This window comes from Enterobacter sp. ODB01 (assembly GCF_001623605.1).
GTDB lineage: Bacteria > Pseudomonadota > Gammaproteobacteria > Enterobacterales > Enterobacteriaceae > Enterobacter > Enterobacter kobei.
In genome coordinates, this window is record NZ_CP015227.1 from 3,095,847 (window position 1) to 3,210,445 (window position 114,599).

The following is a 114,599-nucleotide window of genomic DNA, read 5'->3' on the forward strand; positions in this document are numbered from 1 at the left end:
TCCAGCGCGCTTGCCACGGTGTGTCGGGCTAATACCGCCAGCGAAGCCTGCTCAGCTTCTTCGGATACCGATTTAAAGTACCAGCAGGCGTTAGCGCTGACCACACAGCGAGCCGGTACGTCAGGACGCGACGCCCACAGCTTTTTATCTTCAGTGACCGAAAGGTAGATGTCACGCAGGGTGATCTCTTCCGGTGGGCGCCCAAGATGAATGGAGCCGTTACGGCCAAGCGTGGAGACGATAATCCCGTCACGCGTAAGGGGAACCATCAATTTGCGGATAAAGCTCGGGTTGGCTTCCAGGCCGTAGGCCAGAACGCCACTCGTCGAACGTTTACCTAATTGCTCCGCCATCGCTACGCTGAGGACCATCTGCAAAGCTGTCGGGAAGCGGTAATCTAACATTTCTCTGTCCTGGGTCGCGGTGAATCTTGTTCTTTTTGGCACCGCAGAGGTGAATAAGCAATAAACAACAATATAACAAATAGGGTAATTTTTTTGAAGCAATCTGCGGCATTTGCGATCAAACACCCTGTTCTGGTTTAGCTAAACGTGCGGTTCGGGAAGGCAACCGTCACCTGGAGGCCACCTTCTGCGGACGCACTCAGGGCTGTACTTCACGGCATTTTCAATGAGATTGTCTATCAGCGATATCAAACTTTGCCTGACGCCGCTAATCCGGATGTTCTTCTCGGCGAAGAATTCCAGTTCAATTCTGCGCGCTGAGGCTAACGGTTCCAGCTCGGCCATTCGCTCCGGTATGAGCGACGTTAGCGGCACGGACTCCGTCGCGGCGTCAATGCGCGCCTCACTATGCTGCGGTACGGCTTTTAAGGGGGAGAGATCGTCAGGTGTGCGTAAAATGCGGAGCGCTGGCGCTGACCGGCAGTTGGGGCTCCAGCAAGTATATGCAAACGTATTACGGCGTGAGCGATGCCCAGTCGGCGGCATCGGGGTTTGCCCGACATGACGCCGGCGCAGGGATTTACGCCTGGTCGATGGATCTTGACTGGAACCACAAGCTCACCGCCCGCTGGAGCGTGCTTGCCGCAGCGGGCGTAACGCAGTTGACGGGAGAGGCAGGCGATAACCCGATTGTGTAACGAAAAACGTCGCCCACGGGGAGTTTGAAAGTGACGTATCTTATCTCATTAATACCTGAAACAGCTGAACAAAGATATATATTGTCGCTGCCACTTGTATCGTCCGGAACCCCCATCTGAAATAGCGCCATTCATGGCGTTCTCTGGCATCAGCTGCTTCAATAGCGGGGTCAGAACATTTTCTTTTCCTGGCCCTGAATGCACTGATTATCCACAAGATGAGAAGAAAGATGACGATGGTTTTCTCAAGGATTGGATTACCCACAAAATGTGACTCCGTCCTGCCCGCGGTTACAAGCAGGATGGATGAACTACCTTCACATAGCAACCACTAAATGTAGGGGTAATATTCGTTTTCGCTCTGGTGGATTTGCAGTGATTCCGTCACGAGATGTTTTACTCGTAAAATTCGACTTATATTTTGCCAAGCAAAATATTCAACATCCGGCGCAACGGTTCTGCCGCCCCCCCTAATAGCTGATCGCCCACCGTCAGAACCGAGTAAATAGGGTCATTATTCAGGGACATTTTTTTGTAACGGCCAACGCCAACCTGCAGCGAACCGCTGATGTAAGCTGGGGTCAATCGACTGACACTTTCATCCTTGTTATTGGGTACGTAGTTAACCCAGGGGTGGGAATGCGTTACTAAGCTTGCGAATTCTTTTTCGCTGACTTCACGCTTGAGCTTCAGGGTGATGGCAGCACTATGGCACCGGATCACGCCGACACGAATACACAAACCGTTTACCGGGATTGTACCTGGAGAAAGCCCAAGAATCTTGTTCGTTTCTGCCTCACCTTTCCACTCTTCGCGGCTATTCCCATCGCCTAAATCGCTATCAATCCATGGAATGATGCTGCCCATAAGAGGTATGCCGAAATTCTGGATGGGCATGTCAGCACTGTTAATAAGCTCACTGACTTTATTGACTAAAGGAAGCACCGATCCTGATGACATGAGTTCATCTGAGGATAAATGCTGGCTGATATATGCGCTTTGAGCGATTAATTCTCTAACATATTTAGCCCCTGCACCTGATGCAGACTGATACGTCATTACGCTCATCCATTCGATTAAGTCAGCCTTTATCAGTCCAGCAAGCCCCATAAGACTCAGGGTGATGGAGCAGTTGCCACCAACAAAAAGTTTAATTCCTTCTTTGATTGCACGATCAATATTAGAACGATTGACGGGGTCGAGAATAATACAGGCTTTCTCATCCATCCGTAACGCTGAGGCCGCATCAATCCAGTAGCCTTTCCAGCCATGATCAATCAAATCAGGATATATTGCTTTAGTATAATCACCGCCCTGACAGGTTATAATGATATCCATTTCGGACAGGGCATTGATTGAATTAGCATCTTTTAGCATATAGCCGACGCCACCAATGACAGGACCGGCGGCACCTGCACTTGAAGTACTGTAAAAATGCACAGAAATACCGTCGAAGTCGTTCTCTTCGACCATTCGCTGTAACAAAACAGAACCTACCATTCCTCGCCAACCGACGATGCCAACCTGCTTCATTTGCTTAACCTTTGTAATGTTATGATATTGTTAACTTGTGTTCGGGGGACGTTATATCGCATCTAAAGTTGAAGGTCATTACGTATGGCATCAGATTTAATCATTATTAAAATGTTTCATATGGCATCAGTGATTTTTATAGCTAAACCAGACAAAAAATTCACATTCATCGGGTATTAAATAAATAATCATGGGCTGGCGCGTCATAAATAAGTAATGATCGTTAAGCATTTAGAGCAATTGCGGACATACGAGCCACACATATTACGTCGCTTTCATTAAGGGCTAAGAAGGGCTCTGAATGGTTAAGGTTGAGGAAATAAAAATGAGGAATTCGCCTGCCTGGATGAAGAGGTTTATCTGTTATCTTTTTTTAAAAATCCGCTTCCGGCACAAGCAAGACCGCAAGCGGACAATCTCAACACCTCATCACATCCCTTAGCGATACAGCGTCTTTTCCGCAACAGGGATAACCAGCGCGGATCGCCAGTCCGCCAGCGTCAGCTGCGCAAGCCTGCCCAGCGCGGTGTAAAACGGATGACCCGCATTGTCGACAAATACCGACAGGAAGCGGGTACTCCACGGCAGCAGGTGCCACGCCAGGAGCTGGTCGCACTCCGAATCGCGGCCATTCTCAATCAGCCACGCCGCCAGCAGCAGCAGGGTACCGAAATGATCTTCCGGTTCGTTCTGCTGCATCTCAAAAGCGATGCCGTTTTCACGCATCCACTGGCGCAGCGCAAGGGTTGAGTCACCAAACAGCACGGATTCGCGATCCAGCCAGACGGAACCCCACGGCGGAGCGGGCAGGGCATAAGGGCCAATAAACAACCGTTGCCAGGCGTCCGTCAGCGGCTCATCGGAAGACGTGGCAAAGGTATCGGCAACGGGCTGCAGCGTTTCCGGAGACAGGGGCCAGTCCTGAACCCATTTGCCAGCGATAAGGGCCTGTACCAGGGGCTCAGTCTGCTCGCTGTCAGGAGCGAAATAAAACAGCGCGCCCAGCACCCGGGCGCTGAACGCGAACGATTCACGCTGTAAGACGTCTTTCATTAAACCTTCCTTGCTTGCGCGGGGCACGCCCGCGCGACTGTGTTAATCAGTAATACACACCATAGAATAAACCACGGCCATCCGTTTCACCCCTTATACCTTCTCAATCTGTACCAGGTTGGTGTGCTGCGGGTTGCCCTTGGCCAGCGGAGACGGGCGATGGGTCGTCAGGGTGTTGATGCAGGAGCCGTGGTCGATACGATCGCCATTCATATTGGCGTCATGCCAGGCGCCCTGGCCCATGGCACTCACGCCGGGCATGATGCGAGGCGTGACTTTCGCTTCAATTCTCACCTCACCGCGATCGTTAAACACGCGCACCGTATCGCCGTTCTTAATGCCGCGTTTTTCGGCATCGAGAGGATTAAGCCAGACCTCCTGGCGGCAGGCCGCTTTCAGCACGTCAACGTTACCGTAGCTAGAGTGGGTACGGGCTTTGAAATGGAAGCCAAACAGCTGCAGAGGATACTGCGCGCGCGGGGGCATCCCAACCGTCAAATGTTGAGGCATAGACGGGAAGAGGGCTGATGGTTTCGTCTTTTGCCAGTTTCCAGGTCGCTGCAATTTCAGCCAGCTTACTCGAGTAAATTTCAATCTTACCCGATGGCGTTTTCAGCGGATTGGCTTCCGGGTTTTCGCGGAATTTTTTATACGCCACAAAGTGTCCATTCGGATCTTTGCGCTTATAAATGCCCATTTTCTTCAGCTCATCATAGGACGGCAGTTGAGGGTCTTTTTCGAGCATTTTGGCATACAGATACTGCAGCCATTGCGCTTGCGTCCGTCCTTCGGTGAATTTCTGATGGATATCCGGCCCAAGACGTTTCGCCACTTCACTCATGATCCAGTAGATGGGCTTGCGTTCAAACTTCGGTGCGGTGACGGGCTGGAGGAAAATCAGGTAGCCCATGTTCCCGGCGTAATCGTTAGGAATAATATCTTCCTGCTCGACGGTCATTAAATCCGGCAACACGATATCGGCATACTTCGCTGACGACGTCATGAAATTATCGATGACGACAATCATTTCGCACTTGCTTTCATCCTGCAGGATATCGTGGGTTTTATTGATATCGGAGTGCTGGTTGATGATGGTATTACCCGCGTAGTTCCAGATGAACTTAATCGGCACATCCAGCTTATCTTTACCGCGCACCCCGTCGCGCAGGGCAGTCATTTCCGGTCCGCGGGCGATGGCGTCCGTCCAGCTAAAACAGGAGATCTGCGTTTTGACCGGGTTTTCCGGCAGCGGCATCCGTTCGATGGTGATGGTATACGTCGACTCACGCGCGCCGCTGTTACCGCCGTTGATCCCTACGTTGCCGGTCAGGATCGGCAGCATCGCGATGGCGCGGGACGTCAATTCGCCGTTCGCCTGACGCTGTGGACCCCAGCCCTGGCAGATATAGGCTGGCTTCGCAGAACCGATTTCCCGGGCAAGCTTAACGATACGATCGGCCGGTATGCCCGTAATGCGCGAGGCCCACTCCGGGGTTTTCGCCGTTCCGTCATCGCCCTGGCCGAGAATATACGCTTTGTAGTGCGCGTTAGCCGGCGCGCCTTCCGGCAGCGTTTTTTCGTCGTAGCCGACGCAGTACTTGTCGAGGAAAGGCTGGTCGACAAGATTTTCGTTAATCATTACCCATGCCAGACCGGCCACCAGCGCGGCATCGGTCCCTGGACGAATCGGGATCCATTCATCTTCACGTCCGGCTGCCGTGTCGGTATAGCGCGGATCGATGACAATCATACGCGCGTTGGACCGCTCGCGAGCCTGCTCAAGATAATAGGTAATCCCGCCCCCGCTCATGCGCGTTTCCGCCGGGTTGTTGCCGAACATCACCACCAGTTTGGTGTTTTCGATATCCGAGGTGCTGTTACCGTCATTGCTGCCGTAGGTGTAAGGCATTGCGCAGGCGATTTGCGCCGTGCTGTAGGTGCCGTAGTGGCTCAGGAAACCGCCGTAGCAGTTCATCAGGCGCGCCACCAGCGACGCGTAAGGGGAGGAGCGGGTGATATTGCCGCCGACAATCCCGGAGGAGTAGTTGATGTACACCGCTTCATTGCCATATCTGGCGACCACGTCTTTCAGGCTGGCGGTGATGGTGTTGAGCGCTTCATCCCAGCTGATACGCTCGAACTTGCCTTCACCGCGTTTGCCCACGCGCTTCATCGGGTAGTTCAGACGGTCAGGGTGGTTGATGCGACGGCGAATAGAACGTCCGCGCAGGCAGGCGCGAACCTGGTGATTGCCGTAGATATCCTCGCCGGTGTTATCCGTTTCGACCCAGTACACCTCATCGTCGCGGACGTGCAGACGCAATGCGCAGCGGCTGCCACAGTTAACCGAGCAGGCGCCCCAGACGACTTTATCGTCAGCAGGTTTCGTGGCGCTTTGCACTGCGGCGGCAACGCGTTTCACGCCAAAAGGCAATGAGACGCTACCGGCGGCGAACGCCAGCGATCCTATCGCCGTAGATTTCACGAGTGTTCGACGGCTAATCCCGCCGTGATGTTCGATATCGGACATGGCTCACCCCACCAATGTAATTGCGTATTATTTTTCCCGAAATGATAACCGGGCTAATGGTGGGGTGAGTGTTACTGATTTAGGGGTAGTAAATATTAATCCTTATCAAATCAAAGGGGATTGAGGGGAAATTACTGCGGTTCAGTTGGCGCATTATCCTGACTGGCGGACGCCGCTCCGCTCCCGGTGCGGGTGTACAGAATTTTAAAGGTGTCGTTGGCACAATGGCCTACCACCTGTGCGTCCGGCTGATCGGCCTGATCGTTCGGCACAATGTTCAGCGTGAACCCTGACTCGGGCACGCCGTTGTTGATGATCTTCTGCTGAATATCGCTTTTCACGCGTTCGCAGGAATCGGGTGCCGCCAGGGCGGCCGTTGAAGCACTCATTAACAGCAGGGCGGTAATCCAGGGTAACCGTTTCATCTGTCGCTCCTTTTCTCTGTGTGTAGACATTAATTTTAGCAGGCTTCGTGTAAACAACTGTATTTGCTAATATGATTGGGAATAATCTCTCTGTACGGTAATCAATGTGAAGAAATATGCAGCGATAACGCTCCTGGCAGCCACTCTCGTGGGGTGTGACAACAACTCCGCACCACTGTCGTTTACGCCGGAGATGGCGAGTTTCTCGAACGAATTTGATTTTGACCCCCTGCGCGGCCCGGTTAAAGACTTTACCCAGACGCTGTTCAACGAGAAGGGCGAAGTGTCTAAACGGGTGACGGGCACCGTGTCGACAGAAGGGTGTTTCGATACGCTGGAACTGCACGACCTGGAGGCCAACACCGGCGTGGCGCTGGTGCTGGATGCGAATTACTACGTTGATGCCGAAACCCAGCAGCGCAAAGTGAAGCTGCAGGGGAAATGCCAGCTGGCCGAACTGCCGTCAGCCGGGGTGACGTGGGATACCGACGATAACGGTTTCGTGGTGGCGGCGCACGGCAAAGAGATGGAAGTGAAGTACCGCTACGATGCCGATGGTTACCCGTTGGGCAAAACTACCGTCTCCGGGGATCAGCATCTGTCTGTCCAGTCGACACCGTCTAAAGATGTACGCAAAAGGATGGATTACTCGGCAGTGAGTTTGTTAAACGACAAGCCGCTGGGTAACGTGAAGCAGAGCTGCGACTACGATCGACACAACAATCCGGTGAGCTGCGATCTGATCATCACCGATGACAGCGTCAAGCCCGCCGTTGAGCGCAAGTACACCATCAAAAACACGATTGAATACTACTGAGCAATGTATTGATATTATTGCACAATGTAGGCCGGGTAAGCGCAGCGCCACCCGGCAAGAAAGACGGCGCAATTGTTGATGACAGGGGGTATCATCAAACTCACTGCGCGGTTGGTTTCAGCAGGCTGGCGCCTGAGGGTTTATGCCCGGCCAGGTGCTGATGCTGGAAGATGCACATGCGGATGGTATTGCGGTATTCACCGTTGATAAAGAACTCGTGAATCAGCTCGCCTTCCACCATAAAGCCCAGCTTGCGGTAGATATGGATCGCTTTCTCGTTCTCTTTGTCCACAATCAGGTACAGCTTGTAGAGATTCAGAACGTTGAATCCGTAATCCATCGCCAGCTTCGCCGCGCGTGAGGCCAGGCCTTTCCCCTGGTGCTCAGGCGAAATGATGATCTGGAACTCTGCCCGACGGTGAACGTGGTTGATTTCAACCAGCTCCACCAGCCCGGCTTTTTCGCCGCCACACTCCACCACAAAACGACGTTCGCTCTGATCGTGAATGTGTTTGTCGTACAGATCCGACAGCTCGACAAAGGCCTCGTAAGGCTCTTCGAACCAGTAGCGCATCACGCTGGCGTTGTTGTCGAGCTGATGGACAAAGCGCAGGTCTTCACGCTCCAGCGGACGGAGCTTAACGTCACACGAAGCCGACATTATGGGGCTACCGTACGGCCAGTGCGGCGGTCCAGGCAGCGCAGGGTGTTAGGCTCCCAGTAGGCATTGACGTTTGCACTTTGCTGACACTTATCGCGTGCGTCAAAAGCGACATCTTCTTTATCCCACTCTTTTTCAGCACGTTTGTTGACCTTCTGACGAAGGCTACGGGTGTCATTCCATTGTTCTTTGTCCATGGCGGCGTTCTGGCGGCTTTGCGCGCTGTCACCAGACTCAATAATGAGTTTGCTGGTTTCGGCTGTCGCAGAGGCGGCAAAAGCGAACGATGACAGCGCCAGCAGGGCTGTCAGACAAAGGCGTTTGCTTAATGTTGTCATAGCGTTTCCTTTTAAATGGGTGCAGATAATCAAGTAACCCCTTACAGATTCTACACCAAAGAGAAAAGACGGCATACCCGCAGCGCAGGTATGGAAAAGTTAACGCCATCATCGGGTATGATGTTTAAATAAATCCTCACCTGAAGTGAAATATGCTCAAAACCACGCTGCTTTTTTTTGCCACCGCGCTCTGCGAAATCATCGGTTGCTTCCTGCCCTGGCTCTGGCTGAAGAAGGGAGGTAGCGCATTATTGCTAATCCCGGCGGGCGTCGCGCTGGCCCTGTTTGTCTGGCTCTTAACGCTGCATCCGGCGGCAAGTGGGCGCGTCTACGCGGCCTACGGCGGTGTATATGTCTGTAGCGCGCTACTGTGGTTACGCGTGGTGGACGGCGTCAGGCTTAGCGCATATGACTGGGCCGGCGCGCTAATTGCCCTGTGCGGGATGCTGATTATCGTGGCGGGATGGGGGCGGGCCTGAGCCCCCGGTTTTGTGATCGCCAGCTGATTTTATGATCATTATACTTGTATGGTAGTATTGCAATTGAGTAAATTTCCGACATCACAACGAACGATGTAAGGAAAGGAATTATGAAGATTGTCGCGGCTGACGTGTTTGTTACCTGCCCGGGGCGGAACTTTGTCACCCTTAAAATCACCACCGATGACGGGATTGTCGGCCTCGGTGACGCTACGCTGAACGGACGCGAGCTCTCCGTCGCTTCGTACCTGAAGGATCACCTCTGCCCGCAGTTAATTGGCCGCGACGCGCACCGTATCGAAGATATCTGGCAATTCTTCTATAAAGGCGCCTACTGGCGTCGCGGACCGGTCACCATGTCGGCCATCTCAGCCGTGGATATGGCGCTGTGGGACATCAAAGCCAAAGCGGCCAATATGCCGCTCTACCAGCTGCTGGGCGGCGCCTCCCGTGAAGGCGTCATGGTCTACTGCCACACGACCGGTCACACCATTGACGACGTGCTGGAAGATTACGCGCGTCATAAAGAGATGGGCTTTAAGGCGATTCGCGTGCAGTGCGGTGTGCCGGGTATGAAAACCACCTACGGCATGTCGAAAGGAAAAGGGCTGGCCTACGAGCCTGCCACCAAAGGCGACTGGCCGGAAGAGCAGCTCTGGTCGACCGAGAAATACCTCGATTTCACACCCAAACTGTTCGACGCGGTGCGCAGTAAATTTGGCTTCAATGAACACCTCCTGCACGATATGCACCACCGTCTGACGCCCATTGAGGCGGCGCGCTTCGGTAAGAGCATCGAAGACTTCCGCATGTTCTGGATGGAAGATCCCACGCCTGCCGAAAACCAGGCCTGCTTCCGTCTTATTCGCCAGCACACCGTCACGCCCATTGCGGTGGGCGAGGTGTTTAACAGCATCTGGGACTGCAAGCAGCTTATCGAAGAGCAGCTTATCGACTATATCCGCACCACAATCACGCATGCGGGCGGCATCACCGGCATGCGTCGCATCGCTGACTTTGCGTCGCTCTACCAGGTGCGTACCGGTTCGCACGGCCCGTCGGATCTGTCGCCGGTGTGTCATGCCGCCGCGCTGCATTTTGACCTGTGGGTACCGAACTTTGGCGTGCAGGAATATATGGGCTATTCCGAACAAATGCTCGACGTCTTCCCGCACAGCTGGCGCTTTGATAACGGCTATATGCACCCGGGTGACAAGCCAGGGCTGGGCATTGAGTTTGACGAGAAGCTGGCGGCGAAATATCCGTACGATCCGGCGTACCTGCCGGTGGCACGTCTTGAAGACGGTACGCTGTGGAACTGGTAAACGAGGAGCGAACGATGAAAAGCATAGTCATTCAACAGCCGAACCAGCTGGTCATTGAAGCGCGTCCACGCCCGCAGCCAGGCGCAGGCGAAGTGCGCGTCAAAATCACACTCGCCGGGATCTGCGGTTCGGACAGCCACATCTACCGCGGCCATAACCCGTTTGCGAAGTATCCGCGCGTGATTGGCCACGAGTTTTTTGGCGTGATCGATGCCGTTGGCGAGGGCGTGGATCCTTCCCGGTCAGGAGAACGCGTGTCGGTTGACCCCGTGATCAGCTGCGGACACTGCTACCCGTGCTCCGTCGGAAAACCAAACGTCTGCACCTCGCTGGTGGTGCTGGGCGTTCACCGCGACGGCGGTTTCAGCGAATATGCAACGGTACCCGCAAAAAATGCCTGGCGCATCCCGGATGCGATCCCGGATAAACACGCCGTCATGGTTGAGCCATTTACCATTGCCGCCAACGTGACGGGGCAGGCCAACCCTGGTGAACAGGACGTGGCGCTGATCTACGGCGCAGGCCCGATGGGGCTGGTCACCGTGCAGGCGCTGAAGGGCGTCTATAAGGTGAAACAGGTGATTGTGGTTGACCGCATAGACGAACGCCTGGCAATGGCCCAGCGCAGCGGCGCGGACTGGGTCTTTAATAACGGCGAGCAGTCGTTGCAGGCCGCGCTGGACGAGAAAGGCATCAAACCGACGTTAATCATTGATGCCGCCTGTCATCCGTCCATTTTACAGGAAGCGATAACCCTGGCCTCGCCGGCGGCGCGCATCGTGCTGATGGGCTTCTCCAGCGAACCGAGCCAGATTGTTCAGCAGGGCATCACCGGCAAAGAGCTGGCGATTTTCTCCTCGCGCCTGAACGCCAATAAATTCCCGATCGTCATCGACTGGTTGACAAAAGGACTGATCGACCCGGAAAAACTGATCACCCATACCTTTGACTATCACCATATAACAGACGCCATTGAACTGTTTGAGAAAGACCAGAGGCAGTGCTGCAAGGTCCTGCTCACGTTCAACCCAGAATAATTCACGCGGTGAAGAGCCCGCGAAGACGGGCTCTATGTGGTACGCATCTTACCTTCCAGAGATAGCCATTATGACGCAAGCACAACCTCAAAGAACCACCTCCGATCTGGTGAAAGCCGCCGTTTCAGGCTGGCTGGGCACCGCGCTGGAGTTCATGGATTTCCAGCTCTACTCGCTGGGGGCCGCCCTGGTATTTCATGAAATCTTCTTCCCGGAACAGTCCGCTGCGATGGCACTGATCCTGGCGATGGGAACCTACGGCGCAGGCTATATCGCGCGTATCGTCGGCGCCTTTATTTTTGGTCGCATGGGCGACAGCATTGGCCGTAAAAAGGTACTGTTTATCACCATCACCATGATGGGGATCTGCACCACGCTGATTGGCGTGCTGCCCACCTATGCACAGATCGGGATTTTCGCGCCCGTACTGCTGGTGACGCTGCGCATCATTCAGGGACTCGGGGCAGGGGCAGAGATCTCCGGGGCCGGGACCATGCTGGCGGAGTACGCACCGCAAGGTAAACGCGGCATCATCTCCTCGCTGGTGGCGATGGGGACTAACTGCGGGACGCTGAGCGCGACCGCTATCTGGGCCGTTATGTTCTTTGCCCTCGACCGCGAACAGCTGCTCGCCTGGGGCTGGCGCGTGCCGTTCCTCGCCAGCGTCGTGGTGATGATCTTTGCCATCTGGCTGCGTATGAACCTCAAGGAGAGCCCGGTCTTTGAGAAAGTGAACGATGCGCAAACCGCGCAGCCGGACACATCGTTAGGGGCCATGGTGAAAAGTAAATCTTTCTGGCTGGCGACCGGTCTGCGTTTCGGTCAGGCGGGCAATTCGGGTCTGATTCAGACGTTTCTGGCCGGTTATCTGGTCCAGACGTTGCTGTTCGATAAAGCCATTCCCACCGACGCGCTGATGATAAGCTCCATTCTTGGGTTTATCTCTATCCCGCTGCTGGGCTGGCTGTCCGATAAAGTGGGACGCCGTCTGCCGTACATTATCCTTAATATTTCCGCCATTATTCTGGCGTACCCGATGCTGTCGATCATCGTCGATAAAAGCTATGCGCCGGGAACCATTATGCTCTCCATCATCGTTATCCATAATTTCGCGGTACTGGGGCTGTTTGCGCTGGAAAATATCACCATGGCGGAGATGTTTGGCTCGCGAAATCGCTTTACCCGGATGGCTATCTCCAAAGAGGCGGGCGGTCTGGTGGCAGTGGGGTTTGGTCCGGTGCTGGCGGGGATCTTCTGTAACATGACCGGTTCCTGGTGGCCGATTGTGGCCATGCTGGTGGCTTACTCTGTGATTGGTCTGGTCTCGGCCTGCCTGATGCCCGAAGTGCGGGATCGTGATTTGAGCGCAGCGGAAGATGCTGCGGAGGCCACGCCAAAAGAGCCTGTGGCCTACGGCACGGTATCGTCACGGCGGTAATGGTACACAGCCTGCGTGACTTGTCACACAACTTTGTCTTTGTGTCACACCACCTGAACAAAAGTTAATATAAATCAAAATCTCAAATGGCAGTATCAGTATGGTGGATGGCAGAGATTTTTTACCCCAACTGCCATTCTAGTTGGTGTAGTCAGCAGACGCTGCCGCTTTATAACAAGCGGCAGCGATCCACAGCTTTCTAATTAACGAGTCTTAATCATGGAAAACACGTTATTACAGGCCAAAGCGACGCTGCCTCAGTACAATCGCGACAGCCTTAAAGCACGCATTGTTCATTTAGGATTTGGCGCCTTTCACCGCGCGCATCAGGCGGTGTATGCCGACCTCCTCGCGTCTGATTATGGCAGCGACTGGGGCTACTGTGAGGTCAACCTGATTGGCGGCGAGCAGCAAATTGCCGACCTGAAGGCGCAGGATAACCTCTATACCGTAGCGGAGATGTCCGCCGAAGCGTGGACATCCCGCGTGGTGGGCGTGGTCAAAAAGGCCCTGCATGCGCAGGTTGACGGGCTGGAGACCGTACTGGCAGCGATGTGCGAACCGCAGGTGGCGATTGTTTCACTGACCATTACCGAGAAGGGCTACTGTCACTCTCCCGCAACCGGGCAACTGATGCTCGATCATCCATTCATCGCCGCCGACCTGCAAAACCCGCATCAGCCGACGTCCGCACCGGGTGTGGTGGTGGAAGCGCTGGCGCGTCGCAAAGCGGCGGGGTTACCGGCCTTTAGCGTGATGTCCTGCGACAACATGCCGGAAAACGGTCATGTGATGCGCAACGTAACCTGCTCCTATGCCCGGGCGGTAGACGGCGAGCTGGCGGACTGGATCGAGGCTAACGTCACGTTCCCGTCAACCATGGTGGATCGCATCGTACCTGCGGTCACGCCTGATACGCTGGATAAAATCGAACAGCTCACTGGCGTGCGTGATCCGGCGGGCGTGGCCTGTGAACCCTTCCGTCAGTGGGTGATCGAAGATAACTTTGTGGCGGGGCGTCCTGCGTGGGAAAAAGCCGGGGCCGAGCTGGTATCAGACGTCATTCCGTTTGAAGAGATGAAGCTGCGCATGCTTAACGGCAGCCACTCCTTCCTGGCTTACCTGGGGTATCTGGCCGGTTATCAGCATATCAACGACTGCATGGAAGATAAGAATTACCGCGTTGCGGCTCACGCGCTGATGCTCCACGAGCAGGCGCCGACCCTGAAGGTGAAAGGCGTCGATTTAGGACATTACGCCGATCTGCTGATTGCCCGCTACAGCAATCCGGCTCTGCGTCATCGCACCTGGCAAATCGCGATGGACGGCAGCCAGAAGCTCCCGCAACGCATGTTAGATTCCGTGCGCTGGCATCTGGTGCATCAGAAACCTTTCCCCCTGCTGGCGCTGGGCGTGGCGGGCTGGATGCGCTATGTCGGCGGAGTGGATGAGCAGGGTAATGCCATCGAGGTGAGCGATCCGCAGCTGGCGGTGATTCAGGCGGCAGTGAAGGGAAGTGCTGAAGGGGAAAGCCGCGTGCGTGCGCTGCTCGGCATTGAGTCTATCTTTGGCAAAGAATTACCGCGTGAGACGGTCTTTGTTGATGCGGTGATGACCGCGTACCGGTCTTTGGTGCAAAAGGGCGCGAAAGCTACCGTGGCGCAGTACGCGTCTCAACGGTAATTCAGTACATGCCGCCGTGCGCGGCGGCATGTCAGCGCACAACTTAGTGCATACCCAGACGAATCAGCTCAATCGGCTCGAACTTACCTTCGCATCCTTCCACTTCCACCGTTTTGCTGCGGCGCACCTGCGCGGCATCCAGCCCGTCGCTGTGGATCGCTTTAATCACGCCAGTTTTGCCTGTGCCGCTAATCATCACGCGGCTGCCAGTGGTAATTGCATTGCGGTTACGGTCGTATGTCATCATGGTATTTTCTCCTCTCTAACTTATCCGTTACGGCGGTATTTCAGGTTTCACCGTTCACGGGGCATATAAATACGCCTGTCTGCAAGTGATGTTTTTGTTTTTGATCAAAGTCACACTTTTTTCTTAATGACATGGGGTGCTGACGGTTCGCGACAGCAATTTACAAAGCAGACCGTTATTTTCATTTATTGATAGTTTCAACATGCAAGCGTTTAGGGTTGGTTTATATTCCTGCTGCCATTCTGGGTGCAGGAAATAACCCTTTCATCGGAATAAGGAGTCAGGCTTATGTATAAGAACATTTTGATGCCTGTAGATGTGTTTGAAATGGATTTGAGCGACAAAGCGGTTCGCCACGCGGCAAGCCTTGCAAAGGCAGAGGGGGCGTCAATTACCCTGGTCAACATTCTGCCTGCCAGCAGTCGGTCTCTGCTGCGCGGATTCAATGCCGATATCAAAAAGTTTGAAGAGTATATGACCGCGGAATCCGCGAAGAAAATGAACGAATTAAAAAGACTGTTTGATATTGCCCCAGAGAATATTCACAGCATGGTTCGTTTTGGCAACGTTCGCGATGAAATTATCAAGCTGAGCAAAGAGGGGAAATATGATGCGATTGTCATCGGGTCGAAAAACCCGAGCATCACCACCCATCTGCTGGGATCGAATGCGGAATCCATTCTGCGCTACGCCACGATTCCGGTGTTAGTCGTTCGCTAAACCCAACGCCGCGCCCAACAGGGTGCGGCGAATATTACTCCTCGCTAAACCACTCGCTGTTTTCCTGACGAATAAGCTGCACGGATTCGCTGATTTCCTGCAAATGCAGCGTCATCGCTTTTTCCACGCCGTCCGGGTCGCGTTTTTCCAGCGCGCTGAAAATATCGTGATGCTGTCTGAGCAGCATTTCCGGCGGGGAGACGTGATCGAGGCTCATATAACGCACGCGGTCGATGGTGGCCTTGATGTTCTCAATGGTATCCCAGGCCAACTGACAATCCGCTATTTGTGCCAGTTTCTGGTGGAATTCATCATCGAGCTGGAAGAAATCGTTGAGCTGCTTCCGGTCGATCGCTATACGCTGCTGATGCAGGTTCTGCTCCAGCAGGTAACACTGGTTATCATTGATAAGCGTTGCCGCCCGGCGGGCGACCGCGCATTCAATGGCCTGGCGAACGAAACAGCCGTTACGCACCTGAGAAAGTGAAATTTTGTTTACGTAGCTGCCGCGCTGCGGGCGGATCTGAATAAGGCCGTTTTCAGCAAGCTTAATGAACGCTTCACGCACCGGCTGACGGGAGACGTCAAAACGCACCGAGACCTCTTTTTCAGAAAGCGGCGTTCCCGGCGGAATCAGGCAATGGACAATATCACGTCGCAAAATGCGATAGATTTGCTGGTTTACGGGCTGGGTGGGATTGAGTTGCGATTCAGCGGCCATGAGTTGTCATTTCTCAGAGAGTTAGCCTGAACATACTACCATTCTTTTCGAACCCGAAACAGACCCGGCCCGCAGGCCGGGTGGGGCTTATTTAGCCACGATGGACGCTAAGTCCGGCAAAACTCTGGGTGACTGGCATCATTTCCACGGTATTGATGTTGACGTGCTTAGGCAGCGTCGCCACCCACCAGACCGCTTCAGTGACATCTTCCGGCGTCAGCGCGTTAGCATTTTCGTAGGTTTTATCCGCTTTCGCGTCGTCACCCTTGAAGCGCACGTTGGAGAATTCGGTGCCGCCCACCAGACCCGGCTCGATATCGGTAACGCGAATGGCGGTGCCGTGCAGATCGGTGCGCAGGTTCAGGCTGAACTGACGGACAAACGCTTTGGTCGCACCATAGACATTGCCGCCCGCGTAAGGCCAGCTCCCGGCGGTAGAACCAATATTGATAATGTGACCGCGATTACGCTCAACCATGCCCGGCAACACCGCGCGAGTCATATAGACCAGCCCTTTGTTGTTGGTGTCGATCATGTTTTCCCAGTCTTCAACGCTGGCTTTGTGCGCGGGCTCCATGCCCAGCGCCAGTCCGGCGTTGTTGACCAGCAGATCAATGGCGCGCCACTCGGCAGGCAGGTTAGCAATCATCTCTTCAATGGCTGCGCGGTTGCGCACGTCCAGCTGTGCGGTCAGGATGCTGTCACCTAATTCGTCTTTCAGCTCCTGCAGGCGCTCCTGACGACGGCCCGTTGCAATCACCTTGTGCCCGTTGGCGACGAAGCGACGCGTGATGCATTCACCAAAACCCGCCGTTGCCCCGGTAACTAAAATAATCATCTCACTGTTCCTCAACGCTTTTTGTGTTGTACTAACATAGCACGGCCGCAGAGGGTGCGTTAAGGCAACATTTGTATGACAGCATTGCAGGTGATGGCGGCCTGGCCTACTCTGGGAAGATATCCGTTCTGAGGAGTGAAAGATGACGGCCACGAATCCTTTTTTTGAAATCAGTCTGTTGCCTTACCAGGCGCCCCATTTTGATCAGATTAACGACAGTCACTATCGTCCGGCGTTTGATGAAGCGCTGCGTCAGAAGCGGGCGGACATTGATGCGATTGCCTCGCAAACCGCCGCGCCAGACTTCAATAATACCGTGCTGGCGCTGGAGAAAAGCGGCGTTATGCTCTCGCGCGTCAGCAGCATCTTTTTCGCCATGACCTCTGCGCATACCAATCCGTACCTGCAAGAGTTAGAGGAGCAGTTTTCCACTGAACTTGCCGCGCTGGCGAATGACATCTGGCTGAATGACACACTTTTCGCCCGCGTTGAGAGCGTCTGGCAAGATCGCGGCGCGCTGGATGCCGAGTCCCGTCGGCTGGTCGAGGAGACGTACCAGCGGTTTATTCTGGCCGGTGCGCGTCTGAATGAGACAGAAAAAGCCGAGCTGAAGGCGCTGAACACCGAGGCAGCCTCCCTGACCAGCCAGTTTAACCAGCGTCTGCTTTCCGCAGATAAAGCGGGTGGGCTGGTGGTGGATTATGCGCATCAGCTTGAGGGGCTCAGTGCAGAAGAGATCGCCGCCGCCGCGCAGGCGGCCGCGGAAAAAGGGCTTAACGACCGCTGGCTGATCTCGCTGCTGAATACGACTCAACAACCTGCGCTCTCTGCGCTGCGCAATCGGCAGACGCGTGAAAACCTGTTCAACGCAGGCTGGACGCGTACCCAGAAAGGGGATGAAAACGATACCCGCACGCTGATCCTGCGTCTGACGGCGCTCCGTGCGCGTCAGGCTCGCCTGCTGGGCTTTGAGGATTACGCCAGCTGGAGTATTGCCGACCAGATGGCGAAAACCCCCGACGCCGCGCTGGCTTTTATGCGCGGCATTGTGCCTGCCGCCCGTGCCCGTGCGGAGCGCGAACAGGCCGATATTCAGAAAGTGATTGATGACGAGCAGGGCGGTTTCACCGTGCAGGCCTGGGACTGGGCCTTTTATGCCGAGCGCGTGCGCCAGGCGAAATATGCGCTTGATGAGTCGCAGATCCGGCCCTACTTTGCGCTCAATACCGTGTTGCATGACGGCGTCTTCTGGGCGGCCAGCCAGCTGTTCGGTATCCGCTTCGTGGAACGCTTCGATATTCCGGTTTATCATCCGGACGTTCGCGTATGGGAAATTTTCGACCATACCGGTGAAGGGATGGCGCTGTTTTACGGCGACTTCTTTGCCCGCGATTCCAAGCAGGGCGGAGCCTGGATGGGCAATTTCGTCGAACAATCTTTTGAGTTTTCTGCCCGCCCGGTTATCTACAATGTCTGTAACTACCCAAAACCGGGTAACGGGGGCACCGCGTTACTCTCCTGGGACGACGTAATTACCCTGTTCCACGAGTTTGGGCATACCCTGCACGGTCTGTTTGCCCGCCAGCGCTTCGCCACGCTGTCCGGTACCAATACGCCGCGTGATTTCGTTGAATTCCCGTCGCAGATCAATGAACACTGGGCCAGCCATCCTCAGGTATTTACCCGCTACGCCCGTCACTATGAAACCGGTGAACCGATGCCGGACGCGCTGCGGGAAAGCATGCTCAACGCGACCCATTTCAACAAGGGTTATGACATGACGGAGCTGCTGGGTGCGGCATTGCTGGACATGAACTGGCACGCCATCAGTGAAGCCGTATCTGACGTCGAAGCCTTTGAAACGGCTGCGTTGAAAAAAGAGGGGCTGGACCTGCCCGCGGTACCCCCGCGTTATCGCAGCAGCTATTTTGCCCATATCTTCGGCGGTGGCTATGCGGCGGGGTATTACGCCTACCTGTGGACGCAAATGCTGGCAGACGATGGCTATCAGTGGTTTGTCGAGCAGGGCGGGTTGACGCGTGAAAACGGACAGAAATTCCGCGAGGCGATTTTGTCGCGCGGGAATAGCACTGATTTAGGTGAACTTTACCGGAGCTGGCGCGGGCACGATCCGAGGATTGAACCGATGCTGGAGAATCGTGGGTTAAGTGAATAGTGTCCATTTGGGCTGAAAAAAAGAACCGGGCGTGAAGCCCGGTTTTTTATACCCTTTAATCAGCGATATTTTAGCATGCTTTTGAAAGATAACGGGTGAAATTGAACGCGCCGATAAAAGGATTTTTTATTAATAGGGACAAAGCGCTACATTCGAGAACTGTTAATAATTTGATCTGGGTTGTAAGAAATAAAATCTTCTTTCAAATGTCTTTTTTAATTCTAAATTTTTGCCCTTTTATGCCGATAAATGAGGATAACAAAAAAATCGACGTTATAGCAGTTAAGAAGGCGAAAGATGACCCTACCTCTGACCACTCCTGGCTTTACGGATGCTGAGCATTCTAAGAGGCTGATAAATAAAACCTTTACCTATGTTGTAACGTTGCTGATCGCTATTTTTGCGGCGGCAATAATTTCTTTGTTGATAATAAAAAATAATGTTAATGAAATCAGCGATTCGCATGATGATTTCTTACTAAGAAAAGCGTTAGATACCCGACAGGAGAGCATCCGTAGCCATTTGAAAGACTATGCCGAGTGGGGGGATGCCTACAAACATCTTCATCAGAATGTTGACATGCACTGGGCATGGGATAAGCAGAATCTTGGCAAGTCTCTGTATGATAACTTTGGCTATGAGGGGGTGTTTGTTCTCTCTCCGGAAGGCGCCACGCGCTACAGCGTGATTTCAGGGAAACGGATACCTGAAGATCTGGAGCGTTGGTTGGGTCAATCCACAAAAGACCGTTTACTCAGTGAACTGAGCAAAAAAAAGGGGGTGCCGGTGTCCATGCTAACGCTTATCGACGGCATACCGGCCATTGTTTCTGCTGAATGGATAACAACGGGTGATGATTCGAGTGTGCAACCGTTACCGGGCAGGCCTTCAGTCATGGTGTTTGTCGACAAATTAACGGCTAAAAAACTCCTTGCGATTGGGCATGATGCCGCCATCAAAAATGTTCGCATTTCACCCAATGAAGTGAATAATCAGACGTCATTGACCATAAGCACGCCAAATGGTGATGTGCATATTTTATGGGACAGTGAAAATCCTGGCCAGGCGCTGATCGTTTATTTCCTGCCATTACTCATTCTTTCCGTACTGCTGACAATATCGATGACGGTGATCCTTATGCGTCATATTATGCACAAGGCGAGAATTCATGACGAAAATGCCTTTCTCCTTGAGCAGGCACGATTGAATCTTATCACCAGTGAAAAACGATTCAGGGATGTCAGTGAAACAACCAGCGATTGGTTCTGGGAAACTGACTTATCGTTAAAGATTACATGGCTATCAGGTCGTTTCTCCACGGTAACGGGATATGAACATAGTCAATGGATCGGCCGCAGGCTGGATGAGCTCTTTCCGTCGACAAGTCACTTACTTCATGATCGTGTCCGCCACCGGGAATTAACTGGACGCTTCGAATTTAAGAATTGCCCTTATATTAACTATCAGCAATCCACGTCCTACTGCACGCTTCTGGCTAAATTTTCTTCTCAGCCTGATGGTTCGGTGGTTTTACGGGGCGCGGCAACAGATGTCTCTCTGGAAGTGGAAGCAACTAAACGTGTGGAATTTCTGTCACGGCATGATGAATTAACGGGGCTTCCAAACCGGTATCATATTAAGGAGTTTCTGGCGGGTCGGTTAGCGAATGAAGGCGTCAATAATTATCCCTTTGCAATGATTTGCCTGGATCTGGACAAGTTCAAACCCGTCAATGACATTTTTGGGCATTCCACCGGCGACGCTCTGCTTGGCGAGGTCGCCTTACGTCTTAAAAGCTGTATTCGGAGCGGTGATTTTGTTGCACGGCAGGGCGGGGATGAATTTATGCTGCTCCTCGGTAACACCAGCCAGACAGACCAGATTGAAGAGGTGTGCCAGCGCATCGTGTCAGAACTCAACCGTCCTTTCACCATTGATGGCAATGATGTGACAATAGGGGTAAGCATGGGGATTGCACTGGCGCCACAAGACGGCAACAGCGCAAACGATCTTCTGCGCTATGCTGACATTGCGCTTTACCAGGCAAAACAATCCGGGAGAAACCGATGGGTCTATTATCGCCAGGATATGTCGGAAAAGCTGACCGAACGCAGAAAACTCGAACTGGAGCTGAAGACCGCCATTCGCGAAGACCAACTCTATCTGGTTTATCAACCGCGTTATAACCTCCGATATTCGAAAACAGATGCCGTCGAAGCGCTGGTCCGGTGGCAACACCCGGATCGAGGAACCATGATGCCCGATCAGTTTATCCCGTTGGCTGAAGAAACAGGGCTGATTATTAGCCTCAGCAACTGGGTCATTCGTAAAGCGTGTACGGAGGCCAAAGATCAATTGCCGGGGTTATCGGTATCAGTCAACATTTCGGCTATTGAATTCCAGGCGAGCGATCTGGCTGAAAGAGTAAAAGAAATTCTTCACGAAACGGGACTTGAACCCACCAGGCTGGAAATAGAAGTGACTGAAAATGTCACGCTTTCCGATCCAGAAAAAACGTTGCACACCATGAAAGCCCTCAAAAAAATGGGCGTACGGATTCTGATCGATGATTTCGGTACCGGCTATGCCTCTCTGAGCTATCTTCGAAAGTTTCAGTTTGATGGGCTAAAGCTCGATAAAAGCTTTATTTTTACCTTAGCGGATTCGCCACAGAACCAATCGGTAGTCGAGAAGATAATCGATTTGGGTAAAGCCTATTCCATGGAAGTGACCGCTGAAGGAGTGGAGACCAGCGAACAGCTGGCTTTTCTTAAAAAAAATAAGTGTGATGAAGTTCAGGGGTATTTACTTGGAAAACCCGCTGCCATTGCCGATCTCAATTTAAACGCCAACCTGGTGAATACATAAACGCGTTTTTGCATCTTCCGCGCCCCCTGGGACAGGGAAGCGTCAGCGAAAAAAACCGGGCTTTTCGCCCGGTTTTTTATCTTACGACCAGCACAGGGCATTTTGCGTGGCGCACCACTGCCGCCGCATTTGAACCTAACAGATACGTTGATATGTCAGGCTTATGGGAGGCGATGATGATCAGGTCGGCGCCGATCGTGTCCGCGAGTTTAAGGATCTGATCTTTTGGCGATCCCGTAACGGCGTGCGTCTGCACCTTTTCTGGCGGAATTTTAAATTGCTTAACGATTTCATCCAGTTTTTCTAAAGCCGCATGCTGGAACTCTTTTATCTTCGGCATCTCCACGGAGTAGGCCAGTCCTAAAGAAGAATAATAAGGTAGCGAAGGAATGACCGTAAGAAAATGGACTTTAGCTGTGTTAAGTGCGGTATGAGCCTGAACGAAAGGAATCACCATATGCGTCAGGCTATCTTCGGAAATATCAATGGGAACCAAAATTGAATTGTACATGTGTCCCTCCTGAGTGTTTTTTACACAATTCAGGTTAGACCGTTAATTCCAGGAAAACAGAGAGCAGGTTGTCATAACGGAGACAAATTTCGGTTCTGTGATAGCTATACAGGCGAACGTTCCCGGCATGGGGTCAATGACGCGTTCAGCCTGTCGTGACGATGAACATCCTGGCCTGCTGGGCTAGCTGGCGTTCAGCCTTAATCGGCGCATACTTTTCTGAATGATAGAAAGCAAGCGCCTGATCTAAAGTCGGGAATTCAAAAATGCCAGCATAGGGTAACGGAGCTTCATCGCCTTCGAGTACTTCTGCAACCGAACCAAAATGCACAATTTTCCCTCCCGCTTCCTCTAACGCTAATGTGAAGCGGGGGGCAAGGCTGGCCTGTCGCGCAGGGTCAATAATACGTAAGTTGATGTGGACGAATGCGGGCATCACTGTTCCTCAAATCTGATTAATAGTGTATATACAGTATTTGAGATTGTATTGATTGTCGAGATGAAAAGATGAACAACATCGATGTGGCGCTGCTGAAGACCATTCCGGAAGTTTGTCCTGTGTTTCAGGCGCGAGCCACTGCCCGGGCTATTACACGCTATTACAACGCCTGCTTAAGACCGTTTGGTCTGACCGCAGAGCAGTTCAGTCTTTTGGTTGGGATCGGAGGTGCACCCAATGAAACCGTTGCAGAACTGGCCGCAAGGGCGGGGGTAGATGCCACCACGCTGAGTCGAAATATAGGTAGTATGGTGTCCCGCGGCATTATCGACGCGGTGGGAGGCCGGGGGCGTGCCGGTAAACGACTCACCCTCACAGCAGAGGGCTGGAGCCTGCTCGAACAGGTCATTCCGGTATGGAAGGCAGCGATGGAAGAACTGTCCCATCAGATGGGGAGCGAACAACTTAGCCTGACGACGAATATGATGAGAAGCCTGGGCAAAGCCACTGCTTCTTTATGACGCGATCCGCGACAATCCGTACCTGCGACGCGACGTACCAAACCGCGCAATGCCGGGTATACTACGTTTTAATTTTTTCAGGCGACCCTTTGTAAAGGCAGGCAGTATGTCTCTTCGTTCGCTGCGGGCGTTATGCCTGACCAGTTTTTTCATTGCGGATGTCCGCGATGGCCTCGGCCCTTTTCTCGGTATTTTTCTCACCGAACGTCACTGGACGCCTGATGATATTGGTATTCTGATGACGGCGGGTGGGCTGGCGGGTTTACTGGCCACGCTCCCGGCGGGATTCATCACCGACACCTCCCGAAACAAACGCGCTGTACTCGCGCTGCTTTGCCTGTTGATCACCCTGAGCACGCTTCTGCTCTGGTTTAGCCAGCAGAGCGGCGTTGTCGCCGTTTCACAAATTATCACCGGCATCTGTGCGGCGTTTGTGGGGCCATTGATCACCGGAATTACCTTAGGGCTGACCGGCCAGAGTGGGTTCAGCGCCCAGATGGGCAAAAATGAGGCGTTTAATCATGCGGGCAATTTTATGACCGCACTGATGGCTGGCGGCATTGCCTGGTACTGGGGCGTCGGCGGAATTTTCCTGCTGATGACCTGTACGACGTTGCTAACGTTGTGTGCGCTGCTTGCCATTCGCAATAAGGATATCGACAACAATGCCGCGCGCGGGTTGTCCTCTTCAGCGAACCTGCCTGTTCCGGGCTTTGCGGTGCTGATTAAAAATCGGGCGCTGTTTGTTACAGGACTGACGCTGCTCCTGTTCCATCTGGCGAACGCTGCGCTATTACCGATGCTCAGCATGAGGGTTGCGGCGGCACCCGCCTCAATCAACCCCGGCTTGTATGCAGCGGGCACTGTCATTATTTCTCAGGCCGTGATGATCCCCGTCGCCATTTGGGTCGCACGGAGAATAGAACACTACGGCTACTGGCGATTAATTATGCTGGCGCTGCTGGTGATGCCGGTGCGTGCGGCGCTTGCGGCGTCCACGGACGCGCCGTTGATGATGATCCCGGTGCAAATTCTCGACGGGCTGGCCGCTGGCATCCTCGGCGTCGTGGTACCGTCGTTTATTGTTGTGCTGTTGCGAGGGAGCGGGCACGTCAATGCCGGGCAGAGCGTGGTGATGTTGATGCAGGGCGTTGGGGCATCGATGAGCCCGGCGCTAACCGGCACGATAGCAGGGCATTACTCCTTTGCGACGGCATTCAGCGTGCTGAGCGCGATTGCGCTGGTGGCCGTCCTGCTCTGGTGGCGCGTTGCTCACCGAACCTGGGAAACAGACAGTACGCCGGGTGGGGCATAGCCGCCACCCGGCGTCATACTTATGCCAGCTCGTTAGGGCAGGTTTCGCCTTTTTCCAGCTGCTGCAGGTTACCCAGCGTGGTTTCTGAAATGCTGATCAGCGCTTCAGCCGTCAGAAACGCCTGGTGACCGGTAAACAGGACGTTATGACAGGCAGACAGGCGGCGGAACACGTCGTCCTGAATCACATCGTTGGACTTGTCTTCAAAGAACAGATCGCGTTCGTTCTCATACACGTCCATCCCGAGCGCGCCAATTTTCTGGGTTTTCAGCGCTTCGATAGCGGCCTGAGAGTCAACCAGGCCACCACGGCTGGTGTTGATGATCATCACGCCGTCCTTCATCTGGTCAAACGCCGCCTGGTTCAGCAGGTGATAGTTTTCCGGCGTCAGCGGGCAGTGCAGGGAGATCACATCAGACTGGGAGAACAGGGTCGGCAGGTCAACATATTCCACGCCCAGCTCCAGCGCCGCGGCGCTTGGATACGGATCAAACGCAAGCAGACGCATGCCAAAGCCTTTGAGGATCCGCAGGGCAGCGACGCCAATTTTCCCGGTCCCGATCACCCCTGCGGTTTTACCGTACATGGTAAAGCCGGTCAGCCCCTCCAGCGAGAAGTTGGCATCACGGGTGCGCTGATAAGCGCGGTGAATACGACGGTTGAGCGACATCATCATGCCAATCGCATGTTCCGCGACGGCTTCCGGGGAGTAGGCCGGAACGCGCACCACCTTCAGCCCCAGCTCTTTCGCCGCATCGAGATCCACGTTGTTAAAGCCTGCACAGCGCAGGGCGATATACTTCACTCCCTGTTTTTTCAACTCTTCCAGCACCGGACGACTGCCGTCATCGTTAACAAAAATGCAGACGCCTTCACAGCCGTGCGCCGTTTTGGCGGTTTTTTCGGAAAGCAGAAAGTCGAAAAATTCAAGCTCAAACCCGTAAGCTTCGTTAACATGTTGCAGATACTTTTTGTCGTACTGCTTTGTGCTATATACCGCGAGTTTCATAAGACTTTCTCCAGTGATTTTGCATTCACGTTAGCATGATTAAAATTATCTTACAATTTCTAAAATATTATTGAATTCAATAAGTTCTATGAATTATTCTAGAGCATCTTGTTACCCTAACTCCATGATATTCTTAATGCCAGAAACATCAGGAATCGGGTGGATTTTCAGGCAGAGATGGAGAGTAATGTATGCCGTTACAACTGGAGTTGTCTTTATCCCCGCCAATGTTGCCTGCCTTGTACTATTTCATTATATCTATTGCGTTTTTATTGTTGCTGTACAGAGGTAAACTCAAAGTTGAAAGAGCTAGAAAATATCCTCTTTTCATTGCTTACACCTTGTTTGTGTTAGCCAGTGCTGCCATACAACTCAACGTGTTCGCCAATGGCCAGGACTTTGTGAGCGGTTTTCTGCATATCAACTTTGACCCATGGCGGTATGACTCCGTGTATTGGGGGTCATTAATATTTGCCATGCTTTACCTCCTGGCGATACCTCGTAACAGGTACTAGCTTCGCAACTTAACGCTACAGCTTCTATCCTTAAACTTGCCTTTGGCTTCAATTGACCCGCTAAACATGCGACAATGTTCAGCATCGTCGGCTTAATTCTTTCGCTAAATCAGGATATTAACTGCCCATGAAGGGTAAATACAAAGCCGCACTTGCGCTTTTACTGCTGTTCATTTTATTGCCGCTGACGCTGCTGATGACGCTCGCTCAGTGGGTACCGACGCTTGCCGGAATCTGGCTTCCCGTCGGGACGCGTATCGCTTTCGAAGAGAGTCCTAAACTGACTCGTCATGCGCTGGTGATCCCCGATCTCCGCTATCTGGTTGAAGAGTGCGAAATTGCTCGCATTGAAAACGTGACGCTGTCACATCCGAGCCGCTGGCAGCTGGATATCGGCGCGCTGGATCTTAACGCCGTCTGCCTCAGCAAAATTCCCCAATCCGCGCCGTCGACCGTTGCCCCCAAAACGCTGGCGCAGTGGCAGGCGGTATTACCGAATACCTGGCTGACCATTCACCGTCTCACCCTCTCGCCCTGGCAGCAGTGGCAGGGTGAGCTGAAGGCCTCGCTGACCCCGTCCAGCCAGGAGATAGCCTATAAAGGCGAGCGGGTGAGCATTCAAGGAACGCTTCGCGGCCAGACGCTTTCGGTCAGCCAGTTCGATGTTCAGCTACCCGATCAGCCGCAGCCCATCAAACTGGTGGGGGAGTTCACTCTGCCGCTGGTGCCGGATGGCGTGCCGGTAAAAGGCCACGCGGTGGCGACCTTTAACGTGCCACAACTGACGTCTCTCGTCGATGCCGATCTGGACTGGGAAGACAACCGTGGACAACTGGTGGTGATGGCGCGAGACAACCCTGATCCACTGCTCGATCTGCCGTGGCAAGTTACGGCGGAACAGCTGAACATCAGCGACGGGCGCTGGAACTGGGATCTGTCCGGTATGCCGCTGAGCGGACGCGTTTCGCTTCGCGCCGATAACTGGCAGCAGGGGCTTGAGAAAGCCACCCTGACCGGGCGTTTGAACGTGCTTACCCATGGTGATGCGGGGAAAGGCAACGCGGTACTCAATATTGGGCCCGGCAGGCTCAGTATGGAAAACAGCGACATGCCGCTGCATCTGAGCGGTGAGGCGAAGCAAAACGACCTCATTCTTTATGCCAAATTGCCGGCAACACTGACCGGCAGCGTATATGAACCGCAACTCGCTTTTGAACCGGGCGCACTGCTTCGCTCGCGCGGGCGCATCATTGACTCGCTTGATATCGATGAAATCCGCTGGCCGCTGGCAGGTGTGAAGCTGACGCAGAAGGGCGTGGACGGGCGTTTACAGGCTATCCTGCGTGCCCATGAAAACGAGATGGGCGATTTTGAACTGCATCTGGACGGGCAGGCGAACGACTTTTTACCCGACAGCGGTCTCTGGCAGTGGCGCTACTGGGGAAAAGGGAGTTTTACGCCGATGCATGCCCGCTGGGATGTCGCCGGGAAAGGCGAGTGGCGTGACAAACTCATTGAGCTCACGGCGCTCTCCACCGGTTTTGACAAGCTCCAGTATGGAACCATGGAGGTCAGCACGCCGCGTCTGGTGCTGGATCAACCCGTGCGCTGGTTCCGTGACGCCGAAAAGCCGACGTTCAGCGGCGCGCTGGCGCTCAATGCCGGGCAAACCCGTTTCTCCGGTGGCAGCACGCTGCCACCGTCGGTGCTGACCTTTAGCGTCGACGGCACCGATCCGACGGTGTTCCAGTTTAAGGGCGACCTCCATGCAGAGAAAATCGGCCCGGTACAGGTGAATGGTCGCTGGGATGGTGAACGCCTTCGCGGGCAGGCCTGGTGGCCGAAACAGTCGCTCACCGTGTTCCAGCCTCTGATCCCTCCGGACTGGAAAATGACGCTGCGTGACGGGGTACTCTATGTGCAGGTGGCTTTCTCGGCGGCAGCCGATCAGGGCTTTGAGGCGGGGGGGCACGGCGTGCTGAAAGCCGGTAGCGCCTGGATGCCGGATAACCAGATCAACGGTGTCGATTTTGTGCTGCCGTTCCGCTTCAGCAAGGGGACCTGGTCCCTGGGCACGCGCTGCCCGGTTACGTTGCGTATTGGCGAAGTGGAAAACCTGGTGACCGCGCGCAATATTACCGCCGATCTACAGGGCGATTATCCCTGGACGGAGGACAATCCGCTGCTGCTTACCAACGTGAAAGTGGAAACCCTCGGCGGGAAGATTACGATGCAGCAGTTGCGGATGCCGCAGCACGATCCGGCGCTGCTTCGCGTGGACAATATCTCGTCAAGTGAACTGATCGGCGCCGTCAATCCGAAACAGTTTGCCATGTCAGGCCCGGTAAGCGGGGCGCTGCCACTCTGGCTGGACAATGAAAAATGGATCATTAAAGATGGCTGGCTGACCAACCCTGGCCCAATGACGCTGCGTATCGATAAAGATACGGCGGATGCCATCGTGAAAGATAATATGGTTGCGGGTGCCGCGATCAACTGGCTCCGCTATATGGAAATTTCTCGTTCGTGGACAAGAATCAATTTAGATAACCTGGGTGAATTAACCATGCAGGCGACCATCAAGGGAACCAGCCGTGTGGATGGTAAAAGCAGCTCCGTCAACCTGAACTATACCCATGACGAGAATGTCTTTACCCTCTGGCGCAGCCTGCGTTTTGGCGACAACCTGCAAACCTGGTTTGAGCAACACGCGGCGATACCCGGTCTCCGCAGTTCGACTGGCAAGGAAAGTGAGGAACAACAATGAAAAAGATGGCTGGTGTACTCACCGTTGCCGTTGCTGCGCTACTGACCGGCTGTACGCCGCGTATTGAAGTCGCTGCGCCGAAAGAGCCGATTACCATCAATATGAATGTCAAAATCGAACACGAGATCCACATTAAGGTCGATAAAGACGTTGAAACCCTGCTGAAAACGCGCAGCGATCTGTTCTGAGGATGCCATGAAACGTTTAGCTCTGATTCTACTGGCTCTGGGGATGAATGCGCAGGCGGCTGCGCTGACCTTAAATGATGCCCGGGCGCAGGGGCGCGTGGGGGAAACACTCAGCGGGTATATTGCCCCGATCCAACAGGATGCAGAAACGCTGGCGCTGGTAAACCGTATTAACGCGGCGCGCACCGAGAGCTATCAGAAGCTGGCCGACAGCAATAATTTACCGGTCGATGAAGTGGCGAAAATGGCGGGGCAAAAACTGGTTGCTCGCGCGCAGCCGGGCGAATACGTGAAGGGAATTAACGGTAAATGGCTGAAAAAATAGCTAGCGGTGGCGCTTGCGGTATTCGCCGGGCGAGACGCCAAAACGCTGCTTAAAGGCCGTTGAAAAATGGCTATGGTCGGTGAACCCCCAGCTGTAGCCAATTCCCGCCAGCTTTTCATCATCCCCGGCAGAGCGCAGCACCTGCGCACAGAGATCCAGCCGACGGTTTTTAATGTACTGCGCGACCACCAGCCCCTTCTCGGCAAACATGCGGTAGAGGCTGCGCACGGACATCCCGCTCTCGGCGGCAATCCACTTCGGGCGCAGAGAGTCAGACTGAATATGATCGTCAATCAGCGCCACGACATGCTGGAACTGGCGTTCCTTGCGCGGCTGAATCACGTCGCGTTGCTGAAACGCGGGGCGCAGCAGGCAGATCATGGCTTCGAGCGCGGCTTCGCTCTCCCGGTCACTCAGGTCGGCGTTGTTCATGCTTTCCATCAGCAGGCGATGGCTCAGCTGTACCGTTGGCAGCGAGCGAGAGAGGGCGAGCGCGCAGCTAATCTCATGGAAACGACACTGTTGCTCAATAATCTGGCGGGGTACCAGCAGCGAAATCTGGCGGGATTTTTCCTGCCAGTTGATTGAGCAGGGCCGGGAGGCGTCAAGCAGCGTGATATCGCCTGTTCGGAGCACAGCGCGACGGTCATCCTGTTCAATTTCCGCACTGCCCTCAAGCTGGAAGACGGTATAGAACCAGGCATCATTACTCTGTTTGATCTCCTGACGGGAGCGGAACAGATTTACGCCGCCGGCGGTGACGGTGCTGAGCTTCAGGCTGCGCGCATAGCTGGTCTCCAGTTCGCCGACGAATTTTCCCCCGGTGGGCTGTGCATTAAAACGCCCGCACACCTGGTTAATCTGCGCCAGCCACTGCTGATACTGTTCCTGCTCGCTTGCACACGCCATCGTTTCTCTCACTGCACCGTCAATGTTTTCGCATTGTTGCATTTATGTTGCGTTTTGTCAGGGCTCTAGGCTGACTATAGGAAAGAACACTCATCGGGAACAGCGATATAAGGTGGAATTATCACGATTTGCGGCACCTGTCACAGGTGGCAAAGCGAATGTCACAGAGACAAAAGCGAGAATGCGAAACCCCTCTTAGACTGGATGAACACCCTGCGAATAATAACGAAGGAGTATCCTATGTCCGAATCCCAGGTGGCTATTCAGCCTGCCGTGCAGCAATTTTTAGACCGACATCATGGCCTGTGGATTGAAGGGCGTCAGGCCGCGTCGGACAGCGAAAAGCGGCTCAACGTCTATAACCCGGCCACGGGCGAGGTGATTGCCTCGACGGCCGATGCCAGCGTCGATGACGTTGACCGTGCCGTCATGTCCGGCTGGCGTGCTTTTGTTGCCCGCAGCTGGGCCGGAAAATTACCGGCGGAGCGCGAGCGGATCCTGCTCCGTTTCGCCGATCTGGTTGAACAGCACAGCGAGGAGTTGGCCCAGCTTGAAACGCTGGAGCAGGGGAAATCGATTAACATTTCCCGTCTCTTTGAAGTGGGTTGTACCCTGAACTGGATGCGCTATACCGCCGGGCTGACCACCAAAATCGCAGGCAAAACCCTCGACCTTTCTATTCCCCTGCCACAGGGGGCGCGTTATCAGGCATGGACACGTAAAGAGCCGGTTGGCGTGGTGGCCGGGATTGTGCCCTGGAACTTCCCGCTGATGATTGGGATGTGGAAAGTGATGCCTGCGCTGGCGGCGGGGTGCTCGATTGTCATCAAGCCATCAGAAACCACGCCGCTGACCATGCTGCGCGTGGCGGAACTGGCCAGTGAAGCGGGCATTCCGGACGGGGTATTCAACGTGGTGACCGGGAGCGGCGCGGTGTGCGGCGCAGCGCTGACCTCGCATCCGCATATTGCAAAGGTGAGCTTTACCGGCTCAACGGCGACGGGCAAGCAAATTGCCCGCGCGGCGGCAGATACCCTGACAGGCGTGACCCTGGAACTGGGGGGCAAAAACCCGGCTATCGTACTCAAAGATGCGGACCCGGCGTGGGTGATCGAAGGCCTGATGACCGGGAGCTTCCTGAACCAGGGGCAGGTGTGTGCGGCGAGTTCCCGTATCTACATTGAAGCGCCGCTGTTTGACACGCTGGTCAGCGGCTTCGAACAGGCGGTGAAATCCCTGAGCGTCGGGCCGGGTATGTCCCCGGAAGCATTTATCAACCCGCTGGTGTCGCGTGCGCATTGTGACAAGGTGCAGACTTTCCTCGATGAAGCGCAATCTCGCCACGCAGAGCTGATTGTCGGTAACCGTGGCCCGGAAGGGAAAGGCTATTACGTTTCGCCGACGCTGGTGGTCAACCCGGATGCCGCGCTGCGCTTAACCCGCGAAGAGGTGTTTGGCCCGGTGGTCAATCTGGTGCGCGTTGCCGATGGTGAAGAGGCGCTTCAGCTGGCAAACGACACCGAATATGGCCTGACCGCCAGCGTCTGGACGCAGAATATCAGCAAGGCGCTGGAGTACACCGACAGGCTGCAGGCGGGCACCGTCTGGGTAAACAGCCATACGCTGATCGACGCCAACCTGCCGTTCGGCGGCATGAAGCAGTCCGGCACCGGTCGCGACTTTGGCCCGGACTGGCTGGACGGATGGTGTGAGACGAAGTCGGTTTGCGTGCGGTATTAAGAAACAAGCCGGGTGGCGGCTACGCCTTACCCGGCCTACTTTCTCTGGTTTTGTAGGCCGGGTAAGCGCAGCGCCACCCGGCATTATTCAAAGCGACCACCGATCCCGCCCGGCCTCTTTCGCCCGATAAAGCGCCGCATCGGCGCGGGCGATTATTTCGGTGCCGGCTAACCCCTCCGTCATGCCGGCAATCCCCATGCTCACGGTCACATGGTCGCTAACCGTCGAGGCGCCATGCGGTATGGCCTCGGTGCGCAGCCCGTCCTGAATACGCATGGCAACCTTTTCTGCGATGTTTAGCGGGCAATTGAAAAGGATCACCACAAACTCCTCGCCGCCGTAACGTGATACGACGTCGTCCGGCGTTCGTACCGACTGCTTCAGCACCCGCGCCACGCGCGTCAGGCAGTCATCACCCGCCTGATGGCCGTAGGTGTCGTTGTAGCGTTTGAAATAGTCGATATCCAGCATAATCAGCGAGAAAGGTTTCTTCTGCTCAACCGCGTTTTCCAGCACCACCTCCATTCTCCGGCGGTTGGCGGTTTTGGTTAGAGGATCCTGATGCGCCAGCGCATCCAGCCGTGAGATCAGCAGTTGATTTTGCTGATTACGACGCCAGGCTTCATCAAACCAGCTCAACAGGATAAAACGCCCGCAGATCAGGATCAGGGTAAACACGCTCCAGATGATGACAAAGTGAAGGTTGAGGCCATCGTTGAGTATCCAGCTTGCGACCGGCAGGGTGATCCAGAGCGGAAGCACAAAGGCGAGTAATCCCTCAGGGTAAAAGTAGAGCGCCGTTAACCCTGCGAGTAACAAAATCACGCACAGCGGCCAGACGTGGGGCAGCAGCAAATAGGTAATAAACAAAAAACAGGATATCGACCAGATGGCGCTACAGATAAAGAGCACCACGCTGATACCCGCAATACGCCGCCAGGCCATCAGGATCAACGCGGCAGAGAGGATAATAATGCCGAGCATCGAGGCATCGACCAGGGTCGTCAGTTGCGGTATATGAGGATAAAGCGGATCGCTGGCCTTAAGCAGGACGTGTCGCAGCAGGATCATCACGGCGAAGCTGACGTTGACGAACGCCAGCCAGGGCAGGTTCATCGCCAGCCCATGCATGACCATCGCGTGGCGCGTCGGCCAGGTAGCGCGTTCCAGTGTCGGTTTTTTTCTTTTTTCCATAAAGCCCTTTCCCGTCCGGGGGATAAATCATGCAGGTGAGATATCTGTAACTATAAGCAAGCATGGACGATCCTCAAACGGCAGGGCAAAAAAAACCGGGCGATTGCCCGGCGGTGGGTTATTTTTCGTCTTTTTTCTTTCCGAGCGTTGGCGTCTCGTCGAAGAAGTTCCACGGTTTAAGCAGGGCATGCACCCATTCCGTTGGCATGATCGGCCACTCTTCCGCGCGGGCGACGTGGGTCGTGCCGGTGGTCATCCAGACCACGTCATCCTGATCGTTAAGCGACTCGTTATCTTTGCTGTACTGTCCCAGTCCCGTGTCGTGGATGGAGCGGTTAGGGAATTTACCCTCCGGATAGCGTTCATCCGGGTGGTAACGGGTCACCCACAGCTGTTTATCCATAAAGCTCAGGCGATGGTAGATCCACTCATCCGGGGCAAATTTCGCGCCGGTTGCCACCGGGTGGGTGCCGCCCGCGTAGGGGATAATCTGATACGAGACCGGGTTGCCCATGCGGTTCTCTTTACGGGTGTTGCTCAGCAGGCGAATGGTGCCCGGGTCAAATTTCTGTGCCGCCTGCTGTTCGGTATCAATGTCGTACTGATTGACCTGCATGGTACTGGTGCGCGGGCCACCGGCGGTATTGGGTTTCACTTCCGGATCCATCGCCACCAGCTTGTTGTTAATACCATCGACATCCATATCAAGACGGAAGTTATAGATGTGCTGGTGCGTGGTGCCCACAATGTTGTGGTCAATCAACGTGCCGTAACGGGTATCGTCTTTGGCGGTGGCGTCATGCATGGTTTTGGCCTGAACGCCTTTCACGGCTTCGATACCCGTCGCGCCAGCATCAATGCCGAGGGTGCCGTTCTCATGGAATACCCAGTCGAAGATGTAATCGTAGTTACCGACGGTACTCACCCAGCGCACCACCAGTTCACGACGCTCGGCGCTGACGTTTGGCTGACCCATCTCCTGATGCTTGTATTCCGGCCCCGCATAGCGTTCGAAAATGGCGATTGCGCGCGGGATCTCCATCGGCGCGCCGGTATAGTCCGGGATGGTTTCATTGAGCATCACGGCGTTGGACGGCACGTCTTTACCCCGCACCAGCGGCGAGGTCAGGGTGCCCATGCCGTAGTCGCCGGAGTCGAGATAGGCTTTAAAGTACCAGCCCACGTCCGGATCGCCGTAAGGGACAATCATGCCGCCGAGCGACCCTTGATACATCACCTGACGTTTCTTGCCGTTGTCGTTATACGTGACGGTTGAGATCATCGGGCCCACGCGCGAGTCCAGGCTCAGGTGGAAATCCCAGTTCTGCCAGTGCACTCTGTCGCCGGTTATGGTGTAGTTCTTGCCTTCCGGTTCAATAATGTCGAGCGGTTTTTTCGGTGTCTCTATGCGGTCGCGGCCATCATAGGGACGTGGGGTCAGAGGAACCGGGATAACGGCGCCTTCTTCAATCTTCTGGATCTTCTTCTGCTCAAGGTCGACCACCGCCACCAGGTTTTCAATCGGATGTGCCCAGTAGTTGCCGTCTCCGACATCCAGATAGCTCACCACTTTCAGCAAACGGTCTTCCTGCTTAAGGCCATCTTTACCGTCGAAATAGCCGACGGTCAGCGGCGTGGTAATCACTTTTTTCGGGTCGCTTATGCCGTGCTTTTTAAGCACCTCAGCAAATTCAGTACTGTCGTTAATGATCTGCTGAACCGCGGTGAAATCATCCAACAGCACCATGCCGTGCGCGTCTTTGACCGGTTCCCAGCGCAGAATTTTTTTATCCTTCAGATCCACCAGGCTCTCGATGACATGCTTTCCGTCAAGCATGACGATCTTCGCCTGGCGAGGGGTATCCACTGCCGTGCCGTTGAGCACATAGTCCCACACTTTGGCTTTCTCTGGCTCCGCAAGGGCGATCTGGGTAAAGCGGGTATTCGGTTTAAAATCCGCAGAGGCTTTAACAATCTCTACGGCTTGCTTAATTTCGTCTGCCGTGAGCGCATTTAACGGGTGAGGACTTTTTTCAACCTGGAAGGTCTGATCGAGACCGGACTGGAAAATATCGTTGATGAACGTCTCTGAGATAAAGGCCTTGTTGCCTTTCATCACCACCGGTACCTCAAGCGTGAGGGTTTTACCGTTGACGATAGCGGTTTTTGCGCCCGGTTTGACCTTCACAAAGGCGCCGTCTTTCGCAATGGTGAACATCTGTGCGTAATCGTCCCACTGCACGTCTGCGCCGAAGTCCTGCAGCGTTTTGTCCATCGGGACCATATGCGCCTCGCTGCCGTGGGCGAAAACAGGGGATTGCCAGGCGCAACACAGCGCAACGGCCATGGCCAGTGCCGTTCTACGGGCAGAAAAAGAAGAATTGCTTCCCATCGTAGACCTCATCTTGTTGTGTTTATTGTGTTGTGTCAGCCTTATCCTGACAGACGCCTGAGAAAAGCGTTTGCCTGCATCTGCCAGGTTATTTGTTGCACTTGCCAGGTTAAAAAAAGAGCGGGACGGTGTCACACCCGGCAGGTCGTCGTAGGCCGGGTAAGCATCGCGCCACCCGGCAGGGAAGGCGGTGAAGGTAAGGTGTTAGAATTCACCCCGCTGGCGCGCCACCAGCGTCAGGATGGAGTAGAGCGCTACGGCCTGCTGGTGCTGGTTGAAAATCTCAACCGCCCACTCCACCACGCCCGTCGGTTTTTCTTCCGCGGTGCGCTGCTTCTTCAGCGTTTTGCGTTTGCAGGTGAGGCGCACCTGAATGGTGTCGCCCGGTTTGACCGGCTCGATAAAGCGCAGGTTTTCCATACCGTAATTGGCAATCACCGGTCCGACCCCCGCATCGACGAACAGTCCCGCTGCGGCGGAGATCAGGAAGTAACCGTGAACCACCCGTTCGCCAAAGATCGACTCTGCCGCACCAATCTTGTCCATATGGGCGTAGAAGTGATCCCCGCTCAGACAGGCAAAGTTCACAATATCCGCTTCCGTCAGGGTGCGACGCGGCGTCAGCAGGCTGTCGCCCGGCTGCAGTTCCTCAAAGTATTTGCGGAACGGATGCACGCGATCTTCCTGCACGGTTGCGCCGCGCACCCACTGCTTGCCAATGGCCGCCAGCATGGTCGGACTGCCCTGAATCGCGGTGCGCTGCAGGTAGTGCTTCACCGCGCGCAGACCGCCCAGCTCCTCACCGCCGCCCGCGCGACCGGGCCCGCCGTGCACCAGCTGCGGCAGCGGGGAGCCGTGGCCGGTGGACTCTTTGGATGATTCCTCGTTGAGGATCTGAATACGCCCGTGGGCACGTGCCGCACCGGCAATGAACTGGCGGGCAAGGGCTAAATCAGCGGTAACCAGCGTTCCTGCGAGGCTGCCGCCGCCCGCGCGGGCAAGCGCCATCGCGTGCTCTGTATGGCGATACGGCATCAGCGTCGCGACCGGGCCGAAAGCTTCAGTTGAGTGCACCGCAGGGGTTTCGTCCGGCTGCGGACAGAACAACAGGGTCGGTGGGAAGAACGCGCCCGCGGCCTGTAAATCCGCTTTGCCACCCAGACGGATCTGGCATCCCGCCGTAACCAACAGGTCCACTTTCTCCTGCACGTCGGCGCGCTGTTCGGCATTCACCAGCGCGCCCATCTTCACCCCGTCCTGCGCCGGATCACCCACCACCACTTTTTCCAGCCGGGCAATCAGCGCCTGGCTGACGGCATCAATCTGATTCTGGGGGACGATGATACGGCGGATAGCGGTACATTTTTGTCCGGCTTTGGCGGTCATCTCGCGAACGACTTCCCGGATAAACAGGGCAAACTCCGGCTGCTCCGCCGTGACGTCTTCACCCAGCACGCAGCAGTTCAGGGAGTCGGCCTCCATGGTGAACGGTATCGCGTTCGCCACAATATTCGGGTGAACGCGCAGGCTTTGCCCGGTACTGGCGGAGCCAGTAAAAGTCACCACGTCCTGGCTGTCGAGATGGTCAAGCAGGTCTCCCGCGCTGCCGCAAATCAGGCTAATGGCGCCGTCCGGCACCAGTCCGCTGTCCACGATAGATTTCACCATCGCCTGTGTCACCTGCGCGGTGGCGGTGGCCGGTTTAATGATGGCGGGCATCCCGGCAAGCCAGGTCGGCGCCAGCTTTTCCAGCATCCCCCAGCAGGGGAAGTTAAAGGCGTTGATATGTACCGCCACGCCGGATTTCGAGGTCAGAACGTGGCGAGCGGCAAAACCGCCTTCTTTTGACAGCGGGATCAACTCATCTTCCGGCCACAGCGTGTCATCCGGCAGCTCCCGGCTGCCCAGGCTTGCGTAAGTAAAGAGGGTGCCGATCCCGCCTTCAATATCCACCCAGCTGTCCGCTTTCGTCGCCCCGGTCTGGGCGGAGAGGGCATAGAACGTCTCTTTTTCGCTAAGCAGGTGTTTCGCTACCGCTTTCAGCATGGCTGCACGTTCAATAAAGGTCATCTTATGAAGCGCTTCGCCACCGCGCTCAATCGCATAGCGACGAGCGGCCGCCATATCCAGCCCTTCGCTGGTGACTTCCCACAATGCTTCGCCGCTGATGGCGTGATGAATGGCGCGTTCACGGCCCCGGCCAGACTGCCAGGTACCGGACAAGAAGCTGGCTAACTGCTGCATCGCTTATCTCCAAGTGTTACGTAATTTCACCATTAATAGTTTAATTATGAATCATAAAAAGCAAGCTGAGATTTTAATGAATTGTTAATGCTGTGATCTGGCTTGATGAATTGCAGCCCGTCAGAGCGCTTTCTGCAAGGGCGAAAGCAAAAGCCTTGCGAGCACCATCACAAAACAAGGAAACAATTCTTGGGGTTATATTTAACCTTTGTGTAACTTTTAAAAAACAAAGTGATTCATCATTTCGCTTTAATTTGCAAACTAACGAATCATAAAGGTGATGACGTGACGCAAGAACAACGGTTTGAGCAGCGCATAGCGCAGGAGACGGCGATTGAGCCTCAGGACTGGATGCCTGACGCCTACCGTAAAACGTTGATCCGCCAGATTGGTCAGCATGCGCATTCCGAAATCGTCGGCATGCTGCCGGAAGGTAACTGGATCACCCGCGCACCCACGCTGCGCCGAAAAGCGATTCTGCTGGCGAAAGTACAGGATGAAGCCGGACACGGACTTTACCTCTACAGCGCGGCAGAAACGCTGGGCTGCGCACGGGAAGACATCTACCAGAAGATGCTCGACGGCAAGATGAAGTACTCCTCCATTTTTAACTATCCCACCCTGAGCTGGGCCGACATCGGTGTCATCGGCTGGCTGGTGGACGGGGCTGCCATCGTCAATCAGGTGGCGCTGTGCCGCACCTCTTACGGTCCGTATGCCCGGGCGATGGTGAAAATCTGCAAAGAAGAGAGCTTCCACCAGCGTCAGGGCTTTGAAGCCTGCATGGCGCTGGCCCAGGGAAGTGAGGCGCAGCGCCAGATGCTGCAGGACGCCATCAATCGCTTCTGGTGGCCTGCGCTGATGATGTTCGGGCCGAACGACGATAACTCGCCAAACAGCGCCCGCAGCCTGGCCTGGAAAATCAAACGCTTCGGAAACGACGAGCTGCGTCAGCGTTTTGTCGACAACACGGTGCCGCAGGTGGCGATGCTGGGCATGACGGTGCCGGATCCTGACCTGCGTTTTGATGAAGAGAGCGGTCACTACCGCTTCGGCGAAATCGACTGGCAGGAATTTGAAGAGGTGATTAACGGGCGCGGCATCTGCAACCACGAACGGCTGGCCGCGAAACGTAAAGCCTGGGAAGACGGGGCGTGGGTACGTGAAGCCGCCCTGGCCCACGCAGAAAAACAACGCGCCCGTCAGGCCGCATAAGAGGAAATAATCATGAGCAATGTCTACTGGCCGCTGTACGAAGTGTTCGTACGCAGCAAACAAGGGTTGTCCCACCGTCACGTGGGCAGCCTGCATGCCGCCGACGATCGCATGGCGCTGGAAAATGCGCGCGATGCTTACACCCGTCGCAGTGAAGGATGTTCTATCTGGGTGGTGAAGGCGAGCGAAATTATTGCCTCCCAGCCGGATGAGAGCGGCGAATTTTTCGATCCGGCGGAAAGCAAGGTTTACCGCCATCCGACGTTCTACACCATCCCCGATGGCATCGAGCACATGTGAGGCGAAGGATGAAAACAGTCACAGCCTATGCCCTGCGTCTGGGCGACAACGGTCTGGTGCTCTCCCAGCGTCTGGGTGCCTGGTGCGGTCACGCGCCGGAGCTGGAGATCGATCTCGCGCTGGCCAATATCGGTCTTGATCTGCTGGGCCAGGCACGCAATTTCCTGGCCTACGCCGCTGAATGTGAAGGTGAGGGCGACGAAGATACCCTGGCGTTTGGGCGCGACGAGCGCCAGTTCCGCAATGTCCTGCTGGTGGAGCAACCCAACGGCAATTTCGCCGACACGATTGCCCGTCAGTACCTGATGGATGCCTGGAACGTGGCGCTGTATGAGCGCCTGACCCGCAGCACTGACGGCCAGCTTGCCGCCATCGCCGCCAAAGCGATCAAAGAGGCGCGCTACCACCTGCGTTTTAGCCGCGGCTGGCTGGTACGCCTGGGCGACGGGACCGAAACGTCCGCACAAAAAATGCAGCAGGCCATCGATAACCTGTGGCGCTTTACGGCAGAGCTGTTTGACGCCGATGACGTTGAGCTGGCGCTGATACATTCCGGCGTGGCGGTGGACCCACGCACCCTGCGCCAGCCGTGGGAAAGCGAAGTGTATGCCGGTCTTAAAGAAGCCAGCCTGAGCGTACCCGACGAGGTGGCGTACCGCAGCGGGGGTAAGAAGGGGCTGCATACCGAACATCTGGGGCCGATGCTGGCAGAAATGCAGTATCTCCAGCGCGCGTATCCCGGTCAGCAGTGGTAAAGGAGAAGGCTATGCAACGTCTCGTCGACATCGCACCGGCGCAAATCCCGCAGATCTGGTCGCTGTTAAGCCAGATCCCGGACCCGGAAGTGCCGGTATTAACCATCACCGATTTAGGCATGGTGCGCAGCGTGAAGGCACAGGGGGAAGGCTGGGTGATTGGCTTCACGCCAACCTATTCGGGCTGCCCGGCAACGGAACACCTGCTGGGGGCGATCCGCGACGTGATGACCGCGCATGGCTTTACCCCGGTGCACATTGTGCTCCAGCTTGACCCTGCCTGGACCACCGACTGGATGACCGCCGACGCGCGCGAACGCCTGCGGGCTTACGGCATCAGCCCGCCCGTGGGGCATAGCTGCCACGCGCACGCCCCGGCGGAGGTGAGCTGCCCGCGCTGCGCCAGCACCGACACCGCGCTAATCAGTGAATTTGGTTCGACGGCCTGCAAAGCGCTTTACCGCTGCAACACCTGCCGCGAACCCTTCGACTATTTCAAATGCATTTGAGGCTGCCATGACAACGTTTCATTCATTAACAGTGGCAAAAGTGGAACCCGAAACCCGCGACGCGGTGACCATCACGTTTGCGGTGCCGCAGGCGCTGCAGGAAGCCTACCGCTTTCGCCCCGGACAGCACCTGACGCTGAAAACGAAGCTGGGCGGGGACGAGCTGCGCCGCTGTTACTCCATCTGCCGGAGTACCGCGCCGGGTGAGATCAGCGTGGCGGTCAAAGCCATCGAAGGCGGGCGTTTTTCCCGCTATGCCCGGGATGAGATCAAAGCAGGCATGGCGCTGGAGGTGATGGTTCCTCAGGGGCAATTTGGCTATCAGCCGCAGGCCGAACGTGAAGGCCACTACCTGGCGATAGCCGCAGGCTCCGGCATCACCCCGATGCTGGCGATCCTCTCCGCCACGCTGGCCACCGAACCGAACAGCCATTTCACTCTGATTTACGGCAACCGCAGCAGCCAGAGCATGATGTTCCGCCAGGCGCTGGCGGACCTGAAAGATAAATATCCGCAGCGGCTGCAGCTGGTCTCCATCTTTAGCCAGGAGCGGCTGGACAGCGATCTGCTGTATGGCCGCATCGACGGGGAAAAGCTGCAGGCGCTGGCGAAAACCCTGATCAACTTCCGTCAGTACGACGAGGCGTTTATCTGCGGCCCGTCATCGATGATGGACGAGGCCGAAGCCGCGCTGAAGGCGCTGGGGATGTCGGAAAAATCCATTCACCTTGAGCGCTTTAATACGCCGGGGACCGCCGTGAAACGCACGGTAAATGTGCAGGCGGAAGGACAGAAAGTGACCGTGCGACAGGACGGGCGCGACCGCGAAATTACCCTGACGGCAGACGACGAAAGCATCCTCGATGCTGCCCTGCGTCAGGGGGCGGACCTGCCTTATGCCTGCAAAGGCGGCGTGTGCGCGACCTGTAAATGCAAAGTGCTGCGCGGGAAGGTGGACATGGCGACCAACTACAGTCTGGAGCCGGACGAGCTGGCCGCCGGGTATGTGCTGAGCTGTCAGTCACTGCCGCTCACCGCCGACGTGATCGTCGACTTTGACGCAAAGGGGATGGCATGAGCGAACTGACAGTTACCCGTCATGGCCGCGTGCTGCAGCTGACGCTGAACCGTCCGGCGGCGCGTAATGCCCTGAATAACGCCCTGCTGACGCAATTAGCCGACGCGCTGGAAAGCGCTGCGGTTGATGCCGACATCTCGGCCTGTGTGATCTACGGCAACGAACGCTGCTTTGCCGCCGGGGCCGATCTCAACGAAATGGCAGAGAAAGACCTGCCCGCCACCCTGAACGATATCCGCCCGCAACTGTGGGCGCGCATTAATGCGTTTAACAAACCGCTGATCGCCGCCGTCAACGGTTTCGCGCTGGGCGCCGGATGTGAACTTGCGCTGCTGTGCGACGTGGTGATTGCCGGGGATAACGCACGATTTGGTCTGCCGGAAATCACCCTCGGCATTATGCCGGGGGCGGGCGGTACCCAGCGACTGATCCGCAGCGTCGGTAAATCCCTTGCCAGCAAAATGGTGCTGACCGGAGAGAGCATTACTGCGCAGCAGGCGTTGAGCGCCGGGCTGGTCAGCGATGTATTCCCGGCATCCCTGACGCTGGAGTATGCCCTGAAGCAGGCGGCAGTGATGGCGCGCCATTCCCCGCTGGCGCTGCAGGCGGCGAAACAGGCGCTTCGTCAGTCTCAGGAGGTGCCACTGCAGGCTGGCCTGATGCAGGAGCGTCAGCTTTTTACGCTGCTCTCTGCCACCGAAGACCGCCGGGAAGGTATCGACGCTTTCTTGCAAAAACGCACCCCCGACTTTAAAGGACGCTAATTGTGGAATGTATTCTCAGTCAAGTAGAACAGGGCGTAATGACCATTACGCTGAACCGTCCGGAGCGTCTGAACAGCTTTAATGACGTGATGCATCAGCAGCTTGCAGAATGCCTGAAACAGGCCGAGCGCGATGACACCATCCGCTGCCTGCTGATCACCGGCGCAGGGCGCGGTTTTTGCGCCGGGCAGGATTTGAACGACCGCAACGTCGACCCCAACGGCCCGGCACCGGACCTGGGGATGTCGGTTGAAACCTTCTATAACCCCCTGGTACGCCGCCTGGCAAAACTGCCGAAGCCGGTCATTTGTGCAGTCAACGGCGTAGCGGCCGGCGCGGGCGCCACGCTGGCGCTCGGCTGCGACATGGTGATTGCCGCCCGTTCCGCCAACTTTGTGATGGCCTTCAGCAAGCTCGGCTTAGTGCCGGACTGCGGCGGCACCTGGCTGCTGCCACGCATGGCCGGACGTGCCCGCGCCATGGGACTGGCGCTGCTCGGCGATAAACTCAGCGCCGAACAGGCGCAGGCGTGGGGAATGATCTGGCAGGTGGTGGATGACGACCAGCTCTCCACTACCGCGCAGCAGATGGCGCTGCACTTTGCGTCTCAGCCAACCTTTGGGCTGGGGCTGATCAAGCAGGCCATTAACGCCGCGGAAACCAACACCCTGGATGCCCAGCTTGACCTGGAGCGCGACTATCAACGTCTGGCCGGTCGCAGCGACGACTACCGCGAAGGCGTCAGCGCTTTCCTGGCGAAGCGCACGCCGAACTTTACGGGGAAATAAGATGCTGAACATACGCACGGTCGCCGTGATTGGCAGCGGCACGATGGGCGCGGGCATTGCCGAAGTTGCCGCCAGCCACGGCCATCAGGTTCTGCTTTATGACATCGCCGGCGATGCGATTTCACGCGCCATCGACGGGATTCGCCAGCGGCTGGCCTCCCGGGTAACGCGCGGAAAGCTCTCCGCCGATGCCAGCGCCCAGATCCTGGCCCGACTGCTTCCGGTGACGGATATCACCGCGCTTTCCGCGGCCGAACTGGTGATTGAAGCGGCCTCCGAACGGCTGGAGGTGAAAAAGGCGTTGTTTGCGCAGCTGGCGGAGATCTGTCCGCCCCAGACGCTGCTGACCAGCAACACATCGTCCATTTCCGTCACGGCGATTGCGGCAGACGTGAATCATCCGGAGCGCGTGGCGGGGCTGCACTTCTTTAACCCCGCGCCGGTGATGAAGCTGGTGGAGGTGGTCAGCGGGCTGGCGACCTCTGCGGAAGTGGCAGACGCGCTGTGTGAACTGGCGCTGAACTGGGGTAAACAACCCGTTCGCTGCCAGTCAACGCCTGGGTTCATCGTCAACCGCGTCGCGCGCCCGTTTTATTCCGAAGCCTGGCGTGCGCTTGAAGAGCAGGTCGCCCCACCGGAGGTGATTGACGCTGCGCTGCGCGAGGGCGGCGGTTTTCCGATGGGGCCGCTGGAGCTGACCGACCTGATTGGTCAGGACGTCAACTTTGCGGTGACCTGCTCGGTGTTTAACGCCTTCTGGCAGGAGCGTCGTTTCCTGCCTTCGCTGGTGCAGCAGGAGCTGGTGCTGGCCGGAAGGCTGGGTAAAAAGAGCGGAAAAGGGGTTTACGACTGGCAGGGGGAGAAACCCGTCGTGCAGTGGGTTGAGACCGTAAATGACAGCTACAGCCCGATGCGCGTGGAAAAAAGACGTGACGGTGTCACAGAAATTGATGATGTGTATCTGGTTGAAACGCAGGGGGAAACCGCTCAGGCACTGGCGCTGCGCCTCAACGGCCCGGTAGTGGTGATGGACCGTATTGAGCGTGACGTGGCGGTGATTGCGGCGGCCGCCAGCAACCCGCACACCGCGACGCAAAAAGCCATCCGCTACCTGCAACAGCAGGGGCACCGGGTGGTGCAAATTGCCGATTATCCCGGTCTGCTGGTCTGGCGCACGCTGGCAATGATTGCTAACGAAGCGCTGGATGCCCTGCAAAAGGGGGTCGCCAGCGAGAAGGATATCGACACCGCCATGCGTCTGGGCGTGAACTACCCGAGCGGCCCGATCGCGTGGGGCGAGCGTCTGGGCTGGCAGCGCCTGCTGACCCTGCTGGAGAACCTGCAACGACATTACGGCGAAGAACGTTATCGCCCCTGTTCACTGCTGCGCCAGCGGGCGCTTCTGGAGAGTAGCTATGAGTCATAACGCCTGGCATAACGCCCGCACGATGTACGAAAAGGACGCCTGCGCGCAGGCGATGGGGATGGACATTGTCGATATGGACGAGGGCTACGCGGTGGTGACCATGACCATCACCCCGCAGATGCTCAACGGCCACAAAACCTGTCACGGCGGCCAACTTTTTTCGCTGGCAGACACCGCCTTTGCCTACGCCTGTAACAGCCAGGGGCTGGCGGCGGTGGCCTCCGGCTGCTCGATCGATTTTCTGCGTCCGGGCTTTGCCGGAGATAAGCTCACCGCCACCGCGCGGGTGATGCATCAGGGCAAACTGACCGGCGTGTACGACATTGAAATTCAGAACCAGCAACAGAAAACCGTCGCCCTGTTCCGCGGAAAATCACACCGCATCGGCGGCACTGTCACAGGAGAGGCCTGATGCGTGACGCATTTATTTGTGATGGCGTTCGAACGCCAGTGGGGCGCTACGCCGGCGCGCTTTCTGCCGTGCGAACGGACGATCTCGGTGCCGTACCGCTGCGTGCGCTGCTGGACCGCTACCCGCAGCTCGACCTGGAACGGATTGATGATGTGATTTTCGGGTGCGCCAACCAGGCGGGGGAAGATAACCGCAACGTGGCGCGAATGTCGGCGCTGCTGGCCGGATTGCCGCAGACGGTATCCGGAACCACCATTAACCGCCTGTGCGGCTCGGGTCTGGACGCAATAGGCTTCGCTGCTCGCGCTATTAAAGCAGGTGATGGCGACCTGCTGATGGCGGGCGGCGTCGAGTCCATGTCCCGCGCACCGTTTGTGATGGGGAAAGCCACCGCCGCGTTTCAGCGCCAGGCGGAGATCTTTGATACCACCATCGGCTGGCGATTTGTGAATCCGCTCATGCATCAGCAATTCGGAACTGACAGTATGCCGGAAACGGCAGAGAATGTAGCTGAATTGTTAAATGTCAGCCGTGCCGATCAGGACGCGTTCGCGCTGCGCAGCCAGCAACGAACCGCTCTGGCGCAACAGAACGGCATTCTGGCGCAGGAAATCGTGCCGGTACGGGTACCGGGTAAAAAAGGGACGGTCACCGAATTCAGCGTGGATGAACATCCGCGCGCAGAGACCACGCTCGAACAGCTTTCCGGGCTGAAAACGCCGTTCCGTAAGAACGGGGTGGTGACGGCGGGGAATGCGTCCGGCGTCAACGACGGTGCGGCGGCGTTAATCATCGCCAGCGAGAAAATGGCGCTGGCGCAGGGATTAATCCCCCGCACGCGGATCGTGGCGATGGCAACGGCAGGCGTGGAGCCACGTTTAATGGGGCTCGGACCGGTGCCTGCCACCCGCCGGGTGCTGGAGCGTGCCGGTCTCAGCATCAACGATATGGACGTCATCGAACTCAACGAAGCCTTCGCCGCGCAGGCGCTGGGCGTCCTGCGTCAGCTGGGTTTGCCGGATGATGCCGCGCACGTTAACCCGAACGGCGGCGCGATTGCGCTGGGCCATCCGCTGGGAATGAGCGGGGCCAGACTGGCGCTGGCCGCGAGTAATGAATTGCATCGACGCAACGGGCGCTACGCGCTCTGTACGATGTGCATCGGTGTGGGTCAGGGCATTGCCATGATCCTTGAGCGTGTTTGATCAAATTTCACTGTGAGCACCCTACAATGACAAATACAACAAAGCTTGATCCGATTGAAACAGCCTCCCTTGACGAGTTACAGGCGCTGCAGACTGAGCGTCTGAAATGGACGCTGCATCACGCCTACAACAACGTGCCGATGTACAAACGCAAGTTTGACGCCGCGGGCGTTCACCCTGACGATTTCAACGAGCTGGCGGATATCCGCAAATTCCCGTGCACCACCAAGCAGGACCTGCGGGATAACTATCCGTTTGATACGTTTGCCGTGCCGATGGAGCAGGTGGTGCGCATTCACGCATCGTCCGGTACCACCGGCAAACCGACCGTTGTCGGCTACACGCAGGGCGACATTGACAACTGGGCCAACCTGGTGGCCCGTTCCCTGCGCGCCGCGGGCGGTAGTGCGAAGGACAAAATTCACGTGGCGTATGGCTATGGTCTGTTTACCGGCGGGCTGGGCGCACATTACGGTGCCGAGCGCTTAGGGGCGACGGTGATCCCGATGTCCGGCGGCCAGACGGAGAAACAGGCGCAGCTGATCCGTGATTTCCAGCCGGACATGATCATGGTGACGCCATCCTATTGCCTCAACCTGATTGAGGAGCTGGAACGTCAGATGGGCGGCGATGCCAGCACCTGTTCCCTGCGCGTGGGGGTATTCGGCGCCGAGCCGTGGACACAGGCCATGCGCCGTGAAATCGAAAAACGCCTGGGGATTACGGCGCTGGACATTTACGGCCTCTCCGAAGTGATGGGGCCGGGTGTGGCGATGGAGTGTATTGAAACCGCCGACGGTCCGACCATCTGGGAAGATCATTTCTATCCGGAGATCGTCAACCCGAACGACGGCACGCCGCTGAACGACGGCGAGCAGGGCGAACTGCTGTTCACCACGCTCACTAAAGAGGCGCTGCCGGTGATCCGCTACCGCACCCGCGACCTGACGCGTCTGCTGCCCGGCACCGCCCGTACCATGCGCCGCATGGACCGGATCAGCGGTCGCAGCGACGATATGCTGATCATCCGCGGCGTCAACGTCTTCCCGTCACAGCTGGAAGAGGAGATTGTGAAGTTTGAACATCTCTCACCCCACTACCAGCTGGAGGTGAACCGTCGCGGACATCTTGATTCACTTTCCGTGAAGGTGGAGCTGAAAGAGAGCAGCTTAACGCTGACCCACGAGCAGCGTTGCCAGGTGTGCCACCAGCTGCGTCATCGCATTAAATCGATGGTGGGGATTTCCACCGATGTGATGATAGTCAACTGCGGCAGCATCCCGCGTTCAGAGGGCAAGGCCTGTCGGGTGTTTGATTTGCGTAAAGTCGCGGCCAACGGTTGAGTTTCCCACAAGTCAGCCCTCTCCCCTTGGGAGAGGGTTAGGGTGAGGGGAATATGCTATGATTCATCCAGACCAAAAATAACAACAGAATGAATCACATGAATAAACTCGATGCCTTTATCCAGCACGCGGTTAGCTCGGTTCCCGTTAGCGGAACGTCGCTTATCTCCTCATTATACGGTGACGCGCTTTCACATCGCGGCGGCGAGATTTGGCTTGGCAGCCTCGCCGCCTTACTGGAAGGCATGGGGTTTGGCGAGCGCTTCGTGCGCACCGCGCTGTTTCGCCTCAACAAAGAGGGCTGGCTGGACGTCTCGCGCATCGGGCGTCGCAGCTTTTACCGCCTGAGCGATAAAGGGCTGCGCCTGACCCGTCGCGCGGAGAATAAGATTTACCGCGCCGAACTGCCCGCCTGGGACGGAAAATGGCTGTTACTGCTCTCCGAAGGGCTGGACAAAACCACCCTTGCCGACGTCAAAAAGCAGCTGATTTGGCAGGGGTTTGGCACGCTGGCGCCGAGCCTGATGGCCTCGCCGTCGCAGCATCTGGCGGATGTACAATCTCTGCTTCACGATGCTGGCGTGGCGGAGAACGTCATTTTCTTTGAAGCCCACTCGCCGCTGGCGCTCTCCCGCGCGGCGCTGCGTTCACGGGTAGAAGAGTGCTGGCAGCTAACCGAGCAAAACGCGATGTATGAGTCGTTTATTACTTCGTTCCGGCCGCTTCTGCCGCTGTTAAAAGAGGCCGCGCCGGAGGAGCTTACGCCGGAACGGTGCTTCCAGATCCAGCTGCTGCTGATTCACTTTTATCGTCGTGTGGTGCTAAAAGACCCGCTGTTGCCGGAGGAGTTACTGCCTGCGCACTGGGCGGGACAAAGCGCCCGACAGCTCTGCATCAATATCTATCAGCGTGTTGCACCGGGGGCGCTGGCGTTTGTCAGCGAGAAGGGGGAAACCTCCGTCGGCGAACTGCCCGTGCCCGGCACGCTCTACTATCAACGCTTTGGTGGTCTTTCAAGCGCATAAGGAGTGAAGATGCCTGTTTATCAAATTGACGGTCTGACGCCGGTGGTGCCTGACGAGAGCTACGTCCACCCAACGGCGGTGCTGATTGGGGACGTGATTCTGGGTAAAGGCGTTTATGTCGGCCCTAACGCCAGCCTGCGCGGTGATTTTGGCCGCATTGTGGTGAAAGATGGCGCCAACATTCAGGATAACTGCGTCATGCACGGCTTCCCGGAGCAGGACACGGTGGTGGAGGAGGACGGGCATATCGGCCACAGTGCCATTCTCCACGGGTGCGTGATCCGCCGTAACGCGCTGGTGGGCATGAACGCGGTGGTAATGGATGGGGCGGTCATCGGTGAAAACAGCATCGTCGGAGCGGCGGCGTTCGTGAAGGCGAAAGCGGAGATGCCCGCTAACCATTTGATTATCGGCAGTCCGGCCAAAGCGATCCGCGAGCTGAGTGAGCAGGAACTGGCCTGGAAGCAGCAGGGCACGCGGGAGTATCAGGTGCTGGTAGAGCGCTGCAAGCTGACGATGCACCAGGTCGAGCCGCTGCGCGAGGTTGAGCCTGACCGGAAGCGACTGACGTTTGATGAGAATTTAAGGCCGAAGTCGGCGGTGTAGGGGGGAGGTCCGCTTTGTGCCAGAAGCGGGCATTGCTAACATCAATATAAATTGTTCTATGGGGCGCATGTCATTTGCAGTATATAAAGAAGAAATTAAAAGACTGTCAAATAAAAAGCCCCTCTACAGGGGCTGAGTTTTTACTGTTTACCACGTTTAGTCATCTCATCTGCTAACTGTGAAGACCAATAATGTTGATTCTTCGCATCTAATATGAAGTGTAGCGCTCTCGCGCACTGTATCTGAGCAGACTCATAAGCATGGATATTACCAACTGAAGTAGGAACTAAGTGGGTTTCAGGTGTGTAGTATTGGTAGATGCTCGTTTGTGAAGGATGAACATATTCGCTAAGTATGTCATACGTCAGTTCAAAATCGCTTTCTCTCCCCTTAGTCTGTTTCATCTCATCTTCATAGAGATCGCGTAAAGCATTCATCACATGCTGACTGACAGCAAGTAGGTTTTCAAAACGATGCTTAGTCTCTTCAGTAAACATGTAGTCGTTAGGGTCAAATACTCCTTTCTGAATCTTTTCTTGCTCTGACTTTTTAAATCGGGAACTGTTCGTAAAGCCCAGGATGACATCGAGAGCTTTATCTACACTTTCGCGGCCGCTTTGGTTCGTCAGGATCTTCTCCACTTTCTTGTTTAAGAGTCGTGAGAAAGCATGTGTTTCAATCATCCCCCGGCTAACGACACAAGCGGTTTGGTATCGTTCGTTTTCGAGGAGGAGAAGCGCATCATCAAAGATATCTATCTGCCTGTTCATTAGCAAATTTGCATAGTTAGCGAGATACAACCCCTGATCAGGATTATGCATCTTTCCGACAACTACACCGTTAACCTTGTTCAGCGCAGCTCTGGCGGCTTTTGCCTCGTTTAGGCTCTGCTCTATAAGTTCTTTAAACATGCTGTGTTTCCTTACAGGATAATGTGTCTCAACAAGTAATCATTCCAGCTTTTGCCAGCTTCTTGATCTGTTCTTTTTATAGCAAGGTATTATGCTGAAGAGAGGGGCACCAATCACTAGGATCTTCTCCCAACGATAAGTATAAACCCACCGATGCTGTAATTATCCCGCTTAATTAAACAAACCACTTTTGGTATTCACTGTAGCCCAATGTGACCTGCCCCTTGTTATTGATACGCAACCACGTTAGCAAAACCCCCACCTGCTTGCTAGACCACTCGAACGTCCGCTTCTCGCTCATAGCGGACATCGGCCTGCAAACGTCCGTTTCGTGCCAAAAGCGCGTATTGCAAAGTCTGCATTGCATTCACCGGAAAGGTACAATGCAGACGATTAGATTACCTCTGCCAGTCACGGAAAAGCTCCAAATGAGGCCTGGCTGAGGAGCTGTTGACCTTCTATTTCAGCTTCTGCCTCAGATCGATATAGACATCAGTCAGCTTTGCGACATTGGCTTCATCCATGGAGAGTTCTGAGAAGTCAACAAACCAGTTTCCAGTACTGTGCTTATTGATAACAAATAGCTTTTTACCGTTCAAAAATCGATACTCAACATCGTAGTCTTTATGGGTCCACGAGAGATTATCCGGAATAGTGAATTTTGCCGGCTGCGCAGGATTTTGCGGATCCCATTTTAAAAAGCCAGTGTACATGGTTATCCAGCTTTCGAGGCTGTCCTTCGTAACATATCCGAAGTGACTCGACATATCCCCACCGTAGTATATAGCCATTACTGCATATTCGCCTTTATCGTCAAGGCGAAGAATTCCATCAAAACCATCTTTGTACTGCGGTTCATTGACCAGCATCACTTCAACACCGGTTTTGTACTGTGTCCAGGTATAATAAAAAGCCGGCTTCCCGGGCGTTGAACAGCCCGCCGTAAGTAACACAAATATAAGCCCTAAAATTCTAATCATCATTATTCCCTATTTAATAAAAACCATGTCTTTATCACAGTAAAAAAATATATTTAATTTCCTTCGCTGAGGTAAAACGAGGGAGAAATGCCGCATGGGTACTTAATAGCGAACAGACCATTAAGCCTGAGTGCATAAAACCGCCGTTTCAGGTCTTCCTGACTTACGTCACAGCTTTGGAATACTGGAAGGACATTTTTCCAGCTCTGACGGCAGTTCCAGTGCAGCCAGTCCCACGCAATTTGTACAACTGCCACTTAATCACTCCTTATCAGGATTGTTTTGATCCCGCTGCATCGACAGCTTCGATTTATCTTGTGATAGTCCGCAAAGCTGTAAATGGGTAGCCAGGTGAAAGCAAAGGCCCTGTTTTCACCCTGCATACATACACATCTATGTTATATCGGCAAAAAAACGACTTGCATGAGCGGTTGTTTGAGCTAAATGTGACGCTTCACTAATCAGAAGAAAGCCGTCAGGTTCTCGCTCACAGCGGCTTATATCAAATGGATGTATGACAGGCTGGCTTAGCCAGATTTAGGGCAACAAGAAGGTGAACACGTCAATGTCGAGTCCCTGTACGAAAGATTTTGGCACAGTGGTAGAGGGGAGTTCAGGGGCGTTATCGTTTGGACTGGTACCGTGCCTGGTCATGGCTGGGGTCTTCACCAGTCTGTCACGAAAACAGGCATACCGTACTAGCTTATGTTAGCGGCAGCCCTGGTTGCTACGGTGGGATTCTTCTTGTGCATTTTTAGCATGGCGAGAGTCATTAACGACGTCGTGTCAACCAATATGGTGAGACGTTTGCCGCTTTCCATGGGGCGCTATTGTAGTGACGATGCGGGCCTGTGGGTATCTGTACCGCAGGGGGTAGAACTCTGGGTAAGTGTCTATGACTCAGGCTGGACGGTCTTACACAAAAATGCAGTCAAGTTCCTTGAGACTACACCTGACCCTTCCGTGGCCCTTGAATCCTTTGCTGACTTAACGAGCCCCACAAGCTGGAGTGGCAGCCTTGCAAACATATGGCAGGCACGAGCTGACGCTTTCGGTGAACTCATCCACCACCCGCGGGCTGACATTTCAGACGCTGCAAGAGACATCCATGAGCGCTTAATGCTTATGATTGAGCGTCAACGGGATCGGGAACAGCAGGAAGATCGTAAAGGCGAACAGCGATTTGAGTGAAGACATTTAATCGGTCTCGGCTGAGCGACACGGCGTATCACGCTTCAGAATCATATGTTTAAAAGAATGTGGTGTTTTCCATCAGCCCTGGTTCGGGTAAACGGCGAGGTAGCCGCAGTTCGCCAGCAGTGCCTCGCCAGATATCCTGATGCAAAGACCCTTTATGACGCTGTCGGTAGCCCGGGAGCTAGTTTTTTGTCGCTTCCCGACTCGGCTGAAACAGCTTCGCTCGTCTCTGCGGCAGCGTTGATTTGTGCCCGAAATGCTTCCAGCCTCTCCGTCGGACATTTCATATCAAATCGTAAACGGTGTGAAGGATCGCTGAACTTAGATGCTGAAACTTGGGCGTCCCGTTAGGCTCAATATATCAGGGTTGGGCGATGCGCATGTCTACCGACAAAATCTGCGGTACAAGCTGTTTGATTGTTGGCAAGGGAAGGGCAAAGCTTGTGCAGGGGATATGTCATTGATGTTTGCGCTTGAGAACTGTCGTCCGCTTGGTACCAGAAACCGACGTTTATTTAGCACTTTGCTGAATTTTTCCATCCTCTCTGTATCTCGTACCATACAGAATCGTTATGGCGTTATATAGTCAGTTTATCAACATCTGAAGCTCTGGTATTTCGAATGGGTTGAAGGTCCATTATCAGTTAGGCGTTGGGCTTTTAAGTAGAAAGGTTGGTGATGATGAGCGTAAGCGAGTTCTGCCAAATGTCGATTGAAGGGATCATCAGTACGATGGCGTTTATTGCCGAACAGATGCAACAGCGCATGTAGCAAAAGGGCATGATAATAGCGCAGAATGTAGTGATGCTGAAAAAATAGTACTTCTCACGTTTCCCCTGTGGAGTATGACACCCCCCAAAATCTCACTGCAAAACGCATAGCATAAAAAATCCGCCCTGCAATGAGAACGTAATAAGCACCTACTAATTTCAGTAGTCACAAAAGTTGAAATAATATGTGGATTAGAATAAGAATAAGTTTACTCTGTAGTCATTGTTTCGAGCAGCGTGGTGAAGTTTATCTGCTTGGGATTTTTAATTAACTCTGGTTTGAGATTTCTCTTCTCACAAGGATATGATTGTGGCAAAGCCTAAAACTCCTTCTAAACTGATTAAAGGTAATATATTTGAATATTACGTACCTAAAATACGCGGGGCAAAACCAAGGCCTAAGCAGATTATTAACAAAAAAGATCCAACTAAAAAGATTTATGATAAAAGCAAACCAGCTAGTTTTTTAAAAAATTCTTTTACGAAGACGACAAGAATCCCATTCGGAAGTGGCGCAAAAAAAAATCTTTCAGCGCATTACCCGGCACTACCCCTACCACAAATTGTACATGCCGCGCTTGAGTGTGGGTATGGTCGTACAGGAATGTGGTCATCTCATCTTCTTCTAAATCATAACGAGTCACTTGAACTGGCGTCTTACTTACTTAAAAGATTACTAATGGTGGCTTCATGTATCAAAGTAGGTAAAAACGATGCTTATTTCACGCAGGAGTTTTATTCAAAAATAGAACCTTCAGAAAAAGTTGCAATCTCATTTATAGCAGGTGGTATAGGTAGTTTCATTGCTGCATACCATTGGCTTGCTGCTGCGGGTGAAAAAATCAATGTTATGTTGCATACCAGTATTTATACTAAAGGGTTGCATCCCTCTATATTAGCAAACCCTTTCACTACTAAAAAATCACCCGACTATCTTATTGAGTCTGATACCGGAGAATGGCATATATTTGAAAGTAAAGGTGGCACGGATGCTGGGCGTAATAAAAGGATTCAGGAAGGTTTACTGCAGCTTGGTGCTATAACACATCTGGCATGGGCTTCACCTACTTTGACTTTAAAACAGGTGCAAACCAATGTATGTACGCACACGTCCATTGATGCTGGCCGTCCTTTGAAGGTGCTTGCCTATGATCCCCCGGGTGAGTATACCGAAGAAGGGAAAAACATCATTCTTGATGAAGCCGTTTGCAAGCTGCTGAAAATCGTTGAAAGTTTAGATCAATTCCATGTGCTCGGGACAGAGATGAGAACAGAAGATGACTGGGAATGGAAGACTGTGCCGCAGATAAAAAACTTAATAGTGGCTCTGCCATCTCAATATTTCGATCTTGAAGAGGAGCTTAGAACACGGCTTGGATTATATTTTATCGCTACTGAAATTATTGATAAATATAAGAGGGGAGCACAGTGGTCGGTAGAGTTCATCATAAAAAATATCGGTAAGAAAATTTCATCCTACGAATTTAAATATAAAGGTAACGCTATAGTGGAGAAATTTTTGAACTTTATTTCAGAACTTAATGAAGTTGATGAATCCACCTCCTTTATTTTACGTTGTCGTCAGCATCTGAAACTTGATGAAATACTTAATGAATTCAATTCTTTATTTGAGAAAGTTATCATTAAATCGGCTTTACCGAAATCGCACCGAAATGGAATTAAAGGATCTGATGCTTTGACCTCAAGCGGAATGTTAATCAGAGAAGTTAATAAAGTAGATTAATATATTCAGATATAAACGAGGATGGGTATCAATTCCTATGACTAAGCTTCTTTCCTGCTAAAAGAGCATCAGTATGCTCCACGAAGCCGAAGCCGAAGCCGAAGCCGAAGCCGAAGCCGAAGCCGAAGCCGAAGCCGAAGCCGAAGCCGTGAACGCTTCCGCAAGCATACATTTTTATACTTCCCGCTCTATATCGGCTGCAAGAAATCTGGGGCACGGAGGCCATTGAGATGAAGTGACTTAAGTCGACAGAAGCGGAAACGCCCGACTCATAAAGATGCTTGCCAAAGCCATGCTGGATAAGTGAGCGCTTCAGTTAGTACTTGGGCGAAACTACGTTGACAGGCCAGAAGCAAGAAGCCGAGATGATGAAGTGTGATGCGGCCGATCTTTCGCGACGTCGCTGCAGTAGGGTTACGAGTTTGTCCCTACCGGACTGACTCTACGCATTCAAGAGCTGGTAATTGAACACAGACGCCTCGGTTATCGGCGCATTTGGGAGCGACCGCGTCGGCGACCTTCGTGCAATCACATGAGGTATATCTCATTCTTGATTCTGGCGGGCCAAATGAGCCTTGCCGCAAAAAACTGAGAACGGCTGACACAGTTTGACAGCGGGTTGTGATTAACTCATTAGCTGACCGTCATACGTATAAAATATTACTCAATTCTCAGCGAAAACTGCCGTTAATAATCATATGGATTGAAAGGAACAGAAACAATGAAGCAACTATGGGAAAAACTGGAAGTCATTCTGCAAGACCGCGACCCTGAGGTATTAATAGATCTTGCACCTCCGGCCACAGATGAAGAAATCGTCGCGTTAGAGCAGGCCCTGAGTGTAATCTTGCCAGCCGATTTTGTAGCCTTCATGAAAATTCACAATGGTCAGCGTGGTATGAGCCATGGATTATTTGATGATTGCGAATTCTTATCCACTTCACGCATTTTGCAGGAGTGGCGTGTCTGGAAAGATTTACTTGATGGTGGCGATTTTGATGGAGCTGAGTCGTGTCCGCAAAGTGGTATTCGTTCGGAATGGTGGAATCCCTCCTGGATCCCGTTTACTTACAATGGAGCGGGCGATCATCTTTGTCTTGACCTTGCCCCGACTGACGCTGGGATTCGCGGGCAGATTATCACGCTCTGGCATGATGATGGGGAGCGTAGAAAACAAGCGGACAGTTTCAGTGATTGGCTCAGACAGTATGTAGAGCAAATGTAGGCTTTTTTGCAATTGATTCGATTAGCCAGGAGGGTAAATGGATTTAACATATGAAGACTTAAAACAACAGCGCCTGCAAAAACTCTTCCACGATTGCCAGCAGCAAGTGTTGTCACAAATTATTGGGCCTTTTGGGCTTTCAACGGCCATGTTTGAGGATCGCAATGGCGGCAATGTAACGACGATGCATAATTTCGAGCGTGAAGAGTCGGATTTCATCGCTGATAAAGACATGTCCAGTCATGCGAAATCGCGTGAGGATTACCAGCGCAAAGAATATGAAAGTAAAGATTTTACAAAAAAAAGCGTGAAACTCCGGGCCGGTGGTATTGATGGTTATACGGGAAAAACGACCAACGCGGCGGATATGGATCTCGACCATGTCACTTCACTAAATACATTGTCCAAAAATAAGAAAGTGCATCTTGCTCTTGAAACCGGGAAAGGCGTTGAAAAAGTCGTCAAAATGGCCAATTCCGACGAAAACCTGGTAACCACACATAAGTCGATTAACCGTTCAAAAGGCGCTGCTGAACTCGATACTTTTGCAGAAAAAAATGGTGAAAGATTTGAGCTGGACCCAGAACGAGTAGCAGCAGCGAAGAAACAATCTAAGGACCATATTTCGACAACGCTTAACTCGGCGCTAATGAAAAAACAAAGCGCAGAGTTGTTGCAGAGAGGCGGCCAACAAGCGTTGCAGATGGGGCTCAGACAAGCTCTTGGGCTATTGCTCACTGAACTGGTAAATGGCTTGTTTAACGAGTTCAAAGTGCTTATTCAACATGGTGTTGAAGTGGGAAAAACATTGTTTGAGGAGGTCCGACAGCGCTTAATGCGCGTAGTTGCTTCCGTGACCAAAAAAATTCCCGATGCGCTGGGACAAATGTTCCAGGGTGGAGTGAGTGGATTCATGAGTAATTTACTCACCTTCTTGCTTAATAATTTTCTCTCTACCGCAAAGCGTTTCGTGACCATGATTCGGGAAGGGCTGTTGGGACTTTTCCGGGCATTTAAAATGATTTTCTTCCCACCGGCACATATGACGGCACAGCAAGCGTTACAGGAAGGACTGAAAATGCTCACTGCTGTCATCGTGACTTCGGTCGGTATGTTGTTGAACGAAAGCATCGCGACGTTTATGGCGACTGTACCGTTTCTGAAACCTTTTGCAGATATGTTAACCCCAGTTCTCATAGGCATTGCCACCGGATTGCTTTCTGTCTTTCTCTCGTATCAGATTGATACGTTTTTTGATCGCTCCCGTTTTACGTTAAGCGAAAAATTCATGGATGAGATGCTCGCAGACGGTATACGTCGTGAAGCGTTTGCCAGTGAGCTGGTGACACTTTCAGAACGTTCGCTGGGTAATATTGAAAATTACGCGACTGCTATAACCCAGTATCAAGCTATTGGGGAAAACCTGGCTACTGCAACGATTTCGACTAAAGCAACACTGGCATGTCTTGAGAGAACTACTGCCGAGACAGCTGTGCAAGTGGCGCGGAGTACTGCTGCAATTGTGTTTATTAATGAAAGCCAGGCCGAAATTGATGACTTTCTAAAAAATATTTGAGAACAGTAAGATGAGTTTGTTAAACAAGCAGGAACTTCAGGTTATCCAGGCGTTTTCGTCCGCAGATTTACCGGAACGTGTCTTTCGCGACAGCAACATTAAAGAATTGATTAGCAGTATGACGGAGGAGCAGCAAACGGTTCAGAAGAGCGCGAAGGATCTTGACCGCCTGCGCAGGGAACAGAGGGACGGAAACTTTATAACTAACTGGTGGAATGATCGCGACGATTTGTTACAGGATGCGCAGATTGATCTCAATAAAGCCATTGGTCGCCTGACGCAAAAATCTTCTCAGTTATTGATTGTCAATACGGCGCTATCCAAGCTACTGAACGAGCAACAACAGATTTTATTGAATCAGCAAAACATTCTGGAAGGCCAAACACGCTCCCTTGCTGAACAAAATGAACAAATCCTGAAACAACAGGTGCTACTGGAAGAACAGCAAAAAGAGATTAATAAGGCCAACCAGGGATTAATGGATGCAAAAGGGGTAACGCAAGATCAGGCTAAGCAGCTAATTGGCTGCGTAAAAAGGGTGACAGAGGCGGAAAACAAAATTGGCGAGGCAAACGCCACCTTGCTGGCAGAACTTGAACAGCGTATTGCTAACTTTTCTTCTGATCTTGCGCAAAAATTGCAAAGTGGCCTTGATGACCAGGTAGGACGGCATAGCATGCTCGAACAGACAATGGTGGACAATCAGGCTGTTCAAAAGAGTTTCGTTGAGAAGATGCAGCAATCCTTGTTGCAGGAACAGCAGTTGTCTCATCAGCAACTGCTCGGCGAGCTTGAGCGAAACCGGATGGATTTAGTTAATTCGGTTAAATCAACCGTAAACCAGTGTGATGCGCTCCAGCATGAAATATCCGTTGTTGTGGCGCAACAAGCTGATAGGCAAACAGGCATTGATCATGCTATTGCTGAGTTACAGGTGAATTTTCTCAAATCCCGATTTCGTCATCGCTTTGTACTGACGGTGATGGGTTGCATTGTTGGGCTTTCTGTCGGTTGGCAAATTGCGCAGCACTTTATGATCTTCTGATTGTGTTAAACCGCATCTGCATAATGGATGCGGTTTGGACTGACCGCACACAGAAAACAATTCCTGTCCTCACGACGAAGCATTTTCGATGTCCTCCGGACTGATTTCCCAGAGACGCTCGGTGCATATAACTTGTACAAGGTTCTGTCAGCTGCGATGCAGCCGTGATTTCGCTGGCTTAAAGCCACGTTCCGAAACGCCTTTGACTATGCCATACGCCACAATCGGCCGCCGGGAGCAACACATTTATGGCGAACGGATGCTTATTGGATCATTATCTGCTTCGTTAGCTCCTTCTGAAGTTGGCGGAACCCAGCCTGAGCTTCTGATTGCCTATGTTAGTTAAGGAGTCTGGCCCGTATTTCTTTATTCGGCGTAAGGGGGATATGGGATCGTGTTGCAATGCTGGATACGGAATGACAGCGTTCAACAACCGGTATGACTACTTCGATTTTAAACGCATAGGGTTAATACTGAGCACTCATAGGCATCTTTCTTAAAGCCAACTTAACGACTCCGGAGTCGTCTCTCATACCTGTGACGATTCAAATATTCTGTTGCAGTTCACTTTCTGATAGGATTAATCTGAATATTTTCCACTGGGACAGGAATATGAAAAAAACATTGATTGCAACATTAGTAAGCATAACGATGTTAACCGGGTGTGGGCCTAAAGAGTTAACTCCAGAGCAAAAGCAGGAAGTGGCGGCACTTAAGGCTGAGCTGTCCCAAACGGAGGGAGAAATCTCTGCAGCGAAACATATTGATCAACAATTTTCAGGTGGACTGATCAAGAATTTAATCACCGCAAGATTGGAAGTTTTAGGAACGAATAAGGCTCTTTTAGAACAGCGTATAAATGCAATTGAGTCAGGAGCCAAAATTGACGTCGTTGTTTCAGGTGTCAAGCCAGACCCTGAACTTGCTGCTTCTATTAAAGCTGAAATGGAGGACCTGGCAGTAAAAATAAACGAAGCAAAAACAGATGCCAGCCAGTACAGTGGTGGTTTAATACAGGTCTTAAAACTGTCAACGGTTGCTACTGAAGAGCAAAGCATGGCGATGTTGCAGCAAAAATATCTCACGGCTAAATATGGGCTTGCTGAAGTTAAGCTTGCACCGGTTCAGGATAATGTTGCAACCGCCAGCAGTAAGAAGGACACAACCGCTGAAACAAGACATGAACAGCCCCCTCTGCTGCCACCAGCTGATGGTCCGTTCGGACTCGAGGCTGGCCTGACTCAAAAGAATATCGAAGATATGATCGGGGCAAAGCTAAAACCACTTCCTGACAGCGTAAATCTCTATACTTCCGATAAGTTACCGAAGTCCAACGCTGATTTTGAAATGTATGGTTTGTTGATCTCGCCTAAAGCAGGCTTATGCCAAATCAGAGCTGTCGGTAAAAACATTGATACTGATAGTTATGGGCTTGCCTTGAAATCTCGCTTTGAAGAGTTGAGTAGCTCGTTAAGCTCGCTTTATGGAAAGGCTGAAACCACAGACCTTTTACTGTCAGGTTCTATCTGGAAAGAACCTCAGGACTGGATGATGGGGCTTAACAAAAAGGAACGATTCCTTTCAGCTACCTGGAAGGGAACGCAGGAAACGCCGCTGAAAAATAACATTGGTGCTATTTCTATTGAAGCAAGAGCGAACAGTTCTGCGCAGGGGTATGTTTACCTTCAGTATACATTTACAAATGATGATGTTTGCCAGGCTGAGATCGATGGGGCTAAAAAAAGCTCTCTATAATTTTTCTTAATCAGGCCCCTTCGCAAGGGGCTTTTACTATTTCACTATAAGGGCTCAACATATGTTATATGATGCTGACCTGCTCACTGTTAATTAATACGTTGTGATCTTTAGTATTTCTTCTTCAGAAACGTGAGGGCATCCCTATAAAGACGCGTTGTTCTGAAATCACCCTCTATAAATGACGAAGGAAATCTCGGAGCAAGGCTAAGTCAGGCCGATAGCGGCGAATTAGTATAGAGCCAGATAATAACGCATCACTTTTTTCGAGATGTTATTTCGATCTTACTGGCGATAGGTGTCTCTGTACCGGCCTCAGCAATTCATCGTTGGTCTGCGGAACATCTCGTTATAGTGATGTCGCGTCAAACGACGAACAACGGTGATGTTTCTTCTTGATATAGCATACTGAAAATGACGTTACTGAACGCCCCACAGACATATTTGATGACAAAGACAGTTAGCTACGCATCCTGCTCTAAGACCACTATAAATTCCAGTCTACGCGGTCTGATAAAACCTTGCACTCCAAATGCTGTAAGCTGCCACAATGGTTTGCCATCCACCTCATCAACCGTTTCCAGCGTGCAACCCATTTCATCAAGCAAGAGGGTTAATTCTTTTGAGTCGGGCTCCAGTAAACGATCCACCTTACTGTGCCCCATATAAGACCACTCGCCATTCTTTTCTTTAAAATAGAGGAATGGGCTACATTCCTTTTGCACTTTCTCAAGACGGGTGAAGTAGTTTCGGTACTCATTATCGCCAGAAACGAACAATAGATTATCCAGAGGTCCATTGACCTCTCTGCGCGCAAAGATGGCGCGAATTAATGTGGAGGAATTGCCACGCGAGGGATTTAAAAAACCGCCCTGCGACAGTCCCTTTTCGCCCGGTTTCAGGAATTTATAACGCTTCTGTATGTCCCTGAACGCATAGTTTTCACCGACGGTAAATGCCATTGCTCTTCTCCTGAAAAAATCTATCTAAAAAATAATTAACGACCAAAAAGTTGAAAACTTTATCCAATAGTAGAAAAAATCGCGACTTCATGCTGTTTATAGTTTGTCGGGAATTGCAAGCATGCCTGTAATCCATACCATTCGCTTATTAGATAATTTCCGGAGAATAGTTCAGATATCCTCCAAGGCCAATGTACGCTCTTCGCTCATAGCGGCCATATGAAATGGAGGCATGACAGGATTGTTTAGCAGCAGGAAGAGGACGTTTGGGCATCTGTGACCTGCTCCCGGTTAATTATCTCATGCCGTTGTTAGTACAACTCTCCTGCAGTTGAGACACATGCTAACTTCCGCTATTCGCTCAAAGCAGACCTGAAGACCAGCTAGCCTGGCCTCTGCGAGCCAACAGCAGACGTTAAGCGTTAGTTGACGGATCATACTCCCACTGCGATTCGTCACTGTAAATCGTACCATCATCATCCATTACTTGGGCATTAAGGTGTCTTGCAATCCGCAACATCTTTCTATACAGGTAGATACGTTAGCGAATGCTGATAAGCATCATCTGATGCTCAGGCTTATGAACCATGTTTATGTCGTTGATATGATTTTCAGAGCCAAGATTACTGGACAAAAGCACCAATACACCGCGTTAAATACGGCAGATACCCCGACTGCAGACGAGCTTCTGACAAAGATGTTTGAATGCACTAAATGGTATATTCAACACGTCGGTATAATAATGAACACGTCTGATCTTTCTGAAGTCGTTAAATTTCGTTTCGTCGATGGTGGGTATGGTGAAATGAAGGCAGGAGATATGCTCAATCATGTCCTTTTTCACGGTTCATATCATCGCGGCGCGGTGGGCTGGATGCTTTCAGAAACGGGAATAGCCCCTCCTAAGGATGTATTAACCGTTTTCCTGAGGGATCATCATCACGAGTGATTCAACCTGAAGGTTAACCAGATTTCACGCCGAACCGTTTCTCTTTTAAGGATGCCAGTATGACCAATTTTCATCAATTTACCGCCACCAGCCTGGATGGCCGTCTTATCTCAATGGACGACTATGCGGGTGAGGTGGTTTTGGTCGTGAATACTGCCAGCCAGTGTGGCTTCACGCCGCAATACGCGGGCCTTGAAGCGCTCTACACGAAATACGCCAGTCAAGGGCTAGTGGTGCTTGGCTTTCCCTGTAACCAGTTTGGTAAGCAGGAGCCCGGCGGCGCCGATGAAATCTCGAAGACTTGTTACATTAACTACGGCGTAAGTTTCCCCATGTTCGAGAAAGTTGAGGTAAACGGTGGCGCAGCGCACCCGGTGTTTCGTTTTCTGAAAAACGAATTGCCTGGCGTGCTCGGAGGACGGATCAAATGGAATTTCACGAAGTTCCTGATCGGACGCGATGGGATACCCCTCAAGCGTTTTGCACCGATGACGACGCCCGAGAAAATGGAGGATGCAATTCTTGAGGCACTGGGGAGGTGAGCGCTTTGGTAGTGATTTAGCGTGCATGATGAACGACGACATCGCAGGTTATTATCCTTGCGCCATAAAAAGGTTCATTGGAAGCATCGGGTTGTGTGAAAAATTGGTAGTTGAAACATGTCCAGTCAATACAGAAAAATAGATCACTATTTCTGAGGCTTAAATGGACTGAGAGGCAAGAAGTGATCGTGTCTGAAACAATAAAGAAAATTGTTATAGTGGCATTTGTGGTGAACATGGCCGCAGGATGTGCGCCGTTGCATCCTTCTGGATGCCATAAGACCACGGCAACGGGCAGTTGCAGTTCAGGGCGCTGGGACGATCAGGATGAGTGGGGCGCGCAAGCGCGGGCAATCAGGGCGGCAATAAATGCCAAACTGGATGAGCCGCAAAACTGGAAAGGGAAAAAATGCAGGCTGCATATTGAATTTGCTCAGGATGGCACGCCTTTAAACATATCCACCAGCAACGGCAATAAAGCCTATTGTGAAGCGATAAAATCAGCAGCCCAAAAAGCCAAATTCCCGGCATTCAACACCCCGGAAGTCTACAGAGATTTTCAAAAATCCGGTTTCGATATGCGCGGGTAACATGCTAACCGCCCTTTGTAAGGTAGCGTCACTCTGAGCTAACACTCACTATGTCCGCCCCGGTTCCACTTTTACACACAGATACCGGTTCTTCTGATACCTGTGTGCAACGTGTTCATTCCTGATGTTCAGGGATCCGGGCGATAACCTTTATCTCAAAATCAAATCCCGCCAGCCAGGTAACGCCCACGGCTGTCCAGTTCGGATACGGTGGCTTAGGGAAAAGCGTTTGTTTCACCTGCATAATGGCTGGAAATTGATTCTCCGGATCGGTATGAAAGGTTGTCACATCAACAAGATCGGCAAACGTACATCCTGCAGCGTCAAGCGTGGCCTTGAGATTATCGAAGGCACGCTCTACCTGCGTTGCAAAGTCGGGTTCGGGTGTACCGTCTTCCCGGCTACCCACCTGTCCGGAAACAAACAGTAAATCACCAGAGCGGATCGCTGCAGAATAACCGTGCTGCTCATACAGCGCGTGGCGATTTGCAGGAAAAACGGGTTTCGGTTGGTTCATAACGGATCCTTTCTTTGGACAGGGACAATGGATGCGCGGCATAAATAAATGAATTAAGATACGCGGCGTATGTCAACTTAATCACACATACGCCGCGTATGTCAAACGACTTGCGTGGTGTAGATTGCAAGGAGTTCTTATGGCAGCCAAACGCCGCGCCGAAACGATGGAAGAAACCCGCACTAAATTGATTGCGGCTGCACGTAAAGCCTTTGCCGAAAAAGGGTTTGCCGCAGCCTCGATGGATGATTTTACTGCCAGCGTGGGCCTGACGCGCGGGGCCCTGTATCATAATTTTGGCGATAAAAAGGGGTTACTTGCCGCTGTCGTTACCCAGATTGATTCTGAAATGGCGCAAAGCGCCAAAAGTGCAGCGGCACATGTGAAGGATGACCAGCAAAAGCTTCTGGCAGAAGGGATAGCCTATATCGAAATGGCGCTGGATGAAGAAGTCCGTCGCATCGTTCTGCTTGATGGTCCGGCTTTTCTTGGGGACCCGGGAAAATGGCCGAGCCAGAATAACTGCCTCGGCGCTACGCGTAAGAGCCTTTCCGACCTGATTGAACGCGGCTTAATCGAACCGGTAGATGTTGATGCCACCGCCTGGCTGTTAAACGGTGCCGCACTGAATGCCGCCCAGTGGGTGGCCGCCAGCGAAGATCCGCAGCAGGCATTACCAAAAGCGATTCAGGTTTTTACCCTGCTGGTAAATGGCCTGGTGAAGGGCGTCATACCTCCCGAAGCCACGGCGTAATCGTTAATCCCGTAAGCAAGCCCTCCGGGCTGAGCAGGCGGGTGACGGTTTGCCCCCATGGTTCTGTGCGGTTTGCCACCAGCAACCGATAGCCTTTTTCAGTCAAAATACGGGTAGCCGAGTCCAGGTCCTGAACCTCGTACTCAACCCATCCTTGCGGTATCGGGTGCTCAGCGGGCCATTGTTCTTCTCCAAAGCAGGACATTGCCGCCTGTGTAAGCGGCCAGACGGCGAAATGCTTCACGCCTTTCAACTGGCCCACTTCTGCGAGCAGATAATCACTGTTCCCCTCCATCGGCTTAAGCGGAAGGCCGAGTGTATGGATATAAAACGCGGCGCTGGACGCTGTGTCCCGTGAAATAGGCCCGAACCCAGCGACAAATAAAACATCAATTCCCGGTAAAGCTTGCGGCATATCCCCTCCTGTATGACGTAACACTTACGCTGAATTTATCTTACGACCAGTTGAAATACGACTCTCAATTCTGGCATCGCTTTCACCGAGTCTACACGTTCCCGACGGGTTTAAATTTCAGTGCGATGACGTGCGTTTCAACGTGAGTTTTACTCAACCTCAGTTTTGGACTCATCACACTATACTTACGACCTGAAACCGAAGGGGGCGCACGAGGATGGTATGCCTGGCTAGAACTTATCCAGATCCCGCATGGATTTATCACACCCACGGATGGTCTGAGTCAGCGTTTGAAAAATCCCTGTCTCTCTTAAAATTACCTGTCCGCGCGGAGCGGCAGATGCGATGTTTTCAACACGCTAGCAGCGTTTTGTTTCATAAATACCGTGGCTTATCGGCTTTTCAGAATGGTATAACGTCCTGCGGCAATCGGGTTGCCGCCAGCTGACCACATTCACAAAGGTGTATATGAAACAAATTACGTTCAGTGACCTGCAGCAACAAAGCGAGCAGGCTGCCAATTCTCCTCGCTTACGCGCGCACCGCAATTTACATCCCGAACTGAGCGACCCGGTACAACGCCTGGCTATCGCGATGGAGCCAGGTACCTATGTTCGCCCTCATCGCCACCCGCACACGTTTGAACTGCTGACGGCTCTGAGCGGTCGCTTTCTGGTGTTGAATTTTGATGACAGCGGTAACGTGACCCAGCGCGTGGTGTTAGGTGAAGACTGCAAAGTGCTGGAGATGGATGCCGGTACCTGGCATGCCGTGCTGTCGCTGGATAAAGGCGGCGTCATTTTTGAGGTGAAACACGGCGGCTATCAGCCTGTTCCGGAGCACGATACCGCTCCATGGTCACCGGCTGAGAACGCGCCCGGTAGTGCGGAGCTGATGAAATGGTACGCTCAGGCACAGGTGGGTGATGGAGGTTTTACCCTGTAATTTTCTCTACTTTTCCCGACGCGCGGAAAGGCACGCCGGGATAGAGAGAGACGCTCCCGCCAACTCAACTGACCGTATTAAAATGCCAGTCGCCGGCAGTCGACAGCATCACGAACGGGCCGGCCAGCGTGCTGTTGTGATGCGCAATGATGTCAGTGGCGGATAAATGTGCGTTATCCATTGTGGTATGCGCATCTGAAATCAATATCGTCCTGAAGCCCAGCTCCGGCGCGGCCCGGCAGGTGGTGTCGACACAAAATTCGGTTTTCATCCCGGCAATGACCAGCTGTTTGATGCCTCTCTGATTAAGTTCACGCAGCAATTCGGTATCCCGAAAACAGCTGGGATGGCGCTTGGTGAAAACAACATCCTGCTCCTTCACGTCCAGCTCGGGTATCAGCTGCGTCAACGGCCCCTGCGCTGAAAAGGGCGAGTCGTCTGGTCCAACATGGCGGGCAAAAAAGACGGGTACCTGAGCGTGGCGCGCGTTGGCTATTAACAAACGGATATTTGCCAGAACGGCATCGGCGGAACAGGGTGAGACCGGGCCCCGGAAGAGGCCCTGCTGCATGTCGATAATTAAGAGAGCATTGTCAGAAATCATTTTCTTTCTCCATTCAGAGGGCGGTGAACGGAGAGGTATTTCCCCGTCCAGTTAGGCGGGGATTGAGGTTCTGTTTGTCAGTCGTTTGCTACAGATACGCTCATGCCGCCGAAGGTGCCGGTGGTGGTGAGGGTGGTTGTTGGCTGAACTGACTGATACATGGAATGACCTTTGTTTATTCATTCCGCTATATGCGGAATGAGCACGTTAGTTATAGCGTTGCTTAACGCATTGCTTCAAGACACCAACTTGAGTAGGGGTACGATGCAGCGGCAGGAAGCTGTCAGCAAAGGCTCGTAACCTGCTGTGCACGCCTTTGCTGACTGAATAGCCGGGATTATTTAAGGCCCTCTAGTCCCTTCAGGAACTCCTCCACCAGCTCAGGCGTCGCCGTGTCTGCCTGGTAAAGAATATCGAGTTTGACGTTCTTCAAACCGCAGAAGCCGAAAATGCCCTCGACTATTTGAGTCTGAATCGCCGTCGAATAACCATGTTTATCGAAACCGTTAAGATCGCTGCCAGCAGTCGCAATAAGGCGAACGGGAACGTCGCGCAAATTGCCCACAATCCGGCCGTCTTCTGCCACTTTATACGCCCAGTTCAGCGTCAGAACGCGATCAAACCAGCCTTTCAACAGACCGGGAACGGACCACCAGTACACCGGGAAAACGAATACCAGCATATCCGCCCGCTCGACCCGCTGCTGCTCGCGCAGAATATCTTCAGGAAGGGCGCTCGGATCGCCGTGGTACAAATCAAGATCGGCGCGGGACATGGCCGGGTTAAACCCTTCGGCATGCAGATCGGCCATCTCCACCTGCGTACCCTGTTCACGCAGTTTCCCGGCAATGCGGGCGGCCAGCGAATGGGATAACGAATTGTCGACAGGGTGAGCCGTCACGATCAGTGCATTATTAATGGCATGTGTAGCAGACATAGCGACCTCGAATGGGTGAGAAGTGACGTTTATATTACTATTGGTAACTTAGCTGTCAATCCGCACCCAACGATCATTTTGTGCTATTCACGTAGGTCTCCAGCACCCCGGTGATGGCGCCGCTGAGGGTATCTTCCGCAACATTTCGGGCGAGCACGCCGTTACACGCGGCGGTGCTGAGCGCGTCCGCCGCACCAATGATGGCCGTCAGTACCGCTTCTCCCTGAACGCCTTTCAGGACGACAAAAGGGGAAAGCGCGGTACGCAGGCAGTCGGCGCATTCGGCAACGCACGCCTCACGAAACGACTGCAACGCGCGAGAGCCGGACAGCGCCGCGGCGATGGGCCCGGTTTCGGGCCCGGCGGTCATGGCGCAATCAATATAGGCGGCGCTGAAAAAGCGGATCGTCTTGTCCAGCGTTTTGCTGTCTACAGCCAGCGTCTCACGGAATTTTGCTAACTGCCGATCGCTATAATCCTGATACAAGGCCATCAGCAACCCTTCACGATCGCCAAAATGGTCGTAGGGGATAGGCTTGGTCACGTTGGCCCGCTCCGCCAGGTAACCCAACGTCAGTGCCTCCGTGCCTTGCTGGCGGACAATTCCGCGCGCCACTTCCAGCAGCTGTACGCGGCGATCCTCTTTTCTTAAGCGCTTAACAACCATGCTTTCCTCGGAACAGTTATCTACTTAGGGTAGTTTACACGTTTTCTGCCGGGGACTGCACGCGCTGTTCCGCAGGGCGGATCCGGAACCAGATCGCATACATCGCAGGCAGGAACACCAGCGTAATGGCCGTACCGCCTAAGGTTCCGCCAATCAACGTGTAAGCCAGGGTTCCCCAGAATACCGAATGCGTCAGAGGAATAAACGCCAGCACGGCGGCAAGTGCCGTCAGCAGTACGGGCCGGGCTCGCTGAACCGTCGCCTCGACCACCGCGTGGAACGGATCGAGACCGTCCTTCTGGTTATGATCGATTTGCCCAATCAGGATCAGCGTATTGCGCATAAGAATGCCTGAAAGGGCGATCAACCCCACCAGCGCGTTGATGCCAAACGGCTGATTGAAAATCAACAGGGTCGGCACCACGCCAATCAGCCCCAGCGGCGCGGTAAGGAACACCATCACCATCGCCGAGAGCGAACGCACCTGCAGAATGATGATCAGCAGCGTCAGCGCAATCATGATCGGGAACAGCGGAATCATTGCCTGCGTGGCTTTGCCCGATTCCTCAATCGAACCGGCCATCTCAATGCGGTATCCGGCCGGTAGCGTATCTATAATCGGCTGGAGCTGTTTCATGATGGCGACCGATACATCCGGTGGCTGAAGATTGTCGGCGATATCACCCCGCACGGTAATGGTCGGAGTGCGGTCGCGGCGGCGCAAAATCGGGTCTTCCATACCGATCTCAATCTTGCCAATTTGAGACAGCGGAACGCGCTGCCCCGCATTGCCGACGAGGGTAAAACCCTCAATTTTTGCCGGGTCGAGACGGATATCCCCCGCGGCGCGCCCCATGACCTCTACCGAGCGAATATCTTCCCGCACGGCAGTAATTGGCACGCCTGAGAGCAAGAACTGAAGCTGCTCAGCCACGGCACTGGACGTTAATCCGGTGGCCTGCAGACGGTTTTGATCGAGGGTGAAATGCAATACCGGAACGCGTGATCCCCAGTCGGTATTGACGGTACGCATCATCGGGCTTGCCTGTAGCACGCCTTTCACCTTGTCTGCGATATCGCGTAAGGTACCGACATCCGGCCCGGAAACGCGCCAGGCAACCGGGAAGGGCGAGTACGGGCCAAAGACCAGCTGCGTCACCCGCACGCGGGCGCCAGGCGCCAGGCCGCTGGCGACAGCCTCCCTGAGCCTGAACTTGAGCGCTTCGCGTGACGTCTCGCTGTCCGTCAGGATCACGATTTTTGCAAAAGACGGGTCAGGTAATTCGGGGGCCATCGCCAGGTAAAAGCGGGGCGATCCCTGGCCAATATAGGCCGTCACGATGTTGGCCTCAGGCTGCTGGCTCAACCATGCTTCTATTTTTGCGGTTGCGGCACGGGTCTGTTCGATTGAGGTGCCATAGGGCATCTGCACTTCAACCAGCACTTCTGGGCGATCGGATGTCGGGAAAAATTGTTTTTTTACCAGTCCCATGCCGAATATGGCGAGGATGAAAATAGCGACCACGGCACCGGCCACCCGCCATTTTCCGGCGATAACGCGGCTCAGCATCCGGCGAAAATGGTTATAACGCGGCGTGTCATAGATGGCGGCATGGCCTCCTTCCACTTTGGGAATGGCCGGGAGGATCTTCACCCCAAGATAGGGGGTAAACACCACGCCGACAAACCACGATGCAATCAGGGCGAGGCCGACAATCCAGAACATATTGCTGGTGTATTCCCCGGCGGTTGACTGGGCAAAACCGTTTGGCATAAAGCCAATTGCCGTCACCAGCGTACCCGCCAGCATTGGCGCGGCGGTATGGCTCCAGGCGTAGGCGGAGGCTTTGACCCGGTCGTAACCTTCCTCCATTTTGACCACCATCATTTCGATGGCGATAATGGCATCATCAACCAGTAAGCCGAGGGCAAGGATCAGGGAGCCCAGCGTGACGCGGTCAAAGTTTATCCCCGCGGCTTCCATCACCACGAAGACCACCGCCAGCGTCAACGGTACCGCCGCTGCAACCACCACCCCCACGCGCCAGCCCATGCTGACAAAACAGACCACCATGACCACCAGCAGGGCGACGAAGAATTTGATCATAAACTCATCCACCGCCGAGCTGATGTTCACTGACTGGTCGGTGACTTTGCTCAGGGTCATGCCCAGCGGCAGACTCGCGTTTATTTTTGCCGTTTCGGCATCCAGCGCTTTACCCAGCGCCAGACCATTCCAGCCCTCACGCATGACGATACCCAGCAGAAGGGCGGGTTCATGCTGGTTACGTATCAGCATCGTAGGGGGATCTTCATAGCCCCGTTCAACCGTCGCTACATCGGACAGCCTGAGCGTTTTGCCCTGAGCCACAACGGGTGTATCGCGGATCTTCTGCAACTCATCAAACGCGCCGTCGAGGCGGATAAACATCTGGGCGCCCCGGGTCTCAATAGAGCCCGCTGCTTTTAACGCGTTCTGATTGTTAAGGGCGTTGAAAATATCCTGCGGCAAAAGACCCAACGTAGCCAGTCGGTCATGAGAGAAAGCGATGTATATCCGCTCCGCCTGTTCGCCGATAATGTTCACTTTCTTCACGCCGGGTACGTGCAAAAGTTGCTGGCGCATGGCTTCGGCATCACGTACCAGCTGCCGCTGGGGTTCACCTTTCGCTTTCAGGGCAAAAAGGGCAAAGGTGACATCGGCAAATTCGTCATTGATCATCGGGCCGATCGTCCCGGCAGGGAGGTTCAGGGATTCGTCTCCCAGCTTTTTCCGCGCCTGATAGAACGCCTCCTGCACCTCTGCGGGGGGTGTTTTGTCTTGCAACGATAAGGTGATAAACGCCATGCCGGGGCGGGTATAGGTTTCCGTCCGGTCATACCATTTGAGCTCCTGCAGGCGTTTTTCCAGCGGTTCGGCGACCTGATCCTGCATCTCCTGCGCGGTTGCGCCGGGCCAGACGGATATCACCGTCATTTGCTTCACCGTAAAAGGGGGATCTTCCGCGCGGCCAAGCCCAAAAAAGGCGTAGATACCGGCAATCGTCACAAGGACGATCAGAAACAGGGTGATGGAGCGCTCGCGCACGGCAAGCGCTGACAGGTTGAAGCGACTTCCGCTCATGGCGTGTTCTCCGCCAGCGCGGCATTGCGTTGTTCTGCAAGCCTGACGATTTCACCCTCGTGCAAAAGGTGTGCGCCCAGCGCCACAATCTTCTCGCCTGGCTTCACGCTGCCCGTGACCTGCGCGGCATCTTCACCCACGCTCAGCACCTTCACCGGCGTCCAGGTAACCTTTGCCGGCCTGGCGGAAATGCGCCAGACACCGGGGCCTTTGCCAGCATCGTAGAGTGAGGCGAGCGGAACCTGCATGACCTGACGTTCCGCTTTTGGGTCCTGAACGTTCAGCGTGACGGTTGCCCCCAGCGGCGCGTTTGCCAGGTCACCATTCAGCACGTAGCGGGCTTCATAGGTGCGGGTTGTGGCATCGGCTGAATCAGACAGCAGGCGCAGCGTTGCGCTGACCGGGTGTTTTTCATTGCCATAAAGTGTGGCCAGTGCAGGGCTGCCAACGGCAGGGCGCAAGGTCTCCGGGAACTGCACGAGCGCTTCACGTTGTCCCGCCCTGGCGAGTCGGATCACCACTTGCCCGGCACTCACCACCTGACCCGGCTCGGCGAGGGTTTCCATCACTACCCCGTCTGAATCCGCCAGCAGTACGGCATAGCCCGTTGCGTTTTGCGCCACGTTGGCCTGCGCCCGGGCTGCGCTGAGTTCCGCTCTGGCGGAATCGGCGGCGGCTTTGATCTGATCATACTCCGAGGCGGACACGGCGCCGGACGCCACAAGACCGCGATAACGCGCCTCATCGCTGGACGCTTTTCTCGCACGCGCCTGGGCAGCATCCACCGTGCGCTGCTGTGCCTGGGCCTGTAATTTCAGGTCAACCGGATCGAGGCGCAGTAACGGCTGACCCTGTCTGACGGTTTGCCCGGTATCGACGAGTCGCTCAAGGATTTTCCCCTGAACCCTGAAACCCAAATCACTTTGCGTTCTCGCCACCACCACGCCGGTAAAGGCGTGCGCAGTATTGTTCGCAAGCTCGATGGCGGCGGATCTGACAAGCGGTGGCTTTGTGCGCGGATCGTCACTCGCGGAATTATCGCCGCACGCCATGAGGACAAACGGCAGAAGGCTAACGGCAAGGCGGGCTGTATTGAGCCTGAGCATGGGAAACCCTTATAGAAGTAACAGGACAGTTTCCGCATTCTCAGACTAGTGACCAATAAAGTCAATGGTCACTAATCAGGGGGCCAGGCTTCTTAATACCAGCGAAGAGAGAAGCACCGCCGCAGTGGGGGCCGTTTCGAGGTTATATTGCAGCTGTATGGGATTGATATAAGGGCACATCACCATGTGGATAGCCTGCGTGACCTCATCCAGCGGCGTTTTTCTTTCGAATTCACCCGCCTGCCTGCCTTCAATAATGATGCTCTCAATCAGCTTCATCAGGCCGTCTGTATACCTTTCAGTAGACGGCCATTTGTCCCGTGCGGCGACGGCGGCAATGTCGTAAAGCTTCCGATCGTGGAAAAACAGCTCGCTTCCGGCCTCGGTAAGCGCTTTAAACAGACGGCGTAATTTTTCGCTGGCTGACGGCGCATCCTCGATGGCAGAAAGCACCGCCGCCATGATCAGCTCCAGGCGGTTAGCGCAGATCACTTCGCCAATAGCCTGTTTGGAATCGAAAAACTTATAAATGTAGGACTTAGAGAAACCGATGGATTTCGCGAGTTCGGCGACGGTGGTTTTTTCATAGCCGTAATGCCCGAAGTGCTCAAAAGCCGCTTCGACGATTTGCTCTCTGACAGAATGGTCAAGTGGACCACGTATTGATGGGGCGTTCATATTTTTAGTCATTATTTAAGCTTAGCGTGACAGGCCAGGATTGACAACGAGTGACCATTTCGTCATTGGGTTACTGTTGTTTCCTCATGCGTTCAAACGGGAAGACCCACCCGGTGGGGTAAGTGTATCACTGTTTTTCGCGCATTAAGGCATCTATCTGTCAGCGTTTCAGGGCAATCCTTTGCACTGAAACGACACGGTTTTGCTTAAGTCGATCGTGGACGCAGTACTTTTTCAGCGATGAGTAACAGACGCTTACGCGTGACAAACCGGTATAACTGCCCCAGAAGCCAGTTACTGCATCCGGTGATCAGGTAGTTACGGTTGGTATCGACCGCCTTCAACGCCAGCGTAACCACCTTATCCGCTGGCATCCTTTTACCCACCGAGGCTTCTTCCGCATTCACCACATCAAAAAAAGCCGTATCCGTTGCCCCCGGGCAAAGCGCCAACACGCGAATGCCCTTTGCACGGTACTCTCCCCAAAGCGCATTTGAAAAGGAGAGCAGGAAGGCTTTGGTCGCGCCATAAATGGCCATATAGGGATCCGGTTGCATCGCGGCCGTTGAGGCCACATTAATTACCACTCCTGCGCCTTTGCGGAGCATTTCCGGTAGCAAAGCGTGAGTCAGTGCCACGGGGGCCACGCAGTTCACATATATCTCATCACGTTGCCTGTCGATCGACAGCGCTTCGAAGGGGCCATAGGTGGCGAACCCGGCGCAATTAATCAGAATGTCGGGGAAGCGCCTCAGGAGGCCCAGCCGTTCCGCGATGCGGGGAACGGCATCTGATTCCACTAAGTCCTGCACGATAATAGTGATTGATACGCCATGCTTTTTGGCCAGCTCTGCGGCAAGCGCCTGTAGCTTTGGCTCCGAGCGGGCAACCAGGATCAACGACACGCCGCGGGCAGCGAGTTGCCTGGCGAAATCACGACCTATTCCCGACGATGCCCCGGTAATCAACGCTATTTTTCCTGAATAATCAAAAATATTCATACCTCAAATCCCGTTTCCCTGATATGTGTATCACAGGATAAACCGTGCACTTAAGTACACGGTCAAGCGTGATTTTGAAAAGGGGAGGACGACGCGATGCGCATTGGCGAACTGTGTGTGAAAACGGGCTTATCGAAGGAGACGGTCCGTTACTACGAAAGGCAAGGGTTGCTGGAGAAAATCCCGCAACCGAATCGCAGCAACAACTACAAAGTCTACTCCGCCGTCGATTTACAGCGTTTGAAAATGATCAAGCATGCCAAAATGCTGGGCTTTACCCTGGCCGAAATTTCGGATGTTTTAGCTGTCTGGGTCGACGATAAATTTACCGCTGAGCAAAAACAAAGCGCGCTGCGCCGCAAGTTGCAACAGCTGGAAGAGAAGGAAGCCGCATTAACTGAACTCAGATCCAGGCTGGTCAACGCCCTGGATAAGGTGGGTCAGCCTTGTGTCGATGAATTTTAAGCGGGTCTAATCAACATTCACGCTACCGTTTTTTTAGCCAGTCGAGAAAAAACTGGCTAAAGGCCGTGACCTGAAGCGGCTGCAGTTTACGCTGCGGGTAAACAAACTGTAGCCCGACATCTTTGCGGTCGTATCGGCTAAAACCGGTAAAACTGTCAGCAAACAGGACGGTGAGTCTTCCGGCCTCAACATCGTCCTTCACATCCCACCAGGATTTCCCCGCAATGCCAGCGCCGCTGAGCGCCCACTGACGAAGCAATGCCCCGTCGTCGCACACCATGGCTGGCTCTACGCGAACGACACTTTCCTCGCCATCTTTTTCAAAGCGCCATTCGTTCATCACCACGCCCTGAGACTCAAGTGCCAGGCACCGGTGATGGGCTAACTCCGCAAATGTGGCGGGGACGCCGCGGTTGCTAAGATACGCCGCAGAGGCCACCAGCACCCGATGATTTGGGCGGATGTTTCTGACGACCAGGCTGCTGTCCGGCAGGTTACCGAAACGCACGCTCATATCCAGCCGGTTAGCGACCAGATCTTCAACATGTTCTCTTAACGCGATGAAAAATTTCACGTCAGGATGGCGTCGGGAAAATTCCACCACGGCGGGGCTAAGATACTGTCTGCCAAAATCCGAGGGGGCAGAAAGGCGAATATTGCCACTGAGGACGCCCTCTTTTTGCGTCAGGAGCGACTCGGCATGGCGCATCTCTTCCAGCACGCGCAGCGCGGCATGATAAAACTCTTCTCCGGCACGGGTCAGCGTGATGGATCGCGTTGAACGGTGAAACAGGCGAGTCTGGTAACGTTCTTCAATCGCCTTCAGTCTGGCCGTCATGGTCGCAGGAGAGAGCGACAGCCGTCGTCCGGCGGCGGAAAGCCCCCCGGCCTCGGCCACTTCAACCAGCAATGCCATATCTTCAAGCTTGCCCATTATTCATATTTTCCGAAAAGTGCATCAGTTTTCAGTGTAATTATCAAAATGCAATACCGCCTGTAAAGTGATTTCATCCAAACCATAAGGGATGAAAACATGAACCGTTCCTCACTTTTTGACCGTTACCGGTTGGGTCAGCAGGACCTGAAAAATCGTATCGTTATGGCGCCAATGACCCGCGCGCGTTCCCTTCAGCCAGGCAATATTCCCTCGTCGCTGATGGCGGAATACTACCGGCAGCGGGCCAGCGCGGGTTTAATCATCACCGAAGCCACCCAGATCTCCCCGCAGGGCCAGGGATACTCCTGGACTCCCGGCATCCATTCGCCGGAGCAGGTTTCAGGATGGCAACTCACGACGGGGGCCGTGCATCAGGCGGGCGGGGTGATTTTTTCTCAGCTCTGGCACGTCGGGCGAATGTCGCACGCCAGTTTTCATCAGGATGGTCTGCCCGTGGCCCCGTCAGCGCTGGCACCGGACGCGAAAGTGTGGGTGGTGAACGAAAAGGGCGAAGGCCAAATGGTTGACTGCCCGCAGCCAAGAACGCTGACGCGCAAAGACATTCACGGCATCATCGCGGACTATCGCCAGGCGGCACTGAATGCCGTCCAGGCCGGCTTTGATGGCGTGGAAGTTCACGGCGGAAACGGCTATTTGATTGACCAGTTCCTGCGTCAAACCTCCAATAAACGCACGGACGAGTATGGCGGCACGCTTGCTAACCGGATCCGCTTTGCCCAGGAGGTCTTGTACGCGATTGTGGAGGCCATTGGGCCCGAGCGTACGGGCATCCGCCTTTCGCCGTTTATTACCCAGCGGGGGATGAATGACCCGCAGGTGATCGACGCCATCCTCGCTCTGGCGGCCTGGTGCGAACAACACGGGATAGCATTCATCCACCTGGCGGAAGCCGACTGGGACGACGCGCCGCAGGTACCCGACACTTTCCGTCAATCCCTGCGCGAGACGTTTAGCGGAACCCTTATCGTCGCGGGCAACTATGACCTTAACAAAGCCGAACAAATACTTACGGCTGGCTATGCCGATTTGATTGCCTTCGGACGGCCATTTATTGCCAACCCGGATTTACCCCACCGGCTGGCGCACAAGTTGCCGCTGGCCCAGGTGCGCGATCCCGCCACGCTGTTTGGTGGCAGTGCGACGGGATATACCGATTATCCCACCTTGCCGTTATCCTGATAAATGATTGAGAGAAAATGATGAACTATTCAACCTGTTTTCGTTCTGTTTTATTGCCGCTTATTTTTATCGGTCTGTCGGGCGCCGCTTATTCGGCGCAGGAGGAGTGGGTGAAACCACAGCAGCTGATTGTCGATAAAAGCCTGCCGCAGGCGCAATTAGCCGCGAATGAGGCTGCAGCCAGAAAATATGCAACGTTCTGGAATACGGGGACGCCGTCTCTGGCGCGTGAAGCGCTTGCGGTTAACTTTATTGATAAAACGCCGCCGGAAGGGCGTAAACAGGGACCCGAGGGCGCTATTTTAGCCTCCCGGGCATTTCGTACTGCCGTACCTGATTTGCGCTGTGACGTTGAGCAGATGATTATTTCCGGTAATCGTGTGGTCTCCCATTTACATTTTCACGGCACGTTTACCGGAACATTTGGCGAGCTGAAAGGAAAGGGGCAGAAAATAGATTTTATCGCCACGGATATCTATGAAATTAATGACGGTAAAATTGTGGCTAACTGGCATATTGAGGACAATCTGACGCTGATGAAACAGCTGGGCGCACTGTAAATTCATCACTCCGGGGGCGCCCCGGAGTGATGCGAAAATCCTATAACCCCAGATCGCTCAGCGAGGGGTGATCGTCCGGGCGTCTGCCCTGCGGCCAGTGGAACAGTCGCTCAGATTCTTTTATTGGCATATCGTTCACGCAGGCAAAACGACGCTTCATCAACCCGTCCGCTTCAAACTCCCAGTTTTCATTGCCGTAGGAGCGGTACCAGTTGCCGGAATCATCATGCCATTCATAAGCATAGCGCACCGCGATCCGGTTATCCGTAAATGCCCAGAGCTCCTTAATCAGGCGGTAACCTAGCTCTTTTTTCCACTTCCGTTCCAGAAACGCCTGCGCTTCTTCACGGTTGGTGGCGAATTCTGCGCGGTTGCGCCATTGGGTATCCAGCGAATAGGCCAGCGCGACTTTTGCCGGGTCGCGACTGTTCCAGCCGTCTTCGGCGAGTCTGACTTTTTCGATGGCGCTTTCACGGGTGAAGGGCGGTAAAGGAGGGCGTGTATTCATGGCGATTACCTCAGTGTGATATTATGTAGACAGATCTGTCTACTTGCGTTAATCTATGCCTGAAAAATAACGTTGTCAACATCCCTTTTTGAGGCTGCCGAAAAATGAAAACAGAACCCGCAAGCAACGAGACAAAAATCAGCGTCAGGGATAAAATATTACGTACCGCTCACGACCTCTTTTATTCCACGGGCTTTAAGGCAACGGGCGTGGATACGTTGATTAAAGAGGCGAAAGTGACCAAGGTAACTTTCTATCGCCACTTTCCGAGTAAAAGTTTATTGATTCTCGCCTATTTGCACTATCGACATGAAATATGGATGAACTGGTTTGAAGCCTCATTGCGGCGTAATCTCAACGCCGGTCAGACATCGTCAGAGGCATTATCTGCCACGCTTTACGAATGGTTTGTTTCACCCGAGTTTCACGGTTGCGCGTTTATTAACGCCAGTGCAGAGGCGAAGTCTGAAGATATTGAAAGTGAAATAAAGGCGATATGCCGTGACCATAAACTCGAAACAAAGAAAATGATTACGTCGCTGACGAAGATCGCTGATGAGCGCGTGATCAACGAAATCATGTTGCTTATTGACGGCGCCATTATTCATGCGCAAATGGGCGTGGAGACGGATGCTGTCCTCCACTCGTTATCACGCGGTCTGGAACAGTTAATGGAAAAATAAGCTTTTCCGGGGGGTTAACGGCTGTAAACACCCGCACCCCAGTAACCGGTACGGGGGCGGGTCTGTTCTTTCCAGCCAGTTGCGAGCAGTTCTTTCGCAATAAATCGGTTGATAATTCCGTGTCCCATCAGCAGGACGGGTGCGTCGGCATCCTTCGCTGCCTTCATCAGGATCCCCGCCGCCTTAGCGGCACGGATTTTTGCGACGCTAACCGATCTATAAAATATTTTTATGCGCGCGTATTCTGTGGGAATGCGCTGGGCATAACCATTCAGGGTAAAGGAAACGGAAAATGAGAACACAGAAGCGATGTCTGGGGTGCGTGGCTATTGTGGTTGATGACTACGATCGTGCAATTGAATACTACACCGACAAGCTGGGTTTTACCCTTGTCGAGGACACGCCGCAGCAGGATAAACGCTGGATCGTCGTCACGCCAAATCCGGAAAGCGACTGCAATATTCTGCTGGCACGAGCTTCTAATGAGAGGCAGGAAGCCTTTATCGGCAATCAATGCGGTGGCCGTGTTTTCCTGTTCCTTCAGACGGATGATTTTTGGCGCGATTACCATGCCATGAAAGAAAAAGGCGTTCATTTCTGTGAAGCACCTCGTGAGGAAGAGTACGGTACGGTGGTGGTGTTTGAAGATCTCTACGGCAACCGCTGGGACCTCTTTCAAAAGGCCCAGGGCTGAATCGCACCAGAATATTGGTCACTCCCGCTGCGCCAGAGAAAGCGCGCTGGCGCTGGCGGGATCGAACAGTGACAGGCTCTCTATCTGATTGAGTAAAATCACCTTTCGGAATGACATAGCGCTGCGGGGTTCGGAGTCGAGCGTAATGTCATGCTCCGCATACCACTTGCTGTAATTATTCTCGATGCGCAAATTCATTGTCTTCTCGTCTCTGTACCCGCTTAACATCGGTATTAGCACAATATTGGCCGTGTTTTCGTATTCCAGCGTCGCGGTGTGGATCATGCCGATATATATCCGCCGCGACCGAAGCGTCACCTGCGCCAGCTCGCCTTGCTCCATACACTGATAGAGCAGTTGTTCAATACCGCTCGACTGGGCAAGCCGTTTGTAGAGCTTTTTCCGGCTTTCACCGTCCAGCCTGGCGCTGCCTGCCCAGTTGGAGCGATAGAGGCAAAACAGGATGGCAAACGCCAGCATCACGACCACAGGCGCCTGAATGCCTAAAAAACTCCAGTTCATAAAGTCGATTTGCCAGTCGGTATATTTCGGTGAGGCAAAGTGAAAGGCGTTATTGGCGGCAGAAAGGGCGAGAAGCAGGAGCCAAAGCAGTCCCGTGGCAACCACGCCCTGGAGCACGAAAATACAGCCATAAAGCGCAACAAGGAAATAGACGTCCCAGCCGAAAGAGCGCTTGATTTTAAAGCGCGTCGACAGATCGCGACTGGTGTACCAGTACCCGCACACCATCAGCACCATAAATATCGCCGTTCCCATATCAGGCCCTCTTCAGCGCGTTGACGTGCCGCAGAAAATCCTGCCGTACCTCATTGCTTTTGTAGTTCACCGATGCATTCCCGTCCTGGTCGATGATGATGCGGTCACCATCCTCCACGGCTTCGATGATCTCCTGCTGACTCATCACCTGCAGCAAGGATTCAGGGCTTGAGAAAAATGAGAAAAAGAAACGTCTCACGTCAGGCATCCTTATGAATTTAAGAGAATAAGCCTGGAAGAAGATTGGGAGATTTGCCTTAAGTTTAAACTGAAAAAACAAAGCCGGGTGGCGGCTACGCCTTACCCGGCCTACAAAAGACAGTTTTTGGTCTGACATTAACTTATTGATATATTTGAAATATTAAAAATAGATATGCACAAACTTGGACAAATAACGTTAATTGTGTAAGTTTTAATTATGCGATTACGCCACGTTGTTTACAGCCAGGATGTGACCCATGAGCACTTTGCCCTCTGTCGTGAGTCGGTTTGTTGAGTACTACAGCGCACTGGATAGCCAGCCGCCCTCCGCACTGGTCGGGCTTTATCATTCGGATGCCACGCTAATCGATCCGTTCGGCGAGCACGACGGTATCTTTGCGCTTCAGCGCTATTTCACCCATCTGCTGGCGAATGTCGAAAACTGCCGTTTTACCATTGATCCACCGCTGTGCAGTGAAAACCGCTTTGTTGTGACCTGGGTGATGCACTGGTCGCACCCGCGCATCGCCGGAGGGGACCCGCTCGAACTGCCGGGCTGTTCGGTGGTGGACACGGAAAAGGGTCTTATCACGCGTCAGCGCGACTACTACGATGCGGGAGAGATGATCTACGAACATCTTCCGCTGCTGGGCTGGGCGGTACGCGGCGTGAAGCGGAGGGTGAAATCATGAAAACGGTACTGATCACCGGCGCAAGCTCGGGTATTGGCGCCGGGCTGGCGACCTCCTTCGCTGCGGAGGGGTACCACGTGATTGCCTGTGGGCGGGATCCTGCGCGCCTTGAAGCCTTGCATCAGACCTGCCCCAATCTCACGGTTCGCCTGTTCGATATGACAGACAGGGACGCCTGTCGCCAGGCGCTGAGCGGCGTTTACGCCGATCTGGTTATTCTCTGCGCCGGTACCTGCGAGTACCTCGATCGGGGCGTAGTGGACGCGGCGCTGGTGGAGCGGGTTATGAACACCAATTTCCTCGGCCCGGTGAACTGTCTTGCCGCGTTGCAGCCGCAGCTGGTTGCCGGCAACCGCGTGGTGCTGGTGAGTTCGATGGCCCACTGGCTTCCGTTCCCGCGGGCAGAAGCCTACGGCGCGTCTAAAGCCGCGCTGAGCTGGTTTGCGGACAGTCTGCGCCTGGACTGGGAGCCCAAAGGGATTGCCGTCACGGTGATCTCCCCAGGCTTTGTCGATACCCCCCTGACGCGCAAAAACGATTTCGCCATGCCGGGCAGGGTGAGCGTTGACGAGGCGGTCAAGGCGATCCGTTCCGGACTGGCGAAAGGGAAAATGCACATCGCGTTTCCCACCCGGTTCGGCTTCATTTTGCGGCTGCTCTCCAGGCTACCCGCGTTTTTGCAGCGCACACTGCTGCGCAGGATGGTACGTTCATGAAGATTGCGATTATCGGCAGCGGAATTGCCGGGCTGACCTGCGCCTGGCGGCTGGCCGGTCACCATCAGGTGACCCTGTTTGAAGCGGGAGCCACGCCTGGCGGCCATACCGCAACGGTAGATGTCTCTACGCCACAGGGCAACTGGGCGATTGATACCGGCTTTATCGTCTACAACGACCGGACCTATCCGCGCTTTATGGGCCTGCTCAGCGAGCTCGGCATCAATGGGCAAAAAACGCAGATGAGCTTTTCGGTGCACAACCCCCAGACGGGGCTGGAGTACAACGGACACACCCTGACATCGCTGTTTGCCCAGCGCCGAAATCTGGTGAATCCGGCATTCTGGCGTCTGCTCGGAGAGATCGTCCGCTTTAATCGGCTGGCAAAACAGGCGCTGGAAGGGGACGTGGATCCGCACGCCACGCTGGAGACGTTTCTTCAACAGCATGGCTTCACGCCGTTTTTTGCGCGCCACTACATTCTGCCGATGGGCGCCGCCATCTGGTCGTCGTCGTTGCAGGAGATGAAGCGTTTCCCGCTGCCGCTCTTCCTGCGCTTTTTTAATCATCATGGTCTGCTGGATATTACCCATCGTCCGCAGTGGTACGTGGTACCGGGCGGCTCGCGGGAGTACATCCGCGCCATGCTGGAAAAGCTGGGCGACCGCCTGACGTTACGCCTGAACGCGCCGGTGCAGCGTGTCAGCCGCCACAATGACGGGGTCACGCTTCAGCTCGAAAACGCCAGCCATACCTTCGATCAGGTGATTTTTGCCTGCCACTCCGCCGAGGCGCTGGCCATGCTTGAGGCGCCGACGCCAGCAGAGCGCGAGGTGCTGGGGGATATCGGCTGGCAGCGCAACGAGGTAATTTTGCACAGCGATCCGCGCTGGCTGCCGGTACGCAAGCGCGCGTGGGCCAGCTGGAACTACCGCCTGAGCGAGCATGAGCAGGCCAGCGCCTGCGTCACCTACAACATGAACATTCTGCAAGGGCTGCCAGAGGGGAGCCCACTGTTCTGCGTCACCCTGAACCCGGAAACGCCGGTGGATGAACGCTTCGTGTTACAGCGCTTTGTTTATGAACATCCGCTGTTTAACCCGCAAAGCTGGCGGGCGCAGGCGCGTCGCGGTGAGATCAACGGTCACCAGCGAAGCTGGTTCTGCGGGGCTTACTGGTACAACGGTTTTCACGAGGATGGCGTGCGCAGCGCGCTGGACGTGGTCAACGCGATCGCGGCCGGAGAGGGGAACTAAGATGAACAGCTGCCTCTATCACGGCGTATTACGCCACCGCCGCCTCCAGCCGAAAACCCACGAATTTCGCTACAGCGTCTTTATGGCCTGGCTGGATCTGGATGAACTGCCGCTGCTGGCTGACGTCGGCGTACGGCGCAATCGCTTCGCCGCCGCCGCGTTTTATGACAGGGACTATCCGCTGGGTACGCCGCTCAAAGAGAACGTCCTGAACACGCTGGAGGGGCTCACCGGAGAACGTCCCGGCGGACGAGTCATGCTCCTGACGCAGCTGCGCTATTTCGGGTTTCATTTCAATCCGGTCAACTTCTACTACTGCTATGACGAGAAGGGGGAGCTGGGCTGGGTGCTGGCGGAGGTCCGCAACACGCCGTGGAACGAGCGGCATTACTATGCCGTCAACGGTCAGGACGCGCAGCCGACGGAAAAAGCGTTTCACGTTTCCCCCTTCAACCCAATGGACATGATCTACCACTGGCGCTTCAACAACCCGGATAACACGTTGCATATGCACATTGAAAACCATCAGGACGCGAAGGTGTTTGACGCCACGCTGGCGCTACGCCGGGAGCCTCTGACGCGTCCGGCACTGCGTGCGTTACTGCTGCGCATTCCACTGATGACCCTGAAAACCGTTTTCGCTATTTACTGGCAGGCGCTGAGGCTGTGGCTCAAGCGCGTGCCGCTGCATAACCATCCCGTCAGCAGGAGTGAACGCTCATGACCGATCCCGTCTTTGCGCTAGAACCCGATATCCCGCGCAACGTCCGCATTGCGCGTTGGCTACTTTTCCGTCTGTTAAGCGGTCTTCGTGGCGGCTCGCTCACGCTGCGTGAAGGGGCACAGACATTCCATTTTGGCGAGACATCCTCCGCGCTGCACGCCGACATTCAGATCCTCGCGCCCGGCGTCTACTGGCGCGTCTTAACGGGCGGGAGCCTTGCCGCCGCAGAAGCCTGGATGGATGGCGAATGGGAAACCACGCAACTCACGCCGCTTCTGGAAATCCTGGCCCTTAATGGCGAGGTGCTTGGCCGTCTGGAGAAAGGGTTCCGGCTGCTCGGTAGACCGCTGGAGCGGCTGCGCCACTGGACGCGGCGAAATTCCCGGGCCCAGGCGCGTGAAAATATTGCCGCGCATTACGACCTGGGCAACACCTTTTATTCACATTTTCTGGATAAGGAGCTGCTTTACTCCAGCGCGCTGTTTACTGCGGATGAGCAGGATCTCACGGCGGCGCAGCAGGCCAAAATGGCGCGTCTGTGCGAACAGCTGGCGCTGTGTGAGTCCGATCACCTGCTGGAGATCGGTACCGGCTGGGGGGCGATGGCGGAATACGCGGCACGTCACTACGGCTGTCGGGTGACCACCACCACGCTGTCGCAGGAGCAGTATATCTGGGCAACCGAGCGGATCGACCGCGCCGGGTTGCAGGATCGCGTTGAGGTTCTGCTTTGTGATTATCGCGACCTCACCGGGCAGTACGACAAGCTGGTCTCGATAGAGATGATTGAAGCCGTCGGGCAACGCTATCTGCCCGTGTTCTTCCGAACCTGTCAGGCGCGGCTGCGCCCGGGTGGCCGGATGGCGATTCAGGCCATTACCATTCAGGACCAGCGCTACCGCGACTACAGCAAAAGCGTCGATTTTATCCAGCGCTACATTTTCCCCGGCGGCTTCCTGCCGAGCATCACAGCGATGAATGAGCTGATGACGCGCCATACCGATTTTGTGGTCCGTAACCTCTTTGACATGGGGCCAGACTATGCCCGCACGCTGGCCCACTGGCGGCAGCGCTTTGTTCATGCCTGGCAGGAGATTGAAAAGCTCGGCTTCGACGAACGGTTCCGCCGTATGTGGCTGTACTACTTTGGCTACTGCGAAGCCGGGTTTAACGCCCGCACCATCAGCGTGGTGCAACTGACCGCCGAACGCGTATGAGACGTTATCTTCAGGTCTTTCTGCTGGCCGTCGGGTTCGATCTTTACTGGGCGCTGGTGGTGATCTTTCGTGAGCAGGGCCTGATTATCTGGCTTGCGCTGGCGGTGCTCGCCTGCCTGTTTTTGCCGCCGGTATACCGCCTTTACGCCATCGGTCTGGCTGCAGCGGGCAGCGTACTGGATGCGCTCTGGGCGTTGACGGGGCTGATTGCCTTCACCGGCGAGTCCCTGATGCCGCTATGGATGGTGGCATTGTGGCTGATGTTCGCCACCGTCTGGACACAGCTAGCGCGCACGACCACGTTACCCGGCTGGCTGCTGACGCTGCTGGCCGCCGTGGGAGGGCCGGTGGCGTACCTGATTGGCGAGCGGCTGGGTGCTATCACTTTTCAGGAGCCGACCTTTATCGTCGTCAGCTGGATGGTGCCGGGCTGGCTGGTATTAATGTTGTTTTTCCACCTGCTGATGGGGAGACAAAAATGAGAGCAGCGGTTTTCCTCCTTTGGCTGACGATGGTGATCCCTGCGGCCCACGCCGCCGACTGGCTGGCCTGGCGTAAGGTGGGTGACGCCACGCTCACCTGGGGCCCGTTTACGGTTTATACCTCCCAGCTGCGCACGCCGGACGGTCGCTACCGCGCGGCGGATCAGGATCAGGCGTTGATTATCACCTACGCGCGCGACATTGAACGTGATGAACTGGTGGAGGCCACGCGCGATCAGTGGCAGGCGCAGGGGATTTTGCAGCGGGAGCCGCAAAGCGAAGGCTGGTTACAGATGCTTCGTTCGCTGTGGCCGGATGTCCGGCCGGGCTCACAGCTGGCGTTTGTCCTCGATGATAAGCAGGGACAGTTCTGGTACCGCGCGTCAGCAACGCAGAAAAGCTTTATTCCACTTGGCCCGCGCCAGTCAGAAGCATTCAGCACGCGCTTTCTGGCCATCTGGCTCGATCCCCGCACGCAATATCCTGAACTGCGTCAGCAGTTACTTGGAGGACAAAAATGAAACGTTTCCTGATGATGGTGCTGGCATTGACCATGCTGCTGGCAGGCTGTAGCACAGAGGTGGCCGAGTATCGCCAGCAGCAGCCACGGCTTGATATCTTCGACTACTTCCAGGGGAAAACCGAAGCGTGGGGCATGGTGCAGGATCGCAGCGGTAAACAGATCCGCCGCTTTCACGTGGAGATTGCCGGGGATGTTATCGGCGATACGCTGACGCTCAATGAGCACTTCGTGTATGACGATGGCGAGAAGCAACAGCGGGTATGGCACATCCGCAGGCTGGGGAACGATCGCTACGAGGGAACGGCGGGGGATATCGAAGGGGTCGCTACGGGGCAGGCGGCAGGTAACGCCTTTAACTGGCATTACAGCATGAAAGTCAAAGCCAACGGCAGTAGCTGGCTATTGAAGTTTGACGACTGGATGTACCTGCAGGATGAGACCCATCTGTTTAATAAAACCGAGATGAAGAAATTTGGCGTCACCGTCGCCACGGTGACGCTGTTCTTTACCCGGAAGACGTGAGTCTAGTCGCGGGCGCTGTAGATTTTGCTGCTCGAGTAGATGAAATACAGCGCAATCCCCAGGCAGATAACCGCGCCCAGACGGCTCGGCGAAAAGGGAATAGCGGGATTACCCAACCAGCCAAAGTTATCTATCAACATGCTCATGGTGAGCTGGCCGAATATCACCGCCACCGTGGCGACGGCGGTGCCGATGCGCTGTACGGCAAGCACCATAATCACGATATAGGGCACGCCAAACATCGCGCCGAGGAGCTGCCATTTGGGTACGTCCAGCAGCGTGACCGCATGCTTAGGCTCAAAGAAAAATATGAGCAGGGCGGTCACCAGTGCGCCGACGGAAAAGGTCAGAAACGCGCTTTTGAATACCCCCACGCTGCTGCCGAGCTGTCCGTTAATCGCGGCCTGAATGCTCAGCGTAGCGCCGCCGCAAACGGCGAGAAGAATCATAATCAGTGTCATACGTTACCCCTGTGCGACCAGAACCAGTGCTGCAATGATGAACCCCAGTGCAATAATGCGCTTTGCATTTATCTTTCTGTGCGGCGAGCCCAGCAGACCGTAGTGGTCAATGATCAGGCTTTTAAAGACCTGACCGGCCAAAATCCCAATCATGGTCATTGCGATGCCGATGGCGGGTGTCGCAACGGTCAGGATGACCACGTACACCGGGCCGAGCACGCCGCCGAGCAACTGCCAGCCGGGCTGGGCAAAAAACGAGGGGCTGTTACGCGGGCTAAAAAACAGCATCAGTAAAAACGTCAGCGCGGCACCGACCCCAAAAATGCTGAACGTGGCCCATAAGTCGCCCACTTCGCCCCCCAGTGGCCCCAGTAACCCCGCCTCGATGGAGAGACCCATCCCTCCGGCTATCACCAGTAAAATCAACACAAACTGCATAACGCTTCCTCCGTTTTAAGGCGAAGAAGATTACGTCGGTCGTCCAGTGAGAAAAATGCCATAATGCAGGAAACACCTTTGCAGGAAATGCATTAATGTTCGATGCCAGTAATATCAACGTCCGCGCGCTGCTGATCTTTATTGAGGTCTATGAAGCGCAGAATTTCTCCGTCGTCGCGCGGCGGCAGGGGATATCAGCCTCACAGATATCGCGCGTTATTCACCAGCTTGAGGATGCCCTCGGTCAGCAGCTGTTCTACCGCAATACGCGCGCGGTGATCCCCACCGAAAGTGGTCATCTGTTTATCCGCTATGCCCGGGCGATGGTCGAAAACGTCGAAGAGGCGCGGCGTGAGCTGGATGAACGTTCGTCGGAACCATCCGGCACAATTCGCATTAATGGGCCGGTATTTTTTGGGCAGAGGCATGTTGCGCCAGGCCTGGCGGAGCTGACCGAGCGTTATCCGCGGTTAAACATTGAGCTCACGCTGACCGATGACTTTATCGACCCGCACCGGGATGCGGCCGATCTTATCTTTCGCATTGGCATGTTGACGGACTCGACGTTTCACGCCCGCATTTTTGGTCAGCAGCGTTACCACCTTGCCGCGTCGCCCGCGTATCTGCGCAAACACGGTGTGCCGGACGATCCGGCCACGCTGAGCGATCATCAATGTCTGGTCTATCGCGGTTCGTCCGGGCCTAACCGCTGGCTGGTGCGTCGCGAGGGGGAGAACTGGATACACTATCCGGTGGTGGCGCGGATGACATCCAATAATGCGGAGTCGTTGCTCACTGCCGCGCTGGGCGGGATGGGGATCGTCCTGTTTCCGGACTGGCTGATTGGCGACAGGCTCCAGCGGGGAGAGCTTGTCGCACTTCTGCCGGAAATGGCGTGTGCGATCAACACGGAGCCGCTGAACATTGCGGCGATCTATCCACATGCACGTCATCCGCCCCTGAACGTCAGGGCGGTGATTGATTATTACGTCGAACGCTTTGGTACGCCGCCGTACTGGCAAACGTAAAGGATTACGCGCCGAGCTCTTTGCGGATAATCTCTGCGCCTGCGCTGAGGGCTCTCAGCTTACCGTTTGCGACGTGACGGGAAAGGGGGGCCATACCGCAGTTGGTCGAAGGGTAAAGCTTGTCGGCATCGACAAACTGCAGCGCTTTACGCAGGGTATCGGCGACTTCCTCCGGCGTTTCAACGGTGTTCGTTGCCACATCAATCGCGCCAACCATCACTTTTTTACCACGGATCAGCGCCAGCAGATCCATCGGCACGCGGGAGTTGTGGCACTCCAGAGAGATAATGTCGATGTTCGAGGTCTGCAGCTTAGGGAAAGCCTCTTCGTACTGGCGCCACTCAGAGCCGAGCGTTTTTTTCCAGTCGGTATTGGCTTTGATGCCGTAGCCATAGCAGATATGGACCGCAGTTTCGCACTTCAGCCCTTCAATGGCGCGTTCCAGCGCGGCGATGCCCCAGTCATTGACCTCGTCAAAAAAGACGTTAAATGCCGGTTCGTCGAACTGGATAATATCCACGCCTGCAGCCTCTAGCTCCCGCGCTTCCTGATTGAGGATTTTGGCGAATTCCCAGGCCAGCTTTTCGCGGCTTTTATAGTGCGCGTCGTAAAGGGTGTCGATCATGGTCATCGGTCCGGGGAGGGCCCATTTGATCGGCTTATCCGTGAGCTGGCGCAGGTACTTTGCATCGTCGACGAATACCGGTTTCTGACGTGCCACAGCAGAAACCACGGTCGGCACGCTGGCGTCATAACGGTTACGAATGCGTACCGTCTGGCGGTTTTCAAAATCCACGCCGCTCAGGTGTTCGATAAAGGTGGTGACGAAGTGCTGGCGGGTCTGTTCGCCGTCGCTGACAATGTCGATTCCCGCACGGATCTGCTCATCCAGTGACAAACGCAGCGCATCCTGTTTTCCTGCCAGTAATTCCTGATCCTCTAATTTCCACGGAGACCACAGCGTTTCAGGTTGTGCAAGCCAGGTCGGCTTAGGCAGGCTGCCAGCCGTAGACGTCGGGAGCAATGTTTTCATAATAAAAGACCTATTTTGATGAATTAAAGCGTGTAGTTATCAGACCACTGCTCAAGAATGTGTTTATAAGGCTTAATAAAGTATTCTTCGGTGAATCGACCCTGTTCAATCGCCAGACGGCTTCGTTCTTCACGGTCATAAACAATTTTGGTGAATGAGTGATCCTGCTGGTTCAGATCCGGTCGGAAGCACAGTCCCGCCGACGAGTTGGCGTTATAAATTTCCGGGCGATAGATTTTCTGAAACGTTTCCATCGTGCTGATGGTGGCGATCAGTTCAAGATTGCTGTAATCGTTCAGCAAATCACCGGTATAAAAGAACGCAAAGGGCGCCACGCTGTTTTCTGGCATGAAATAGCGCACCTTTAGGCCCATTTTGGCAAAGTACAGTTCCGTTAATGACTCGCCATCCGGCTGATACTCAATGCCAAGTACAGGATGCTGGTTGCCGGTGCGGCGGTAGGTGTCTTTGCTGGAAACGCTGAGGCAGATCACCGGTCCTTTTCTGAAGTTCTCTTTATATTCCGGCGAACTCACAAAATGGCGGAATATGTTGCCGTGCAATTCACCAAACTTTTCCGGAACGCTGAAGTGCTGTTGGTTCTTGTTATGTTCCAGCAGCAGAACGCTGAAATCATAATCCCGCACGTAAGACGAAAAGTTATTGCCGACAATCCCCGGGATACGCAGGTTGTTTTTCTTGTCGACGATGGTGGTTTGCAATATCTCAATGGCCGGGAACGGCTTATCCGCACCAATGTTCAGATCGACGGAGATAATTTCAAGCTCAACCGCGTAGCGATCGGCGTTGGGGTTATCCCAGCGCGCCAGTGCGTTGAAGCGGTTATTGATCATCACCAGGGTATTGCGCAGGTTTTCCTGACGCTTTTCTCCGCGCGCCAGGTTGGCAAAGTTGGTGGTGGTACGCGTATTTTCTGACGGGTTGTAATTCTCATCGAAGCAACTGCGCTTAAGGGTATAGGTGAAAGCTTTGCTCATTGTCGTTATGCATCCTAAGTTCATGTTGCTAAGAAGTTACCGATGCATAATTTATGCCTGACCCCGCGGCGCAGGGGAAGTGACTTAATTTCACTGCAACATGAGCGAAGTTCATGAAGCGTGATACTCGCGTGTCGCTGCCTTCTTGCCGGGTGGCGCTGCGCTTACCCGGCCTACGGTTCAGCGTCGTTTGTAGGCCCGTGCAAGCGCAGCGCCGCCGGGCGAAGCTCGCACTATGTCTGCAATATGTGCTTTGCCGTCACCGTTAACCCGCTGCAGAGGATTGGCATTTTTTTATTTCTCTTCAATTCCCGCTATAATCCCCAAAATTTCCAACCGGTTTAGAAACGATCATGACAAAACTCACCTTACAAGAGCAGATGCTGAAAGCGGGCCTCGTTAGCAGCAAGAAAGCGGCGAAAGTGCAGCGTACGGCAAAGAAATCACGCGTTCAGGCTCGTGAGGCGCGCGAAGCAGTGGAAGAGAATAAAAAAGCGCAGATCGAGCGTGACAAGCAGCTCAGCGAACAGCAGAAGCAGGCCGTGCTGGCAAAAGAGTTTAAAGCACAGGTGAAGCAGCTGATTGAGATGAACCGCATCACCGTGGCGAAAGGCAATATCACCTTTAACTTCACTGACGGTAATCTGATCAAAAAACTCGACGTCGACAAGCAAACCCAGACTCAGCTGATCAACGGCCGTCTGGCGATTGCCCGTCTGGTGATTAACGCCAGCGGCGACTGTGAATACGCGATTATCCCGGCAGTCGTGGCCGATAAAATTGCCCAGCGTGATGCCGACTGCATTGTGTTAAACAGCGCGCTCAGTCAGGAAGAGCAGGATGAAGACGATCCCTACGCGGACTTCAAAATCCCTGACGATTTGATGTGGTAAACCGCCGTCAGAACGGGGCGGTGTGACGGGCAGTAACCGGCTCGCCGCTCACCGGATGAATAAAATTCAGCTCGCAGGCATGCAGCATCAGCCGGGGCGTGATTTCCGCCCCCGGCGCGTCAAGACCGCCATAAAGATCGCAGCCCAGAATCGGGTGCCCCAGCTGCTGGCAGTGAATACGCAGCTGATGGGTTCGCCCGGTTTCCGGGGTAAGCGTCACCCGCGTTAACGGCACTCCCGTTCCCTGATAAAAACGTTCCACCACCCGATAGCGGGAGCGGGCGGGTTTACCGTTAATGGCGCAGATTGACATCAGCGGGAACAGCGCCGGATCTTTGGCAATCGGGGCATCTATCACGCCCTCATCGTTTTCCAGATGTCCACAAAGCAGGGCGCTGTAAACTTTCTCCACGCTGCGCTGGCTGAACTGCTGGCAGAGCGCCGCATTGATCGCTTTATTACGCGCAATCACCATCAGCCCGGACGTGCCGAAATCGAGACGATGCACCAGCGTGCAGCCCGGGAACGTCTGAACCAGACGATAATGGACAGAATCAAGGTTTTGCGGATTTTTTCCCGAGAGGCTGAGCAGACCGGAAGGCTTATTGATCAGCAGCAGATGTTCATCCTGCCAGAGGATCTCAATGTCGTCATGACACGGTGGGGCAATAAAAGAATCAATAATCGCAGACATCAGGCCGCCCGGCTGGAGAGTGGGAGCGGATGATAACGAAATGTGGAGAAAAGAAAAACCCTCCCACCGGGCGGTGAGAGGGGGAAATCTTAGGCGGCAACCAGGCTGTCGATCGCGGCTTTCGCGTCGGTCTGCGCTTTCGTCGCCACTTCAGGACCGTAAGCGATGCCTTCCGCGAACACGAAGTTCACGTCAGTGATGCCGATGAAGCCCAGGAACAGGCTCAGGTACGGCGCAACCAGGTCGGTTGGGGTGTCTTTATGGATACCGCCGCGGCTGGTCAGTACGATCGCACGCTTGCCTTTCACCAGACCTTCAGGGCCGTTTTCAGTGTAACGGAAGGTTACGCCAGCACGCGCCACCAGGTCGAAGTAGTTCTTCAGCTGAGTAGGGATGTTGAAGTTGTACATTGGGGCGTTAATCACGATAACGTCGTGCGCCTGCAGCTCAGCAATCAGTTCGTCGGACAGGGCCAGGGCTTCCTGCTGACGCGGGCTCAGCGGAGCATCGCTCGGACGCAGCGCGCCAACCAGTTCACCGTCCAGCACAGGAATAGGGTTTGCCGCCAGGTCGCGCACGGTGATTTCGTCAGCGGAATGCTGTTCACGCCACTGTTCAACGAAATAATCAGACAGCTGACCAGACTGAGAGTACCCTGCCAGAATACTGGATTTCAACACTAATACTTTGCTCATGGGTGATTCCTGTTTTTGCATTTGATTGAAGGGGGTTGCCCCGTTGCTTGTTGACACTCTATTCACAATCCTGCCACAGAGATAGCGCAATATATCGAAGTCTATGTTCGAATTTTTTGAATAAGGCGCAGAAAGCGTCAATGTGGTACTCTATAGCAATCATTAAAAAGAGATTTTACCCGGCAGAGCACTGCCCATTAACGCTATGACAGAACACCAAAAAATCACCTTCCCGATGCTCCTGCAAAGGCTTGATGCCCTGATGCTGCGCGATAAACAGCGGTTTGCGCGTCGTCTGCATGGCGTGAAGAAGGTTAAAAATCCTGATGCACAACAGGCCATTTATCAGGAAATGGCGAAAGAGATTGAACAGGCAGCAGGGAAAGTTGTGCTGCGCGAAGCTGCACGCCCGGCAATTACCTACCCGGAAAACCTGCCTGTCAGTCAGAAAAAACAGGACATCCTGGAAGCCGTGCGCGACCACCAGGTGGTAATTGTCGCAGGGGAAACCGGTTCGGGGAAAACCACCCAGCTGCCGAAAATCTGCATGGAGCTGGGACGCGGGGTGAAAGGTCTGATTGGCCACACCCAGCCGCGTCGTCTGGCGGCGCGTACCGTGGCGAACCGTATTGCCGAAGAGCTGCAAACCGAGCCGGGCGGCTGCATCGGTTACAAGGTGCGATTCAGCGACCACGTCAGCGATAACACCATGGTCAAGCTGATGACTGACGGTATCCTGCTGGCGGAAATCCAGCAGGATCGCCTGCTGATGCAGTACGACACCATCATCATCGACGAAGCACACGAGCGCAGCCTGAACATTGACTTCCTGCTCGGTTACCTGAAAGAACTGCTGCCGCGTCGTCCGGATCTGAAAATCATCATCACCTCCGCGACCATCGACCCGGAGCGCTTCTCGAAGCATTTCAACAATGCGCCGATAATTGAAGTGTCAGGACGCACGTACCCGGTGGAAGTGCGCTATCGCCCGATTGTCGAAGAGGCGGATGATACCGAGCGCGACCAGCTCCAGGCCATCTTTGACGCTGTCGACGAACTGGGCAACGAAAGTGCGGGCGACATTCTGATCTTTATGAGCGGCGAGCGCGAAATTCGCGATACCGCCGATGCGCTCAGCAAGCGCGATCTGCGTCATACGGAGATCCTGCCCCTGTACGCGCGCCTGTCGAACAGCGAGCAGAACCGCGTGTTCCAGCCGCACGGCGGACGCCGCATTGTGCTGGCGACCAACGTGGCGGAAACCTCGCTGACCGTACCGGGGATCAAATACGTGATCGACCCGGGCACGGCGCGTATCAGCCGCTACAGCTACCGCACCAAGGTGCAACGCCTGCCAATAGAGCCGGTTTCTCAGGCGTCGGCCAACCAGCGTAAAGGCCGCTGCGGTCGTGTGTCGGAAGGGATCTGTATTCGTCTCTATTCCGAAGACGATTTCCTGTCGCGCCCGGAGTTTACCGACCCGGAAATTCTGCGTACCAACCTGGCGTCCGTTATCCTGCAGATGACCGCCCTGGGGCTGGGCGACATCGCGGCGTTCCCGTTCGTGGAAGCGCCGGACAAACGCAACATTCAGGACGGTGTCCGCCTGCTGGAAGAGTTGGGGGCCATTACCACCGACGAGCAGGCTACGGTCTATAAACTGACGCCGTTGGGTCGTCAGCTCAGCCAGTTGCCGGTCGACCCGCGTCTGGCGCGCATGGTGCTGGAAGCCCAGAAGCACGGCTGCGTGCGCGAGGCGATGATTATCACCTCTGCGCTCTCCATTCAGGATCCGCGCGAGCGTCCGATGGATAAACAGCAGGCGTCAGATGAAAAACACCGTCGCTTCCACGACAAAGAGTCCGATTTCCTCGCCTTCGTGAACCTGTGGAACTATCTCGGCGAGCAGCAGAAAGCGCTCTCCTCGAACCAGTTCCGCCGCCAGTGCCGCGTGGATTTCCTCAACTACCTGCGCGTGCGCGAGTGGCAGGATATCTACACCCAGCTGCGCCAGGTGGTGAAAGAGCTGGGCATTCCGGTGAACAGTGAGCCGGCGGAGTACCGTGAAATTCATATCGCGCTGCTGACCGGCCTGCTGTCCCACATTGGGATGAAGGACGCAGAGAAGCAGGAGTATACCGGCGCGCGCAATGCCCGTTTCTCCATCTTCCCCGGTTCCGGCTTATTCAAGAAGCCGCCGAAGTGGACCATGGTGGCCGAGCTGGTGGAAACCAGCCGCCTGTGGGGACGCATTGCCGCGCGGATCGACCCGGAATGGGTTGAGCCAGTCGCGCAGCATCTGCTGAAACGCTCATACAGTGAACCACACTGGGAGCGTGCGCAGGGGGCAGTGATGGCGACCGAGAAGGTGACCGTTTATGGCCTGCCGGTGGTGGCCGCGCGTAAGGTCAACTACAGCCAGATTGACCCGGCGCTCAGCCGCGAGCTGTTTATCCGCCACGCGCTGGTGGAGGGCGACTGGCAGACGCGCCATGCGTTCTTCCGCGAAAACCTGAAGCTGCGCGCCGAGGTGGAAGAGCTTGAGCATAAATCCCGCCGTCGCGACATCCTGGTAGACGACGAGGCGCTGTTCGAATTTTACGATCAGCGCATTAGTCACGATGTGATTTCCGCCCGCCACTTCGACAGCTGGTGGAAAAAGGCCAGTAAAGAGACGCCGGACCTGCTCAATTTTGAAAAGAGCATGTTGATTAAAGAGGGGGCGGAGTCGGTCAGCAAGCTCGACTACCCGAACTTCTGGCATCAGGGCAATCTCAAGCTGCGTCTGACCTATCAGTTTGAACCGGGGGCCGATGCGGACGGCGTGACCGTCCACATTCCGCTGCCGCTGTTAAACCAGGTCGACGAGAGCGGGTTTGAATGGCAGATCCCCGGCCTGCGCCGCGAGCTGGTCATTGCGCTAATTAAATCGCTGCCGAAACCGGTGCGGCGTAATTTTGTGCCTGCGCCGAACTACGCGGAAGCGTTTTTGGGCCGCGTCACGCCGCTGGAGCTGCCGCTGCTGGACGCGCTGGAGCGTGAATTCCGCCGCATGACCGGGACGACCATTGACCGCGAAGACTGGAACTGGGATCAGGTACCCGATCACCTGAAAATCAGCTTCCGCGTGGTGGATGATAAAAACAAAAAGCTGCTGGAAGGGCGTTCCCTGAGCGAGCTGAAAGAAGCCCTGAAAGGCAAAGTCCAGGAGACGCTCTCTGCGGTGGCGGACGACGGTATCGAGCAGAGCGGGCTGCATATCTGGAGTTTTGGTCAGCTTCCGGAAAGCTACGAGCAAAAACGCGCTAACTATAAGGTGAAAGCCTGGCCAGCGCTGGTGGACGAGCGCGACAGCGTGGCGATCAAGCTGTTTGATAATCCGCAGGAACAGCAGCAGATGATGTGGCGCGGGCTGCGTCGCCTGCTGCTGCTGAACATTCCGTCACCGATTAAATATCTGCACGAGAAGTTGCCGAACAAGGCCAAGCTGGGTCTGTACTTTAACCCGTACGGCAAAGTGCTGGATCTGATTGACGACTGCATCTCCTGCGGCGTGGACAAACTGATCCACGAGGCGGGCGGTCCGGTCTGGACGGAAGAGGGCTTTGCTCAGCTTCATGAAAAGGTCCGCGCGGAGCTTAACGACACCGTGGTGGAGATTGCCAAACAGGTCGAGCAGATCCTCACCGCCGTGTTCAACATCAACAAGCGCCTGAAGGGGCGCGTGGATATGACCATGGCGCTGGGGCTGTCGGACGTGAAGGCGCAGATGGCGGGGCTGGTGTATCGTGGCTTTGTCACCGGCAACGGCTTCAACCGTCTCGGCGATACGCTGCGCTATCTGCAGGCAATTGAAAAACGTCTGGAGAAAATGGCCATCGACCCGCACCGCGATCGCGCGCAGATGTTGAAAGTGGAAAGCGTGCAGCAGGCGTGGCAGCAGTGGCTAAACAAGCTGCCGCCGGCGCGCCGCGACGATGAAGACGTGCAGGCGATCCGCTGGATGATCGAGGAGCTACGCGTCAGCTTCTTTGCCCAGCAGCTCGGTACGCCGTATCCGATTTCGGATAAGCGTATCCTGCAGGCGATGGAGCAGATCTCTGGCTAAAAGCCTTGCCCGATTTTCTCCCTCTCCCTGTGGGAGAGGGTCGGGGTGAGGGCATCAGCCCGCACAATTTTCACCCGTTCACAATCGCCAGCGTAAACCCATCCCATCCCTTAACCCCCACCGTTTGCAGCGCGGTGGCGGTTAAGCGCGGGTTATCTCCAGTCATCTCGATAAAACGCCGCACGCCCTGCACGCGCGCGTCGTCGCTTTGCCCGTTAACGACTTCACCCTCGCGCACCACGTTATCGCCGATAATTACCGTACCGGGACGGGAATAGTACAACGCCCACTCCAGATAGCCGGGATTGTTCGGCTTATCGGCATCAATAAAGATCAGGTCGAACGGCGTAACGTCACCAAAATTTTCGAGCGAGCTCAGCGCCGGGCCTTCAATCAGTTCAATGCGATCGTTCAGCCCCGCGAGGTGAATATTCTGACGCGCAACGTCGGCATGACTCGGGTCGGCCTCGAGCGTAATCAGCTTTCCGTCCGGCGGCAGGGCGCGCGCCATCCAGATTGAGCTATAGGCACCCAGCGTCCCGATCTCGAGAATGCGTCTTGCCTGCGTCATGCGCACGAACAGCGCCAGCAGCTGCCCCTGATTGGCCGCCACGTCGTGTTCGGGCAGCCCGGCGCGCTTGTTGTTTTCCAGGATCTGACTCAGTACGTCATCGTCAGGGATCAGCGAAGAAATCATGAAATTATCTACTGCAGACCACTGTTGTTGCATAGATTGACTCCTTGGGAAGGATTGCCGGGTGGCGGCTACGCCTTACCCGGCCTACGGGTGCGAAATCCAGGACCGGTAAGCGACGCGCCACCGGGCAGGATTTCAGGCACTGCCCCAGCCGCCGCCCAGCGCCCTGTATAAATCAATCTGCGCCAGCAGCAGGTTATTTTTCACCTGCACGACGCTGGTCTGGACCGAGAACAGCGTGCGCTGCGCGTCCAGCACGTCCAGATAGGAAGAATAGCCGTTGCGATAGCGATTCTGCGCAATGCGCAGCGTCTCCTGCGCCACAGCCTGCTGGGCGAGTAGCTCCGTCAGCTGTTCCTGATAGCGCGTAATGGCATCAAGGCTGTTGTTCACTTCGGCAAACGCGTTACGCACGGTTTTTTCATAGGCGTACAGCGCCTGGTTACGCTGGGACTGGGAAATATCCACCTGCGCATTCAGCGCCTGGCGGTTCAGCAGCGGGGCAAGAATACTGCCCCCGGCGCTCCAGAGCTGAAGCGGATTGTCCAGCAGGCCAGAAAGGGTGCGATCCTGAATCGATCCGGTGGCGGTCAGGTTGATCGATGGCAGCAGGCTGGCGCGCGACGCGGCAAGGGAGGCATCCGCCGCCACCAGCTGGCGTTCAGCCTGAACGATATCCGGGCGACGGTTCAGAAGCGTGGAAGGCAGCTGCGACGGCAGCTTCAGCGGCGTCAGCGCCGCAAAGCTTTCGCTGCGCGCTACCGCGCCGGGATTGTTTCCCAGCAGCAGGCTAAGCGCATTTTCCTGCTGCGCAATCTGATGCTGTAACACGGGCACCTGCGCCCGCGTTGAACGTAATTCGGAGTCAGACTGCATCAGCTCCAGGCGCGAACTGTAGCCGGTTTCAAACTGACGTTTCGCGAGGTTAAACGCCTCTTCGCGGGACTTCAGCGTGGCTTCAGTCACGCGCAGCTGTTCGTCAAGTGAGAGCAGGGTGACGTACCCGGAAGCCACGGACGAGGCGACAGTCAAATCCGCGGCGGCAGCGGCGGCTTTTTGCGCCTCCAGCGACGCCTGAGCGGCATTCGCCGTGCTGCGGTTGACGCCCCAGATATCAACGTCGTAGCTCGCCGTCAGGCTGCCTCTGTACACCGTACCGTAGACGGGCAACCCGGTCGCAGCGGATTGCGAACGGGCGCGCGTCCCCGTGACGCCCGCGTCAAGCGAGGGAAACAGGCTGCCGTCGGCCGCAAAGACCCGCGCCTGATACTCGTTTATCCGTTCGCGGGCGATCAACACGTCACTGTTATTCTTAAGCGCCTGGTCCACATAGCGGTTCAGGTGGTTGTCATGAAAGTTACGCCACCAGAGCTGTTCCGTCGGGCTGGCTGGCCCCGAGGTGGCCCGCCATTGCGCAGGAATGTGCAGCGTGGGCTGCGCCGGTTTGACGTCGACGGACTGGCATCCGGCCAGCATCACCGCCACGACCAGTCCGGCTATCGGACGCAGGATCATGGTTTCGCCTCCCGCGTATCAATTGTTACCTGCACCGACATGCCCGGACGCAGCAGGGCGGATTCCTCTGGCTTACCGAGTACCTCAATGCGCACCGGAATTCGCTGGGCAATTTTGACAAAGTTCCCGGTGGCGTTATCCGGCGTGATCGCGCTGAATTCCACGCCGGTTGCGGGAGAGATGCTCTCCACGCGGCCCTGATACGCTTTGTCGTTCAGGGCATCGACGGTGAATTTCACCGGCTGACCGACGCGCAGCTCCGCGAGCTGGGTCTCTTTGATATTGGCAATAACCCAGTGCTGGGGGGCACAAGGGTGGTGAGATGGGTCCCGGCGGTCACATACGCCCCGAGACGCACGGCAATCTGCCCCAGCTGGCCATCACGCGGGGCCACAATGCGGGTGTTTTGCAGATCGATCTGCGCCAGCTCCAGCGCCGCTTTGGCGTTCTCAACGTCCGCCTCCAGTGCCCCGCGATTGACAATCACCGTCTGCAGATCCTGACGCGACATCTCAAGCGTTGCTTTCGCCTGGTCGATATCGGCGCTGCCCTGAGCCGCGCTTGCCAGGGCGGCATCGCGTTCGCGAACGGAAAGTGACCCATCCGCCGTCAGATCCTTCACGCGCTTCAAATCCGCCTGGGTTTTCAGGCTCTGGGCGCGGGCATTTTTCAGCGCGGCTTCATTTTTGGCAATCGTCGCTTCGGCGCTTTTACGCTGCTGCAGGTTATTATTCAGGGCGGCAATTTTCATCGCCAGCTGCGCCTCGGCCTGATGCACCCGCTGACGGTAGATGCGGTCATCAATCTGCAGCAGCAGATCGCCTTTTTTGACCTGCACAAAGTCCTGAACCTTCACCTCTGTGATATAGCCATTCACCTGCGGGCTGATAAACGTCGTTTGTCCCCGCACGTAGGCATTGTCGGTAAACTGCACGTGCCGGGTAAAGGGCGGTAACTGCCAGGCGTAAAGGATCACCAGCACGCCGACAAGACCGATGGCAGCGGCGGTGAAAACGGAAACAATGCGCACATTTTTGCGGGTGTTGGCCTGCTCTTTGGCGGCATCCTGCTGACTCATAAATTCTCCAGAACTCTTTCAATTACTTGTTGCCGGTGGCGTTCTTCAGCGCCATACGGGCAGTGATGCGCAGACGCAGCAAGCGCCATAAAATCCAGACCAGCGTGGCGGCAGCGATGCTTGCCGTCAGAAGATAAGTATCGTTGTAAGCCAGAATATTTGCCTCAAGGGCGGTGACGCTTTGTAGTTGGGTAATTGCCTGAGTCCCCAACAGCGAACTGTCACCGATCAGGCTTTTATACATCTGGGTATAAAGCTGAATGCGCTCGTTGACCAGCGGGTTGAGCGTGGTGAGCTGGTCTGCCAGCAGGCTGGAGTGGTACTTCTCACGCCAGGTCTGGAAAGTACCGAGGATCGCCGACCCGAGCAGACCGCCGAGGTTCTGGCTCATGCCAAACATGACCGAGAAGCTGACCAGATTACGCGGGTCGGCGATCACTCCGCCAATGGCGGCCAGCATGGCCGGGGCGAGGAAGAAGGCGCTGCCGAAGCCCAGCAGGAACTGGCTGACCATCAGCTGGTCCGGGCGGGTCAGGTTATTGGACTGGCTGTCCAGCAGCGAGGCAATGATCATCAGCGCCAGGGAGGTGATAATCGGCCACGCCAGTTTTGTGGGCTTGATGGTGAGACAGCTGGTGACGATCCCGCAGACGATCCCGGCGAAAATGGACCACGCCAGATGGGTCATCTGCTCATTCTGTAATCCCACATACTGTAACCAGCCAATCACCCCGGTATTTTGCTCCGCCAGCACGATGCGGATCAGCAGCATAATCAGTCCCAGACGGACGATGCTGCCGCTCGACAGCCAGCGGGTATTCAGCAGTGGGTTAGTGCGGTTATGTTCAAAGACGATGGCGGACACAATCAGCACCAGCGATAACGCCAGCGACCAGCCGATCCACGGCGCTTCAAACCACCAGTCCAGACGTCCCAGCGACAGCACCGCGCACAGCAAGGCCATGCCCGGCGCCAGCAGAAAGAAGGTGACAAAGTCTTTCTTCTCAAAGACCTTGCGTCGGTCGCCCGGCGGCAGCTTCAGCGCGATCACGCAGGCCAGGGAGATCAGCGCCAGCCCCAGTTCAAAGAAATACAATCCGCGCCACTCGTCCAACTGGAGCAGTTCAGTCGAAAACAGCCGCGCCAGCGGAATGGCGAGTGACGAGCCGGTAATGCCGATGGTCAGCGCCTTCAGGCGATGTTTCGCCGGCCAGGCCTGGATCTGGTAGTAAATCCCCAGCGAGCTGAGCGCGGCGGCCACCATCCCGTGCGCGGCGCGCACCATCAGCGCTGAGCTGAGATCGTTAACAAACAGATGGAAAAAGGTGACCAGCACATACAGCACCAGAAACCCTTCGGTGAAGGCGCGCAGACCGTACTGCTGGCGGAATTTGACCAGCAGCAGGTTGATGGAGATGTTGGTCATCACATAGACCGCGGGCAGCCAGGCGATTTCCGTTGACCAGGCGCCGAAGGTGCCCTGCAGGTTTTGCAGATTGGCGGTCACCACCGCATTACCCAGCGCCCCCGTCAGGCACACCAGCAGGCCCACGACGCCGTAGGCAATCCGTTTGGGCGTGCTGTGTTCAGGTGTGGAAGGCGACCCCAGCAGAGCGGGTTTCTCATGTGGCTGCCACTCGCGAGGAGCATAAGGATCGCGTTCGGGCAGGCGCATAACGTTGTTTACCTTAGAAATAATGGAAAAATGTGTCGACTGGCGATTCTACGTCTGCCGCAAATGATAATTCAAGTGAATATGATTTACGCATGTTAATCAAATGTTGAGGGGGCTTTTAAGGAAAAAGAGCGACACAGCACCCCCGTTGTGTTGATAAGTCGAAGTCGCTACCCTGAGGTAACACAGAGGAGGAGTTCACCATGGTTCAGCCCCATTTCCCCGTCCTGCCGGACGCTACGCTTACGGCCATCAATACTGTCGGTGAATGGCTGGCGCAGGACGATCTCCGCGGCACGTCTCAAACCCCGGATGTTGATGGGGTGATTCTGGCAGGAAACGCGGTGATCCCGACCATTGAAGCCGCCTGCCGAATTGCCGCAGAAAAGCAGGTTCCGCTGCTGATTAGCGGCGGTATCGGCCACTCGACAACGTTTTTGTATGATGCGATCCGTCACCACCCCCGTTATCACCCACTGCCGGTGTCCGGGCGGGCGGAAGCAAGCATTCTTGCCGACATTGCGCGGGAGTTCTGGCAGATCCCCGAGTCGCGCCTGTGGGTTGAAGATCGCTCCACTAACTGCGGAGAAAACGCCCGATTTAGCTGGAACATGCTGAAACAGCACCAGCGAACAAGCGGACGAATGCTGGTGGTGCAGGATCCGACGATGCAGCGCCGTACGATGGCGACATTCGTCCGCGTTTGCCGCGATGAGCCCGTTTCTCCGCAGTGGATTAGCCACCCGGGAATGACGCCAATACTGCAAAACGGCAAAAACGGCGTGGTATTTAGCGAGGGTAACGCAGGGCTGTGGGACGTTGAGCGTTACCTTTCTCTGGTGATGGGGGAACTGCCGCGTCTGTATGACGATGAGAACGGCTATGGCCCGGCCGGGCGGGATTTTATCGCGCACGTCGAATTCCCTGAGGCTGTCACCGAAGCCTGGAAACAGCTTCAGCAGGATCCGGTCCTGAAGGTGGCGCGTAAAATCATCTGAGCACGGGGCAATCCCCTCGCCCCTTTGGGGAGAGGGTCAGGGTGAGGGGGAATTTTACAGCGCGGCGAACTTATCCAGCGTACGCACCAGCTGCGTCACGAAACCATACTCGTTGTCATACCACGCGACGGCCTTCACCAGTTGCAGGTCTCCCGCTTCCGACACCTCCGTCTGTGTGGCGTCGAATACCGAACCGTAGTGCGAACCAATCACGTCTGACGACACAATTTCATCATCGGTATACCCGAACGATTTATTCCCCTGTGTCGCCTTTTTCAGCGCAGCGTTGATCTCCTCAACGGTAACTTTCTTGCCAAGAATGGCGACCAGCTCGGTGACGGAGCCGGTTTTTACCGGCACGCGCTGCGCGTGGCCTTTCAGCTTGCCGCTGAGCGCAGGGATCACCAGGCCGATGGCTTTTGCCGCACCGGTCGTGTGCGGAATAATGTTCTCAGCTGCTGCCCGCGAGGCGCGTAGATCTTTCCCGCGCGGTCCATCGACCAGCGCCTGGGTGCCGGTGTAGGCATGGATGGTGGTCATGGTGCCCACTTTTATTTCAAACGCATCGTGCAGGGCTTTTGCCAGCGGGGCCAGGCAGTTGGTGGTGCAGGACGCGACGGAAATAATGGTGTCACTGGCGTTAATCGTGTCGTCATTCACGCTATAGACGATGGTTTTCATGTCACCTGCAGGTGCCGAAATCAGCACTTTTTTCGCACCTGCGTCCAGATGTGCCCGGGATTTCTCTTCAGAGGTGTAGAAGCCGGTGCACTCCACGACAATATCCACCCCCGCCGTTTTCCATGGAATATGCTTTGCCTCTTTCTCCGCGTATACCGCAATGGTCTTACCGTCGACGATCAGCGCATCTTCAGTGAAATCTACACTCCACGGGAAGCCCCCGTAGTTGGAATCATGTCTTAGCAGGTAAGCCAGTACTTTCGGGGAGGTGAGGTCGTTGATGGCGACGACAGTATTACTGTCCTGAGTTTCAAGAAGGCGGCGCAGAACAAGGCGTCCAATGCGTCCGAATCCGTTAATGCCAATTTTACTCATTGTGTTCTCCTGTGAACATGTCGATACGACAGTTTGAACTCATCCAGGCTTAGACCATCACGGACAGGGCGGCAATTGAAGATACTTCATCCGCAGGGAAGTGACTGAAAAGTCATACAGAAAAGTTAATGAATTTTTAAGGAAAGGAGATTATGTTGGCGCGGTGACTGTTTTTTTTTCAGGAAATCCCATGCGTACTAAATATTCAAGCCTGCAGATTGCGATTCACTGGCTGGTGTTTTTGTTAGTTGTCGTCGCCTACTGCGCGATGGAGTTTAGAGGCTTTTTCCCGCGTACCGATCGCCCGGTAATAAACATGATCCACGTCTCCTGCGGGATCTCGGTGCTGGTGCTGATGGTAGCGAGATTGCTCATCCGCCTTAAATATCCCGCACCGCCTATTCAGCCGAAACCCAAAGCGATGATCACCGGTATGTCGCACCTTGGGCATCTCATCGTTTATCTGCTGTTTATTGCGCTGCCGCTGATTGGCATTGTGATGATGTATAACCGCGGAAACGACTGGTTTGCCTTTGGCCTGCTGATGCCGCATGCGGCGGAAGGGAATTTTGATCTGGTGGATATGCTGAAGGAGTGGCACGAGACGCTCGCCAATCTCGGCTATTTCTTGATTGGTCTGCACGCGGCGGCGGCGCTAATGCATCACTATTTCTGGAAAGACAATACGCTGCTGCGCATGATGCCGAAAAAGCGTCAGTAGTCTTTTCGCCCGGCGGCGCTTCGCTTGCACGGGCCTACAAACGGCTCAAACTCGTAGGCCGGGTAAGCGCAGCGCCACCCGGCTTGTTTTTTAACCCAGCAGCGCACGCTCTTCAGCCGTTAACGCCAGCGTCTGCGTTGTCCCGGTCTCTGATGATTTCACCGCCGCTTCCAGCACAGCCATGACCGCTAACGCCTCGACAGGGTGAACGGGATGGGGGATTTCCCCGCGCAGCGCATCACGCACATGGATGTAATACTGGCGCTGGTCGCCTTTCGGTGTGGCAACGGTCTGCGTTGCACCGTCTGCCCCGAAGAACACCATGCTGTCGCTGTCTTCTCCCCAGGTTTCGCTGCCGGGGATCACTCCCGCAAGCAGTTGTGCTTCCTGCTGATCGATTCTGGCCTTTACCACGCTGCCTTTATCCCCGTGAACGGTAAAGCGCGCCGTCCCGCCAGCGACCAGCATGCTGGCGTGCAGAATAACCTTGTGCGCCGGGTAATTTAAAACCACGTGCGCCCAGTCGTCGATCTCCGCACCCTCGCGCAGCGTCGCGATATTCCCCTGAACCGACTCAGGCAGGCCAAACAGCTGTAGCGTCTGGTCGATCAGGTGCGGCCCCAGGTCAAACCACAGACCGCTCCCTGGAACGTTCTGCTCGCGCCAGCGCACGCGGACTTCCGGACGGAAGCGGTCAATATGCGACTCCAGGTGCTTGACCTTGCCGAGCGTGCCTTGCGCAATAATCTGTTTAATGCCGAGGAAATCGCTGTCCCAGCGGCGGTTATGAAAAACAGAGAGCAGGAGCTGTTTTTCATCCGCCAGCGCGATCAGGTCGCGGGCTTCCTTCATGTCGAGGGTAAAAGGCTTATCCACGACGACATGTTTCCCGGCGTTCAGGGCCAGCGTAGCCAGCGGGGCGTGAGTGGCGTTAGGCGAGGCAATCACCACCACGTCGATATCAGGATGCTGAATAGCCTCTTCCGGTGTCGCGACCACAAGCACCTCCGGAAGATCGCGTTTTACCTTCTCTTCATCACGGGAAGAGACCACCGCCAGCCTAAGCCCGTCCACGGACTGGATCAGCGGAGCATGGAAGGTTTTACCCACAAATCCATACCCGATCAGCGCAATGTTGATTGTTTGAACTTTACTCATGACCTTCTCCACGTTATTGCGCGCATATGGTGACCTGTAATGCGCCAGGGTCCCCAAGCTCAGGCCAGGGACGATCTAAAAAGAGTTGATGAATGTCGGATAACCCTGAAACCAGATACGGTTCACAGCGGTTAACTTTCAGATGGTCGGCCACGATCCAGTGTTCATGGCTTGCGGCGAGCATCGCACGTTTCACCTCAGCATCGGCCTCTTTACCGGCACTCAGACCGAGTTCGGCATGAATGGCGCACGCCCCAAGAATGGCGATATCTGCCCGATAGCGGGAGAGCAACGACAACGTGGCGCTTCCGGCAAACAGGCGCTGTTTCGGGTCCCATTTCCCGCCGAGCAGGATCAGATCAATGTCTTCCCGGTCGCTAAAATGCTGGGCGATGTCCAGCGAAGTGGTGATCACGGTGTGAGGCCCCTGAAGAAAGGTCGCGACGGCCATCACCGTGCTGCCGGCATCCAGAAAGAGGGTGGAACCGGCTGGAACCGCCTGCGCGACCTGTTTCCCCAGGCGTTGCTTGGTTTCAGGCAGCAGCGTGTTGCGGCCCTGACGATTCATGGCGGAAAGATTAAGGGCGATAGCGCCACCGTGGTTCTTCTGGGCCAGCCCCTGATTTTCCAGGTCGGTGAGATCCCGACGGATGGTATCTGCTGAAACCTGCAGCTTTTCTGCCAGCTCAGTAATGCTGGCCTGACCTTGATCGCTCAAAATATCAAGGACATAACGTTGACGTGCGGTCTTGTGCATGGCTGCACTCCTGCAAAATGTCGCAATAATTCGCATAATACAGCATTTTTGCGCAGAGGGAAGCAGGGGAATGGGTAAGCTGTCGGGAGGTGCAGTCATTCCGGTAGGTGATTATTACATTTGTATTAAGCAGATATCATTAAGCCGTTTTGAATGTTAACCACAGTGTTATTGTTTTGTTTTATTTAATGATTTGGGTTATGTAACCATTATACTACCATTGAATGGAATAAAATTCTGTATATAAGATTTATAGTGGCGCTTAATCTCTTACTTTAGTTTTTTAATGGATTTTTATTTTGGTGCGAGGTCGGTAATAACTTAAATTGACACTTCTTTGAAAATCTTTGTGTCTGACGCTCCTGGAAATTAACGCAAAAATGTACAGAGAGTAGATTAGGAATTTTCCTTAAATAACAGAGGGTTTATATGTTTCATTTGAAATGCCCTTTTTATGGTTTTGTCCAGAAACCCCATCTTTTTTCTTATTTGTAACACCACATTAACATTGTGGGTGTAGTGGCTTATACCACATTTTGTTATGCTGCAAATCAGTTTAAGAAATAAGTAAATTCTTAATTGAAATAAGACGACGGACTTTCTCACTTCCAATGGAAATGGGTGTGGGGGAGTTTTACCTGAAATTCAGTGAGGACGCTAAAGAAGATATTTGTCTAATTATCTATACCTCTTTTTGGGTAATTGCCTGAGTTTGGCTCAGAGTCAGGGAGATAAAAATGACGATATTGCGAAAGCCTATGTTACGCCGATTTACAACAGCACTGGCATTAATTTCATTCGCCATAAATACGGCTTATGCCAATAGTCACCAGGCAGGGATTGCCGCAGTGGCAAAGACGACCTTAAAAGAAAGTATTCTTTTTGCTATCGATCGCGATCCCTCAATTAGTCAGCAGGCCGCACAATTAGGTATTGGTCAGGCGCAAATAGATGAAGCGCGTAGCGGCTGGATGCCACAAATCGCGTTGAACGGGAGCACGGGTCATAGCCAGACCACCGATTCCAGCGGATCGCTGAAGAATTCTGCGGCCTGGGGGATTAGCCTGACCCAGCTGCTGTACGATTTCGGGAAAACCAATAACAGCATCAGCCAGTCTTCCGCCCAGCGCGATAGTTACCGCTACCAGCTGATGAGTACGCTCTCTGATGTGGCGGAGAAAACGGCACTCAGCTACGTGGAAGTTAAACGCTATTCCGATCTGCTCCAGGCGGCAAAGGACAACGTTCAGGCGCTTAAAAATGTTGAGCAACTGGCAAAACTGCGTGCGGATGCAGGGGTGAGCTCCACTTCCGATGAACTGCAGACCCGCACGCGTATTGCTGGCATGCAGGCAACGGTCGCGCAGTATAACGCCGCCTTAAACAGCGCCCGCGCAAGGCTTGCGGTCTTAACCGGGATGCAGGCTGACGCTTATTCGCCCGTGCCTGCGAACCTCGCCGTTGAGCCTGATTCGCTTAACCGCATTGATTATTCCTTGATACCCACGGTGTTAGCGGCGCAGAACCGGGAGCGTTCGGCCCAGTACGGCGTGGAAACGGCGAAGTCCCAGCACTGGCCGACCTTAAGCCTGAAGGGGGGGCGTACCCGTTATGAGTCGGACAACCGTTCTTACTGGGACGACCAGATCCAGCTCAATATTGATGCACCGCTTTATCAGGGCGGCGCGGTCTCCGCACGTGTGCGTCAGGCAGAAGGCGCACGGGCTATGGCCTCTTCTATGGTTGATCAGGCGCGCTTCGATGTTCTGCAAAAAGCCTCCGTTGCGCAGGCTGACTGGACCGGTGCACGGGGAAGAATGGAAGCCGGTAAGCTGCAGCTGGAAAATGCACTGCGTGCCCGTGATGTTTATAAAAATGAATACACCCTGAGCAAGCGGAGCATTAATGATTTGCTCAGCGTTGAGCAGGATGTCTGGCAGGCCACGTCGGCAAAAATAATCGCTGAGTATGATGGGTGGAGTTCGGCAATTAATTATGCTTCCGCGGTTGATAATTTAATGTCGCTTATTGGAATAGAGAAAAACGCTGCCGCAAAATTACCCGATTTGAGTTAAAAAAAGACGCGCATAGCTGCGCAAAATAAGACTGAAAATAATGGGTGTTTTTTCCCAGGGATAGCTACATCCATCTGGTGGACATATCCACAGGAATCCGCACACCTGCAAGGAGAAGAATATGAGTAACGTAAAGGTTGTTGATGTCATCATTCGCAAAACGGCAGAAAAAACGAAATTAACCGGAGACGGAAATCTCTCGGTATCCATTTCATCGCCGAGTGTGATTGAAATCCAGGGCTCAGCTCAGGATGTGGTGCGTTATGTCCGCCAGGGTAAAGACCTTCTCATTTATATGAAAGATGGCAGCGTTATTCGCTGTAATAACTATTTTGTCGAAGATCCTGAAACCCATCATCAGTCAGAGCTGGTATTCAACGATCATCAGGAACTGACGCATATTTCTTTTGCCGATGCCGGGGAAGCGTCTGGCGCTGCTGTCACTGAGTTAACCGCCCAGGCCACACCCATTAGCAGCATTGAACCTTTCCTTGAGCAGGAAAGTGTCCTGAGCGATGCGCCGTGGGGCTGGATTGCGGGTGCTGCCCTGGGCGGTGGCGCCATCGGGGCGCTGCTGGCCAACGGCGGTGACGGCGAAACGAAAACGAAAGTCATTGATAACACCAAAGAAGTGGAAAGTGCCACGCCGACCTTTTTGCTGTCGGACAAGGTGGGTGACAAGCAGGGTGTGCTGAGCGCGAACGCGATCACGGACGATAACACCCCGACCTTTAGCGGTAGCGGCCAACCGGGCGCGACCATTCAGATCAAAGACAGCAGCGGAAGCACCATTGCCAGCGCGATGGTGGGTAAAGACGGCACCTGGACGGTAAAACTCCCGACCCAGTCTGACGGAGAGCATACGTGGTCGGTCGTGCAGATCGACGGCAGCAAAACCACCTCTGCAGGCAGCATCACGGTAACCGTCTCCACGGCCGAGGCCTCGATTACGCTGGCGACAACGGCGGGTGACAACGTGATAAACGCCAGCGAGCAGTCTGCCGGTTTTACGCTGTCCGGCAGCAGCCAGCATCTGGCGAAGGGAACCGACGTTTCCGTGACGCTGAACGGTAAAACCTACACGGCGGAAGTGGGGGCCAACGGCGCGTGGAGCGTAAAAGTGCCAGCGGCAGACGCGCAGGCGCTGGGCGATGGCACCTGGACGGTCAACGTGAGCGGCAAAGACGCGGCGGGGAATACCGTGAGCGGAAGCCAGACGATTGGCGTGGATACCGCTGCGCCAACGCTCTCTGTCGATACGCTCGCGCAGGACAATATCATCAATGCCGCCGAGCACAACCAGCCGCTGACGCTGACCGGTAAAACCAACGCGGAAGCCGGACAAATTGTGACGGTAACGCTGAACGGCAAAAACTATAACGCCACGGTGGGCAGCGATGGCACCTGGTCCGTCACGCTTGCCGCCAGCGAGGTGCAGGCTCTCAGTGAGGGCAACCACACCCTGACGGTGAACGTCAGTGACAAAGCGGGTAACGGTACATCAGCGACGGCAGATTTCTCGGTTCATACTGCGGCGCCGGTCATTACCATTCACACCGTGGCGGGCGATGATATTCTCAATACCAGCGAGCAGGGCCAGGCACAGATTATCTCCGGCCAGGCGAGCGGTGCCGCCGCAGGCGATGTGGTGACCGTGACCGTGGGCGGTAAGACCTTCACCGGCGTGGTGCTGGCAGACGGCAGCTGGAGCGTAGGCGTCCCGGCGTCCGTTGTGGGTGCGCTGGGAGAAGGCCACCACACCCTTTCGGTGTCCGTGACCAATGCGGCAGGCAACACCAGCAGCGCCACGCACGGCATCACGCTGAGCGGCAACCCGCCGGAATTCACGATTGACGCCATCAGCCAGGATAACGTGCTGAATGCCCAGGAGGCGATGCAGCCGCTGAGCCTGTCCGGCACCAGCAATCTGCCTGACGGCAGCGCCATCACCGTCACGCTGAATAACGTGAATTATCCGGCCACCGTCGAAAACGGTATCTGGTCCATCCAGGTGCCGGTTTCCGACGTGTTGAATCTGGCGAACACGCTTTACACCGTTACCGTTAGCGGCACCGACAGCGTGGGCAACAGCGGTTCTGCCGAAGCGAATCTGCTGGTGGATACCGTGCTGCCGCAGGTCATTATCAACACCTTTGCAGGCGACAACCTGGTCAATAACGCCGAAGCGGGCGTGGATCAAACCCTCAGCGGTCGCGTTACCGGCGCGGCGGCGGGCGATACGGTGTCTGTTACCGTGGGCGGTAAGAGCTACAGCGCCACGGTAGGCAGCGATCTCACCTGGAGCGTCACCATTCCGTCGGCGGATCTTCAGGCGTTCGGCGATGGTGATTTAACCTTCACCGCATCGGTAACCAACGGGCACGGTAATACCGGCACCGGCGAGCGTGATATCAACATCAACGCTCAGCTGCCGGGTCTGCGCGTGAACACCATTTCCGGCGATGACGTGATCAACGCCATCGAACAGCAGCACGATCTGACCGTCACCGGTGCCAGCACCCATCTGGCTGCGGGCACACAGATTGTCGTTACCATCAATAACGTCGAGTACGTCACCGCGGTTAACGCCAGCGGCAACTGGCAGATTGGCGTTCCGGCGGCGGATCTCCAGGCCTGGACGGCGGGCGAGGTGACGGTCAACGTCAGCGCGAAAGATGCCTGGAACAACACCGTTTCGGCAGAACACCCCATTGAACTCGACCTCAACGCCGTGGCGGTCACCATTGATACCGTCTCCAGCGATGACATGCTCAACGCGACAGAAAAAGGCAGCGATTTAACCCTGTCCGGCCAGACGCAGGGCGTGGAAGCGGGGCAGACCGTGGTGGTGAAATTCGCCGACCAGACCTTCACCGCCCAGGTGCAGCAGGATGGCTCCTGGAGCCTGACCGTACCGGCCAGCGCGATGGACACGCTGATCGACGGTCGCGCACAGGTGAGCGTCAGCGTCACCAACATCAACGGTAACACTGCCGACGCGTCGCGCGTGGTCACGGTGGATACCCTGCCGCCAGCGATTACCCTCGATAACCTGACCGCGGATAACATCATTAATGCGGCCGAAGCGCAGCAGGATTTAGTCTTAAGCGGCAGCAGCACGGCAGAATCGGGCCAGACGGTCACCGTAACGCTGAACGGCAAAACGTACCAGACCACGGTCCAGACGGACGGTACCTGGCAGTTGAGCGTTCCGGCGGCTGACGTTGGCGCTCTGGCCGACGGTATCGTGACCGTGACGGCCAGCGTGAGCGACGTGGCGGGTAACACCAGCAGCGCCGATCGCGTCGGTCTGGTAGACGCAACCGTGCCCCAGGTGACCATCAACGACTTTGTCACCGCCACCAACACCATTAACCAGCTTGCCCATTCTCAGGCGCAGATCCTGAGCGGCTCCGTGACCGGCGCAGCAGCGGGCGACCGGGTGACCATCACCATCAACAATGTGGATTACACCACCGTGGTGGATGCGGCGGGCAACTGGAGCCTCGGTCTGCCAGCGTCCGTGGTGCAGGGGCTGGCCGACGGTACCTGGACCATCGACGTCTCCGTGACCGACAGGTCCGGTAATACCGGAAGCAGTTCGCTGGATGTGGTGGTGAATACCGTGACGCCGGTCATCGGTATTAATACCCTGGCAGCAGATGACGTGATCAATGCGACCGAGAAAGGTCAGGATCTGCAACTCTCTGGTACCAGCAACCAGCCGGAAGGAACCCGTATCACCGTCACCCTGAACGGCATCGACTACACGGCTATTGCCGATGCCAGCGGTAACTGGAGCGTCACCGTACCGGCGACGGCGGTAGGTGCGCTGGGCGAAGCGCATTACACCGTGACGGCGAACGTGACCGACAGCGTGGGCAACAGCGCCTCTGCAAGTCACGATGTGCAGGTGGACAGTTCGCTGCCGGTTGTGACGATCAATACCCTGGCGGGCGATAATATCGTTAACGCCGCGGAGGTTGCGGCAGGGCAAACCCTGACCGGTAAAGTGACTCACGCGGCGCCAGGTGACACTGTCACTATTATCCTTGGCGGCCAGACATACACGGCCACCGTGCAGGACGATCTCACCTGGAGCCTGCCGTTAAGCGAGAGCCAGTTAACCGCGCTCGGCAATGGCGATTTGACGCTGTCAGCCAGCGTCACCAACGCCCACGGTAATACCGGCTCATCCTCTCTGGACTTCACCATCGACGCCCAGCTTCCTGGGCTGCGTATTGACACCGTGGCGGGCGATGACGTGATTAACATCATCGAACACGGTCAAAACCTGATTGTGTCCGGCTCCAGCACCGATCTGGCGGCGGGCAGCACCGTCACGGTAACCATTAACGGCAGCAACTATTTCGCCACCGTGCTGGCGGACGGCACCTGGAAGGCGGCGATCCCGGCCGCGGATGTGTCGCAGTGGGCGGACGGTTCGCTCGATATCAAGGCAAGCGCACAGGATACCTCCGGCAACCCGGTGAATATTGGCACCGTTGTGGATGTCGATCTCGCGCCTGTCGCCATCACTATCAGCAGCGTGACCGACGATAATGTGCTCAACGCGGCGGAAAAAGGTCAGGATCTGCTGCTTTCCGGCACCACCTCCAATGTGGAAGCGGGTCAGACCGTGACCATTACCTTTGCGGGTAAAACCTGGACCACGACCGTGGACGCCAACGGCGACTGGACGTATACCGTACCGGCAGCCGATCTGAGCGGCCTGAAAGACGGCGACGCCAGCGTGCAGGTTAACGTCACCAACGCGAACGGCAACGCGGCATCGTCCGCGCAGGAATTCAGCGTCGATACCACTGCGCCAACGGTGACCATCAACACCATCAGCAATGACAATATGCTCAACGCGGCTGAGGCGGGGCAGGATTTGACCCTGAGCGGCTCCACCACGGCCGAAGCCGGCCAGACGGTGACGGTCTCGTTCAACGGCAAGCAGTACACCGCGCAGGTGCAGGCGGACGGCAGCTGGACACTCAACGTGCCGGCGGCGGATCTGGCAGGCATCAGCGACGGTAACGCCACGGTCACGGCATCGGTTTCCGATAAAGCCGGTAACCCGACAAGCGCGGATGCCTCCGTTCTGGTGGATACCACCGTGCCACAGATTAGCTTCAACATCGTCGCGGGCGATGACATCGTGAACATTGCTGAGCACGGTCAGGCGCTGATCGTCTCCGGTAAGGTGACGGGCGCGCAGGCGGGCGATGTCATCACGGTGACCCTGAACGGGAAAGACTACACCGCAATGCTGGATGCGTCCGGGAGCTGGAGCGTGGGCGTTCCGGCAACGGACGTGGGCGCGCTGGTGAACGGCAACCAGACGATCGCGGCGACACTCACCGATAAAGCGGGTAACAGCACCACCGCAACGCATGACGTTGAGGTCTCCCTGACCGCGCCGGTGATTGCCATCAATACCCTGGCGGTTGACGACGTGATCAACGCGGCCGAAAAAGGCCAGGACCTGCTGGTTTCCGGCAGCAGTAACCAGCCGGACGGCACCAGCATTACGGTGACCCTGAACGGCATCAGTTACACCGCCATCACGGACGCCAGCGGCAACTGGAGCGTCACCGTACCGGCGGCAAACGTCTCGGCGCTGGGCGAAGCGAGCTACGCCGTGACGGCAAACGTGACCGACGCGGCAGGTAACAGCGCGAGTACCAGCCACAGCGTTGTGGTCGACAGCGCGCTCCCGGTGGTGACCATTAATCCTGTCGCCATGGATGATGTGATTAATGCGGCAGAGGTCGCCGCAGGCCAGACCCTGAGCGGGAAAGTGAGCGGGGCAGCGATCGGTGACACTGTCACTATTTCCATCGGTGGCAATATCTACACCGCCACGGTACAGGACGAC

103 protein-coding genes and 7 pseudogenes (2 of these 110 cut by a window edge) are annotated in these 114,599 nt (G+C 54.8%); 61 read left to right on the plus strand and 49 right to left on the minus strand.

Going from position 1 to position 114,599, the window contains the following annotated elements:
- Together A4308_RS14765 and A4308_RS22805 are read right to left on the minus strand one after the other, a co-directional pair.
- A protein-coding gene (locus A4308_RS14765; protein ID WP_023330297.1) for an RrF2 family transcriptional regulator crosses the window boundary here: on the minus strand, positions 1-404 show its 5' portion. The gene continues 76 nt to the left of window position 1, outside the view; the window shows 404 of its 480 coding nt (coding positions 1-404); it begins with the start codon at positions 402-404; the stop codon falls past the left edge of the window.
- Positions 405-602: 198 nt separating this feature from the next.
- Positions 603-815: pseudogene (locus tag A4308_RS22805) on the minus strand (sensor histidine kinase); the annotation flags it as partial.
- Positions 816-871: 56 nt separating this feature from the next.
- Between A4308_RS22805 and A4308_RS22005 the strand changes: the two are divergent.
- A pseudogene (locus tag A4308_RS22005) lies at positions 872-1,102 on the plus strand (MipA/OmpV family protein); the annotation flags it as partial.
- 40 nt (positions 1,103-1,142) lie between these two features.
- On the opposite strand, the gene A4308_RS22810 reads toward A4308_RS22005, so the two are convergent.
- The 5 genes and pseudogenes from A4308_RS22810 to A4308_RS14795 all read right to left on the minus strand — a co-directional run bounded on the left by A4308_RS22810 (position 1,143) and on the right by A4308_RS14795 (position 6,643).
- Complete coding sequence (locus tag A4308_RS22810; RefSeq protein ID WP_014883667.1) at positions 1,143-1,367, minus strand: hypothetical protein; 225 nt, start codon at positions 1,365-1,367, stop codon at positions 1,143-1,145.
- A gap of 149 nt (positions 1,368-1,516) precedes the next feature.
- Entirely contained in the window at positions 1,517-2,635 is a 1,119-nt protein-coding gene (asd, locus tag A4308_RS14780; protein WP_063308647.1) for an aspartate-semialdehyde dehydrogenase, read from the minus strand.
- 438 nt (positions 2,636-3,073) lie between these two features.
- Positions 3,074-3,688, minus strand: coding sequence for a Tat proofreading chaperone DmsD (gene dmsD, locus A4308_RS14785; RefSeq protein ID WP_045282051.1), 615 nt, complete (start codon positions 3,686-3,688; stop codon positions 3,074-3,076).
- A gap of 93 nt (positions 3,689-3,781) precedes the next feature.
- Positions 3,782-6,218 (minus strand): annotated as a pseudogene (gene ynfE, locus A4308_RS14790) (selenate/tellurate reductase subunit YnfE).
- A gap of 131 nt (positions 6,219-6,349) precedes the next feature.
- Positions 6,350-6,643 (minus strand): DUF1161 domain-containing protein, encoded by a 294-nt coding sequence (locus tag A4308_RS14795; protein ID WP_023330302.1) that lies wholly within the window; start codon positions 6,641-6,643, stop codon positions 6,350-6,352.
- A gap of 106 nt (positions 6,644-6,749) precedes the next feature.
- Between A4308_RS14795 and A4308_RS14800 the strand changes: the two genes are divergently transcribed.
- Positions 6,750-7,460, plus strand: a complete 711-nt coding sequence (locus A4308_RS14800; protein WP_045282053.1) for a YnfC family lipoprotein — start codon at positions 6,750-6,752, stop codon at positions 7,458-7,460.
- A 100-nt stretch (positions 7,461-7,560) separates the two neighbouring features.
- Here A4308_RS14800 and speG read toward each other — a convergent pair whose 3' ends face one another.
- Entirely contained in the window at positions 7,561-8,121 is a 561-nt protein-coding gene (gene speG, locus A4308_RS14805) for a spermidine N1-acetyltransferase (RefSeq protein WP_014883673.1), read from the minus strand.
- On the minus strand, positions 8,121-8,459 hold the full coding sequence (locus A4308_RS14810; protein ID WP_008502414.1) for a DUF1283 family protein: 339 nt from the start codon (positions 8,457-8,459) through the stop codon (positions 8,121-8,123). The genes speG and A4308_RS14810 overlap by 1 nt, the downstream gene beginning before the upstream one ends.
- A gap of 152 nt (positions 8,460-8,611) precedes the next feature.
- On the opposite strand from A4308_RS14810, the gene A4308_RS14815 reads away from it, so the two are divergent.
- The 5 genes from A4308_RS14815 to A4308_RS14835 all read left to right on the plus strand — a co-directional run bounded on the left by A4308_RS14815 (position 8,612) and on the right by A4308_RS14835 (position 14,421).
- Positions 8,612-8,938 (plus strand): YnfA family protein, encoded by a 327-nt coding sequence (locus A4308_RS14815; RefSeq protein WP_014883674.1) that lies wholly within the window; start codon positions 8,612-8,614, stop codon positions 8,936-8,938.
- A 110-nt stretch (positions 8,939-9,048) separates the two neighbouring features.
- On the plus strand, positions 9,049-10,263 hold the full coding sequence (gene rspA / locus A4308_RS14820; RefSeq protein WP_014883675.1) for a starvation-sensing protein RspA: 1,215 nt from the start codon (positions 9,049-9,051) through the stop codon (positions 10,261-10,263).
- Positions 10,264-10,277: 14 nt separating this feature from the next.
- Entirely contained in the window at positions 10,278-11,300 is a 1,023-nt protein-coding gene (locus tag A4308_RS14825) for a Zn-dependent oxidoreductase (RefSeq protein WP_045282054.1), read from the plus strand.
- A 70-nt stretch (positions 11,301-11,370) separates the two neighbouring features.
- Positions 11,371-12,738: an MFS transporter gene (locus tag A4308_RS14830; RefSeq protein ID WP_045282055.1), complete on the plus strand. Its 1,368-nt coding sequence runs from the start codon at positions 11,371-11,373 to the stop codon at positions 12,736-12,738.
- 219 nt (positions 12,739-12,957) lie between these two features.
- Positions 12,958-14,421 carry a mannitol dehydrogenase family protein gene (locus A4308_RS14835; protein WP_049011144.1) on the plus strand — a complete coding sequence of 488 codons (1,464 nt, stop codon included), beginning with the start codon at positions 12,958-12,960 and terminating at the stop codon, positions 14,419-14,421.
- Positions 14,422-14,464: 43 nt separating this feature from the next.
- Here the strand turns inward: A4308_RS14835 and ydfZ are convergent, their stop codons facing one another.
- Positions 14,465-14,668 (minus strand): putative selenium delivery protein YdfZ, encoded by a 204-nt coding sequence (gene ydfZ / locus A4308_RS14840; protein ID WP_014883679.1) that lies wholly within the window; start codon positions 14,666-14,668, stop codon positions 14,465-14,467.
- Positions 14,669-14,956: 288 nt separating this feature from the next.
- On the opposite strand from ydfZ, the gene A4308_RS14845 reads away from it, so the two are divergent.
- The gene (locus A4308_RS14845) at positions 14,957-15,388 is read left to right on the plus strand and encodes a universal stress protein (protein ID WP_014883680.1); all 432 of its coding nucleotides are present in this window, start codon (positions 14,957-14,959) and stop codon (positions 15,386-15,388) included.
- Between the two features lie 34 nt (positions 15,389-15,422).
- Here A4308_RS14845 and A4308_RS14850 read toward each other — a convergent pair whose 3' ends face one another.
- Together A4308_RS14850 and ydfG are read right to left on the minus strand one after the other, a co-directional pair.
- The gene (locus A4308_RS14850) at positions 15,423-16,109 is read right to left on the minus strand and encodes a GntR family transcriptional regulator (protein WP_014883681.1); all 687 of its coding nucleotides are present in this window, start codon (positions 16,107-16,109) and stop codon (positions 15,423-15,425) included.
- 91 nt (positions 16,110-16,200) lie between these two features.
- Entirely contained in the window at positions 16,201-16,947 is a 747-nt protein-coding gene (ydfG, locus tag A4308_RS14855) for a bifunctional NADP-dependent 3-hydroxy acid dehydrogenase/3-hydroxypropionate dehydrogenase YdfG (protein WP_023330307.1), read from the minus strand.
- Between the two features lie 142 nt (positions 16,948-17,089).
- Here ydfG and dcp point away from each other — a divergent pair, with 142 nt between their 5' ends.
- Together dcp and A4308_RS14865 are read left to right on the plus strand one after the other, a co-directional pair.
- Positions 17,090-19,123, plus strand: a complete 2,034-nt coding sequence (gene dcp / locus A4308_RS14860; protein ID WP_045282057.1) for a peptidyl-dipeptidase Dcp — start codon at positions 17,090-17,092, stop codon at positions 19,121-19,123.
- Between the two features lie 297 nt (positions 19,124-19,420).
- Positions 19,421-21,991: a bifunctional diguanylate cyclase/phosphodiesterase gene (locus A4308_RS14865; protein WP_023330309.1), complete on the plus strand. Its 2,571-nt coding sequence runs from the start codon at positions 19,421-19,423 to the stop codon at positions 21,989-21,991.
- Between the two features lie 76 nt (positions 21,992-22,067).
- Here A4308_RS14865 and uspF read toward each other — a convergent pair whose 3' ends face one another.
- Both uspF and A4308_RS14875 read right to left on the minus strand, forming a co-directional pair.
- Entirely contained in the window at positions 22,068-22,502 is a 435-nt protein-coding gene (uspF, locus tag A4308_RS14870; RefSeq protein WP_045269523.1) for a universal stress protein UspF, read from the minus strand.
- Positions 22,503-22,647: 145 nt separating this feature from the next.
- The gene (locus tag A4308_RS14875) at positions 22,648-22,938 is read right to left on the minus strand and encodes a DUF1330 domain-containing protein (RefSeq protein WP_014883686.1); all 291 of its coding nucleotides are present in this window, start codon (positions 22,936-22,938) and stop codon (positions 22,648-22,650) included.
- 71 nt (positions 22,939-23,009) lie between these two features.
- Here A4308_RS14875 and A4308_RS14880 point away from each other — a divergent pair, with 71 nt between their 5' ends.
- Together A4308_RS14880 and A4308_RS14885 are read left to right on the plus strand one after the other, a co-directional pair.
- Positions 23,010-23,462, plus strand: coding sequence for a MarR family winged helix-turn-helix transcriptional regulator (locus tag A4308_RS14880; RefSeq protein ID WP_023330311.1), 453 nt, complete (start codon positions 23,010-23,012; stop codon positions 23,460-23,462).
- A 106-nt stretch (positions 23,463-23,568) separates the two neighbouring features.
- Positions 23,569-24,777 (plus strand): MFS transporter, encoded by a 1,209-nt coding sequence (locus A4308_RS14885; RefSeq protein WP_023330312.1) that lies wholly within the window; start codon positions 23,569-23,571, stop codon positions 24,775-24,777.
- A gap of 19 nt (positions 24,778-24,796) precedes the next feature.
- Here the strand turns inward: A4308_RS14885 and A4308_RS14890 are convergent, their stop codons facing one another.
- Complete coding sequence (locus A4308_RS14890) at positions 24,797-25,786, minus strand: 2-hydroxyacid dehydrogenase (RefSeq protein ID WP_023338286.1); 990 nt, start codon at positions 25,784-25,786, stop codon at positions 24,797-24,799.
- A 642-nt stretch (positions 25,787-26,428) separates the two neighbouring features.
- Here A4308_RS14890 and A4308_RS14900 point away from each other — a divergent pair.
- The 3 genes from A4308_RS14900 to A4308_RS14910 are packed head-to-tail and all read left to right on the plus strand — an operon-like array spanning position 26,429 to position 29,581.
- Positions 26,429-29,068 carry a YdbH family protein gene (locus A4308_RS14900; RefSeq protein ID WP_045282058.1) on the plus strand — a complete coding sequence of 880 codons (2,640 nt, stop codon included), beginning with the start codon at positions 26,429-26,431 and terminating at the stop codon, positions 29,066-29,068.
- Entirely contained in the window at positions 29,065-29,256 is a 192-nt protein-coding gene (locus A4308_RS14905; RefSeq protein ID WP_045282059.1) for a YnbE family lipoprotein, read from the plus strand. The genes A4308_RS14900 and A4308_RS14905 overlap by 4 nt, the downstream gene beginning before the upstream one ends.
- 7 nt (positions 29,257-29,263) lie before the next feature.
- Complete coding sequence (locus A4308_RS14910; RefSeq protein ID WP_023330315.1) at positions 29,264-29,581, plus strand: YdbL family protein; 318 nt, start codon at positions 29,264-29,266, stop codon at positions 29,579-29,581.
- On the opposite strand, the gene feaR is transcribed toward A4308_RS14910, so the two are convergent.
- The gene (gene feaR / locus A4308_RS14915; protein ID WP_045282060.1) at positions 29,582-30,490 is read right to left on the minus strand and encodes a transcriptional regulator FeaR; all 909 of its coding nucleotides are present in this window, start codon (positions 30,488-30,490) and stop codon (positions 29,582-29,584) included. It abuts the gene before it with no gap.
- Positions 30,491-30,730: 240 nt separating this feature from the next.
- On the opposite strand from feaR, the gene A4308_RS14920 reads away from it, so the two are divergent.
- The gene (locus A4308_RS14920; RefSeq protein ID WP_014883694.1) at positions 30,731-32,230 is read left to right on the plus strand and encodes an aldehyde dehydrogenase family protein; all 1,500 of its coding nucleotides are present in this window, start codon (positions 30,731-30,733) and stop codon (positions 32,228-32,230) included.
- 87 nt (positions 32,231-32,317) lie between these two features.
- On the opposite strand, the gene A4308_RS14925 is transcribed toward A4308_RS14920, so the two are convergent.
- The 3 genes from A4308_RS14925 to paaZ all read right to left on the minus strand — a co-directional run bounded on the left by A4308_RS14925 (position 32,318) and on the right by paaZ (position 38,060).
- The gene (locus tag A4308_RS14925) at positions 32,318-33,424 is read right to left on the minus strand and encodes a GGDEF domain-containing protein (RefSeq protein WP_045282061.1); all 1,107 of its coding nucleotides are present in this window, start codon (positions 33,422-33,424) and stop codon (positions 32,318-32,320) included.
- Between the two features lie 118 nt (positions 33,425-33,542).
- Complete coding sequence (tynA, locus tag A4308_RS14930; RefSeq protein ID WP_045282062.1) at positions 33,543-35,816, minus strand: primary-amine oxidase; 2,274 nt, start codon at positions 35,814-35,816, stop codon at positions 33,543-33,545.
- A 204-nt stretch (positions 35,817-36,020) separates the two neighbouring features.
- Positions 36,021-38,060: a phenylacetic acid degradation bifunctional protein PaaZ gene (gene paaZ / locus A4308_RS14935; protein WP_014883697.1), complete on the minus strand. Its 2,040-nt coding sequence runs from the start codon at positions 38,058-38,060 to the stop codon at positions 36,021-36,023.
- Between the two features lie 285 nt (positions 38,061-38,345).
- Here paaZ and paaA point away from each other — a divergent pair, with 285 nt between their 5' ends.
- The 13 genes from paaA (at position 38,346) to paaY (ending at position 49,486) form a co-directional block, all read left to right on the plus strand.
- On the plus strand, positions 38,346-39,275 hold the full coding sequence (gene paaA, locus A4308_RS14940; protein ID WP_014883698.1) for a 1,2-phenylacetyl-CoA epoxidase subunit PaaA: 930 nt from the start codon (positions 38,346-38,348) through the stop codon (positions 39,273-39,275).
- A gap of 12 nt (positions 39,276-39,287) precedes the next feature.
- Positions 39,288-39,575 (plus strand): 1,2-phenylacetyl-CoA epoxidase subunit PaaB, encoded by a 288-nt coding sequence (gene paaB, locus A4308_RS14945; protein ID WP_045282063.1) that lies wholly within the window; start codon positions 39,288-39,290, stop codon positions 39,573-39,575.
- A gap of 8 nt (positions 39,576-39,583) precedes the next feature.
- On the plus strand, positions 39,584-40,330 hold the full coding sequence (gene paaC, locus A4308_RS14950; protein ID WP_045282064.1) for a 1,2-phenylacetyl-CoA epoxidase subunit PaaC: 747 nt from the start codon (positions 39,584-39,586) through the stop codon (positions 40,328-40,330).
- A gap of 11 nt (positions 40,331-40,341) precedes the next feature.
- Positions 40,342-40,839 carry a 1,2-phenylacetyl-CoA epoxidase subunit PaaD gene (gene paaD / locus A4308_RS14955; protein WP_032636692.1) on the plus strand — a complete coding sequence of 166 codons (498 nt, stop codon included), beginning with the start codon at positions 40,342-40,344 and terminating at the stop codon, positions 40,837-40,839.
- A 7-nt stretch (positions 40,840-40,846) separates the two neighbouring features.
- A complete protein-coding gene (paaE, locus tag A4308_RS14960; RefSeq protein WP_032636690.1) occupies positions 40,847-41,917 on the plus strand; it encodes a 1,2-phenylacetyl-CoA epoxidase subunit PaaE in 1,071 nt (356 codons plus the stop codon).
- Entirely contained in the window at positions 41,914-42,681 is a 768-nt protein-coding gene (paaF, locus tag A4308_RS14965) for a 2,3-dehydroadipyl-CoA hydratase PaaF (RefSeq protein ID WP_032636689.1), read from the plus strand. Before paaE ends, paaF begins: the two co-directional genes overlap by 4 nt.
- Positions 42,681-43,469 carry a 2-(1,2-epoxy-1,2-dihydrophenyl)acetyl-CoA isomerase PaaG gene (paaG, locus tag A4308_RS14970; RefSeq protein WP_047626268.1) on the plus strand — a complete coding sequence of 263 codons (789 nt, stop codon included), beginning with the start codon at positions 42,681-42,683 and terminating at the stop codon, positions 43,467-43,469. The genes paaF and paaG overlap by 1 nt, the downstream gene beginning before the upstream one ends.
- A gap of 1 nt (position 43,470) precedes the next feature.
- On the plus strand, positions 43,471-44,895 hold the full coding sequence (paaH, locus tag A4308_RS14975; protein ID WP_045135014.1) for a 3-hydroxyacyl-CoA dehydrogenase PaaH: 1,425 nt from the start codon (positions 43,471-43,473) through the stop codon (positions 44,893-44,895).
- A complete protein-coding gene (gene paaI / locus A4308_RS14980) occupies positions 44,885-45,307 on the plus strand; it encodes a hydroxyphenylacetyl-CoA thioesterase PaaI (RefSeq protein ID WP_014883705.1) in 423 nt (140 codons plus the stop codon). Before paaH ends, paaI begins: the two co-directional genes overlap by 11 nt.
- Positions 45,307-46,512, plus strand: coding sequence for a 3-oxoadipyl-CoA thiolase (gene pcaF, locus A4308_RS14985; protein ID WP_045135015.1), 1,206 nt, complete (start codon positions 45,307-45,309; stop codon positions 46,510-46,512). The genes paaI and pcaF overlap by 1 nt, the downstream gene beginning before the upstream one ends.
- 26 nt (positions 46,513-46,538) lie before the next feature.
- On the plus strand, positions 46,539-47,855 hold the full coding sequence (gene paaK, locus A4308_RS14990; protein WP_014883707.1) for a phenylacetate--CoA ligase PaaK: 1,317 nt from the start codon (positions 46,539-46,541) through the stop codon (positions 47,853-47,855).
- Positions 47,856-47,944: 89 nt separating this feature from the next.
- Entirely contained in the window at positions 47,945-48,880 is a 936-nt protein-coding gene (gene paaX / locus A4308_RS14995) for a phenylacetic acid degradation operon negative regulatory protein PaaX (RefSeq protein ID WP_014883708.1), read from the plus strand.
- 9 nt (positions 48,881-48,889) lie between these two features.
- Positions 48,890-49,486: a phenylacetic acid degradation protein PaaY gene (paaY, locus tag A4308_RS15000; protein ID WP_045135016.1), complete on the plus strand. Its 597-nt coding sequence runs from the start codon at positions 48,890-48,892 to the stop codon at positions 49,484-49,486.
- Positions 49,487-49,626: 140 nt separating this feature from the next.
- Here paaY and A4308_RS15005 read toward each other — a convergent pair whose 3' ends face one another.
- Positions 49,627-50,397 (minus strand): DUF5677 domain-containing protein, encoded by a 771-nt coding sequence (locus A4308_RS15005; protein ID WP_045135017.1) that lies wholly within the window; start codon positions 50,395-50,397, stop codon positions 49,627-49,629.
- A 458-nt stretch (positions 50,398-50,855) separates the two neighbouring features.
- Complete coding sequence (locus tag A4308_RS15010) at positions 50,856-51,380, minus strand: hypothetical protein (protein WP_230278688.1); 525 nt, start codon at positions 51,378-51,380, stop codon at positions 50,856-50,858.
- A 2,274-nt stretch (positions 51,381-53,654) separates the two neighbouring features.
- On the opposite strand from A4308_RS15010, the gene A4308_RS15020 reads away from it, so the two are divergent.
- The 6 genes from A4308_RS15020 to A4308_RS15040 all read left to right on the plus strand — a co-directional run bounded on the left by A4308_RS15020 (position 53,655) and on the right by A4308_RS15040 (position 60,689).
- Positions 53,655-55,088: a hypothetical protein gene (locus A4308_RS15020; RefSeq protein WP_127312451.1), complete on the plus strand. Its 1,434-nt coding sequence runs from the start codon at positions 53,655-53,657 to the stop codon at positions 55,086-55,088.
- Positions 55,089-55,161: 73 nt separating this feature from the next.
- Complete coding sequence (locus A4308_RS22645; RefSeq protein WP_162270363.1) at positions 55,162-55,317, plus strand: hypothetical protein; 156 nt, start codon at positions 55,162-55,164, stop codon at positions 55,315-55,317.
- Positions 55,318-55,809: 492 nt separating this feature from the next.
- Positions 55,810-56,313, plus strand: coding sequence for an SMI1/KNR4 family protein (locus A4308_RS15025; protein WP_032636512.1), 504 nt, complete (start codon positions 55,810-55,812; stop codon positions 56,311-56,313).
- Positions 56,314-56,350: 37 nt separating this feature from the next.
- Positions 56,351-57,889, plus strand: a complete 1,539-nt coding sequence (locus tag A4308_RS15030) for a hypothetical protein (RefSeq protein WP_063308648.1) — start codon at positions 56,351-56,353, stop codon at positions 57,887-57,889.
- A gap of 10 nt (positions 57,890-57,899) precedes the next feature.
- Positions 57,900-58,934 carry a hypothetical protein gene (locus tag A4308_RS15035; protein WP_049010936.1) on the plus strand — a complete coding sequence of 345 codons (1,035 nt, stop codon included), beginning with the start codon at positions 57,900-57,902 and terminating at the stop codon, positions 58,932-58,934.
- A gap of 612 nt (positions 58,935-59,546) precedes the next feature.
- Positions 59,547-60,689, plus strand: a complete 1,143-nt coding sequence (locus tag A4308_RS15040; RefSeq protein WP_032636517.1) for a hypothetical protein — start codon at positions 59,547-59,549, stop codon at positions 60,687-60,689.
- 464 nt (positions 60,690-61,153) lie between these two features.
- On the opposite strand, the gene A4308_RS15045 is transcribed toward A4308_RS15040, so the two are convergent.
- Positions 61,154-61,651 (minus strand): hypothetical protein, encoded by a 498-nt coding sequence (locus tag A4308_RS15045; protein WP_049010933.1) that lies wholly within the window; start codon positions 61,649-61,651, stop codon positions 61,154-61,156.
- 529 nt (positions 61,652-62,180) lie between these two features.
- Here A4308_RS15045 and A4308_RS15050 point away from each other — a divergent pair.
- The 3 genes and pseudogenes from A4308_RS15050 to A4308_RS15060 all read left to right on the plus strand — a co-directional run.
- Positions 62,181-62,600: pseudogene (locus A4308_RS15050) on the plus strand (DinB family protein); the annotation flags it as partial.
- Between the two features lie 59 nt (positions 62,601-62,659).
- Positions 62,660-63,142 (plus strand): glutathione peroxidase, encoded by a 483-nt coding sequence (locus tag A4308_RS15055; RefSeq protein WP_045135142.1) that lies wholly within the window; start codon positions 62,660-62,662, stop codon positions 63,140-63,142.
- 236 nt (positions 63,143-63,378) lie between these two features.
- A complete protein-coding gene (locus A4308_RS15060) occupies positions 63,379-63,732 on the plus strand; it encodes a cell envelope integrity TolA C-terminal domain-containing protein (protein WP_045282177.1) in 354 nt (117 codons plus the stop codon).
- A gap of 115 nt (positions 63,733-63,847) precedes the next feature.
- Here the strand turns inward: A4308_RS15060 and A4308_RS15065 are convergent, their stop codons facing one another.
- Positions 63,848-64,249: a RidA family protein gene (locus A4308_RS15065; protein WP_014883721.1), complete on the minus strand. Its 402-nt coding sequence runs from the start codon at positions 64,247-64,249 to the stop codon at positions 63,848-63,850.
- A gap of 139 nt (positions 64,250-64,388) precedes the next feature.
- Between A4308_RS15065 and A4308_RS15070 the strand changes: the two genes are divergently transcribed.
- Complete coding sequence (locus A4308_RS15070) at positions 64,389-65,003, plus strand: TetR/AcrR family transcriptional regulator (protein WP_045135143.1); 615 nt, start codon at positions 64,389-64,391, stop codon at positions 65,001-65,003.
- Here A4308_RS15070 and A4308_RS15075 read toward each other — a convergent pair.
- Entirely contained in the window at positions 64,978-65,418 is a 441-nt protein-coding gene (locus A4308_RS15075) for a VOC family protein (protein ID WP_023330340.1), read from the minus strand. The genes A4308_RS15070 and A4308_RS15075 overlap by 26 nt on opposite strands.
- Before the next feature lie 468 nt (positions 65,419-65,886).
- On the opposite strand from A4308_RS15075, the gene A4308_RS15080 reads away from it, so the two are divergent.
- Complete coding sequence (locus tag A4308_RS15080; RefSeq protein ID WP_014883727.1) at positions 65,887-66,363, plus strand: WbuC family cupin fold metalloprotein; 477 nt, start codon at positions 65,887-65,889, stop codon at positions 66,361-66,363.
- Positions 66,364-66,427: 64 nt separating this feature from the next.
- Here A4308_RS15080 and A4308_RS15085 read toward each other — a convergent pair whose 3' ends face one another.
- The 7 genes from A4308_RS15085 to A4308_RS15115 all read right to left on the minus strand — a co-directional run bounded on the left by A4308_RS15085 (position 66,428) and on the right by A4308_RS15115 (position 74,480).
- Complete coding sequence (locus tag A4308_RS15085) at positions 66,428-66,967, minus strand: cysteine hydrolase family protein (protein ID WP_014883728.1); 540 nt, start codon at positions 66,965-66,967, stop codon at positions 66,428-66,430.
- A 337-nt stretch (positions 66,968-67,304) separates the two neighbouring features.
- Positions 67,305-67,904 (minus strand): NAD(P)H-dependent oxidoreductase, encoded by a 600-nt coding sequence (locus tag A4308_RS15090; protein ID WP_045135144.1) that lies wholly within the window; start codon positions 67,902-67,904, stop codon positions 67,305-67,307.
- Between the two features lie 73 nt (positions 67,905-67,977).
- Complete coding sequence (locus A4308_RS15095) at positions 67,978-68,571, minus strand: TetR/AcrR family transcriptional regulator (RefSeq protein ID WP_032636662.1); 594 nt, start codon at positions 68,569-68,571, stop codon at positions 67,978-67,980.
- Between the two features lie 34 nt (positions 68,572-68,605).
- A complete protein-coding gene (locus A4308_RS15100; protein WP_063308649.1) occupies positions 68,606-71,695 on the minus strand; it encodes an efflux RND transporter permease subunit in 3,090 nt (1,029 codons plus the stop codon).
- On the minus strand, positions 71,692-72,801 hold the full coding sequence (locus A4308_RS15105; RefSeq protein WP_045282068.1) for an efflux RND transporter periplasmic adaptor subunit: 1,110 nt from the start codon (positions 72,799-72,801) through the stop codon (positions 71,692-71,694). The genes A4308_RS15100 and A4308_RS15105 overlap by 4 nt, the downstream gene beginning before the upstream one ends.
- A gap of 75 nt (positions 72,802-72,876) precedes the next feature.
- Positions 72,877-73,491, minus strand: coding sequence for a TetR/AcrR family transcriptional regulator (locus A4308_RS15110; RefSeq protein ID WP_014883733.1), 615 nt, complete (start codon positions 73,489-73,491; stop codon positions 72,877-72,879).
- A gap of 194 nt (positions 73,492-73,685) precedes the next feature.
- The gene (locus A4308_RS15115) at positions 73,686-74,480 is read right to left on the minus strand and encodes an SDR family NAD(P)-dependent oxidoreductase (RefSeq protein WP_045135147.1); all 795 of its coding nucleotides are present in this window, start codon (positions 74,478-74,480) and stop codon (positions 73,686-73,688) included.
- A gap of 96 nt (positions 74,481-74,576) precedes the next feature.
- On the opposite strand from A4308_RS15115, the gene A4308_RS15120 reads away from it, so the two are divergent.
- A complete protein-coding gene (locus tag A4308_RS15120) occupies positions 74,577-74,945 on the plus strand; it encodes a MerR family transcriptional regulator (protein WP_045135148.1) in 369 nt (122 codons plus the stop codon).
- A 22-nt stretch (positions 74,946-74,967) separates the two neighbouring features.
- On the opposite strand, the gene A4308_RS15125 is transcribed toward A4308_RS15120, so the two are convergent.
- Complete coding sequence (locus tag A4308_RS15125) at positions 74,968-75,879, minus strand: LysR family transcriptional regulator (RefSeq protein ID WP_045282069.1); 912 nt, start codon at positions 75,877-75,879, stop codon at positions 74,968-74,970.
- A 99-nt stretch (positions 75,880-75,978) separates the two neighbouring features.
- Here A4308_RS15125 and A4308_RS15130 point away from each other — a divergent pair, with 99 nt between their 5' ends.
- Both A4308_RS15130 and A4308_RS15135 read left to right on the plus strand, forming a co-directional pair.
- A complete protein-coding gene (locus tag A4308_RS15130; RefSeq protein ID WP_063308650.1) occupies positions 75,979-77,082 on the plus strand; it encodes an alkene reductase in 1,104 nt (367 codons plus the stop codon).
- Positions 77,083-77,102: 20 nt separating this feature from the next.
- The gene (locus tag A4308_RS15135) at positions 77,103-77,642 is read left to right on the plus strand and encodes an ester cyclase (RefSeq protein ID WP_032664944.1); all 540 of its coding nucleotides are present in this window, start codon (positions 77,103-77,105) and stop codon (positions 77,640-77,642) included.
- A gap of 40 nt (positions 77,643-77,682) precedes the next feature.
- Here A4308_RS15135 and A4308_RS15140 read toward each other — a convergent pair whose 3' ends face one another.
- Positions 77,683-78,150 (minus strand): nuclear transport factor 2 family protein, encoded by a 468-nt coding sequence (locus tag A4308_RS15140; RefSeq protein ID WP_014883739.1) that lies wholly within the window; start codon positions 78,148-78,150, stop codon positions 77,683-77,685.
- Between the two features lie 104 nt (positions 78,151-78,254).
- On the opposite strand from A4308_RS15140, the gene A4308_RS15145 reads away from it, so the two are divergent.
- Positions 78,255-78,833, plus strand: coding sequence for a TetR/AcrR family transcriptional regulator (locus A4308_RS15145; protein ID WP_045282070.1), 579 nt, complete (start codon positions 78,255-78,257; stop codon positions 78,831-78,833).
- Between the two features lie 14 nt (positions 78,834-78,847).
- Here the strand turns inward: A4308_RS15145 and A4308_RS15150 are convergent, their stop codons facing one another.
- A complete protein-coding gene (locus tag A4308_RS15150; RefSeq protein WP_045282178.1) occupies positions 78,848-79,000 on the minus strand; it encodes a hypothetical protein in 153 nt (50 codons plus the stop codon).
- A gap of 125 nt (positions 79,001-79,125) precedes the next feature.
- Between A4308_RS15150 and A4308_RS15155 the strand changes: the two genes are divergently transcribed.
- Positions 79,126-79,527, plus strand: coding sequence for a VOC family protein (locus A4308_RS15155; RefSeq protein WP_045282071.1), 402 nt, complete (start codon positions 79,126-79,128; stop codon positions 79,525-79,527).
- Positions 79,528-79,545: 18 nt separating this feature from the next.
- Here A4308_RS15155 and A4308_RS15160 read toward each other — a convergent pair whose 3' ends face one another.
- Both A4308_RS15160 and A4308_RS15165 read right to left on the minus strand, forming a co-directional pair.
- Positions 79,546-80,304, minus strand: a complete 759-nt coding sequence (locus A4308_RS15160) for a hypothetical protein (RefSeq protein WP_023330351.1) — start codon at positions 80,302-80,304, stop codon at positions 79,546-79,548.
- 1 nt (position 80,305) lies between these two features.
- Positions 80,306-80,503, minus strand: coding sequence for a hypothetical protein (locus tag A4308_RS15165; RefSeq protein ID WP_045135163.1), 198 nt, complete (start codon positions 80,501-80,503; stop codon positions 80,306-80,308).
- Between the two features lie 259 nt (positions 80,504-80,762).
- On the opposite strand from A4308_RS15165, the gene A4308_RS15170 reads away from it, so the two are divergent.
- The 8 genes from A4308_RS15170 to A4308_RS15205 are packed head-to-tail and all read left to right on the plus strand — an operon-like array spanning position 80,763 to position 86,637.
- A complete protein-coding gene (locus A4308_RS15170) occupies positions 80,763-81,197 on the plus strand; it encodes a nuclear transport factor 2 family protein (protein WP_014883743.1) in 435 nt (144 codons plus the stop codon).
- Positions 81,194-81,913, plus strand: a complete 720-nt coding sequence (locus A4308_RS15175) for an SDR family NAD(P)-dependent oxidoreductase (protein ID WP_014883744.1) — start codon at positions 81,194-81,196, stop codon at positions 81,911-81,913. The genes A4308_RS15170 and A4308_RS15175 overlap by 4 nt, the downstream gene beginning before the upstream one ends.
- Complete coding sequence (locus A4308_RS15180) at positions 81,910-83,169, plus strand: NAD(P)/FAD-dependent oxidoreductase (RefSeq protein ID WP_045282072.1); 1,260 nt, start codon at positions 81,910-81,912, stop codon at positions 83,167-83,169. Before A4308_RS15175 ends, A4308_RS15180 begins: the two co-directional genes overlap by 4 nt.
- Before the next feature lies 1 nt (position 83,170).
- Complete coding sequence (locus A4308_RS15185) at positions 83,171-83,893, plus strand: DUF1365 domain-containing protein (RefSeq protein ID WP_023330354.1); 723 nt, start codon at positions 83,171-83,173, stop codon at positions 83,891-83,893.
- Positions 83,890-85,110: an SAM-dependent methyltransferase gene (locus tag A4308_RS15190; RefSeq protein WP_045282073.1), complete on the plus strand. Its 1,221-nt coding sequence runs from the start codon at positions 83,890-83,892 to the stop codon at positions 85,108-85,110. Before A4308_RS15185 ends, A4308_RS15190 begins: the two co-directional genes overlap by 4 nt.
- Positions 85,107-85,592 carry a DUF2878 domain-containing protein gene (locus A4308_RS15195; RefSeq protein ID WP_014883748.1) on the plus strand — a complete coding sequence of 162 codons (486 nt, stop codon included), beginning with the start codon at positions 85,107-85,109 and terminating at the stop codon, positions 85,590-85,592. Before A4308_RS15190 ends, A4308_RS15195 begins: the two co-directional genes overlap by 4 nt.
- Positions 85,589-86,113, plus strand: coding sequence for a hypothetical protein (locus A4308_RS15200; protein ID WP_014883749.1), 525 nt, complete (start codon positions 85,589-85,591; stop codon positions 86,111-86,113). The genes A4308_RS15195 and A4308_RS15200 overlap by 4 nt, the downstream gene beginning before the upstream one ends.
- The gene (locus A4308_RS15205; RefSeq protein WP_014883750.1) at positions 86,110-86,637 is read left to right on the plus strand and encodes a DUF3833 domain-containing protein; all 528 of its coding nucleotides are present in this window, start codon (positions 86,110-86,112) and stop codon (positions 86,635-86,637) included. Before A4308_RS15200 ends, A4308_RS15205 begins: the two co-directional genes overlap by 4 nt.
- Positions 86,638-86,639: 2 nt before the next feature.
- Here the strand turns inward: A4308_RS15205 and A4308_RS15210 are convergent, their stop codons facing one another.
- Positions 86,640-87,098 carry a DMT family transporter gene (locus tag A4308_RS15210; protein WP_023330358.1) on the minus strand — a complete coding sequence of 153 codons (459 nt, stop codon included), beginning with the start codon at positions 87,096-87,098 and terminating at the stop codon, positions 86,640-86,642.
- A 3-nt stretch (positions 87,099-87,101) separates the two neighbouring features.
- Entirely contained in the window at positions 87,102-87,536 is a 435-nt protein-coding gene (locus tag A4308_RS15215; RefSeq protein WP_014883752.1) for a DMT family transporter, read from the minus strand.
- Positions 87,537-87,631: 95 nt separating this feature from the next.
- Here A4308_RS15215 and A4308_RS15220 point away from each other — a divergent pair, with 95 nt between their 5' ends.
- Complete coding sequence (locus tag A4308_RS15220) at positions 87,632-88,564, plus strand: LysR family transcriptional regulator (protein ID WP_023330359.1); 933 nt, start codon at positions 87,632-87,634, stop codon at positions 88,562-88,564.
- Positions 88,565-88,568: 4 nt separating this feature from the next.
- On the opposite strand, the gene A4308_RS15225 is transcribed toward A4308_RS15220, so the two are convergent.
- A complete protein-coding gene (locus A4308_RS15225; RefSeq protein ID WP_014883754.1) occupies positions 88,569-89,597 on the minus strand; it encodes a methionine synthase in 1,029 nt (342 codons plus the stop codon).
- 23 nt (positions 89,598-89,620) lie between these two features.
- Positions 89,621-90,595, minus strand: a complete 975-nt coding sequence (locus tag A4308_RS15230; RefSeq protein WP_014883755.1) for a DUF1852 domain-containing protein — start codon at positions 90,593-90,595, stop codon at positions 89,621-89,623.
- A gap of 353 nt (positions 90,596-90,948) precedes the next feature.
- On the opposite strand from A4308_RS15230, the gene A4308_RS15235 reads away from it, so the two are divergent.
- Positions 90,949-91,488, plus strand: a complete 540-nt coding sequence (locus A4308_RS15235; RefSeq protein ID WP_032636630.1) for a DUF2058 domain-containing protein — start codon at positions 90,949-90,951, stop codon at positions 91,486-91,488.
- A gap of 7 nt (positions 91,489-91,495) precedes the next feature.
- On the opposite strand, the gene A4308_RS15240 is transcribed toward A4308_RS15235, so the two are convergent.
- Positions 91,496-92,182: an RluA family pseudouridine synthase gene (locus A4308_RS15240; protein ID WP_023330362.1), complete on the minus strand. Its 687-nt coding sequence runs from the start codon at positions 92,180-92,182 to the stop codon at positions 91,496-91,498.
- Positions 92,183-92,271: 89 nt separating this feature from the next.
- Entirely contained in the window at positions 92,272-92,877 is a 606-nt protein-coding gene (azoR, locus tag A4308_RS15245; protein ID WP_008502313.1) for an FMN-dependent NADH-azoreductase, read from the minus strand.
- Positions 92,878-93,082: 205 nt separating this feature from the next.
- On the opposite strand from azoR, the gene hrpA reads away from it, so the two are divergent.
- Positions 93,083-96,985: an ATP-dependent RNA helicase HrpA gene (hrpA, locus tag A4308_RS15250; RefSeq protein WP_045282074.1), complete on the plus strand. Its 3,903-nt coding sequence runs from the start codon at positions 93,083-93,085 to the stop codon at positions 96,983-96,985.
- 70 nt (positions 96,986-97,055) lie between these two features.
- Here hrpA and A4308_RS15255 read toward each other — a convergent pair whose 3' ends face one another.
- From A4308_RS15255 to A4308_RS15270, 4 genes and pseudogenes are all read right to left on the minus strand, one after another.
- Positions 97,056-97,715 carry an O-methyltransferase gene (locus A4308_RS15255; protein WP_045282075.1) on the minus strand — a complete coding sequence of 220 codons (660 nt, stop codon included), beginning with the start codon at positions 97,713-97,715 and terminating at the stop codon, positions 97,056-97,058.
- Between the two features lie 102 nt (positions 97,716-97,817).
- Positions 97,818-99,197, minus strand: a complete 1,380-nt coding sequence (locus tag A4308_RS15260; RefSeq protein WP_045282076.1) for an efflux transporter outer membrane subunit — start codon at positions 99,195-99,197, stop codon at positions 97,818-97,820.
- Positions 99,194-100,275 (minus strand): annotated as a pseudogene (locus A4308_RS15265) (HlyD family secretion protein). The gene A4308_RS15260 and the pseudogene A4308_RS15265 overlap by 4 nt, the downstream one beginning before the upstream one ends.
- Before the next feature lie 22 nt (positions 100,276-100,297).
- A complete protein-coding gene (locus A4308_RS15270) occupies positions 100,298-101,950 on the minus strand; it encodes an MFS transporter (protein WP_023337255.1) in 1,653 nt (550 codons plus the stop codon).
- A gap of 203 nt (positions 101,951-102,153) precedes the next feature.
- Here A4308_RS15270 and A4308_RS15275 point away from each other — a divergent pair, with 203 nt between their 5' ends.
- On the plus strand, positions 102,154-102,948 hold the full coding sequence (locus A4308_RS15275; protein WP_045282077.1) for a YdcF family protein: 795 nt from the start codon (positions 102,154-102,156) through the stop codon (positions 102,946-102,948).
- Between the two features lie 54 nt (positions 102,949-103,002).
- Here the strand turns inward: A4308_RS15275 and gap are convergent, their stop codons facing one another.
- Complete coding sequence (gene gap, locus A4308_RS15280; protein WP_023330368.1) at positions 103,003-104,004, minus strand: type I glyceraldehyde-3-phosphate dehydrogenase; 1,002 nt, start codon at positions 104,002-104,004, stop codon at positions 103,003-103,005.
- A 190-nt stretch (positions 104,005-104,194) separates the two neighbouring features.
- Here gap and cybB point away from each other — a divergent pair, with 190 nt between their 5' ends.
- Positions 104,195-104,725, plus strand: coding sequence for a cytochrome b561 (cybB, locus tag A4308_RS15285; protein ID WP_014883764.1), 531 nt, complete (start codon positions 104,195-104,197; stop codon positions 104,723-104,725).
- A gap of 90 nt (positions 104,726-104,815) precedes the next feature.
- Here the strand turns inward: cybB and A4308_RS15290 are convergent, their stop codons facing one another.
- Both A4308_RS15290 and A4308_RS15295 read right to left on the minus strand, forming a co-directional pair.
- Positions 104,816-105,883, minus strand: coding sequence for an oxidoreductase (locus A4308_RS15290; protein ID WP_045282078.1), 1,068 nt, complete (start codon positions 105,881-105,883; stop codon positions 104,816-104,818).
- A 13-nt stretch (positions 105,884-105,896) separates the two neighbouring features.
- Positions 105,897-106,640 (minus strand): DeoR/GlpR family DNA-binding transcription regulator, encoded by a 744-nt coding sequence (locus A4308_RS15295; RefSeq protein ID WP_063308651.1) that lies wholly within the window; start codon positions 106,638-106,640, stop codon positions 105,897-105,899.
- A 737-nt stretch (positions 106,641-107,377) separates the two neighbouring features.
- Here A4308_RS15295 and A4308_RS15300 point away from each other — a divergent pair.
- The 3 genes and pseudogenes from A4308_RS15300 to A4308_RS15305 form a co-directional block, all read left to right on the plus strand.
- Positions 107,378-108,715 carry a TolC family outer membrane protein gene (locus tag A4308_RS15300; protein ID WP_023337257.1) on the plus strand — a complete coding sequence of 446 codons (1,338 nt, stop codon included), beginning with the start codon at positions 107,378-107,380 and terminating at the stop codon, positions 108,713-108,715.
- A 121-nt stretch (positions 108,716-108,836) separates the two neighbouring features.
- A pseudogene (locus A4308_RS22995) lies at positions 108,837-109,181 on the plus strand (BapA/Bap/LapF family prefix-like domain-containing protein); the annotation flags it as partial.
- A gap of 78 nt (positions 109,182-109,259) precedes the next feature.
- A pseudogene (locus tag A4308_RS15305) lies at positions 109,260-114,599 on the plus strand (Ig-like domain-containing protein) (its annotated part continues 12,243 nt past the right edge of the window); the annotation flags it as partial.

What these genes read in the sequence shown, in the direction of transcription:
- asd (WP_063308647.1), bottom strand. Translation starts at nt 2,635, where the DNA reads ATGAAGCAGGTTGGCATCGTCGGTTGGCGAGGAATGGTAGGTTCTGTT.
- dmsD (WP_045282051.1), bottom strand. Translation starts at nt 3,688, where the DNA reads ATGAAAGACGTCTTACAGCGTGAATCGTTCGCGTTCAGCGCCCGGGTG.
- A4308_RS14795 (WP_023330302.1), bottom strand. Translation starts at nt 6,643, where the DNA reads ATGAAACGGTTACCCTGGATTACCGCCCTGCTGTTAATGAGTGCTTCA.
- speG (WP_014883673.1), bottom strand. Translation starts at nt 8,121, where the DNA reads ATGTCGGCTTCGTGTGACGTTAAGCTCCGTCCGCTGGAGCGTGAAGAC.
- A4308_RS14810 (WP_008502414.1), bottom strand. Translation starts at nt 8,459, where the DNA reads ATGACAACATTAAGCAAACGCCTTTGTCTGACAGCCCTGCTGGCGCTG.
- A4308_RS14815 (WP_014883674.1), top strand. Translation starts at nt 8,612, where the DNA reads ATGCTCAAAACCACGCTGCTTTTTTTTGCCACCGCGCTCTGCGAAATC.
- rspA (WP_014883675.1), top strand. Translation starts at nt 9,049, where the DNA reads ATGAAGATTGTCGCGGCTGACGTGTTTGTTACCTGCCCGGGGCGGAAC.
- A4308_RS14825 (WP_045282054.1), top strand. Translation starts at nt 10,278, where the DNA reads ATGAAAAGCATAGTCATTCAACAGCCGAACCAGCTGGTCATTGAAGCG.
- A4308_RS14830 (WP_045282055.1), top strand. Translation starts at nt 11,371, where the DNA reads ATGACGCAAGCACAACCTCAAAGAACCACCTCCGATCTGGTGAAAGCC.
- A4308_RS14835 (WP_049011144.1), top strand. Translation starts at nt 12,958, where the DNA reads ATGGAAAACACGTTATTACAGGCCAAAGCGACGCTGCCTCAGTACAAT.
- ydfZ (WP_014883679.1), bottom strand. Translation starts at nt 14,668, where the DNA reads ATGATGACATACGACCGTAACCGCAATGCAATTACCACTGGCAGCCGC.
- A4308_RS14845 (WP_014883680.1), top strand. Translation starts at nt 14,957, where the DNA reads ATGTATAAGAACATTTTGATGCCTGTAGATGTGTTTGAAATGGATTTG.
- A4308_RS14850 (WP_014883681.1), bottom strand. Translation starts at nt 16,109, where the DNA reads ATGGCCGCTGAATCGCAACTCAATCCCACCCAGCCCGTAAACCAGCAA.
- ydfG (WP_023330307.1), bottom strand. Translation starts at nt 16,947, where the DNA reads ATGATTATTTTAGTTACCGGGGCAACGGCGGGTTTTGGTGAATGCATC.
- dcp (WP_045282057.1), top strand. Translation starts at nt 17,090, where the DNA reads ATGACGGCCACGAATCCTTTTTTTGAAATCAGTCTGTTGCCTTACCAG.
- A4308_RS14865 (WP_023330309.1), top strand. Translation starts at nt 19,421, where the DNA reads ATGACCCTACCTCTGACCACTCCTGGCTTTACGGATGCTGAGCATTCT.
- uspF (WP_045269523.1), bottom strand. Translation starts at nt 22,502, where the DNA reads ATGTACAATTCAATTTTGGTTCCCATTGATATTTCCGAAGATAGCCTG.
- A4308_RS14875 (WP_014883686.1), bottom strand. Translation starts at nt 22,938, where the DNA reads ATGCCCGCATTCGTCCACATCAACTTACGTATTATTGACCCTGCGCGA.
- A4308_RS14880 (WP_023330311.1), top strand. Translation starts at nt 23,010, where the DNA reads ATGAACAACATCGATGTGGCGCTGCTGAAGACCATTCCGGAAGTTTGT.
- A4308_RS14885 (WP_023330312.1), top strand. Translation starts at nt 23,569, where the DNA reads ATGTCTCTTCGTTCGCTGCGGGCGTTATGCCTGACCAGTTTTTTCATT.
- A4308_RS14890 (WP_023338286.1), bottom strand. Translation starts at nt 25,786, where the DNA reads ATGAAACTCGCGGTATATAGCACAAAGCAGTACGACAAAAAGTATCTG.
- A4308_RS14900 (WP_045282058.1), top strand. Translation starts at nt 26,429, where the DNA reads ATGAAGGGTAAATACAAAGCCGCACTTGCGCTTTTACTGCTGTTCATT.
- A4308_RS14905 (WP_045282059.1), top strand. Translation starts at nt 29,065, where the DNA reads ATGAAAAAGATGGCTGGTGTACTCACCGTTGCCGTTGCTGCGCTACTG.
- A4308_RS14910 (WP_023330315.1), top strand. Translation starts at nt 29,264, where the DNA reads ATGAAACGTTTAGCTCTGATTCTACTGGCTCTGGGGATGAATGCGCAG.
- feaR (WP_045282060.1), bottom strand. Translation starts at nt 30,490, where the DNA reads ATGGCGTGTGCAAGCGAGCAGGAACAGTATCAGCAGTGGCTGGCGCAG.
- A4308_RS14920 (WP_014883694.1), top strand. Translation starts at nt 30,731, where the DNA reads ATGTCCGAATCCCAGGTGGCTATTCAGCCTGCCGTGCAGCAATTTTTA.
- A4308_RS14925 (WP_045282061.1), bottom strand. Translation starts at nt 33,424, where the DNA reads ATGGAAAAAAGAAAAAAACCGACACTGGAACGCGCTACCTGGCCGACG.
- tynA (WP_045282062.1), bottom strand. Translation starts at nt 35,816, where the DNA reads ATGGGAAGCAATTCTTCTTTTTCTGCCCGTAGAACGGCACTGGCCATG.
- paaZ (WP_014883697.1), bottom strand. Translation starts at nt 38,060, where the DNA reads ATGCAGCAGTTAGCCAGCTTCTTGTCCGGTACCTGGCAGTCTGGCCGG.
- paaB (WP_045282063.1), top strand. Translation starts at nt 39,288, where the DNA reads ATGAGCAATGTCTACTGGCCGCTGTACGAAGTGTTCGTACGCAGCAAA.
- paaC (WP_045282064.1), top strand. Translation starts at nt 39,584, where the DNA reads ATGAAAACAGTCACAGCCTATGCCCTGCGTCTGGGCGACAACGGTCTG.
- paaD (WP_032636692.1), top strand. Translation starts at nt 40,342, where the DNA reads ATGCAACGTCTCGTCGACATCGCACCGGCGCAAATCCCGCAGATCTGG.
- paaE (WP_032636690.1), top strand. Translation starts at nt 40,847, where the DNA reads ATGACAACGTTTCATTCATTAACAGTGGCAAAAGTGGAACCCGAAACC.
- paaF (WP_032636689.1), top strand. Translation starts at nt 41,914, where the DNA reads ATGAGCGAACTGACAGTTACCCGTCATGGCCGCGTGCTGCAGCTGACG.
- paaH (WP_045135014.1), top strand. Translation starts at nt 43,471, where the DNA reads ATGCTGAACATACGCACGGTCGCCGTGATTGGCAGCGGCACGATGGGC.
- paaI (WP_014883705.1), top strand. Translation starts at nt 44,885, where the DNA reads ATGAGTCATAACGCCTGGCATAACGCCCGCACGATGTACGAAAAGGAC.
- pcaF (WP_045135015.1), top strand. Translation starts at nt 45,307, where the DNA reads ATGCGTGACGCATTTATTTGTGATGGCGTTCGAACGCCAGTGGGGCGC.
- paaK (WP_014883707.1), top strand. Translation starts at nt 46,539, where the DNA reads ATGACAAATACAACAAAGCTTGATCCGATTGAAACAGCCTCCCTTGAC.
- paaX (WP_014883708.1), top strand. Translation starts at nt 47,945, where the DNA reads ATGAATCACATGAATAAACTCGATGCCTTTATCCAGCACGCGGTTAGC.
- paaY (WP_045135016.1), top strand. Translation starts at nt 48,890, where the DNA reads ATGCCTGTTTATCAAATTGACGGTCTGACGCCGGTGGTGCCTGACGAG.
- A4308_RS15005 (WP_045135017.1), bottom strand. Translation starts at nt 50,397, where the DNA reads ATGTTTAAAGAACTTATAGAGCAGAGCCTAAACGAGGCAAAAGCCGCC.
- A4308_RS15010 (WP_230278688.1), bottom strand. Translation starts at nt 51,380, where the DNA reads ATGATGATTAGAATTTTAGGGCTTATATTTGTGTTACTTACGGCGGGC.
- A4308_RS22645 (WP_162270363.1), top strand. Translation starts at nt 55,162, where the DNA reads ATGCTCCACGAAGCCGAAGCCGAAGCCGAAGCCGAAGCCGAAGCCGAA.
- A4308_RS15025 (WP_032636512.1), top strand. Translation starts at nt 55,810, where the DNA reads ATGAAGCAACTATGGGAAAAACTGGAAGTCATTCTGCAAGACCGCGAC.
- A4308_RS15030 (WP_063308648.1), top strand. Translation starts at nt 56,351, where the DNA reads ATGGATTTAACATATGAAGACTTAAAACAACAGCGCCTGCAAAAACTC.
- A4308_RS15035 (WP_049010936.1), top strand. Translation starts at nt 57,900, where the DNA reads ATGAGTTTGTTAAACAAGCAGGAACTTCAGGTTATCCAGGCGTTTTCG.
- A4308_RS15040 (WP_032636517.1), top strand. Translation starts at nt 59,547, where the DNA reads ATGAAAAAAACATTGATTGCAACATTAGTAAGCATAACGATGTTAACC.
- A4308_RS15045 (WP_049010933.1), bottom strand. Translation starts at nt 61,651, where the DNA reads ATGGCATTTACCGTCGGTGAAAACTATGCGTTCAGGGACATACAGAAG.
- A4308_RS15055 (WP_045135142.1), top strand. Translation starts at nt 62,660, where the DNA reads ATGACCAATTTTCATCAATTTACCGCCACCAGCCTGGATGGCCGTCTT.
- A4308_RS15060 (WP_045282177.1), top strand. Translation starts at nt 63,379, where the DNA reads ATGGCCGCAGGATGTGCGCCGTTGCATCCTTCTGGATGCCATAAGACC.
- A4308_RS15065 (WP_014883721.1), bottom strand. Translation starts at nt 64,249, where the DNA reads ATGAACCAACCGAAACCCGTTTTTCCTGCAAATCGCCACGCGCTGTAT.
- A4308_RS15070 (WP_045135143.1), top strand. Translation starts at nt 64,389, where the DNA reads ATGGCAGCCAAACGCCGCGCCGAAACGATGGAAGAAACCCGCACTAAA.
- A4308_RS15075 (WP_023330340.1), bottom strand. Translation starts at nt 65,418, where the DNA reads ATGCCGCAAGCTTTACCGGGAATTGATGTTTTATTTGTCGCTGGGTTC.
- A4308_RS15080 (WP_014883727.1), top strand. Translation starts at nt 65,887, where the DNA reads ATGAAACAAATTACGTTCAGTGACCTGCAGCAACAAAGCGAGCAGGCT.
- A4308_RS15085 (WP_014883728.1), bottom strand. Translation starts at nt 66,967, where the DNA reads ATGATTTCTGACAATGCTCTCTTAATTATCGACATGCAGCAGGGCCTC.
- A4308_RS15090 (WP_045135144.1), bottom strand. Translation starts at nt 67,904, where the DNA reads ATGTCTGCTACACATGCCATTAATAATGCACTGATCGTGACGGCTCAC.
- A4308_RS15095 (WP_032636662.1), bottom strand. Translation starts at nt 68,571, where the DNA reads ATGGTTGTTAAGCGCTTAAGAAAAGAGGATCGCCGCGTACAGCTGCTG.
- A4308_RS15100 (WP_063308649.1), bottom strand. Translation starts at nt 71,695, where the DNA reads ATGAGCGGAAGTCGCTTCAACCTGTCAGCGCTTGCCGTGCGCGAGCGC.
- A4308_RS15105 (WP_045282068.1), bottom strand. Translation starts at nt 72,801, where the DNA reads ATGCTCAGGCTCAATACAGCCCGCCTTGCCGTTAGCCTTCTGCCGTTT.
- A4308_RS15110 (WP_014883733.1), bottom strand. Translation starts at nt 73,491, where the DNA reads ATGACTAAAAATATGAACGCCCCATCAATACGTGGTCCACTTGACCAT.
- A4308_RS15115 (WP_045135147.1), bottom strand. Translation starts at nt 74,480, where the DNA reads ATGAATATTTTTGATTATTCAGGAAAAATAGCGTTGATTACCGGGGCA.
- A4308_RS15120 (WP_045135148.1), top strand. Translation starts at nt 74,577, where the DNA reads ATGCGCATTGGCGAACTGTGTGTGAAAACGGGCTTATCGAAGGAGACG.
- A4308_RS15125 (WP_045282069.1), bottom strand. Translation starts at nt 75,879, where the DNA reads ATGGGCAAGCTTGAAGATATGGCATTGCTGGTTGAAGTGGCCGAGGCC.
- A4308_RS15130 (WP_063308650.1), top strand. Translation starts at nt 75,979, where the DNA reads ATGAACCGTTCCTCACTTTTTGACCGTTACCGGTTGGGTCAGCAGGAC.
- A4308_RS15135 (WP_032664944.1), top strand. Translation starts at nt 77,103, where the DNA reads ATGAACTATTCAACCTGTTTTCGTTCTGTTTTATTGCCGCTTATTTTT.
- A4308_RS15140 (WP_014883739.1), bottom strand. Translation starts at nt 78,150, where the DNA reads ATGAATACACGCCCTCCTTTACCGCCCTTCACCCGTGAAAGCGCCATC.
- A4308_RS15145 (WP_045282070.1), top strand. Translation starts at nt 78,255, where the DNA reads ATGAAAACAGAACCCGCAAGCAACGAGACAAAAATCAGCGTCAGGGAT.
- A4308_RS15150 (WP_045282178.1), bottom strand. Translation starts at nt 79,000, where the DNA reads ATGAAGGCAGCGAAGGATGCCGACGCACCCGTCCTGCTGATGGGACAC.
- A4308_RS15155 (WP_045282071.1), top strand. Translation starts at nt 79,126, where the DNA reads ATGAGAACACAGAAGCGATGTCTGGGGTGCGTGGCTATTGTGGTTGAT.
- A4308_RS15160 (WP_023330351.1), bottom strand. Translation starts at nt 80,304, where the DNA reads ATGGGAACGGCGATATTTATGGTGCTGATGGTGTGCGGGTACTGGTAC.
- A4308_RS15170 (WP_014883743.1), top strand. Translation starts at nt 80,763, where the DNA reads ATGAGCACTTTGCCCTCTGTCGTGAGTCGGTTTGTTGAGTACTACAGC.
- A4308_RS15175 (WP_014883744.1), top strand. Translation starts at nt 81,194, where the DNA reads ATGAAAACGGTACTGATCACCGGCGCAAGCTCGGGTATTGGCGCCGGG.
- A4308_RS15180 (WP_045282072.1), top strand. Translation starts at nt 81,910, where the DNA reads ATGAAGATTGCGATTATCGGCAGCGGAATTGCCGGGCTGACCTGCGCC.
- A4308_RS15185 (WP_023330354.1), top strand. Translation starts at nt 83,171, where the DNA reads ATGAACAGCTGCCTCTATCACGGCGTATTACGCCACCGCCGCCTCCAG.
- A4308_RS15190 (WP_045282073.1), top strand. Translation starts at nt 83,890, where the DNA reads ATGACCGATCCCGTCTTTGCGCTAGAACCCGATATCCCGCGCAACGTC.
- A4308_RS15195 (WP_014883748.1), top strand. Translation starts at nt 85,107, where the DNA reads ATGAGACGTTATCTTCAGGTCTTTCTGCTGGCCGTCGGGTTCGATCTT.
- A4308_RS15200 (WP_014883749.1), top strand. Translation starts at nt 85,589, where the DNA reads ATGAGAGCAGCGGTTTTCCTCCTTTGGCTGACGATGGTGATCCCTGCG.
- A4308_RS15205 (WP_014883750.1), top strand. Translation starts at nt 86,110, where the DNA reads ATGAAACGTTTCCTGATGATGGTGCTGGCATTGACCATGCTGCTGGCA.
- A4308_RS15210 (WP_023330358.1), bottom strand. Translation starts at nt 87,098, where the DNA reads ATGACACTGATTATGATTCTTCTCGCCGTTTGCGGCGGCGCTACGCTG.
- A4308_RS15215 (WP_014883752.1), bottom strand. Translation starts at nt 87,536, where the DNA reads ATGCAGTTTGTGTTGATTTTACTGGTGATAGCCGGAGGGATGGGTCTC.
- A4308_RS15220 (WP_023330359.1), top strand. Translation starts at nt 87,632, where the DNA reads ATGTTCGATGCCAGTAATATCAACGTCCGCGCGCTGCTGATCTTTATT.
- A4308_RS15225 (WP_014883754.1), bottom strand. Translation starts at nt 89,597, where the DNA reads ATGAAAACATTGCTCCCGACGTCTACGGCTGGCAGCCTGCCTAAGCCG.
- A4308_RS15230 (WP_014883755.1), bottom strand. Translation starts at nt 90,595, where the DNA reads ATGAGCAAAGCTTTCACCTATACCCTTAAGCGCAGTTGCTTCGATGAG.
- A4308_RS15235 (WP_032636630.1), top strand. Translation starts at nt 90,949, where the DNA reads ATGACAAAACTCACCTTACAAGAGCAGATGCTGAAAGCGGGCCTCGTT.
- A4308_RS15240 (WP_023330362.1), bottom strand. Translation starts at nt 92,182, where the DNA reads ATGTCTGCGATTATTGATTCTTTTATTGCCCCACCGTGTCATGACGAC.
- azoR (WP_008502313.1), bottom strand. Translation starts at nt 92,877, where the DNA reads ATGAGCAAAGTATTAGTGTTGAAATCCAGTATTCTGGCAGGGTACTCT.
- hrpA (WP_045282074.1), top strand. Translation starts at nt 93,083, where the DNA reads ATGACAGAACACCAAAAAATCACCTTCCCGATGCTCCTGCAAAGGCTT.
- A4308_RS15255 (WP_045282075.1), bottom strand. Translation starts at nt 97,715, where the DNA reads ATGCAACAACAGTGGTCTGCAGTAGATAATTTCATGATTTCTTCGCTG.
- A4308_RS15260 (WP_045282076.1), bottom strand. Translation starts at nt 99,197, where the DNA reads ATGATCCTGCGTCCGATAGCCGGACTGGTCGTGGCGGTGATGCTGGCC.
- A4308_RS15270 (WP_023337255.1), bottom strand. Translation starts at nt 101,950, where the DNA reads ATGCGCCTGCCCGAACGCGATCCTTATGCTCCTCGCGAGTGGCAGCCA.
- A4308_RS15275 (WP_045282077.1), top strand. Translation starts at nt 102,154, where the DNA reads ATGGTTCAGCCCCATTTCCCCGTCCTGCCGGACGCTACGCTTACGGCC.
- gap (WP_023330368.1), bottom strand. Translation starts at nt 104,004, where the DNA reads ATGAGTAAAATTGGCATTAACGGATTCGGACGCATTGGACGCCTTGTT.
- cybB (WP_014883764.1), top strand. Translation starts at nt 104,195, where the DNA reads ATGCGTACTAAATATTCAAGCCTGCAGATTGCGATTCACTGGCTGGTG.
- A4308_RS15290 (WP_045282078.1), bottom strand. Translation starts at nt 105,883, where the DNA reads ATGAGTAAAGTTCAAACAATCAACATTGCGCTGATCGGGTATGGATTT.
- A4308_RS15295 (WP_063308651.1), bottom strand. Translation starts at nt 106,640, where the DNA reads ATGCACAAGACCGCACGTCAACGTTATGTCCTTGATATTTTGAGCGAT.
- A4308_RS15300 (WP_023337257.1), top strand. Translation starts at nt 107,378, where the DNA reads ATGACGATATTGCGAAAGCCTATGTTACGCCGATTTACAACAGCACTG.